The following is a 115343-nucleotide window of genomic DNA, read 5'->3' as shown; positions in this document are numbered from 1 at the left end:
CCGGGACGGGAGCCGGGCCGGCGCTCGGGAGGGGCGAGCGCCAGGGGGGCGCTCCGGAGGGGGGAGCGCCGGGGGTGGGCCTGGATCAGAACCCTGCGGTGGTCCTGGTGAACTCCCACTCGGTCTGGGCGATGCCGCTGCAGTTGGAGGTCACGCCGCCGCCGGGGCACGGCCGGTCGCGGTTGACCGCCCAGTACGCCAGGCGGGTCAGCCCCTTGGACCTGGCCCAGGTGGTGATCTGGGTCCAGGTAGCGGGCGTGGTGAGCTCCTGCTGGTCGGACAGGCCGTTCATGCCCGAGATGCCCATGTGCGCGTACGCCTGGGCGTCGGTCCAGCCGAACGCGCTCTTCAGCGTGTTCTTCAGGCCCTCGGAGGCGTTGACGGTGTCGGTGTAGATGTCCGAGCCGCCGAAGTCGAACGGCATGATCGTGTAGTTGTCGATCGGGACCGCTAGCTCCTTGGCGCGGTTGACCAGGCGGACGCCGTGGGCGTTCGGCCCGGTCCTGGTGGTGCCGAAGGTGACGACGACCTTGACGTTCGGGTTGTTCTGCTTGACGATCTTCAGGCCGTTCAGGATGCGGTCCTGCACGGTGTAGTTCTCGAACTCGTCGGTGTTCTCGATGTCGAAGTCGACGACCGCGGGGCCGACGGCGTTGACGACCTGCTGGACGGCGCCCGCGAAGGCCTGCGGGGTCGAGCAGTTCGGGCCCAGCTTGTTGCCCTGCCAGCCGCCGAAGGAGACCTGGACGCTGCCGCCCTTCGACTTGATCGTGGAGATCGCCTGGGCGTCGGTGCCGCCGGTCAGCGGCCGGTTGCCGTCCCATGCGGGGGTGCAGCCGCCGCTGGACAGGATGAAGGCCATGGTGAAGGACTTCACGCCGGTGGCGTCCATGACGGTGCCGGGGTTGGGCGGGTTGCCCCAGCCCATGTAGAGGTAGGGCGCGCCGGGCATGCTGGCCCCGGTCGGGCAGCCGGTGGTGGAGCCGGTGACGGAGGCGCTGGAGCCGGACTCGCCCGCGGAGTTGTAGGCCCTGACGGTGTAGGTGTGCGAGGTGCAGGCGCCGAGGCCGGAGATCGTGGCCGAGGTGCCGCTGACCTGGGCGCGCTGGGTCGAGCCCTCGTAGACGCGGTAGCCGGTCACCGTACCGCCGGCCGCGCCCCATGACAGGGAGATCGAGGTGTCGGTGGCGCCGGTGACGGTGGGCGCGCCCGGCTGGCCGGGCACCCCGGTGCCGCCGGAGGTGGCGGCGGTGACCGCGGCGCTGGCGGCCGACAGGTTGCCGGCCGCGTCGCGGGCGCGGACGGTGTAGGTGTAGCTGGTGCCCGAGGCCAGGCCGGTGTCGGTGTGGGTGGTGCCGGTGACCGTGGTCACCAGCGTGGAGCCGCGGTAGACGTTGTAGCCGCTGACCCCGACGTTGTCGGTGGAGGCGTTCCACGCCAGCGAGACGCTGCTGGAGGTGCTGCCCGTGGCGCGCAGGTCGCCCGGCACCGAGGGTGGGGTGGTGTCTCCGCCGCCGGAGACCGTCTTCCACAGGGCGGGCACGTTGGGCGGCTCCCAGCCGGGCTGCGAGGTGTGCGCCTGCAGGCATTCGTAGTCGACGCCGTCGTGGGTGACGCGGGTGCCGATGGTGTACGACGTCCAGGCCTGCCACGCGGGATAGGCGGCGACCGTGACGCCCTGCGCGGCGGCGGGCGTGGAGGTGGCGAGGCCGGTGACCGCGAGGGCGAAGGCGGCCAGCAAGGCGAGCATCATGCGTCTCATGGCATTCCCTGGAGGTGGGGCTTGACGGTCTTGGCGAAGTTCCAGTTGTTGCTCGCGTCCCAGTTGATGGACCAGGTCATCGCGCCCCTGATGTCGGGGTAGGCGCGGGGAGGGACGAAGGTGCCGCAGCCGGTCCGCTTGGCGAGGCAGTCGAGCGCCTGGTTGACCAGGCTCGGCGCGACGACGCCGCCGCCTGCCGCGCCGGGGCCGGCGGGCAGGCCGAGCGCCACCTGGTCGGGGCGCAGGCCGTTCTCGAGCTGGATGCAGGCCAGCGCGACCATGAAGTTGACGGTGCCCTGGGAGTAGGCGGCGTTCTGGTCGCAGCCGAGCATGGAGCCCGAGTTGTAGTACTGGGTGTGGACGACGGTGAGGATGTCCTTGATCGACAGGGCCAGCTTGAAGTACTCGGCGCCCGTCGACTGCATGTCGATGGTCTGCGGCGCCATCGTGATGATCAGGCCGGAGCCGGCCTTCGCCCGCAGCGACCTGAGGGCCTGGGCCATGTAGGTGGCGTTGAGCCCGTTCTCCAGGTCGATGTCGACGCCGTCGAAGCCGTAGGCCTGCATGATGGCGTGGACGGTGTCGGCGAACTTCGTGGCCGCGGCGGCACTGGCGACCTGGACGCGGCCCGCCTCCCCGCCGACCGACAGGATGACCTTCTTGCCGCGCTGGTGGAGGGCGGCGACGTCGGCCTTGAACTGGGCGTCGGTGTAACCGCCCACGGCGGTCGCCAGGCCGGGGTCGACGCCGAAGACGACCTCGCCCGGGGTGGCGGTGGCCTCGCCGAAGGCGATCGCGACCAGGTCGTACTCGTCGGGTACGGCCGACAGCTTCAGCTCGACGGCCTGGTTGACGAAGTTGTGCCAGTAGCCGGTGAGGAAGTGCCGGGGCAGCGGGCCCGCGGTGCATCCGGCCGTGGTGCCGGTGACGTCGCGTCCGGCCGACTCGCCGACGGAGTTGAAGGCCCTGACGGTGTAGGTGTGCGTCTCGCAGGTGCCCAGGCCGGTGATCGTGGCGCTGGTGCCCGTCACCGTGGTCTTCGGCGTGGTGCCCTCGTAGACCCGGTAGCCGGTGACGGTGCCGCCGGCCGTACCCCAGGACAGGGAGATGGACGAGGTCGTGGAGGTGGCGGTGGCCGGTCCCGGCTGGCCGGGGACGCCCGGCTGGGGTTCGCCGCCGCCGCAGGAGGCGCCGTTGATCGTGCAGCCGGTGATGCCGGGGAAGTTGCCGGGGCTGCCGTTGAATCCGAAGGTCGTGGTGGCGCCGGGGGCCAGCGGGCCGGCCCAGCCGGGCGCGGTGAAGGTGTAGTGCTGGCCGCTCCGGGACATCGTGGCGTCCCAGGCCGACGGGATGGAGTAGCCGGCCGGCACGTCGAACTGGACGTTCCAGGAGACGGGGGCGGAGGTGCCGTTGGTGATGGTGACCCTGCCCGCGAAGCCCGAGCCCCAGTCGGCGGCTTTGGCGAAGGTGGCGGTGAGGCCGGCGGCGTGCGCGGGCGAGGCGACCAAGGCGAAGGCGAGGGTGATCAGGGCTACCACTGATGCGCGTAATCTCACGCTGTTCCTTCTTTTCGGGGGGTGCGCGCCCTTTGCATGGGCTGTCAGGGCGAGTCAGGCGAGGGCGCGCCGCGCGACGACCTCCCGGGCCGGCGGGACGGCGCGGCGCGATGCGCTGCCCCGCGGGACCGGGCGGGGAGCGTGACCGTTGTCGCAGGTGGGGTGCGGGGGGTGGGGGGGTGTGCGAGGGTCCGTTGGGGCGTCTTTCATGATTTCTTTTAGGAAAGTTTCCTAAGAGTTGTCGCGATCGTAGCCTTGACACCGATCCCTTACAAGACCCAAAAAACCACCCCTCCCGGCCTGCGAGGAAGCCGGAAGGGGTGGGACTGTGACCGGGTCTCGGCTACGGCGTGTGAGTGATCTTCACATCGTCGACGCCCGCCTCGACCAGGGAGGCGGTGGAGGCGTCCGCCGCGTCGACGACGATCCTGACCGTCTGGCCCGCGTGCGAGCTCAGGTTGGCGGTCGCCACCGTCCACGCGCCGTTCCTGTTGGTGGCCGCGCCCTGCTGGTTGACGACCGTGGTCGTGGTGGAGCCGACCACCCGCACCCTGAAGTAGTCGGCGGTGGAGGAGTTCGAGCCGTGCGCCAGGTACCACGACAGCGACAGGTTGAGCGTGCCCGAGGCCGGCAACGTGATCGGTGGCGACTGGATGGTGGTCACGCCGCCGTCGATGTCGTAGTCACCCGCCGACGTGCCCGCCAGAGGCCCCGTCACCAGGTCGTTGACGCCGCTGACCGTGGTGCCGAGCTGCTTGGCGCCGGAGGAGGTGGTCGCCGCGGGGTCGCCGCGCTCCCACCGGCCGGTCGTCGCGGTGTCGGTGCCGGCCGGGTTCGCCGTCCAGCCAGTCGCGCTCTCGAAGGTGTCGGAGTAGATCGTGGTCCCGCCGCCCGCGCCGCAGTACTGGGCCTCCTTGCCGATGATCCGGTAGACGCAGTCGGAGTACTCGAGGAAGCGGAGCACGGCCTCCTTGTTGCGTGTGGTCTGCGGGACGATCTGCTCGTCAGGCGGGTAGAAGCCGGGGCTCGCCCCCGTCGGGTACATCTCGAACGTGAAGCTGAAGATCTTGTAGACGCCCCACAGCCAGTCGTCGATCGTGCCGTCGGTGATGTAGAGGTCGCTGGCCTGTTCGGGGGTGTAGCTGTTGGTGGAGGCCATGTTCTGGCCGAGCGTGGCGTGCGCGTCCCTGTCGTCCTGCGTCAGGCCGGGCGCGGTGTCGTTGAAGGTGTAGCCGTAGGGCCACAGGATCAGCTCGCTGTAGGTGTGCCAGTCGATGTGCGACTTGATCTGCTGCACGCCGCCGACGACGCGGCCGCGCACCCAGTCGGCCACCGCCCGCACCTCGGGAGTGGACTCGGCCGACGCGCCGCGGTAGGTGTCGCTGGAGGGGGAACCGGACGAGCCGCCGCAGCAGCCCCAGTTGTAGCCCCAGTTGCGGTTCATGTCGGTGCCGATCGCCGTGGAGCCGGAGTTGGGCTGCCGGTTCTTGCGCCACGACCGGTAGGAGCCGGTGGCGATGTCGTACTCGCCGCCGTCGGGGTTGAGGTCCGGCATGATCCAGATCTCGCGGGTGTTGACCAGGTCGGTGATGCGCGAGTCGGTGCCGTAGCCCTCGGCGAGCAGGTGCATGATGTACAGCGCCATCTCGACCGTGAGGTGCTCGCGGGCGTGCTGGTGGGCGGTGAAGAGCACCTCGGTCTCGGCCTCGTCGGAGCCCACGTTGTCACTGATCTTGACGCCGATCAGCGGCCTGCCCTCGTAGGAGGTGCCGTAGACGAACTTGCTGGCGATCGCCGGATGCGCGGCCACCAGCGCGTCCACGTCCGCGGTCATCTCCGCGTAGTTGTGGTAGCCGGAGTCGGACGGAGGGAAGTCAGCGGCCCGCACACCGGACGGGGGTAACGGGGACGGCAGCTCCACGACCCGGTAGCCGAGCCGTTTGATCGCGGCGACCTCGTCCGCGGTCGCGCTCACCACCACCGAGTCGGCGGCCACCTCGTTGATCGCCGCGCCCGTGGATGCCACGGCGCTGCGCTCCCGTGCGTCGGCCGGCCCCTGCACCCTGTACTGCTTGTTGGGCGGCGGTTCCGCGCTCGCCCCTGCCCCTGTCACGCCGGTCAGGCAGATCAGGGCCAGAACGGACAGCAGGATGACTAATCGACTTCTCACCTTCAGCCTCCTCAGGCTTGACGGGCGTCTGCACCGAGAGTGAAGAAGCTCGCACAACCGGAAAAGGCCCAAATTTTCAGAAGCGGACCAGCGCCTCGTCCAACGGCTTCCGCCGCAGGTCGGGCACCTCCGCGTCGGGCGCGGCGTGGCCGACGGGGAACAGGATGTAGGGCCGCTCGTTGCCCGGCCGCGCGCAGATCTCGCTGAGGAAGGCCATCGGGTTGGGCGTGTGCGTCAGCGTCGACAGGCCCATGGTGTGCAGCGCGGTGATGAACAGGCCGCAGGCGATGCCCACGCTCTCGTTGACGTAGTAGTGCTTCACCCTGCTGCCGTCGGCGCGCACGCCGTACTTCTCGGCGAAGCACACCACGATCCACGGCACCACCTCGAGGTAGCCCTTGTCGGAGGTCGTCCCGAGCGGCGCCAGCGCCTGCCGCCACTCGGGGGTCAGTCGGCCGCCCTCGTAGTTCTGGCGCTCCTCGACCTCGGCCGCCTGCCTGATCCGCCGTTTGGTCGCGGGGTCGCCGATCAGCACGAACTTCCACGGCTGCTGGTGGGCGCCGGACGGAGCGGTGTTGGCGGCCATGACGGCCAGCTCGACGCACTCCCTCGGCACGGGTTCGGCGCTGAAGAAGCGCACGCTGCGCCGCCGGTCGACGTGCTCGTAGAAGGCACGGCCCCGGCGCACCATCTCCGCCTCGTCGAGACGGTCGGCCGCGTAGGGGACGAACGGATACCTGTGCTCCATGGACCGCAGTGTCCGCAGCGGTGACGATGATGACAACACCGCGCCCTCTATCCTGACGAAAAGTCAGCCAGAGGCCCGCCAAGGAGCCAGATTGCCAGCACGCCGTACCGGACTCGACGATCTCGACCTGCTCATCCTGCGCCTGGTGCGGGACCGCCCGCGCACCGGCCTGCTGGAGATCGCCCGCCTGGCAGGCGTGGCGCGCGGCACCGTGCAGGCGCGGCTCGACCGGATGGCCGCCGACGGCGTGATCAGCGGTTTCGGCCCGGCCCTCTCCCCCACCGCGCTCGGCTATCCGGTGCAGGCCTTCACCACCCTGGAGGTGGAGCAGGCCGCCCGCGAGCACATCTCCTCCGCCCTGCACGCCATCCCCGAGCTGCTGGAGGCCTACATCGTCACCGGCCCGGGCGATGTCTGGTGCCGCATCGCCGGGCGCGACAACGAGCACGTCCAGCGGGTGATCGACGGCATGCTGACCATCCCGGGCGTACGGCGCAGCACGACCGTCATCACGCTGTCCGAGGTCGTCGCGCACCGGGTCCACCCGCTGGCAGGCATCCCGGACTGACCTGACAGGCCGCCTGCCAGGCACCTGCCAGGGCACTGCCAGAGCACTGTCAGCGGCCGGCGGCACCGTAGCGGGCATGACGTATGCGATCGAAGCCGAAGGGCTGGTCAAGAGATACGGCGACAAGGTGGCCCTGGCCGGGATCGACCTGCGCGCCAGGACCGGGACGGTGCTGGGCGTCCTCGGCCCGAACGGCGCGGGCAAGACCACGGCCGTGCGCATCCTCGCCACCCTCCAGGCCGCCGACGCGGGCCGGGCCACGGTCGGCGGGTTCGACGTGCGCGCCCAGTCCGCGCGGGTGCGCGAGCTGATCGGGCTGACCGGGCAGTACGCCTCGGTCGACGAGCAGCTGACCGGCACGCAGAACCTGGTGATGATGGGCCGCCTGCTCGGCCTGCCCCGCGACGCGGCCAGGGCCAGGGCCGCCGAGCTGCTGGACAGGTTCGGGCTGAGCGAGGCCGGCGGCAGGAAGGCCGGCGGGTACTCCGGCGGCATGCGCCGCCGCCTGGACCTGGCCGCCAGCCTGGTCAGCCGCCCCCGCGTGCTCTTCCTCGACGAGCCCACCACCGGGCTCGACCCTCACGCCCGCAACGAGCTGTGGCAGGTGGTCAGGGAGCTGGTCGCCGACGGCGTGACCGTGCTGCTGACCACGCAGTACCTGGACGAGGCCGACCAGCTCGCCGACGACATCCTGCTGATCGACGGTGGCCGCGTGGCCGCCTCCGGCACCCCCGGCGAGCTCAAGGCCAAGGCGGGCGGGCACCGCCTGGAGGTCAGGCCGCTGCACGAGCCCGACGCGGAGCGGATCACCGCGATCATGGGCGGCCTCAGCGTGCCCATCCACGACCTGGCCGAGGCGCCCGCGCTGCTCAGGAAGCTCGACGAGGCGGGCATCGTGCTCGCCGAGCACGCGTTGCGCCTGCCCTCCCTCGACGACGTCTTCCTCAGCCTGACAGGAGCATCGAAGTGATCTCGCAGAGCCTCACCCTCGCCTGGCGCAGCCTCGTCCCGCTGAGGAACAGCCCCGGCCAGCTCGTCGGCCTGCTGATGCAACCGATCTTCATGATCGTGGTGTTCGTCTACCTGTTCGGCGGCTCGGGCGGCGACAGGGCGGGCGCGGTGCAGTACATGCTGCCCGGAGTCCTCACCCAGGTGGCGCTGATCACCACCATCGGCACCGGCATGAACTTGGCCACCGACATCGGCAACGGGGTGTTCGACCGGTTCAGGACGATGCCGATCGCCAGGGCCGCGCCCCTCGCCGGCCGGATCCTGGCCGACCTGGCCACGCTCATGGTCACCATCATGATGTCCCTGCTGATCGGCTACGTCGTGGGCTTCAGGATCCGGACCGGCCCGCTGGAGGCGCTGTCCGCCGTCGGGCTGATGGTGCTGTTCGCCTTCGCGCTGAGCTGGGCGTCGGCCTACCTGGGGCTGGTGACGAAGTCCGTGACCACGATGCAGAGCATGGCCAGCGCCGTCCTGCTCCCGCTCACCTTCGGCAGCACCGCCTTCATCCCGGCCACCGGCCTGCCCGGCTGGCTGGTGTGGTGGATGAACGTCAACCCCGTCTCGCACCTGGCGTCCGCGCTGCGCGGGTTGATGGTCGGCGGTACGCAGGCCGCCGACGTGTGGTTCACCCTCGGCTGGGCCGCCGCCATCGCCGCGGTGTTCGTGCCGCTGGCGCTGCGCGCCTACGCCAGGCGGGTCAACTGATCACGGGACATGCGCCCGCCGCGCCCGAACGCCGCCTCGAAGGCCGCGTCACCGAGCGCGGCACGCGTGTCGGCGGCGGTTCTGGCCATCTCGGCGCCCCCTCCGCCGACACCGCCGTGGACGGCGCTCGCCCCGCCGAGCAGGACGGCGGCCCGCTCGGCGTCGCCGTCGGCCAGCGCCACCTGGGCGAAACCGGCGAGCGCGGCGGCCAGGATCGGCAGGTCCGGCGCCGCCCCGAAGGTCTCCACCGCAAGCCGCAGCTGCTCCCTGGCGCCCTGCGGGTCGCCCGCCTCCAGCAGCGCCCTGCCGTAGGAGGTGCGCGCCCAGCTCACCTGCTGCGGCAGCACGTCGCTCATCGCGGGCAGCGCGGCGAGGAGTTCCTCGTAGCGTGCCAGCGCCGCCGCTCCGTCCCCGGCCAGCCGCGCCAGCTCGGCCTCGCCGAGCCGCAGGTGCAGCAGCACCTGCTGCGACGTCTCGCCCGAGACGACCGCCCTGGCCCTGGCCAGGTCGGCGGCGCCGCCCTCGGCGTCGCCGCCCTGGGCGCGCAGCAGCGCCACCGTGGTGAGCGTGGTGATCGTGTCCTCGACGCTCACCCATCCCACGGTGAGCGCCCCCGCCTCCGCGATCAGCTCGGCGGCCGGCTTGCCGCGAATGACCCGCGCCCCGGCCAGGGCCAGCAGCGACTCGCTCAGGCCCCACCGGTCGCCGACCCGCCTGAATCCGGCGACCGCCCGCTCCAGATCGTCCTCCGCCAGCGGGTGGGCCGACCGCCAGCCGCCCCTGATCATCAGCGCGGCGCTCGACAGCCACGGGTCCTCGGCCGCGACGTACTCGTCCAGCAGCTCGGCCAGGCGCTCCTCCTGCCGCGTCATCGCGGCCAGCACGGCCCTGCCCAGCCACAGCATCGGATGGACGGGGCCCTCCGCGCGAGCCAGGACGATCACCCGCTCCATGTCGTCCAGGATCCGCCCCAGCGCGTCGGGCTCGTTCAGCAGCCGCCCGATGAACCGGGTGCCGACACCGAAGGTGCAGGCGGCGTAGGCGGCCGCCAGCCCCGGCGGCGGGCCGTCGCCCGCCCGCTCGGCCAGCTCGATCACCTGCGTGGCCCACGCCTCGCCCTCGGCCCGGTAGCCGCACAGCCACCAGTACCAGGTCAGCGCCCCGCACAGGCGCAGCGCCAGCTCCACCTCGCCGGTGTCGAGCGCCCAGCGCAACGCCGCCGCGTGGTTGTCGCGTTCGGCGGCCAGCCGCTCGATCCACACCAGCTGCTCGGCCGTGCGCAGGTGCGGCACCGCCGCCTCGGCCAGCTCCGCGAAGTGGACGGCGTGCGCCCTGCGCGGCTGCCGGCCGCCGTCCATGGCGTAGGCCCTGATCGTCTCCAGCATCGTGTAGCGGCCCTGGGCGTCCATCCTGACCAGCGACTTGTCCACCAGCGCGCCGAGCGCCTCGATCCCCGCCCCGCACACGGCCTCGACCGCCTCCAGCGTGGCTCCGCCCGGGAACACCGCGAAGCTCTCGGCCAGCGCCCGTTCCTCCTCGGTCAGCAGGTCCCAGCTCCACTCGACCACCGCGCGCAACGTCTGCTGCCGGGGCAGCGCCGTCCTGCTGCCGCCGGTCAGCAGCCTGAACCTGTCGTCGAGCCGGTCGGCCAGCTGGACGGGCGTCATCGTGCGCAGCCTGGCCGCGGCCAGCTCGATCGCCAGCGGCATCCCGTCGAGCCTGCGGCAGATGGCCACGATCGCGGCCACGTTCCGCTCGTCGAGCCTGACGCCGCTGGCCCGGTCGAGCAGGAGCCGCACCGCCGGAGACGCCGCCGCCACGCCCGGCTGCGCCCCCTCGGGCGGCAGCTCGAGCGGCGGGATGGCCGCCAGCCGTTCCCCCTGCACGCCGAGCGGCTCCCTGCTGGTGGCCAGCACCCTCAGGCCGGGACACTCGATCAGGAGCCGTTCGGCCAGCACGGCCGCCGCCGCCACGAGGTGCTCGCAGTTGTCGAGCACGATGAGCGCCTTGCGGCCGGCGAGCGCGCCCACCAGCCGGTCGGCCGGGCTGACCTCCTCCGCCGCGCCCAGCGCCGGCCGGTCGGTGCCGCGCAGGTCGAGCGCGTCGAGCACGGCGCCGGGCACGTCGGCCGGGTCGGTGACGGCCGCCAGCTCGACCAGCCACGCCTCCTCGGCCAGCAGTGCCGCCTCCGTCGCCAGCCTGGTCTTGCCGGCGCCGCCGGGGCCGACGATGGAGACCATTCTCGAGGTCGCCAGCAGCCCGGTCAGCTCCTCCAGCTCCTCCTCGCGGCCGATGAAGCTGGTCAGCGGGCGTTTCACGCCCGGGCGGCGATGCCGTACGGCGGGCTGGACAGGGGGCCGGCCGGCCGGCGGGGCCGCAGGGAGGTCCCCCGACACCACCGCCAGATGGGCGGCGCGCAGCTCGGGGCCGGGATCGACGCCCAGCTCGTCGGCCAGGCGCGCCCTGGTGCGCTCGAAGAGGGCCAGCGCGTCGGCCTGCCGCCCGGCGGCGGCCATGGCGCGCACGGCGATCGCGCACAGCCGTTCGCGCAGCGGGTGGGCGGCCACCTCCGCCGCCAGGTCCACGGGCAGCCCCGCCGCCAAGCGCGCCTCGGCCCTGGTCTCGACCGCGGCGAGCCTGTCCTCCTCCAGCGCCGCCGCCACGTTGGCCAGGTGCGGCACCGTGGCCAGGTCGGCCAGCGCGGGCCCGCGCCACAGCTTCAGCGCCGCCTCCAGCTCGCCGGCGGCCACCAGGTCGTGGAAGCGGCGCACGTCCACCCGCGCGGTCAGCCGGTAGCCGCCCGGCCTGCTCTCCACCGCCTCGTACGGCCTGAGCGCCGCGCGCAGCCGCTTGACCAGCGTCTGGAGGGCGTTGGCCGCGTTGGCGGGCGGTTCGCCCGGCCACAGCGCGTCGATCAGCCGGTCGGCGGTGACCAGCCGTCCCTCCTCCAGCGCGAGCAGCGCCAGCAGGGCCCTGACCCTGGCGCCGCCGACCTCGATCGGCCCTTCAGGTCCCTCGACCTCCAGCGGACCGAGAATCGCCACACGCATACGCACATCTTGCCGTCCGGAAGGGCCCGCGCAGCCACCCCAGCCGCGCGAGCCCTCGATACCGGCTAATTCAGAGTAACTCAGTGGGTTTTATAGGTAAATACCCGTCTCCCTAGTCGGCGCGCACCCTCTCGCGCACCCACACCCCCGCCGGCTTGAGCCTGGAGGTACCCGCGAACGGGCCGTTCGGGCAGGTGCCCGAGATGAAGACGGCACCCGAGCGCGAGTCGTCGGAGTAGTTCCAGTTCACCCAGCTGATCTTCTTCTGCGCCATCAGGTCGATGTACTGCTGCGACCGGGTGAAGTTGTTCGAGCCGTCACCCGAGGCCGTCTGCGTACCGAACTCCGTGACGAACATCGGGATCCGGTCGGCCGCCCGCGACAGCGCGTTCAGGTACTCCGAGCCGTGGGAGGCGGCGTAGAAGTGGAAGGTGTACATGATGTTGGTCGCGTTGACCGGGTTGTTGACGACCTCGCTCTCGTCGGCCCCGTCCGAGACGCCGAGCGACGACCACGCGCGGGTCCCCACGAGGATCGGGGTCTCCGGATCGTGCTGCCTGATCACCGGGATCAACTGGTGGGCGTAGTTCCTGATCGTCGACCACGACACGCCGTTCGGCTCGTTGGCGATCTCGTACAGCAGGTTGTTCTTGCCGTTGTGCCGCTGCGCGATCTCGGTGAAGAAGGTCTTGGCCCTGCTCAGGTTCACCGTCGGATCGCCGGGGCTGAGCATGTGCCAGTCCACGATCGCGTACATCCCGCGCGCCGTGGCCATCTCGATCAGGTTGTGCACCCGGTCGGTGAACAGCCGCGGATCGGTCTCATAGCCGCCCTCCTGGATGTACATCGAGATCCGCAGGACGTCGGCCTTCCAGTCGGTGGCGAGGGCGTCCAGCGAGGCGGTGTTGAGGCACTGCGAGTACCACTGCAGGCCGTGCGAGCTCATGCCGCGCAGCTGGATCTGCTCGCCGCGCTCGTTGCACAGCCGTACCCCGCACACCTGGAGCTGGCCGTTGGCCTCCACCGGCGTGCCGGTGCCGCCCGGCTGCGTGGTGGCGGTGACCGCGGCGCTCCTGCCCGACTCGTTGTCCGACGGATCACGGGCGGTCACGGTGTAGGTGTGGGTGGACGACGGTGCCAGGCCGGTGATCGTGGCCGACGTGCCGCCGACGGTCGCCTTCAGCGTCGACCCCTCGTAGACCCGGTAGTCCTTGATCGTCCCGCTGTTGTCGGCCGAGGCGTCCCACGCCAGCGTGACGGAGCTGGAGGTGGTGGCCGTCGCCCGCGGGTTGCCGGGAACGGAGGGGCTCTCGGTGTCGGGCGGGCCCGCGGCCGAGACCGTCAGCCTGTCGAGGTTCGGTCCGCCGTTGGCGGTCGTGGCGGTGGCGCGGACGGTGTTGGCGCCCGCGTTCAGCGCCGCGGTGACGGTGGTCTCCGCCCACGTGCTCCACGCGCCCGTGCCGGGGAACTCCTTGGTCACGCCGGTCCCGTTGACCGCGATGGCCATCGGCCTGTCGGTGGTGGTGCCGTTGGCGTAGCGGAAGGTCAGCGCCGCGTTCCCGGCCGCGGCGGCGTTGACCGTGAACTCGACGTAGGAGCCCGCGACGTTGGTGTAGTCCACGAAGCCGGTGCCGGTGTACCCGGCGTGCTTGGTGTCCACGATGCCCTGCGAGATGACCGCGTTCTCCGCCTGGTACTCGTTCGACGGGGCGGCAATGTCGATCTCGGCGTAGTCGAGGTTGGGCCCGCCGTTGGCGGTCGTGGCGGTGGCGCGGACGGTGTTGGCGCCCGCGTGCACCGGCGCCGTGACGGTCGTCGAGGCCCAGGTGGACCAGGCTCCCGTGCCGGGGAAGTTCTTGGTCACGCTGGTCCCGTTGACCGCGACGGCCATCGGCCGGTCGGTGGTGGTGCCGTTGGCGTAGCGGAGCACGATCGAGGCGGTGCCCGCCGCGGCGGCGTTCACGGTGAACTCGACGTAGGAGCCCTGGACGTTGTCGTAGTTGACGAAGCCGGTGCCGCTGAAGCCCGCGTGGTTGGACTCGACCGCCCCTTGGGAGACGGTCGCGTTCTCCGCCTCGAGGCGGGAGGGCGCCTGGGCCAGGGCGGGCGCGGCCAGGCAGGTGGTGAGGACGGCGGTGAGCGCGAGGAAGCGGACGGGTCGGAGCATCGCCCCTCCGGTTTATTAGGAAACTTAACTAACGATCAATCGGAGAATAGGTCTGACCACTCCCGGGCACAAGGCCCAAATTGACAGGCATCAGACAGGAACGCTGACGGCCTTGACGAAGTAAGTCCGATGCGCCACGCGCAGGGCCGCGCTAGGCGCGCAGCATGCCGCGCAGGATAGCGTCGAGCGTGCCGGCCTCCTGCTCGGTGAGCCGGGCGGCCAGCCGCGCCAGGTTGGCCGCGTGCTCGGTGAGGGTGGCGTCGATGACCTCGCGGCCCCGCTCGGTGAGCGAGACGCGGAAGCTGCGCCGGTCGGCGGGGTCGAGGCTGCGCTCGACCAGCCCCGCCGCCTCCAGCCGGTCGATGCGGTTGGTCATGCCCGCCCGCGACATCATCAGCACGTCCGACAGCTCCGACGGCATCAGCGTGTACGGCGGGCCCGACCGGCGCAGCGCCGCCAGCACGTCGAACTCGCCCGGTCGCAGGCCGTGGCGCCGGAAGACCTCCTCCACGGCCGACTCCACCAGCCGCGACGCCTGGCCGAGGCGGCCGAAGACGCCCATCGCCGACAGGTCGAGGTCCGGACGCTCGCGCCGCCACTGGGTGAGGATGACGTCGATCGCGTCCTGCTCACTGCTCATGGTCAGACCCTATGGCCATCGGCGGCGCCGTCCGCCCGGCGGGACCGGGCCCCGGCGGTCCTGCCGTACCGGTGTCTGGACGGGGCGCCGGGACGCCGCCAGGCGCCCGGCGCCCCGCGGAACCGGCCGCTCCGAAACCGGCCGGGAGACGCGACACGCTACTGTGAAATGACCCATTTGAGCAGGAGCGACCATGTTCTTCGGTGTGACCGATCTCTGGACATATGTGGCGGGAGCCTTCTTCATCATCCTGCTGCCCGGCCCCAACTCGCTCTACGTGCTCGCCCTCGCCGCCCAGCGCGGCGTGCGTGAGGGCTACAAGGCGGCGATGGGCGTCTTCGTCGGCGACACCGTCCTCATGGTGCTCGCGGCGGCGGGCGCGGCGTCGCTGCTGCGCTCGAATCCGGTGCTGTTCACGGTCGTGAAGTACCTGGGCGCGGGCTACCTGGCGTGGATCGGCCTCCAGATGATCAGGGGCGCGTGGAAGGCGTGGCGCTCCGCCGACCCGGCTCACGTCCCGGTCGCCGTGCTGGTGGACGAGCGCGGACCGAACCCCTTCCGCAAGGCGCTGACGATCAGCCTGCTGAACCCGAAGGCGATCCTGTTCTTCGTCTCCTTCTTCATCCAGTTCGTGGACCCCTCGTACGGCACGCCTGCGGTGCCGTTCCTCATCCTGGGGGCGATCATCCAGCTGTTCAGCGCGCTCTACCTGTCGGCGCTGATCTTCGGCGGGACCTTCCTGGCCGGGCAGTTCCGCGCCAGGCGGAAGCTGTCGGCCACCCTCACCTCGGGGGCCGGCGCGCTGTTCCTCGGCTTCGGCGCCAAGCTCGCCACGGCCAGCCTGGGATAATCATTTCCCCACAACCATGACAGATGCGACATATGGCCACGGCAAGATCAACGTGTGCCGAATGTGCACAATCTGACAGTGGCACTCCCGGACGTCAGGTACGGTAAGCCAGCGGCGCGCCCCTGCGCGCCGGGGTAATCCGTCCCGTAACCCGACGACAGCGTCCGACGATGCCTGATCCCGCCAGCCAGGGGTAGGCGCTGCTCGTGGGCCGACCTACGGAGCAGAGTTGAACCATCCCCCTGTCGTGCTGCCACGTCTGACCGCCCTGGCCAGGCAGGCCGTCCCCCGCCTGCTCGAAGGAGTCGTCGCTCCGCTCGCCGTCTTCTACACCGCCCTCATGATCCTGGGCGAGAATGGCGCGCTGATCGCGGCGGTGTCGTGGGTCTACCTCGGCGTGGGATGGCGGCTCGTCAGGAAGGTACGGGTGCCCGCGACCATGTTCCTGGCCGCGGTCGCGATCACCGCGCGGGCCCTGGTCGCGCTGTGGACCGGCAACAACGCCGTCTTCTTCCTGACGCCCGAGTTCGGGACCATCTGCATCAGCATGATCTTCCTCGCCTCGGTCAGGCTGAACAGGCCGATGGTCCAGAAGCTCACCCTCGACTACATCCACCTGCCGCAGGCGGTGCTGAAGCACGAGCGGATGCGCAGGTTCTTCGCCAGGATCACGCTGCTGTGGGCGTTCGTGCTGATGGCCAACTCCACCGTGAGCATCTGGCTCTTCCTCAACGAGTCCATCGGCGCCTACATGCTGCTGCGCACCTCAGCGGTGGCCGCTATCAGCGGGTTCGCGATCACCTTCTCGTTGTGGACCTTCAAGCGGGTGCTGCGCCGCCTCAGCCACGCTCCCGCCTGACTTCTCGATCAGCAGGAACGCGCCACCGAGCCCCAGCGTCAGGCCGGTCAGCATGGCGAACAGCGTCACCAGATGGGGCGCGACCATCGGCACCTCGGCGGCCAGCGGGCCCGCGGTCACCATGATGATCATCTCGTAGAGGCCCCAGGCGAACAGGTAGCCGCTACCCAGCCACGCCACGGCCGTCGACCACCACGCGTGCCCGCGCAGCAGGGCCAGGTAACCGGCCGCGCCGGCGATGACGAGCGCTCCGCCGAGGGCCTGCACGACGCTTCCCGGCAGGTTCCGCGCGGCCGTCACAGCGGGGTCGAGTCCGGCGGTGCCGCCGCAGGCCCAGTACACGTCCACGGCGCCGACGACCAGCGCCACCAGCAGGCCGCCGCGGCCCACGACGTGCTGGAACGCCACGGCCGTCCGCGCCCTGCCGTACCGGAAGGCCCACGGCCACCTGGCGCGGGCGTAGAGGGCGAAGGCGACGGTGAGCCCCACGCCCTGCAGCGAGAAACCGCCGTAGACCATCAGGTAGACCCAGCCCTCCACCATCGGGCCGCCGTGGAAGGCGCCCGGTCCCTCGATCAGCAGGGTCAGCGGCAGCGCGACGACGATCTTGGACAGCAGGGCGGTGCCGACCCAGATGGGCAGCAGCACCAGCCACGCCGGCAGGCGCATCCCCCACCGCGTGGTGAAGGCGAGCGCGAGGCACAGGCCGACCAGGTCCATGCCGAAGGTCATGGCGTTGAGCCCGGTCATCGCGCCCGAGTCCATCAGCGAAAGGTCGACCACGCCGACCGGGCGGCCCGTCAGCCAGAGGATCTTGATGGTGAGGTAGGGCAGGGTCGCGGCCATCGCGACGATCGCGGCGGTGATCCTGCCGATTCCTGCGCGGGGAACGTCCATGCCGCCCAATCTGCCCGGCGGACGGCACCCCCGGCCTCACGCGACGCGGGGATCCCCCTCCCCCGCGCGAGGGACGACGACCAGTTCGAAGCCCTCGCCGGCCGGGCCCGCCGTCATCGTGCCGCCGGCCAGCCGGACGCGCTCGCGCAGTCCGGTGAGGCCCATGCCGCCCGGGACCGCGGTGGGCCGGCCGCGGGAGGGGCCGTTGCGCACCGAGATCCGCCCGGGCGCGACCGAGACCCGCACCCACGCGCCGGGGGCGTGCTTGGCGGCGTTGGTCAGGCCCTCCTGGACCACCCGGTGCGCCAGCGCGGGCGCGGGACCCGGCGCGATCTCCGCCGTGACCTCCATCCCCGAGCCCCTGGCCCGCTCGACCAGGGCGGCGACGTCCTCGTCGACGGGCGCGAGCGGGGCGGGGTCGATGTCCTCGCGCAGCAGCCCCACGATCTGCCTCAGCCGTTCCGTGGCCTCCGCCGCCGCCACCCGCAACTCCCCCGCGGCCTTGGCCTGCGCCGGAGCGAGTCCAGGCGCGATCTCGAGGCCCGCCGCGCGCACCGCGATGAGGGCCAGGTCGTGCCCGAGCGAGTCGTGCATCTCGTGCGCGATGCGAGCGCGCTCGCGCATCCTGGCCTGCGCCGCCGCGGCCTCGCCGGCCCGCGCCCGCTGGTGCACCAGCCGCCGCCGCAGCGCCCCCAGCAGGTACGGCAGGACGTAGAAGCCGGCGAGCCCGGACACCATCGTGACCCACAGCCGCGGCTGGCCGCCCTGCGCCAGCACGACGCCCGAGCCGACGGCGGTGGCCGCGCCGAGAACGGCCACGGCCGGCCAGGTGCGCGCGGTCCTGCGCCCGGTCAGGTAGGCGTACCAGATCACGGCCGGCGTGGTCGGCGTGAGCGGGAAGATCTTCACCGCGACCAGCGACAGCGGCCACAGCTGGTCGCCGGTGGCCTGCCCCCTGCTGAAGTTCCAGTCGGCGGTGGCCAGACCCTCGTCGAACTGCCAGGGTCCCACCGGCAGCAGGATCACGACCGCGGCGAGCGGCCACGGCCGGCCCACCGCGATCGCCAGGGCCAGAAGCAGCACGCGCCCGCCCGTCACCGCGAGGAAGCGGCCGGGGTCTGCGAAGGGGTCGGGCCCCGCGGCGGCGGCCAGGACGGACATGACGAGCCACAGGAGCACGTCGTGGAGCAGGTGGCGGGGCGTGCGGCGCATGTGGGAGACGCTATCGGGCCGGGCCCTGGCGGCACCTCTGCCGAAAGTCAGGGTATCGCCCGGCCTACCGGAGACGGTGGTGCCAGCCTCACCGTCGATCTCCACCCTCACACCAGTGTGCGAGGTCTCCTTCCCGGGTTGGATCGAGGGACATGACGAAAGTAGGGGGTCGTGCGTACCGATCGTCCGATGTGGGCGGACCTGATCGATCCCTAGGTTCGAGGAGGTAGATCCCTGAGATTTCCAGGGGACGGCCGGGGTCCGGCCGGGGGCCGTTCCCCGATGTCGCCAGGGTGATCCGCCGCCACTCTGAGAGAACTCCCTCCACAAACCGGAGCGCACACATGTCCCATGCCATTCTCGACCTGCTCAACCAGGTGATGACCTCGCCATGGTTGTACGTCGCGCTGTTCGCGCTGGCGATGCTCGACGGGTTCTTCCCCGTCGTGCCCGCCGAGACGGCTGTCATCACCGCGGGCGTGTTCGCGGCCTCCACGGGTGACCCGAACCTGTGGCTGGTGATGGTCGTGGCCGCGCTGGGCGCCTTCACCGGTGACCACATCTCCTACTTCATCGGCAGCAAGGCGGGCCGCCGGCTGCGGGGCAAGAAGGCCTTCACGTGGGCCCAGCAGGCACTCGCCGAGCGTGGCGGCCTGCTGCTCGTGGTGGCCCGCTACATCCCCGGCGGCAGGACCGCGGCCACGCTCACCATGGGCGGGGTCGGCTATCCGCGCGGCTCGTTCGCGTTCTTCGACGCGATCGCGGCCGGGTCGTGGGCGGTCTACTCGACGCTGATCGGCTTCTTCGGCGGCATGGCCTTCGAGAACGACCCGATCAAGGGCCTGCTGCTCGGCCTCGGCATCGCGGTGACGATCACCATGGTCGTCGAGCTGGTCCGCTGGCTGCGCAAGCGGCGTTCACCGGGTTCTCACCGGGCGCTCGTCCCTGCCGCGCAGGGCGCCGAAGGAGAGTCCTGACTGTTCGCCCCCCTGTCCCTGAGCGGAGACCTCACGGACACCTCCACATGTCTTCATCCAGGTGAAAGGAGTGCGCATGACTGTGCTGGCCGCGGCCGTGGCCCTGTTCGGCTCGTTGTTCTTCGCACTCGGCGCCGCTCTCCAGCAGTTCGAGGCGGTGGGCTCGGCCAAGCCGGGCCTGCTGGCCCTGCTCAGAAAGCCCCGCTGGCTCGCGGGCGGGGCGTCGATCCTCGTGGGCGGAGGGCTGCACATCGTGGCCCTCGGCCTCGGCCCGCTGACCGTCGTCCAGCCGATGGGCGTGGCCAGCCTCCTGTTCGCCCTGCCGATCGCGGCCGCCCTGCACGGGCGGCGGCCGTCCCGGGGGGAACTGGCCGCGGCGGCCACGGTCGCCATCGGCCTGATCGGGCTGGTCCTGCTGGTCCCCTCGCACGACGGCCCCACGTACCTGAGCCCGCACGGGGCCGCCACGCTTCTCGCGGTCGCGGGCGTCGCGGCGGTGCTGCTGTGGGCGGGCGCGAGGGCCGCCTCCCCTGCGGGACGGGCCGCGCTCCTGGCCACCAGCGCGGGCGTGCTGTACGGCGCGACCGCGACCCTCATGCGCGTCCTGGTCGACGGGGCGTGGAACTGGTGGTATCTGCTGGCGCTGCCGGTTCCCGCCCTGCTCGCCCTGGTGCTCCTGCAGCGGGCCTACGCCGTCGGCCACTTCGGCGTGTCCTTCGCCTCGCTGCAGATCGCCGATCCCCTGACCGCCGTCGCCTTCGGCGCCCTCCTGCTCGGCGAGCCCCTCCCCCAGGGTGTCGCCCCGATCGCGGCCGCCGCGCTCACGGCGGTGGGCACGATCGCGCTCGCTCGCACCACCCCCCTCGAATCACGTTCCTAACTCCCAGGAGTCCCCCACCATGGCCATGCCGCTCGTCTCCACCGAGACCACCCGCCCGGCGCTCGCCTCCGTGCCCGCCAGGCCGCGCCGCGTGCTGATCTCCACCGACACCTACCCGCCCGACGTCAACGGCGCCGCCGTCTTCACCCATCGCCTGGCCACCGGGCTGGCCGAGCGCGGCAACGACGTCCACGTCATCTGCCAGTCGGACGAGGGCCCCGCCAAGGCCTCGGTGGAGGACGGCGTGGTCGTGCACCGGCTGCGCTCGGCGCCGCTGCTGGTCCACCCGACGATGCGGGTGACGGTGCCGACCAGGCTCGACCGCCTGGTGAGGGCCATCGACCCCGACGTGCTGCACGCCCAGGGGCACTTCGTGGTCGGCAGGGCGGCGATGGCCGCCGCGCGCAGGAACGGCGTGCCCGTCGTGGCGACCAACCACTTCATGCCCGACAACCTCTTCCAGTTCGCGCACATCCCGGCCCGGTTGCGGGAGTCGGCGGGCCGGCTGGCGTGGCGCGACTTCAGCCGGATCTTCTCCCGCGCCGACCACATCACCACCCCCACGCCGCTGGCCGCGGGGCTGCTGACCGACCAGGGCTTCTCGCGCGAGGTGGAGGCGGTCTCCTGCGGGATCGACCTGACCAGGTTCCACCCGCACGCCGAGCCCAAGGCGTGGGCGCGCAAGGCGTTCGGCCTGCCCGACCGCGAGACCGTGCTGTTCGTGGGACGGCTCGACGAGGAGAAGCGCCTGGACGAGCTGGTGCGGGCGCTGCCGTACGTCCTGAACGAGACCGACGCGCAGGTGGCGCTGGTGGGCAAGGGCAACCAGCGGGCCGAACTGGAGCGGCTGGCCGGCCGGATCGGGGTCGGCGACCGGGTGTTCTTCCTCGGGTTCGTGCCCGACGAGACGATGCCGCAGGTGTTCGCCGCCGCCGACGTCTTCGCCATGCCGGGCGTGGCCGAGCTGCAGAGCATCGCCACGCTGGAGGCCATGGCCAGCGGGCTGCCGGTGGTCGCCGCCAACGCGATGGCGCTGCCGCACCTGGTCGAGGACAACGGGTACCTGTTCGAGCCGGGCGACGTGATGGAGCTGGCGGGGCATCTGACCGCGCTGCTGGCCGACGCCGACCTGCGGGCCAGGGCGGGCCGGGCCAGCCGCGAGCTGGCGCTGACCCACGACCACCAGGCGTCGCTGGCCCGCTTCGAGCAGATCTACGCCGAGGTCGCCCGATGATCCTGATGGCTCCCCTGGTCGCGGCGGTGGTGTGCCTGGCGGCGCTGGCCCACGCGCACCTGGCGCTGCCCGCGCAGCCGCTGGTCAGCGACTACGCGCTGGTTCCCGGCGGGATGCCGCTGGTCGTGGTCGGCATGACGGCCCTGGCCTCCGGGTGCCTGTTCCTCGCCTACGGCCTGGCCGTCAACGACCCCGCCCGCACGGCGGCGACCAGGCTGCTGCTGATCGCCGCGGCGGCGGGCCTGATGCTGAGCGCGGTCTTCCCGACCGACCCCGGCGCCGCCAAGTCGCTGTCGGGCGAGCTGCACCGGTGGGCCTCGGCGGTGGTGTTCACCTCCTTGCCGGTCGCCGGCTGGAGCCTGGCCAGGGGACGCGCCGCGCTCCCCCGGTGGAACCTGGTCAGGTCGCTGGCCGTGACCTCCGTGATCACACTGGCGGTCTACCTCGCCGCGCACCCGGCGACGCTCACCTCGCCGCTCATCGGCGGCGCCGCGTACTACGGCCTCATGGAGCGCGCGCTGATCGTGGCCGAGATCGTCCTCGTGGTGGCGATGGGCCTGGCCGCCTTCCTCGACTTCCGCCTTCCCGCCGCCGTGCCCGTGGCCGGCAGGAAGCCGGGCGCCGCGAAGGCCCCCGAGGCCGGGCCGGCCGCCGTCGACCGCGCCAGAGCCGCGTGAAGGTTCGGCACCCGCCGAACCTTCACCGGCCTACCGTAGAGGCATGTCAGCTCAGGGTCTCGCCGCGTTCGCGGCGCTCATCGCCGACCCGACCAGGGCGGCGTTCTGCCTGGCGCTGCTCGACGGGCGGGCGTGGACCGCGGGCGAGCTCGCCAGGACGGCCAAGGTCGCCCCTTCCACCGCCAGCGAGCATCTCAGCAAGATGGTGCAGGGCGGGCTGCTCGCCGAGGAACGGCAGGGCAGGCACCGCTACGTACGGCTGGCCGACGCCGCCACCGCGCAGCTCGTCGAGGACCTCGCCGCGCGCGTCTCCCCCGCGGCCTCCGGCCCCGCCCCCGCCACGCTCAGGGCGGCCAGCGCGTCGGCCGCGATGGCCAGGGCCCGCACCTGCTACGACCACCTCGCCGGACGGCTCGGCGTCGCCGTCACCGACGCGCTCCTGTCCCGTGGCCTGCTGGAACCCGGGTTCTCGCTGAGCCCGTCGGGGGCCGACTGGTTCGCCGGGCTCGGCATCGCGCTGGAGGCCAGCCGTACGCGGCCGATGGCCAGGCCGTGCCTCGACTGGACCGAGCGCCGCCCGCACCTGGCGGGCACCGCGGGGGCGGCGCTGTGCCACCACGCCTTCGCGGCGGGCTGGGTCACCAGGATCGGCGGCCAGCGGGCGCTCAAGATCACCGACGACGGCCTGGCGAGCCTGTCGGCGCTGCTGGAGATCCCCGCCGGCACGCTTCGGCCGGCGCCGAACTGACCGGGGTCTACGGTCGGTTCCATGTTCATCACCGGTCACGCGGAAGTCCGCGCCGTCCTGTCCGACCCGTCGTACGTGCCGCCGCCGGTCGCGGCGGGGGCCGAGCCGGGCACGCTGGGCTGGCTGCGCGCGCGGGTCTCCCGCTTCGCCGCGGGCCCCGCACACGCCGAGCGCCGCGCCCTGGTGGAGGCCCGGCTGGCGGTCCTGGACCCCGCCGCCCTCCGCACCGCCGCCGCCGAGACCACCCGGACGCTGCTCACCGGCCCGGCCACGAGCCAGGCCACCGACATGGCCACGTTCATGACCACCGACATGGCCACGGACATGGCCGATCGCGTCCTCGCCCACGGGGTGCCCACCCGGGTGCTCGGCCCCGCCCTGGGCGTCGCCTGCACGGACGCGCTCGTCTCCGATGTCGCCACCGTCGCCGGCGGCTACCTGTCCGGCGTGACGACGCCCGAGATCGACGCGGCCGTGGCCGCCCTCGTCGCCGTCGCCGGCATCCCGGAGATCACCGTCCTGCTGCAGGCCCACGGCGCCACCACCGCCCTCCTGCGCAACGCCCTCGCCCGGCCGCCGGAGCCTCTCGCCGCCGACGACCTGCTGCGCGACACCCTCCGCCACGACCCTCCGGTCCGGGCCACCAAACGCGTCGACGCCACGGGCGCCCTCGTGGAGGTCGACCTGACCCCCGACCTCGCGTTCGGCCACGGCCCCCGCCGCTGCCCCGGATCCGGCCACGCCATGGCCATCGCCACCGGCGTCCTCGAAACGATCATGGAGTTCCGATGACCTTCGCCGACCTGCACCAGCCCGGCAAGCCCCTGGTCCTGCCCAACGCCTGGGACTACGGCTCGGCCGCCTTCATGGCCGCCCGCGGCTATCCCGCCATCGGCACCACGAGCCTCGGCGTCAGCGCGGTCCACGGCAGGCCCGACGCCGCCGCCGCCACCAAGGCGGAGACCCTCGACCTGGTCGACCTGCTGAAGGACCTGCCCGTCTTCCTCACCGTGGACATCGAGAACGGCTTCAGCGACGACCCCGCCGCCGTCGCCGACCTTGTCGACGTCCTGGCGAGCATGGGCGTGGCGGGCGTCAACCTGGAGGACGGCAGGGCCGACGGCACGCTGCGCCCGATCGGCGAGCAGACCCGCATCCTGGAGGCGGTGGCCGGGCGGGGCGTGTTCGTCAACGCCCGCACCGACACCCTGTGGCTGGCCACGGGCGACGACACCCTCGAGCGGGTGCGCGCCTACGGCGACACGGGTGCCGACGGGATCTTCGTGCCCGGCACGAACGACCTGGGCACCATCGCCGAGATCGTCGAGAGCACGCCGCTGCCGCTCAACGTGCTCCACGGACCGCCCGTCGAGCGGCTCGCCGACGTGGGCGTGGCCAGGATCAGCACGGGCTCCCTGCTCTACCGGGCCGCGCTCAGGGGCGCGCTGGCCGTCCTGGAGGACGACCCGGGCCTGCCCACATATGCGGACATCGTGCGGCTGTTGCCCGAGCCGAGATAATCGGGGGCATGCGCTTCGAGATCCTCGGTCCGATCAAGGTGCGCGACGGCGACGGGCAGCCGGTCGCGCTCGGCGGGCCCAGGGTCAGGGCGCTGCTGGTGCTGCTGGCCGTGGAGGCCGGGCGCATCGTCACCCACGAGCAGCTGATCGACGGCCTCTACGGCGCCGAGCCGCCGGAGACGGCGGCCAACGCGCTGCAGTCCCAGATCTCCCGGCTGCGCAGGTCGCTCGGCAAGGACCTGATCGAGTTCCATCCCGCCGGCTACCGGCTCGCGGTCGATCCGGCCGACGTCGACGCGCACCGCTTCGAGCTGCTGGTCGCCGACGGGCGCGCGGCCGTGCGGGAGGGCGACCCCGCGAGAGCGGCCCGGGTGCTCAGGGAGGCGCTCGAGCTGTGGAAGGGCGCGCCGCTGGCCGACGCGCCGTTCGCGGGGACGACCGCCACGCGGCTGGCCGAGCTGCGCCTGTCGGCCGTCGAGGACAGGGTGCAGGCCGAGCTGGAGCTCGGATCGCATCGCGACGTCGCGGCGGAGCTGGGCGAGCTGGTCGCCGCCCACCCGCTGCGCGAACGCCTGCGCGCCCAGCTGATGCGGGCCCTGTACGGCAGCGGCCGCCAGGCCGAGGCGCTGGCCGTCTACGAGGAGGGCCGCCGGATCCTCGACGACGAGCTCGGCGTCGCGCCGGGCAGCGAGCTGGCCGCCGCCCACCTCGCGGTGCTGCGCGCCGACCCCTCGCTCGGCCCAGCCCCCGGCGCGCCGGAGGCGGGCGTGTCGCGGCGGGGGCTGCGCGCCCAGCTGACCAGCTTCGTGGGCCGCGCCGAGGAGCTCGAGCGGCTTCAGGCGCTGCTGGAGGAGGCCAGGCTCGTCACGTTGATCGGGCCGGGCGGAGCGGGCAAGACCCGGCTGGCCACCGAGGCGGCCGCCATGGCCCCGCGCGACGTGTGCTTCGTGGAGCTGGCCCCGATCTCCGACGAGGCCGACCTGCCGCAGGCCGTCGTGAGCGCGCTCGACCTGCGCGACTCGCTGCACGCCGCCGGCCGCGTCCCCGCCGACGCGGCGACCCGGCTGGTCGCCGCCCTTGCCGAGCGCAGGCTGCTGCTCGTCCTCGACAACTGCGAGCACCTGGTCGGGGCCGCCGCCGCGCTGGCCGACCGGCTGCTGGCCGCCTGCCCCCACCTGCGGCTGCTGGTCACCAGCCGCGAGGCGCTCGGCATCACCGGCGAGTCGATCGTCCCGGTATCGCCGCTGCCCCTGCCGCCGCCGGGCGCGCCGCGGGCGCTCGACTACCCGGCCGTCCGCCTGTTCACCGACCGGGCCACCGCGGTCAGGCCGGGCTTCACCGTCGAGGACGAGGACCAGCTCGTCCGCATCTGCCGGGCGCTGGACGGGCTGCCGCTGGCGATCGAGCTGGCCGCCGCCCGGCTGCGGTCGCTGTCGGTGGCCGAGGTGGCCGCGCGGCTCGACGACAGGTTCAGGCTGCTGGCCCGCGGCAGCCGTACGGCGCTGCCCCGGCACCAGACGCTGCGCGCGGTGGTCGCCTGGAGCTGGGACCTCCTCGACGCCGACGAGCAGGCGATGGCCAGGCGGCTGACGGTGTTCGTCGGCGGCGCGACGCTGGAGGCGGCCGAGCGGGTGTGCGGGCTGCCCGAGGAGCTGCTGGCCTCCCTGGTGGAGAAGTCGCTGGTGCAGGTGGAGCACGGCCGCTACCGCATGCTGGAGACGATCAGGGCGTTCTGCGCCGAACGGCTGGCCGAGGCGGGCGAGGTCGAGGCGCTCAGGCGGGCGCACGCCGCCTACTACCTCGAGCTGACCGTCACCGCGGACCCGCACCTGCGCAGGGCCGAGCAGCTGGAGTGGCTGGCCCTGCTGGACGAGGAGCGCGACGACCTCCATGCCGCGCTGCGCTGGTCGGTCGAGGTCCGCGACACCGGCACCGCGCTCCGCCTGGTGGGCGGCCTCGCCTGCTACTGGTGGTTCAGGGGCAGGAGGAGCGAGGGCGCGGCCATGGCCGCCGAGGTGCTGACCGTCGTCGACCCCTCCCCCAGCGAGGAGTACGCCATGAGCGTGCTGGTCGCGGCGTGGGATGCCAGGACCGAGGCGGACATCGGAACGCTGAGGTACGACGGGGCCGCGCCGTTCCAGCGGGAGTTCCTCAACGTGATGATGCCGATGCTGCAGGGGCCGCCCACCGACTACGACATGGCCGAGAGGATGACGGCCGAGTTCGTCGCGACGCTGTCTCCGTGGATGCGGGGCCTGAGCCACGCCGGGCTGGCCTACCTGCAGCAGAACCTCGGCCGCCCTGACGAGGCGTGGGCCTGCTTCCAGCGGTCGCTGCGGGCCTTCCGCGCGCTCGGCGAGCGGTGGGGCAGCACGCTGGCGCTGTCCGGCATGGCCGACCTGGCCTTCCAGCAGGGCGACCACGCCGCCTCGGCCGAGCTGGCGGCGCAGGCCGAGGCGCTGGCCGAGGAGCTCGGCGCCGTCGAGGACCTGGCCGACTACGGCTGCCGCAGGGCCGACGCCGTCGTCCACCTGGATCTCCGGGAAGCCGAGTGGCAGTATCTGCGGGTGGCTGAGCTGGCCACGCGCACCGGCGCCCGCGAGACGCTGGCGCGAGCGCATCTCGGCCTCGGCCGGGTGGCCATGATCCGCGGCGACCTGCGGGAGGCCAGGGCGCTGATGGAGCAGGCGCTGGAGGAGTGCCCCACCACCTGGTACAGCGCCGCGGACTCCAGGATGCAGATCATGCTGGGCCTGGGCGCGGTGGCCGCGGCGGCGGGCGAGACCGGCACCGCACGCGCCTGGTACACCCAGGTCCTCGACACCGTCCGCGACACCAACCTGCCGCTGGCCGCCATGGCCGAGGAGGCGCTGTCAGCGCTCGGTGCGTGAGCGGTCAGCGGGCGCGGCGACGCTGCCGCCATGAACACCAAATGGGGAAGCCTCGCCATCGTCTGCCTGGCCCAGCTGCTCCTGGCCATCGACCTCACCGTCCTGCACCTGGCCCTGCCGGGGCTGATCACCGACATGAGGCCGACCGCCGCCCAGCAGCTGTGGATCGGCGACATGTACGGCTTCGCGCTGGCCGGCCTGCTGATCACCATGGGCAACCTGGGCGACCGGATCGGCCGCAAGAAGCTGCTGCTGATCGGCTCCGTCGCCTTCGGTCTCGCCTCCGCGGTCACCGCCTACGCGCCCAACGCCGACCTGCTCATCGCGGCCAGGGCGCTGCTCGGCGTGGCGGGGGCCACCATCATGCCGTCCACGCTGTCGATCATCCGTAACGTGTTCACCGACCCCGCCGAGCGGACCATGGCGGTGGGCATCTGGGGCGGCATGGGCGCGGCGGGCTTCGCGCTCGGGCCGATCGTGGGCGGGCTGCTGCTGACCTCGTTCTGGTGGGGGTCGGTCTTCCTGATCAACCTGCCGGTCATGGCGCTGGTGCTGGTCGGCGGCCTCCTGGTGCTCCCCGAGTCGCGCAACCCCGGGGCCGCCGCGATCGATCCGGCCAGCGCCGTGCTGTCGATCGTGGGCGTGGTGGCGGCCGTGTACACGCTCAAGAGCTGGGTCATCGACGGTTTCGCGGCCAACGTCGCCCTCTCCGCCGCGCTGGCGGTGGCCGGGCTCGCGCTGTTCGGCCGGCGGCAGAGGCGGCTGGCCGTACCGCTGGTGGACCTGCGCCTGTTCCGACACCGGGCGTTCACCGGCGCGGTGGCCGCCAACCTGTTCGCGATCTTCGGAATGATCGCGCTCAACCTGATCTTCGCGCAGTACATGCAGCTCGTGCTGGGCTGGACGCCGCTGCAGGCCGGTCTCGCCTCCCTGCCCGGCGGCCTGTGCGGCGCGGTCGGCGGCGCGCTGGCCGCCAGGCTGGTCACCTGGTGGGGCCGCAACACCGTCGTCGCCGTCGGCCTGCTGTGCTCGGCCGCCTCCTTCGCCGTCTACGGCCAGGCGGACGCCACCACCACCTTCGGCTACCTGCTGATCGGCATGGTGATCGGCGGCCTGGGCGTCGGGTTCACCTTCGCCGTCACCAACGACACGATCCTGGCCGCGGTGCCGAAGGAGCGGGCGGGCGCGGCGGCGGCGCTCTCGGAGACGGCCTTCGAGCTGGGCGGCTCGCTCGGCATCGCCGTGCTCGGCAGCATCCTGGCCGCCACCTACCGGGCCAACCTGGAGGTGCCCGCGGGACTGCCGCCCCAGGTCGGCGACAGCCTCGGCGGCGCGCTGAGCGTGGCGGGACAGGTGCCGCCCTCGGTCATCACGGCGGCGAAGCTCGCCTTCGTGGAGGCGCTGCAGCTCACCACGCTCGCCACGAGCGCCCTGCTGGTCGTGCTGGCCGTGGCCGCCTACCGCACGCTCCGGGGCATCCCCAAGGTCATCCCGGACGACGTCCCGTCCCACACGTGATCACCAGCAGAGCAACCCCAAGAAACCGTGGAGCGCCCTGTCGACCTCCTGGACCTCCTCTGGATCGAGCCGCCCGGCAAAATCGCCGAGACGGGCGATGTCCACGGATCTGATCTGGTCGATCAGCACCCGCGTGCTCTTGCCGTTCAGCTCGATCTCGGGCCGAAAGATCGCCCGGCCCGCGCTGGTGGATGTTGGGGCGACGAGCAGGGTGGACAACCGCGCAAAAGCATCGGACTGTACGACGACAGCAAATCGTTCACCTCGCTGCTCGTGGCCCACGGCGTCCCGTGGAGCGCGCACCCGGTAGACATCACCACGCATGCGCGTCGCCGAACTCGCGGCGGATGGCCTCGATCTCCGCGAGATCCTCAGGATCGTCCGCCAGCCGCTCGGCGTCGGCGCGGGCCTGTTCCAACCACTGCAGGTGACCGGCCAGCCGAATCGCCTCCCTCACCACGTCCGCCGTTGACCTCCCACCAGAGGTCAACCGTGTGAGGATCCGCTCGGTCTTGGGGTCGATCTCAACGGTCAGCACGCTCATATTGTCACTGTAGAACGCACCCATCCGCAGGAGTTCGACACATTCGCGTAGCTACTTGGGTGCGGAGTGTTATCGCAGGGGGTGGGCGGTGGTGGCCGTCGGGGTGGCGGGCCCGGGGACGGGGCGCAGGCTGGGCAGGCGGAGCAGGACGAGCACGGCGACGACGCCCACCATCAGGGGCGGCACGACGAAGGCCACCGGCGGCCCGAAGCGGTCGACGAGCTGTCCGGCGAGCGAGGCCCCGGTGGCGAGGCCGAGCCCGATCGCACCCGTCAGCCAGGTGAACGCCTCCGTCCGCACCTCGGCGGGAGTCAGCCGCTCGACGATGGTGTAGCCGGTGATGATGACCGGCGCGATCACCAGCCCCGCCAGGCCGGCCGCGGCGAACAGCAGGGGCACGGTGCCGGCGAACAGGAGGGCGCTGGTCGCCACGGCGAGCAGGCCGAGCCCCCAGACCAGGCGGGCGGGGGCGGAGACGCGCCAGCGGATCGCGCCGTACAGCAGGCCGCCGACGACGCTGGCCCCGGAGAAGGCGGCGTAGACGGGGCCGGCGACGGCGGGCGCGCCCAGCTGGGCGGTGAAGGAGGTGATGCCGACCTGCATGCTGCCGAAGACCGACCCCATGGCGAGGAAGCCGAGCGCGAGCACGGCCACGCCGCGCAGCCTCAGCACGCCCCTGGCCGAGCGGACCCTCACCGGCATCGGCTCGGGGGCGCCGACGCGGGTGACGGCGAAGACGACGGTGCCGGCGAGGATGAGCGCGAGCGAGACCAGCAGCGCCACGGCGGGTGTGAAGCCGGTGGACAGCAGCACCAGGAGCACGGGCGCGAGCGTGAAGGTCAGCTCGTCGGTGATCGACTCGACGGCGAAGGCGGCGCCGAGCCGGCCGGAGCCGCCGAGCAGGTGCGACCAGCGGGCCCGCACCATGGCGCCGATCTGCGGCACGGTGGCGCCGGCGAGCGCGGCGGTGACCACCAGGAGCGGCGCGCCCGCGCCGGTGGCGGCCAGCGCGACGAGCGCGCCGACGGCGAGGGCGTGCGCGGCCACCTGAGGGAGCAGCACGCGCGGCTGGCCGTACCGGTCGGCGAGGCGGCCCGTCTGCGGTCCGGCGAGGGCCTGCGCGATCGCGGCGGCGGCCGAGGCGGCGCCCGCCGCGCCGTACGAGCCGGTGGACCACCGCACCAGCAGCAGGATGCCGATCTGCAGCATCGCGTACGGCAGGCGAGCCACGAGCGCGGGCACGAGGAACCGCCATGCTCCCGGGGTGGCGAGCACGGTCAGGTAGGACTTCACAAGGTCTCCGTCCAGGTCATGACGGAGAACCCCCTGCGAGGCACACCGCCGTGGTGGGCTTCGACCGGGGTAGATACCGCTCGCTGCGGCCGCCGTGCGGTCTGCCAAAGAACAACGCGACAAAGCGTCATTTTATGTCACATCATCGATACATGGTCCTCGAAGAGCGCCCCGGCGGCAGCCTGGGCTCACGGCTGGTGCCCTTCCTGGCACGCCTGTTCGTCTACCCGCTGCTGGCCTGGACCCCGTTCGCCCTGATGCGGTTCGCCGCGGTGATCGACCTGATGGCCGTGGTGCTCAGGCCGCCGCGCGGCACCAGGACGGCGAGGGTGCGCGGGCTGGGGTGCGCGGCGGAGTGGGTGCGGGCGAAGGGCGTCGACCACCGCTCCCGCCGCGTGATCCTCTACTTCCACGGCGGCGGCTTCGTGCTGTGCGGGCTGCGCACCCACCGGCGGCTGGTCGCCAGGCTCTCCCTGGCGGCGGGAGCACCCGTGCTGTCGGTCGCCTACCGCAAGCCGCCCGGCGTGCCGTTCACCGAGACGGTCGAGGACTGCGTGGCGGCCTACCGGTGGCTGCTGGCCAGGGGCTATGCCGCCGATGACATCGTGGTCGCGGGCGACTCGGCCGGTGGGTACCTCAGCTTCCTCACGCCGCTGCGCGCGGTGGCCGAGGGGCTGCCCCGTCCTGGCGGCATCGTGGCGCTGTCGCCGTTCATCGACCTCGACCACGCGGCCAGGCTCGGCACGGACCCCTACCTGCCGGTCTCCAGGCTGCCCGCGCTCAGCCACCTGCTGTGGCCGGGCATCGTGCCGACCGACCCGCTCTGGGGTCCGGCCCACGCCGACCTGTCGGTGCTGCCGCCCGTCCTCATCCAGGCCGGATCGAGGGAGGTGCTGCGCGCCGACGCCGAGCTGATGGCCGCCGCCCTGGACCGCGCGGGCGTGCCGTGCCGCCTGCAGATCTGGCAGGGCCAGGTGCACGCCTTCCAGGTCTTCGCCGACCTGGCGCGGGAGGGCGTGGCCGCGATCGCCGAGGCGGGCGCCTTCGTCCGGGCGGTCGGGCCGGATCACGGGATCAGAGGTGCTCGCGCATGAACTCCGCCGTCGCCTCGACGGCCTGGGTGACGTACGGCTCGCCGTCGTAGAGGTCGATGTGGCGCCTGGCGTCCAGCCAGACGATCCGCTTGGGCTGCCCCATCCGCTTGTAGGCCTCCTCGGCGCCCTCGGGCGAGCAGAACCTGTCGATGACACCGTGCACGATCAGGCCGGGCCGGGGCGACAGGAAGTCGGCGCCCATCATGTTGTCCATGGTGACCAGCTCGCGGATGCTGGCCGCGGTCACCCGGTTGCGCCAGGTCGGTGAGGCGGTGGCGCCGTAGTAGGCGTACGGCTCGTCGCCCGGCATGGCCGCCTCCCCCTCCTCGGCCACGGCGGGCAGGTACTCGGTCTCGCCGCCCCGGTCCTGCCGTTCGAGCACCTGGGTGAGGCCGGGAAGGACCGATTCGAAGTGCCTGCCGTAGGGGTTGTTGTAGGCGCCCGCGATGCCGGCGAACGCCTTCACCCTCGGGTCGAAGGCGGCGAACCTGAGGGCGTAGCCGCCGCCGAGGCAGATCCCGACCGCCCCGATCCGCTCGGGGTCGACCTCGGGCCTGCTCCGCAGCAGCGACACGGCGGCCCTGAGGTCGGCCAGCTTGCCCTGCCAGTCCTCGTGCTGCCGTGGCAGGCCGCCCGACTCGCCCCAGTTGCGGTGGTCGAAGGCCAGCGTGACGTGGCCGTGGGTGGCCAGCCGCTCCGCGTACCGGCCGGTGACCTGGTCGCGCACCCCGGTGAAGGGGCCGGTGAGGACGAGGGCGGGGTGCGGCCCCTCGCCCTCCGGGATGCGCATGTCGCCGACGAGCGTGATGCCGTCGACCTCGAACTCGACTCTCATGCGTTCAGTCTGGCCCGCCGGGGCGACCTCGCGGGCCGCACCGCCGGACTCGGCCGGGGCCTTCCGGACAGGCCCCCGCCGAAGCCCGGGACCGGCGCGCCGTCACGGGGCGCCGGCCGGGGTCCACACGATCGCCGAGAGAGGGGCGTCCGGGGTCAGGAGTCGAAGCCGAGGCCCATCCTGTCGAGCGTCCGCAGCCACAGGTTGCGCCGCCCCTGGTGCAGGTCCGCCTGGGCGATCGACCACCGGGTGAACTGGATCACCCCCGACCGCACGGGCTCGGGAGGGAACGGGACCGGCTTCTCCCGCACCATCGCCAGCTCGGTCCGCTCGGTGCGCTCGCCCGACAGCAGGTCGAGCATCACGTTGGCGCCGAACCTGGTCGCGCCCACGCCCATGCCGGTGTAGCCGACCGCGTAGGCGAGACGGCCGCCGTGCGCCTGGCCGTAGAAGGCGCTGAAGCGGCTGCAGGTGTCGATCACGCCGCCCCACCGGTGGGTGAAGCGGAGCTCCGACAGCTGCGGGAAGGTCGTGTAGAAGTGCCCTGCCAGCTTGACGAAGGTCTCGTCGCGCTGCTCGTACTCGGGCTTGATCTGGCCGCCGTTGTAGTAGACGGCGTCGTAGCCGCCCCACAGGATCCGGTTGTCGTCGGTGAGCCGGTAGTAGTGGAACTGGTTGGCCGAGTCGCCGACGCCCTGCCGGTTATGCCATCCGACGGAGGCGAGCTGGGCCTCCGACATGGGCTCGGTCATGAGGGCGTAGTCGTAGACCGGTACGAGGAAGTGCTTGAGCCGCTTCAGCAGGGGCGGGAAGACGCCCGTGCCGAGCGCGACCCTGCCGGCCTTCGCGGTGCCGTACGGCGTGCGCAGCTCCATCGTGACGCCGTCGTCGGCGAGCGACCTGACGGGGGTGCGCTCGTAGATGCGCACGCCCGCCTCCAGGCAGGCCTTGCGCAGGCCCCAGGCCAGCCGGGCGGGGTCGACCATGGCGCAGCCCTGGCGCTCCCACAGCCCTCCCAGGTAGGTGGGGGAGTTCACCTCCGCCCTGATCTGCTGCTGGTCCATCAGGACGTAGTCGAGCCCGAGCTCCTCGATGAGGTCGAGGTGTCCTGCCAGGTCGTCGAGCTGCCACGGTTCGGTGGCGACGTGCAGCTCGCCGGTGCGCTCGAAGGAGCAGTCGATGTCGTAGCGCTCGAGCGTGCGCTCGATCTCGTCGAGGTTCTCGACGCCCATGCGCTCGAGGCGGTCGATGTCCTGCGGCCACCGGTCGAGGCCGTTGGGCAGTCCGTGCGTCAGCGTCGCCATGCAGAACCCGCCGTTGCGGCCGCTGGCCGCCCAGCCGATCCTGCGGCCCTCCAGCAGGACCACGTCCTGGCCCGGGTCCCGCTCCTTGGCCATCAGGGCGGTCCACAGCCCCGAGAAGCCGCCGCCGACCACGACGAGGTCGGCCTTGGTGGTGCCGATGAGCCGTTTCAGCGGCTCGGGTCTGGCCGGGGTGTCCAGCCAGTACGGCTTGCGCTCCGCGTCAGCAAGAGCCTTCAGCGGATCCACAAATCTCACATCCCTACGTGAGTGTTACTACAGCACATGAATTGATTGCCCGATCAGTCAGTTGATCGCGCGCGGGTTCCCCCCGCCTGAATCCGATCTCGCCTCCCTGTTCCTTGCCAAGGTCTCGCCCGCGTGCCACCGTACGGCGCGCACGGGCAGGTCCGCCCGCGACCCGCGAAAGCGGGCGCGGTCCCGCAGGACGGCGGGGGCCGATCCCCCACCGCCTGAGGCGCATTATGCCGAAACCCCCGCCACGGCGGGGGCTCACGGACTTCCTAGACGCGGCGCCGCGCGGTCACCGAGTTGACGACGGCGATCACGACGCCCACCGCGAAGATGAGCGTACCCAGGATATTCACCTGGGGCGGGACACCGATGCGGGTGGCCCCCCAGATCCACAGCGGGAAGGTCTGCATGGCGCCGCTGGTGAACTGGGTGATGACGAAGTCGTCGATGGACAGCGCGAAGGCCAGCAGCGCGCCGGCGACCACACCGGGCAGGATCATCGGAAAGGTGATCCGCCAGAACGTGGTCCATGACGAGGCGCCCAGGTCCCTGGCGGCCTCCTCGATGGACGGGTCTAGCCCGACCACGCGGGCGCGCACGGTGATGGCCACGAACGACACCGAGAACAGCACGTGGGCGATGAGCGCGGTGGTGAAGCCCATGTCCACGCCGGTGCTGACGAACAGCGACAGCAGCGCGGCGCCCATGACCAGCTCGGGCGAGGAGATCGCGGCGAACATCACCAGGTTCATCGGGCCCTGCCCCTTGAACCGGTAGCGGCCCAGCGCGAGCCCGATCATCGTGCCGAGCACCGTGGTGATCAGCACCGAGAGCACCGCGAGCTGGAGCGAGTTGAACACCGCGTCGGTCAGGTCGGGATACTCGTCGAGCCGTCCCCACCACTTGAGCGTGAAGCCCTGCCAGGAGACGTTCGACTTGCTCTGCGTGTCGTTGAAGCCGAAGGCGATCATGACGGCGATCGGCAGGAACAGCCACGCGATGATGACCCACACGTAGCCGAACAGCAGCCGGTCGGCGAGTTTGCGCGTTCTCATCGTGCCGCCGCCTCCAGCACGTTCTCGGTGCCCAGCGCCTTGGCGTAGGCGAAGATGCCCACGAGCATGGCCGCCATCAGCGTGAACGACAGCGCCGAGGCGGTCGGGTAGTTGTTGTTGACCAGGTACTGGGTCTGGATGATGTTGCCGATCATCGTGTTGGCCGGGCCGCCCAGGATGCCCGCGTTCACGTAGTCGGCCGTCATCGGGACGAAGGTCATCAGCACGCCCGCGAACACCCCTGGCAGCGACAGCGGCAGCACGATCTTGCGGAACGCGGCGGTCCTGGTCGCGTAGAGGTCCTGGGCCGCTTCCACGACCCGGGGGTCCACCCGCTCCAGCGCCACGTAGATCGGCAGGATCATGAAGGGCAGGTAGTTGTAGACCAGTCCGCCGATCACCGCGGCCGACGTCTGCAGCACGTGGAAGTCCTGGGGCAACCAGCCCAGGGCCTTCAGCGGCTGCAGCACGATGCCCTCGTCGGCCAGCAGGAACTTCCACGACACCGTCCGCAGCACGAACGAGACGAAGAACGGCAGCAGCACCAGCAGCAGGTACGTCGACTTCCTGGACCCGCCCTTGAAGGCGATCCAGTAGGCGACGGGATAGGCCATGGCGATGGCGATCGCCGTCCCGGCCAGGCCGTAGCCGACCGAGCGCAGGAACTGCGTCTTGAACTGCACCAGGCTGTCGACGTAGGTGGCGAAGTGGAAGGTCTGGGCGAACCCGTCGACCACGTTGCCCTCCTGGGTGGACACCGAGGCCATGAAGACCATCGGCACCACCAGGAAGATCGCCAGCCACAGCCCGCCCGGCAGGATCAGCAGGTAGGGGGTGAGCCGCCTCATCGTGCTAGCCCTGGGTGATGGGCTGGAAGATGCTCTCGAAGAGCTGCTCGGTCTTGCTGTCCAGCAGCAGGTAGGAGCGCATCTTGGCCAGATCCGCCTCCGACGGGTAGATCAGCGGGCTCTCCGCGACCTGCTGGAGCGCCTGCTTGTCCTCGCCCGTGGCCTTGGCGGCGTCGGCGAGCACGATGTCCTTGGTCGCGGGCACCGGCGTGATGTAGTTGATGTACTCCACGAGCATCGCGGCGATCTTGGGCTGGTAGACGTAGTCCATCAGCGTGAGCGCGTCGACCGGGTTCTGGGCGGTCTTCGGGATGCACATGTTGTCGGTCCAGATCGTGGCGCCCTCCTGCGGCACCACGAACTTGAGGTTCTTGCCCTCGGCGACCTGCTGGAAGATGTCGCCCGACCAGGCCATCGTGATCCAGATGTCACCGCGGACGAGCGCCTCGATGTAGTCGTTCTCGTAGTACTTGCGCACCAGGCCCTGGTCGCGCTGCTCCTGGAGCTTGGCCGCGGCCTTGCGCCAGTCGGCCTCCTTCGACTTGTCAGGGTCGATGCCGAGCGCGAACATCCCGAAGTTGGCGATCTCCTGCGAGTCGAGCATCATGCCGACCTTGCCCTTGTACTTCGGGTTCCAGAGGTCGTTCATGCTGGTGACCTCGTCGACGTACTCGGGGTTGTAGGCGATGCCCGTGACGCCGACCGTCCACGGGATCGTGTAGGTGTTGTTCGGGTCCCAGAGCGGGTTCTTCACCTTCTGCGCCGCGTTGGCGGCGAAGTTGGGAAGCTTGGAGTGGTCCAGCGGAGCCAGGTAGCCGAGGTTCATCGCCTTGGCGAGCTGGTTGCCGTTGGTCATGACCATCAGGTCGAAACCGATGTCGGTGTTGGCGGCGAGCTGCGGCTGGATCTTGCCGAACCACGTGCCGTTGTCCTGGATGGCCTCGGTGTAGGTGACCTTGATGCCCTTGTCCTTCTCGAACATCTGCAGGGACGGGTAGTTCTTGCCGTCCTTGTCGATGTAGAGCGGCCAGTTGGCGAAGCGGAGCACGCCGTTCTGCTTCTTGCCGGCCCAGAAGTCGGCGGCGGCGTTCTGCGTCGGTGCGGCGGCTGACTTCTTGCCCTCGACGCCACAGGCGGCGAGGGCCATGGCGGCGGCCGTCATCCCGGCGAGCTTGAGTGCGTCGCGGCGACTCGTGGTCATGCCGCGTAGGAAGGCGGGGTTCGTGCGGACGTCCATGAGACGGATATCAACTTCCAATCGCGTATGAGTGCTGCGGCTGCCATGAGAGCCAGACGGCATCGCCACGTTCGGCCGTGGTCGAGGCGTCGTGCGCGTTCTGCTGGAAGACGGTCACCTCGGCGCCGTCGGCCAGCCGTACCGCATAGCTGTTGTAGGTGCCCAGGTAGACGACCTCGGAGACGGTGCCGGGGACGGCGCTGAGGCCGCCGTTGGGCTCGTCGACGTCGATCGTGATCTTCTCAGGGCGGACGGTCACCGTGACCTCCCCGTCCTGCCCCCCTGGGACCAGCACGCGCCCTCCCGCGACCTTCAGCACGCCCCCCGTGAGGGCGCCGGTCAGCAGGTTGGATGTGCCGATGAAGCCCGCGACGAATGCGGTGGCGGGCTGCTCGTAGATCTCGCGGGGCCCGGCGAGCTGCTCGACCAGACCGTCGTTCATGACGGCGATGCGGTCGCTCATCGTGAGGGCCTCGCTCTGGTCGTGCGTCACGTAGACGAACGTGATGCCGACCTCACGCTGGATGCGCTTCAGCTCGATCTGCATGGCCTGGCGCAGCTTCAGGTCGAGCGCGCCCAGCGGCTCGTCCAGCAGCAGGGCCCTGGGGTTGTTCACCAGAGCCCTGGCCAGCGCGACGCGCTGCTGCTGGCCGCCGGACATCTCGCGTGGCCTGCGCTTCTCGCGACCGGTCAGGTCGACGATGTCCAGGATCTCCCCGACGCGGCGCTTGATCTCCGCGTCGGGGGTCTTCTTCTGCTTGAGTCCGAAGGCCACGTTGTCCCACACGTTCATGTGCGGGAACAGGGCGTAGGACTGGAACACCATGTTGACGTCGCGCTTGTTGGGCGGAACGTCGGTGACGTTCTGGCCGTGGAGCTTGACCGTGCCGCGCGTAGGCTCCTCGAAGCCGGCGATCATCCGCATGGTGGTCGTCTTGCCGCACCCGGAGGGGCCGAGGAGGGAGAAGAACTCCCCCTCGGCGATGGAGAGCGAGACGCCCTTCACCGCCTGGACGACCTCGCCATGCGAGAGGTACTCCTTGATCACGTCCTCAAGGTCGATAGCGCTGGTCATACCAGGATTTATCCCACTCTGTGTCGGAGCTATTCGCCGATGTAGTGCATGACGTGCTTGACCCGGGTGTAGTCGTGCAGGCCGAAGACCGACAGGTCCTTGCCGTAACCCGAGTGCTTGAAGCCGCCGTGCGGCATTTCGGAGACGAACGGGATGTGGGTGTTGACCCACACCACGCCGAAGTCGAGCCTGTTGGACATCCGCATGGCGCGGCCGTGGTCGGAGGTCCACACCGAGCCCGACAGGCCGTACTGCACGCCGTTGGCCTTGGCCAGGGCGTCGGCCTCGTCGGTGAAGGTCTGGACGGTGATCACGGGTCCGAAGACCTCGTTCTGGACCATCTCGTCGTCCTGCTGGAGGCCGTCGACGACGGTCGGCGCGAAGAAGTAGCCCTTGTCGCCGACCCGGTGGCCGCCGGTCAGGACCTTGGCGTGCGCGGGCAGCCGCTCGAAGAACCCGGAGACCTTGGTCAGCTGGTTCTCGTTGTTGAGCGGGCCGTACAGCGCCTCCTCGTCGGACAGGTCGCCGGTGACGGTCCCGGCCGCGGCCTCGGTGAGGGCGGCGACGAACTCGTCGTGCACGCTCTCGTGGACCAGCACGCGGCAGGCCGCGGTGCAGTCCTGGCCCGCGTTGTAGAAACCGGCGGTGGCGATCGACTCGGCGGCCGCCTTGAGGTCCTTGACGTCCTCGAACACCACGACGGGCGCCTTGCCGCCCAGCTCGAGGTGCACGCGCTTGAGGTCCTCGGCCGCGCTCTTGGCGACGGCCATGCCCGCGCCGACCGAGCCGGTGATGGCGACCATCGCGGCCGTCGGGTGGCCGACGACCAGGGCGCCGGTCTCGCGGTCGCCGGTGACGACGTTGAAGACGCCGGGAGGCAGCACGCTGCCGATGATCTCGGCGAGCTTGAGCGTCGAGGCGGGCGTGGTGTCCGACGGCTTGAGCACGATCGTGTTGCCCGCGGCGAGCGCGGGGGCGATCTTCCAGACCGCCATCATCATCGGGTAGTTCCAGGGCGTGACCTGGCCGACGACACCGATCGGCTCGTGCCGGATGACACTGGTGTGGTCGGCGAGGAACTCACCGGCCGTGGGGCCCTCCAGCGTGCGCGCCGCTCCCGCGAAGAAGCGGAAGTGGTCGGCGGCGACCGGAGTCTCGTCCTCGGCCATGCGAGCTCGGGGCTTGCCGGTGTTGAGGCACTCGGCCTCGTTGATCTCGTCGGCCCGCGCCTCGATCGCGTCGGCGACCTTCAGCAGCAGCCCGGCGCGCTCGCCCGGCGTCGTCCGCCCCCACGATTCGAACGCGGCGGCCGCGGCGGCGTAGGCAGCGTCGACGTCCTCCTGCCCGGAGACGGGCGCCTGTGCGTAGGTTTCTCCGGTGCACGGGTCGATGACGTCCGAGAATCGGCCGCTCTTGGCATCCACGAACTCACCGTTGATGAAGTTCTGCAGACGGGTGGTCAACGTTGACCTCCTGGTGAGGTGGCTGAGTTGTCGCGACTCTGACAGAGCGTCAGCATCAGGACAAGGGATTTCGTCGCGAAGATATCAAATTGCTACGAATTCGCTTGACAGTGCGCCCAGAACTGACAACATGTCGCACCAGGACCCCACGAAGCTGTGCGGCACAGGAGGGATTGCCACATGACGACCCCGCCCAAGGCGCGCAGAGACGGCGACGGCAGGCCCGCCCAGGTCGTGCTCGACGACCTGTCCAAGCGCATCATCGAAGAGCTGCAGGAGGACGGGCGCAAGCCGTACGCGGCGATCGGCAAGGCGGTCGGGCTGTCGGAAGCCGCGGTACGCCAGCGGGTGCAGCGCCTGCAGACCGACGGGGTCATGCAGATCGTCGCCGTCACCGACCCGCTGACGCTCGGCTTCCCCCGCCAGGCGATGATCGGCATCAACTGCGAGGGCGACCTCGACAGCGTCGCCGACGAGCTCGCCTCGATCGAGGAGATCGACTACGTGGTGCTGACCGCGGGCTCCTTCGACGTGATCGTCGAGGTGGTGTGCGAGGGCGACCGTCACCTGTTGGAGATCCTCGGCAAAATCCGCGCGATCCCGGCAGTCCGCGCCACGGAGTCGTTCGTGTACCTCAAACTGCGCAAGCAGACCTACTCGTGGGGCACTCGGTAAATCTTTTCCCCTTTTTCCGGCAAGCAGCGTCAACGCGCCGAGTCTGTTTCCGCGTGATCACGACAGGGCCGACCCCTCCAGGGACGACCGCGAAGGACGCCGGTAGGCCCGGCTGTGGTCCGCGCACAGGTACAGCGTGAGCCCTTCGGGCGTGGTCGTGCGGGACAGGCCGCCCCGGTCCCGCTCGGGATCGACCCGGACGAGAAGAGCCTCCAGCGCCCGGACCACGGCCGCCCGGCCGGTCCGTCCGGAGTGACGGGCCGGCCGGGCGACCGCCGGGCTCACCGCACCTGGATGGTGGCGATCTCCCAGGCGCGCAGCGGCAGGCGGGCGGCGTCGACCGGCTCGCCCGGCCGGCCGCGCAGGTCGGCGCGGCGGGCCTCGGTGAAGTCGCCCTCGATCGTCGCCACCGTGTCCGCGCCCGACAGGGCGACCAGCCGCAGTTCCTTCCACTCGTCGCGGCGGCGCAGCGAGGTCATGACGACGCCCTCGCCCTTCACGGTGAGGCCCGTGCCCGGGGCGGGCAGGGACAGGTCCGCGGCACCGGTGCCGGGCACGGCCAGCACGTCGTGCCGGAACACCTCCGCCGCCCCCGGCACCGCCGCCCACGTCCCCGTGTACGGCATGAGCGCCAGCCTGACCGAGCGCGGCCCCCTCGACTGGGCGGCCGGGGTCGGCAGCTGCGGACCGGCGGGCTCCGGCCGCAGGGCGTTGCGGTTGCGGGACAGGTACCCGACCGAGCGCAGCAGCGTCAGAGCCAGCTCGTCGTCCACCAGCTCGTACTCGGTGACGTGCTCGAGGAGGGCGGCCACCCCGCCGGCGGCCACCCACGAGGAGGCGGGGAAGGTCGGCAGCGGGGTCTCGCCGCAGCCTCCCTCGGCCGTCGGAGCGCGTTCGACGACGGCGAACTGCCCCTCGGCGAAGGAGGCGGCGGCCGGCTCGGCCAGCGGCACGTGCAGGCGGACCCGGTGGTCGGCGCAGCGGTTGTCGAACTCCACGTGCAGCCGGACGAACGGCTCGCCCGCCCGCAGCTCGACCCGGGTGGCGACGGTGACGTGCTCGACGGCCGCCGTGCGGGCGGCGGCGGGGAGCGGGTCGGCGGGCCCGTCGGCCTCGGTGACGTCGGTGCCCCTCGGCCAGGCGTAGCCGCGGTGGACGTCGAGGGCGGCGACCAGCGGGCCCGAGCAGACCAGGCTCACCTCCACCGACTCCGGCGCCAGGACCAGCAGGTCGGCGGCTGGCGGGGCGTGGTTGTAGGTGTCGCCCACGTCCCCGCTTTCGACGATCCGCGCGGCGCCGGCGATCGTCACGCCGTCGCGGCCGGTGAGGGTGAGCGTGCCGTCGGCGGCGACCTCCACGCGCAGCAGGCCGTTGTCCAGCACCTGACCCTCGGCCCGCACCCCGCGCGGTCCGGCGCCGGGGGCGGGGCTCCGCGACCCGGACGGGCGGCCGGGGCGGACGCTCGTGTGGCCGAGGGCGGGCGTGTCCACCAGCGCGGCGACGGTCCTGCGGGCCTCGGCGACGATGCGGACGCGGGTGACGGCGCCCTCCGCCTCCGCCAGCGCCGCGGCCACCTCCGCCACGTCGAAGGCCGCCGCCGGCTCGCGCGCGACCCTGAAGACCAGCACCCCGTCGGCGATCGACCAGCCGGTGATGTGCTGGCCGTACAGCTCGGTGCCGTGGATGAAGGTGAACGCCAGGCGCGGGTCCATCTCCTCGTCGAGCAGCAGCGTCGGGGCGTACTCCAGGGTCTGGGCGGGCACCGCCCTGCCCGCGGCGTCCACCAGCGGGTCGAGGCCCGCCACGTCCATCAGCACCACCCCGGTGCGCGGGAACGGCGAGGGGTTGACCACCAGGACCGCGCCCGAGGGCACGGCGGCGGCCAGGCGGGAGGTCACCATGTCGCGGACGGCCTGGCCGAGGTGCTCGGCCTCGGCGATGCGGGCCGCGACCTGCTGGGCGGTCTCGTCGACGCCGCACCCGGTGACCGAGTCGTGGCCGCTGGCGTCGATCAGCCGCCACCACGCCATGTCGAGGAAGCGCTCGGGCCACGACTCGCCCCAGAGCGCGGCCAGCGGCTCGGCGTAGCGCTCGACCATCCGCTCGGCCCTGCCCATCGCCTGCTTGACGTGGGCGCGCACCGAGATGACGCCGGGCAGGATGTTGGCGCGGGCGTGCGAGCGCAGCTCGCCGTGGACGCGGGGCAGCCCCTCGGTCCCCTGCGCGCCGATGTAGCCCGACAGCGTGTCCATGCGGGCGCCGAGCGAGGCCACCATCTCCGGCAGCCCGCGCACGGGGGCCGAGTGGTCGGTGCCGTACATCGCCAGCAACGGCTTGTCCTCGCCCTGCCATCGCCGCATGGTGGTGACGAACGTCTCGGCCCGCGCGAGCACCTGTCCCGGCGCCTCGAACAGGTGGGCCCCGTTGCCGTAGCCTCCGGCGGGCAGGTACTGGGCGCGGACCGCGGTGCCGTCGGGCGCGACCCACGCGAAGGCGTCGGTGACCACCGAGGCGGGCACCCCCCGGTAGACGCACGCCTGCGCCAGCCCGGCGAGGGCGAGGATCTGCGGCATCTGGGCGGTGTGGCCGAACATGTCGGGCAGGTAGCCGACCGGCATGGCGCCGCCGAGCTTGTCGGCCCGGTCCATGCCCAGTTCGAGGTTGCGGACGATGGTCTCGCCCGAGCACAGGAACTCGTCCAGCAGGATCTGCCACGGCCCGATCGCCAGCCGTCCCGCCTCGACCAGCGCGGCGATCCGGTCGCGGTTCTCCGGGCGCACCTCGAGGTAGTCGTCCACGCAGGCCAGCTGCCCGTCGAGGGTGAAGTGGTAGTCGGGCTCGCGTTCCATGGTGTCGAGCACCTCGTCCATGAGCGCGACCAGGCGCAACCTGAAGCGCTGGAACGGCTCGTACCACTCCCTGTCCCAGTGCGTGTGCGGGACGACGACGATCTCCTGGGTCACGCGCACAGCGCCATCACCTCGTTCTCGTGGGTTTCCAACCTGAACGGTCCGTCGCCCGCGGGCAGCACGACGCGGTCACCGCGGATGACCTGCCGCTCCCCCGAACGGCGCACCAGGACCAGCCCGTCGGCGTCGAGGGCCAGCAGCTCGTCGCCGAGCCTGAGCAGCAGCGGCCCGTCGGGCCCCGCCGAGACCGCGGTACGGCCCGCCCGCACGCCGTCGAGGACCGCGCCGGGCTCCTCGGCCAGCACCCACGTGGTGGGCGCGCCGGGCAGCCCGTCGGCGCCGTGGCGGTGGAAGTCGCTGCCGCCGATGACGATGACGTCGTCGCGCCAGGCCTGCGCCCACGCCAGCGGCGCGCCCCAGCGCCGGTCCCACCAGCCGGAGTGCCAGACCTCGACCACGCGCGGCCGCCGCGGCAGCGGGTGCAGCCACGCGCAGTCGCCGCCGAGCGGATGGTTGATCGACAGCAGCCCGCGCTCGCCCCAGGTGCCGGGCGGCCGGCGGAAGTCGACCCAGCCCACGTCGCCGAACACGTTGGCGTGGCCCCGGTCGGTGGTCACCTCCTGCCCGGGAATCAGCGCGATCTCCCGGACCTTGGCCAGGTGAGGGTGATGGCTGACGGTGTTGTGGTCGGTGACCGCCAGGAAGTCGAGCCCTCTGCCGGTGGCCAGCGCGGCCAGCTCCGCGACCGTCAGCGCGCCGTCGCTGTGCACGGTGTGGGCGTGGAAGTCGCCGGCGTACCACCGCAGGCCATCCACGTCGGGGATGTCGCGGCGCGGCGGCCGGACCGCGGGCGGCGGCTCCTCCTCCACCGGCCGCTGGGGCGCCCGCCAGTGGACCGTCACCTCCAGCGTGTACTCCAGCCCCTCCGGCGGCACCCGGTGCAGCCGCAGCCACACCTGCCACGCGCCGGGCTCGAGCTCGCCCGGCAGGTAGCCGGGCGTGGCCCAGTCACGGGTGATCGTGTACTCGTCGCGCGCGCCGCCCGACCAGCCGCGGAAGCCGTACGGCCCGGCGGCGCCCAGATCGAGCACCCCCTTGGACCGGTCGTAGCGCAACCCGACGGTCACCCCCTCGGCCCCCGCGGGCAGCTCGAAGGGCACCTCCCTCAGCATCCGCTCCAGCCGGTCGTCCAGGCTCCAGCGGCCGTGGATCAGCGTCATACCACGTTCCCATCGCGATAGATCAGCGCCCGGTCGCCCCTGGGCACCGCGAATCCTTCCGCACCGGGCGCCGGCTCGCTGCCTTCCGGCACGACGACCTGCACGAGCACGCCGCCGACCTCGAGCGTCACCAGGTGGACGGCGCCCAGGTTCTCCACGATCGCCACCTTTCCCCCGAAGGCGCCTTCGACGGGCTCGGCCGCGTAGGTCATGTACTCCGGCCGCACGCCGTAGACGATCTGCTCGCCGTCGGACAGCCGGCCCTCCGCCGAGGCGGGCACCGGCAGCTTGCACCCCGCGACCTCCAGCCGCTCTCCCCTGACGACGCCCTCCAGCAGGTTCATCGGGGTCGAGCCGATGAAAGCGGCGACGAAGGTGTTGGCCGGACGCTGGAACACCTCGGCCGGGGTGCCGATCTGCCTGATGTGCCCGTTCTCCATGACCGCCATCCGGTCGGCCATGGCCAGCGCCTCCGCCTGGTCGTGGGTGACGAAGACGGTGGTGACGCCGAGCTCGCGCTGCAGCTTCTTCAGGAACGTGCGGGCCTCGAGGCGGAGCCTGGCGTCCAGGTTGGACAGCGGCTCGTCGAACAGGAACGCCTGCGCCTGGGTGGCCATGACGCGGGCGAGGGCGACGCGCTGCTGCTGGCCGCCGGACAGCTGCCCGGGGCGGCGGTCCATGAGGTGGGCCAGGCCGAGCCGCTCGCCGACCTCGCGGGCCCGGCCGGCCCGGGTCGCCTTGGCGACCTTCTTGATGCGCAGCGGGTAGGCGATGTTGTCGGTGACGTCCATGTGGGGGAAGAGCGCGTAGTCCTGGAAGACCATCGCCACGTCGCGCCCGCCCGGCTGGACCCCGGTGACGTCGCGCTCGCCGATGACGACCGAGCCGTCCGTGGCGGTCTCCAGGCCCGCGATCGTCCGCAGGAGCGTCGTCTTGCCGCAGCCCGACGGGCCGAGCAGGGCGAAGAACTCGCCGTCGGGAATCACCAGGTCGAGCGAGTCGAGCGCCTTCACGCCGCCTGGGTAGACCTTGGTCAGGCCTCTGAGTTCGATCGCGGCCATCAGCGCTTGATCCCTCCGTGGAAGCGGAAGCCGTACTTCTTGCTGACGAACAGGTACATGAGCACCACCGGCACCGAGTAGAGCAGGCCGAAGGTGGACAGCAGCGGCAGGTTGGCCTGACCGCCCTCGGTGTAGAGGGTGAACATGATCACCGCGCCCGGCTGCTTCTCGATGTCGCTGAGCAGCAGGTAGGGCATCAGGAAGTTGCCCCACACGTTGGCGATGGACCAGACGGCGATCGTGGCCAGGCCCGGCCGTACCAGGGGGACGACCACGTGGCCGACGATCTGCAGCGGCGAGGCGCCGAAGACCCGCGCCGACTCCTCGTAGGACTTCGGGGTGGAGTCCATGAAGTCCTTGAGCATGAAGACGGCCGCCGGCAGCAGGCCGCCGGTGAGGATGAGGATGAGGCCGAGCTGCGAGTCGATGAGGTCGAGCTCGACGGCCAGCTGGAACAGCGGCACCATCGCGGCCGTCCCCGTGATGATCGAGGACAGCAGCAGCAGCGCGTAGAGCAGCGCGTCGCGTCCCGGCAGGCGCACGCGGCTGAGCGCGTAGGCCGCCAGCGCGGCCAGCAGCACGACCAGGACGGCGGTGCCCACCGCCAGCAGCAGCGAGTTGTAGAGGGAGCCGAGCGCGTACGGGTGCTCCAGGATCGCCGCGAAGTTGGCCACCGTGAAGTCGGGCAGCGAGACCTCGTAGGTCGGGTTCGAGGTGAACGGCGCGGCGGCCAGCCACAGCAGCGGCACGGTGAAGAAGGCCAGGAGCACGGCGATCAGCGTGTAGAAGCCGATCCGGCCGAGGACGAAGCGGGTCATGACCTCCTCCTGAGCAGCCGCAGGTAGAACACCGCCACGACCAGGTTGATCAGCAGGATGATCGTGGAGACGGCGGCGCCGAACCCGAGCTCGCCGCCCTTCAGCGCCACGTTGTAGACGTGGACGGCCAGCACCTCCGACCTGTGGTCGGGCCCTCCGGCGGTCAGCAGGAAGGGGGTGAAGTCGTTGAACGTCCAGAGGCTGATGAGCAGCAGGTTGGTCAGGATGTGGCCCCTGATGTGCGGGAAGACCACGTCGCGCAGCTGCTGCCAGCCAGAGGCGCCGGCCAGCCTGGCGCTCTCCAGGTGCGAGGGCGGCACGTTGCCGAGCGCCGCGCCGTACAGCATCATCGAGAAGGCGGTGCCGCGCCAGGTGTTGAAGACGACGATGGACAGCATCGGGTGGTCGAGCAGCCAGGCGAAGCCTGGGATGCCGAGCAGCGCGTTGAGGGAGCCGCTGTCGCGGTCGAGCAGCGCGATCCACAGGAACGACACGACCGCGCCCGGCAGGATCCAGGCGAGGATGACCAGGCCCTCGACCACGCGCTTGAGCGGGCCGCGCCGGTCGCGCAGCAGCCAGGCGATGGTGAAGCCGAGCACGACCTGGCCGATGACCGCCGAACCGAGCACGAACTGCACCGTCAGCCAGGTGGAGTTCCAGAACCCGCCGTCGGAGACGGCCTTGACGAAGTTGTCGAGGCCGACGAACCGCGGCTCCGCGGCCGCCAGGCCGGTCAGGCGGTAGTTCGTCAGCCCCAGGTAGATGACCCACAGCGCGGGAAACACCAGGAACACCGCGATGAGCGCCATCGCGGGGGCGACGAACGCGACGGCCCTGGGCGTGCCCAGACCCGCCGCGTCCGCGCTGTACCGGGCCTTCTCAGGAAGAGACGTTGCCCGCGCCACCGACGAGTCCTTCGAGCTTCGACTGGTAGTCCGCGGCGGCCTGGTCGGGCGCCTTGCCGCCGACCACCTGCGCGGTGGCCTCCTGCAGCGCCGCCGACACCTGCGGGTAGACGGCCATGGGCGGCCGGTAGGCCGTCAGCGGGAGCACCTTCTCCGAGATGAACATCAGCAGGGGGTCGCTGGTGAGGATCTCCTTGTTGACGTCCGAACGCGGCGTGATGCGCACGTTCGCCTTGGTCTCCTCCTTCAGCGCCTCGGGCGACAGGGTGAAGGCGGCCAGCTCGAAAGCCTCCTTCGGATGGGCGCTGTTGGGGTTGACGGTCCGCAGCGCGCCGCCCGACATGCTGACGAAGTCCTGGCCGCGGATGCCCTTGCCCGGCTCCAGCGCCGGGATCATCGCGTAGCCGACCACCTGGTCACGGTCGGCCATCTTGGCGACGCCGTCCTTGGGGTTGACCACGCCGCGCCAGAAGTAGTCGCCCTCCATCAGGATGCCGATCTTGCCGGCGGCGAACTCGGCGAACGACTTGTCCCTGCCCTTGGCCTCCTGCTGCAGCTTGGGATCGCCCAGTCCGCTACCGCCGTAGATCTTCTGGTAGAGGCCGAGGGCGTCCTTGAGCGGCTGGGAGGCGCCCGACCACTTGCCGTCCTTGTAGATCTCGCCGCCCGCTCCCGCCAGCAGTGGTAAGACGCCCTGCATGGAGGTCGCCTCGCCCATGGCGGTGCCCGCGTTGATCTGGAGGGGGGTGGGGACGCCCGCCGACTTCAGCTTGGCGCCCGCGTCGAGCACCTCCTGCCAGCTCTTGGGCTGCCAGTCCTCCGGCAGGCCCGCCTTCTGGAAGAGCGTCTTGTTGAAGTAGAGGACGCGGCCGTCGGTGCCGATCGGCAGCGCGTACTTCTTGGCGTTGTAGGTCGTCAGGCCCTGCACCGCCTCGGGGATCTGCGACCAGCCGTCCCAGGCGTCGGCCTCGGGGCCGACGACCTCCGACAGCGGCTTGATGTACCCGGCCTCGGCGAACTCCCCCGCCCAGATGCCGTCGATGTCGATGACATCGGCGCCCTTCCTGGACTTCAGGTCGAGGGCCAGCTTGGTCTTGTACTGCTCGTCGTCGACACCGCTGGGCACGAACGTGACCTTGACGTTCTTGCCCTTCGCCTTCTGCGCCGCCTCGAACTTGGGGATGACCCAGTTGGCGATGTGTTCGGCGGTCACGGCGTTCTTGCCGCCCGCGATGGAGTTCTGGGTGATCGTCAGCTCGATGGCGTCAGAGCCGGAGGACGACTGGCCGCACGCGGTGAGCGCCATCCCGGTCACGGTGAGCACCGCGACAGCGCCAATGGATCTTTTCACGCAACCCTCCGAGAGTGTCCGAAAAGCCTGGGCCAATATGTCATGACAACATCACGACGTAAAGACCTGGCAACATTCCGGCAACCTCTCGGTTTTGGACAGGCCCTTGGGGTGGGCAGGCGGTGCCGTTGGGTCGTTCCGGAACAGGAGAGACGCACGCCGATCCCGTTCCGGCGGGGCGCTCCCGGTCCGGCGCTGTCTCCCCCGGCGGCGGGGGTGCTCATGGGGAGGCGCCCGGTGATCATGGGCGGGCGTGGGGCTCGCGTGGCGACAGGGGCCCGGAGCACGGCCGAGAAGCACAGGGAGGCGTCGATGGGGCACTCGCGCGGGGCCCGATCACCGGCGGGGGCGTCTCGCGCCCGGGGTGCCGATCGGTGCTCGTCAGGGTGTGAGCGCCAGCTCCAGTTCGTGCGCGATCGGGATGCCGTCCGACACGGCAGGGATGGACGGCTTCAGCGCGCGGGCCCGCTCGACCGCGTTCCGGTGCAGGGCGACCAGGTCGAAGCCGCGACGCTGGTAGAAGCGCAGCGCGTGGGTGTTGTCGTTGGTGGTGACCAGCCACAACCTGGTCGCACCGGCCGCGCGCGCCGCCTGCCTGAGGGCGTCGAGGAGGGCGGTCGCCGCGCCCCTGCCGGGAATGACGGCGTCGAGCGTGACGACCTCCCACTCCCGGCCGCGCACCGCGTAGGTGACCAGCCCCGCCAGGGCGCCGTCGAGGTGGGCCAGCAGGCCGGGCAGTGAGCCGGCGTCCATGGCCTCGCCGTGGCCGACCACGATCGGGCCGCCCCAGCTGTCGGTGAGAACCCGCAGGACGACCTCGCGGTCGGCCGGACCGATCGGCCGGATCTCGAACGGCATGCCCGACACGCTAGCCGATCAGCGGCGCCTCCGGCTCGAGCACGCGGGCGTCGGCGGCGACGATCGGCGGGACGGGCGTGCCGCTGGAGCCGACCAGGCGCGGCCCCGCGGGGCCGTACACCTCGCGCGGCTCGGGGAAGGCGAACAGCAGGGCCAGATACAGCACGGCGGCCGCCGCCAGGCCGAGCGGCAGCGAGACGTCCACGCCCCCGGCCAGGTCGCCGAGCGGGCCGACGAACTGTCCCGGCAGGTTGACGAACAGGATGGCCAGCGCCGCGGAGACGAGCCACGCGGTCATGCCGCGCCAGTTCCAGCCGTGGGTGAACCAGTAGCGGCCGCCGCGCTGGCGACGGTTGAAGACCTGCAGCGCCTCGGCGTCGTACCAGCCGCGGCGGGTGACGTAGCCGAGCATCATGATGACCATCCACGGCGCCGTGCAGGTGATGATCAGCGTGGCGAAGGTCGAGATGCTCTGGGTGAGGTTGGCGGCGAAACGGCCGACGAAGATGAAGCCGATCGACAGCGTGCCGATGAAGACCGTGGCCTGCACGCGGGAGAAGCGCGGGAAGACGCTGGAGAAGTCGAGGCCGGTGCCGTACAGGGCGGTGGTGCCCGTGGACATGCCGCCGATCAGCGCGATGAGGCAGACCGGCACGAAGTACCACGCGGGCGAGATGGCCAGCAGGCCGCCGACGTAGTTGGGCGCGGCCGGGTCGACGTACTGCGCGGCCTTGACCGCGATGACCGAGGCGGTGGCGAGGCCGAAGAAGAACGGCAGGATGGTGGCGATCTGCGACAGGAAGGCGGCGGCCATCACCCGCGAGCGGGGCGTCCCGGCGGGGATGTAGCGCGACCAGTCGCCGAGGAAGGCGCCGAACGAGACGGGGTTGGACAGCACGATCAGCGCCGCGCCGATGAACGAGGGCCAGAACAGCGGGTCGCCAGGGGCGATCGTGCCCGCGTAGGAGGGGTCGAAGTCGCCGGCGAACGCGAAGGCGCCCAGCACGAACAGCAGCGACGCGGCCACCACGGCGATCTTGTTGACGAAGAGCATGAAGCGGAAGCCGTACACGCAGACGATCAGCACCAGGCTCGCGAACAGCGCGTAGGCGACGGCGTAGGCCGGTCCGCTCTCCGGCAGGCCCACCAGCCGGTGCGCGCCGCCGACCAGCGCGTCGCCCGAGGACCACACCGAGATGGAGAAGAAGGCGATCGCCGTCAGCAGCGACAGGAACGAGCCGACGACCCGGCCGTGGACGCCCAGGTGCGCCGAGGAGGAGACCGCGTTGTTGGTGCCGTTGATCGGGCCGAACAGCGACAGCGGGGCCAGGATCAGCGCGCCCACCACCAGGCCGAGCCCGGTGGCCGCCAGCCCCTGCCAGAACGACAGGCCGAACAGGATGGGGAAGGCGCCCAGCACGCAGGTGGCGAAGGTGTTGGCGCCGCCGAAGGCCAGCCTGAACAGGTCGACGGGACGGGCGGTGCGGTCGGCGTCGGGGATGCGGTCGACCCCGTGGGTCTCGATCTCGGTGATGCTTTCCCGGCGGCTCATGGCTTCTCCTTCATGGCCAGCAGGCTGATCAGGTCGTAGGCCACGTGGGAGGCGGCGACGGAGGTGATCTCGGCGTGGTCGTAGGCGGGGGCGACCTCGACCACGTCGGCCCCGACGAGGTTCGTGCCGGCCAGGCCGCGCAGGATCTCCAGCAGCTCGCGGCTGGTCAGGCCGCCCGCCTCCGGGGTGCCGGTGCCGGGCGCGTGCGCGGGGTCGAGCACGTCGATGTCGACGGAGACGTAGAGCGGGCGGTCGCCGATGCGCTGGCGGAGGGCGTCGATGACCTCGTCGAGGCCGCGGCGCAGCACGTCGGCGGCGGTGACGATGCCGAAGCCGAGCCTGCGGTCCTCCTCGAGGTCGCGCTTGCCGTACAGGGGGCCGCGGATGCCGACGTGGCTGAGCGCCTCGGTGTCGAGGATCCCCTCCTCGACCGCCCTGCGGAACGGGGTGCCGTGGGTGTACTCCGCGCCGAAGTAGGTGTCCCAGGTGTCCAGGTGCGCGTCGAAGTGCAGCAGCGCCACCGGGCCGTGCTTGGCGGCGGCGGCGCGCAGCAGCGGCAGCGCGATCGTGTGGTCGCCGCCGATCGTGACCAGCCGGCTGTCGAAGGCCGAGGCGGCCTCCTGGATCGCCTCGACCGCCTCGCCGATGTTGAAGGGGTTGCAGGCGATGTCGCCCGCGTCGGCGACCTGCACCCGCTCGAAGGGCGAGACGTCGAGGCCAGGGTGGTACGGCCGCAGCAGCCGCGAGGCCTCCCTGACGGCGGCGGGACCGAAGCGGGCGCCCGGCCGGTAGGAGACGCCGCTGTCGAACGGCACGCCCACGACCGCGACGTCCGCGTGCTCGACCTCGTCGAGGCGGGGGAGGCGGGCGAAGGTGGCGAACCCGGCGAAGCGCGGGATCCTGGAGGAGTCGACGGGCCCCCTGGGCATGGCCTGTCCCCTTTCTCGTGGCGAATGATCTCGTGGTGACTGTTCGCAGCCCTCGTGGCTGTTTGCACGAGTGTGCGCAACGCCCCCAGGAGGGGACAATTGTGCAGGTCACAAAAGTGCGCATACGCTTCGTGGGTGACCACAAAGGTCTCCGTCGAGGATCTTCTCCGCTCCCCCGCGCTGCAGCTGCGCCTGCTGGCCGGGGCGGCCGGCCTGTCGCGGTCGGTCTCGTGGGCGCACGTCAGCGAACTCGACGATCCGACGCCATGGCTGCTCGGCGCCGAGGTGATCATGACCACGGGCCTGGGCGTGCCCCGCACCGCCGCCAAGCAGCGGGCCTACCTCGAACGGCTCGACGACGCCGGGGTGTCGGCACTGGCCCTGTCGGCGCAGTTGCACATGCCGCCGCTGCACGAAGCCTTCTTCGAGGCGGCGGAGCAACGCGGCATGCCCGTCCTCGAGGTGCCGCTGGCCGTGCCGTTCATCGCGATCGCGCAGGAGGTGGCGGCGGCCGTCCAGGAGGACGCGCGCCAGCGGCTCGGCGCGCAACTCCAGGTGTTCGGCGCGCTGCGCTGGCTGGCCGCCGAGGACCTCGACCACGCCACGCTGTTCCGGCGGCTCGAACGGCTCAGCGGCTACGAGGTCTTCCTGTGCACCCCGCAGGGGCGCCCGCTGCTGCCCGGGGTGCCGGTTCCCGCACTCGACGTGCTGCCCTCGACGCCCGACGCGCCGCCCACCATCCCGGGCGGCTTCGTGCTGCCGGTGCCCTCCCCCGGCGGGCCGGCCGGATTCCTGGTCGCCTTCGAGCGGGAAGGCGCACGGCCCGCCGGGCTGGCCGTCGTCCAGCACATCGCCACCGTGGCCGCGCTCCAGGTGGCCATGGTCAGGCACGAACGGGAGACGCTGCGGCGCGAGGGCGCCGAGACGCTGTCGGAACTGCTGCAGGACGTGCTCGACCCGGCCACGGCGCGGCGCCGGCTGGCCAGGATGGGACTCGAGGCGCCCATCGCCCTGCTCGCGGTCCGCCAGGTGACCGACGAGGCGCTGCGCCGCGCCCTCGACGACGCGCCGCACCTCATGCTGCGCCGCGGCGACGACCGTTACGTGCTCGGCTCCCCCGCTCTCGGCACGCCCGTCGCGGAGATCCCCGGGGTGGCGGCGGGCGTCTCCAGGCCGTTCACGCCGGGCGAGCCGATGCGGGTGGCGCAGCGGGAAGCGGTGTGGGCGGCGGCCAGAGCCGCCGAGTCGGGCAGGGCCCTGGTCCACTACGGCGACGACACGACCGGAAGGTGGCTGCAGGACGACCCGTGGGTGCTGACCGCCCTGGTCGACCACGTGCTGGGAAAGGTGATCGCCTACGACTCCGCGCACGGCTCGCAGCTGCTGACCTCCGCGCGCACGTGGATGGAGCGTGACCGGCGCACCGAGGACGCGGCGGCGGCGCTGCACGTCCACCCCAACACGCTCGCCTACCGGCTGCGCCGCTTCGCGGAGCTGACCGGCCGCGACCTGTCGTCCAGCGCGGCCTTCGCGGAGGTCTGGCTGGCCATCCGAGCAGCCAGACAACTCGGCCTCCAGGACTGACCCCGAACGTCTCCCTACCTCGGGCCCTTCCTGGGTTTTTCCGCGCCTCGGACCCCCTCGGGCTTTCCGCTCAGGCTTCCCTCCAGCCTTTCCCCTCGGGCCCTCCCTCGGCCGCCCTCGGGCTTTCCCTGGCTTCTCCGTAGCTCGGGACTTCCCCTGGGCTCCCGCCTCCAGCCGGGTCGCCGAGGTCGCGGCGCTCCCGGCCCAGTCGCCCAGTCGCCCAGTCGCCTTGGGAGTTGTCGGGGTTACGGGTCTTCGGGTTGGCAGGGCGACGTAACGGCGGCGCGCCGAAGTCCCGCTGGAGTGGCGTGATGGACGGCCGGTCAGTCGTGACCGCGGGAGCGCCGACCCGGCTTGCCGTACGGGGGGATCATGAACGGGCGCCGGCCCGGCTTGCCGTACAGGGGGATCACGAACGGGCGCCGGCCCGGCTTGCCGTACGGGGGATCACTCTGCGGCCGCGAGCTGGCCGCAGGCGCCGTCGATCTCGCGTCCGCGGGTGTCGCGGACGGTCACCGGCACCCCGTGGAACTCCAGGCGGCGCACGAACGCCCGCTCGTCCTCCGGGCGGGAGGCCGTCCACTTCGAACCGGGAGTGGGGTTGAGCGGGATCAGGTTGACGTGCACCAGCTTGTTCTTCACCAGCTTGCCGAGCAGGTCGGCACGCCACTCCTGGTCGTTGATGTCCTTGATCAGCGCGTACTCGATGGACACCCGCCGCTTGGTCTTGGCGGCGTAGGCCCACGCGGCGTCGAGCACCTCGTGCACCTTCCACCGGGTGTTGATCGGCACGAGGGTGTCGCGCAGCTCGTCGTCGGGGGCGTGCAGCGACAGCGCCAGCGTGACGGGCAGCCCCTCGTCGGCGAGCTTGGCGATCGCCGGCACGAGGCCCACGGTGGAGACCGTGATGCCGCGCGCGGACATGCCGAGCCCGTCGGGCGCGGGTTCGACCATGCGGCGGACCGCGCCGATCACCGCCTTGTAGTTGGCCAGCGGCTCACCCATGCCCATGAACACCACGTTGCTGACCCGGCCGGGGCCGCCGGGGACCTCGCCCGCGGCCAGCGCCCTGGCTCCCGAGACCACCTGCTCGACGATCTCGGCCGTGGACATGTTGCGGGTCAGCCCCGCCTGGCCGGTGGCGCAGAACGGGCAGTTCATGCCGCAGCCCGCCTGCGAGGACACGCACATGGTGACCCGGTCCGGGTAGCGCATCAACACCGACTCGACCAGCGCGCCGTCGAACAGCCGCCAGAGCGTCTTGCGGGTGGTGCCCGCGTCGGTGGCCAGCTCGCGCACGGAGGTCAGCAGCGGGGGCAGCAGCACCGACAGCTTCTCGCGGGCGGCGGCCGGCAGGTCGGTCATCGCCGCGACGTCGGTGGTGAGGTGCGTGAAGTAGTGGCGCGAGAGCTGGTCGGCGCGGAAGGGCTTCTCGCCGAGCTCGGCGACCGCCGTGCGGCGCTCGGCCATCGTCAGATCCGCCAGATGTCTCGCGGGCTTGGCCCGGCGCGGCGCCGTGAACTGCAGCAACGGGCGCTCGGTCTTCTCGGCGGTCATGAGCCCTCTCTTTAATCTAGAGTCCAGATGTATGGCGATATACCGATCGTCTGGCGAGGGGCAAACCGAGGTCGTCCTCACCGATGGCAACCCTTACGGGAGCCGCACTCTGGTGGTCGAACGCGACGACGCCGCGTCGGTAGCTTACCTGTGCTCCCCGGGCGGCGAGGTGCACGGAGCCGTCTGGCTGGCCAACCACGTGCCCGCCCCCGAGGTCGTCGATCTGGCCAGGCTGAACGCGGGTGCGCCGCCCCTCATGCCACGGCCGAACACCCGCCATCCCGCGGGACGGCACGCGCTCGGCCAGCTGACCACCTTATGGTTCGAGGAGGGCGACGGGGTCGCCCTGTATGAGAACGACGAGCTTCTCGCGGTCATTCCGGGCTGGGCGGACATGAGCAGGAGCATGCCGGGCTACGCGCGCGAGGCCGTCGGCGAGACGCCGTTCGCCTGGGCGCTGTCCGAGGCGCTCGACGGGCTCCAGCCGCGGCTCGACCACGCCGGCTCCTACTGGCAGTGGCGCCACAGCGAGGGCTCGTGGGCCTCCTTCCAGCAGTTCGTCATGGGGCATCTCGACCGGACCGTCGGACCGTCGGGGCGCTACTGGGACGCCAGCGGCGAGCGGCTGCCGACGGTGGGGATCAGCGAGCGCCCGCCGTACCGGGGCAGGGACTTCACCGTGCTGTCGACGGTCGGTATGAGCTGCCAGCGCATGCCCACGGTCGAGCAGTGGATCGACCGGCCGCGCGCCTACGCCAGGATCGAGCTGGCCGTCGCCACCCACGGCGACCCGCGTGAGGCGGCGCTGCTTCTGGTGTGGCTGGCGCAGTACCCGTGGCATTCGGTGACGTGGCTGGGCCACGGGCACACGGCCACGTGGTACCACGAGCCGTCGACGTTCCCTCTCGGCGCGCGGTACGACGGGGTGATCATGCTCGCCGACGCCCCCGACATGCCGGACCTGTCGGGGTTCGGGTTCGGCGGCGAGGCCGTCCGCTGGCTCTGGCTGGAGGCGTGGGCCGGGGACTCGTGAACCCCGACCCGCGGGCGGCGTGAAGCGCACAGGGCGAAGACCCGTGAACCACGGCCCGCGGGCGGCATCAAGCGCACAGGGCGAAGACCCGTGAACCACGGCCCGCGGGCGGCATCAAGCGCACAGGGCGAAGACCCGTGAACCACGGCCCGCAGGCGTCTGAGGAGCGCGCTCCTCAGAAGAACAGCGACAGCAGCAGCCACACCGGGATCAGCGTCGCCACCAGGGAGTCGAGCCGGTCCATCAGGCCGCCGTGTCCCGGCAGCACCGACCCCATGTCCTTGATGCCGAGATCCCGCTTGATCATCGACTCGACCAGATCGCCGAGTGTCGCCATGACGGCCCCCAGCAGGCCGATCAGCGCGCCCTGCCACAGCTGGCCGCCCATCAGCCAGGTCACCAGCCAGGCGCCGACCACCATGCAGGCCAGCACCGATCCGGCGAAACCCTCCCAGGTCTTCTTCGGGCTGATGATCGACATCTTGTGCCTGCCGAACAGCACGCCGGCGAAGTAGCCGCCGATGTCGCTGCTCACCGTGACCGCGATGAAGATCAGCACCCGGTAGTGGCCGTTCTCCGGCGTCGCGAGCATCAGCGCCACGAACCCGGCCAGCAGCGGCGGGTAGGCCAGGGCGAACACCGATGCCGTCGCGTCACGGACGTAGCCGTCCTGCGGGCCGTCGAACATCCGCCAGAGCAGCAGCGCGAACACCGCCACGACGTAGGTGCCGAGCAGCCACGAGGCCCCGCCCCAGTAGGCGCCCGCCTGCATCGCGGCCGTCGCCACGAGCACCGGGATCAGCGGCACCTTGATGTCGCGCGTGCCGAGCGCGTGAACCACCTCGGCCGCGCCCACGCCCACGGCCGCCACGACCAGTAGGAGGAAGAGCTCCTTGATCGTCAGCAGGGAGGCCAGGACCAGCGCGCCCAGCACGACGCCGACCGCGATGGCGGCCGGCAGGTTCCTGCCGGTACGGCTGCCCGGTGTGCGTTCTTCCACAGACTCTCCAACTCGGCGGTCAGACCGCACCGAGCCGTCTGATGCGCACACTTCGTGACAAAGCCACGGCCCCCGCGTCCACGCGAGGGCCGTGCGGATGCGACCGCTCAGACCTCGAGCAGTTCCGCTTCCTTCTGCTTGAGCAGCTCGTCGATCTTGGCGACGTGCTTGTGGGTCAGGTCGTCGAGCTCCTTCTCGGCGCGGCGGACCTCGTCCTCGCCGGCCTCGCCATCCTTGATCATCTTGTCGAGCGTCTCCTTGGCGGAGCGCCGGATGTTGCGGATCGAGACCTTGGCGTGCTCGCCCTTGTTGCGCGCGACCTTGACGTACTCCTTGCGGCGCTCCTCCGACAGCTCGGGGAAGGCCACCCTGATCACCTGGCCGTCGTTGCTGGGGTTGACCCCGAGGTCGGAGTCACGGATCGCCTTCTCGATCGCGCCCATCGAGCCCTTGTCGTAGGGCTGGATGATGACCATGCGGGCCTCGGGGACATGGAACGAGGCCAGCTGCTGGATCGGGGTCGGCGAACCGTAGTACTCGGCGTTGATCTTGTTGAACATCGACGGGGTGACACGGCCGGTCCTGATGCCCGCGAAGTCCTCCTTCGCGACCGAAACGGCCTTGTCCATCTTTTCCTCGGCTTCGAGGAGAGTTTCGTCGATCACAGCGGCTCCCTGTCTATTGGTCGCTCACCTTCCTGGCTCGCGCCACGGCCCCATCCCTCTGCGCCAGGCACCGCGTCGCTCGCGTCGTCAGGCTCGCTCCCTATTTCCCTGCCGGACTCACCAGCGTGCCGATCTTCTCACCGCGCACCGCGCGCAGGATGTTGCCCTCGCCCATCAGGTCGAAGACGACGATGGGCAGGTCGTTCTCCTTGCACAGACTGATCGCGGTCTGGTCCATGACGGCGAGGTCGCGTACGAGGACCTCCGCGTAGTCGAGGTGGTCGAACCGGACCGCGTCAGGGTTCTTCCGCGGGTCGGAGTCGTAGACCCCGTCCACCTGCGTGCCCTTGAGCAGCGCCTCGGCGCCGACCTCCAGCGCTCGCTGCGCGGCGCAGGTGTCGGTGGAGAAGTAGGGGATCCCGAGCCCCGCGCCGAAGATGACCACGCGGCCCTTCTCCAGGTGCCGGATGGCGCGGCGGGGCAGGAACGGCTCGGCCACCTGCTGCATGGAGATGGCGGTCTGGACGCGGGTCTCGATGCCGCGCTTCTCAAGGAAGTCCTGGAGCGCCAGGCAGTTGATGACCGTGCCCAGCATGCCCATGTAGTCGCCCCTGGCGCGGTCGAGACCGCCCGCGGACAGGGCGGCGCCGCGGAACATGTTGCCGCCGCCGACCACGACGGCGACCTGGACGCCCTCACGCACCGCCTCGGCGATCGAGTCGGCCACGTGACCGACCACCTCCGGATCGATGCCCATGGGCTCGCCGCCGGCGAACGCCTCGCCGGACAACTTCAGCATGACCCTCTTGTACGACGAAGCCGCCGGCGCGACGGGCTCCTGGTTCTCCTGCACGGCGGCGGCCTCCTCGGGTGGTGGTTCTGGTAGAGCGGTCAACGCGGTGGGAGACGGTACGCGCCTCCCACCTCGAGACTAAGCCTGGCCGACCTTGAAGCGGACGAAGGCGAGCACCTCGACGCCGTTCTCCTCGGCGTACTTGGCGATCGTCTTCTTGTTGTCCTTGACGAAGGCCTGCTGCAGCAGCGTGAAGTCCTTGTACCAGCCGTTGACGCGACCCTCGACGATCTTGGCGATGGCGGCCTCGGGCTTGCCCTCCTCGCGGGTCATCTCCTCGAAGAGCGCGCGCTCCTTCTCGATGACCTCGGCGGGAACGGCCTCGGCGTCGAGGTACTTCGGCGCCATGGCGGCGGCGTGCTGCGCGACGTCCTTGACGACGTCGGCGTTGGGCTTGTCGAGCTGCACGAGCACACCGACGGCCGGCGGGAGCTGCGGGTCGGTCTTGTGCATGTAGGCGCCGATGTAGCCACCCTCGAGCACGGCGAAGCGGCGGATCTCGATCTTCTCGCCCAGCGCGGCGTTGGCCTCGTCGAGCAGCTCCTTGACGGACTTGCCGTCGAGGGTGGAGGCGAGCAGGGTGTCGACGTCGGCGGGCTTGGTGGCCAGGATGTGCGCGACGACCTGGGCCGCCAGCTCCTGGAAGCGCTCGCCCTTGGCGACGAAGTCGGTCTCGCAGTTGAGCTCGAGCAGCGCGGCGGCGGAGTCACCCTCCTGCTTGAGCGCGACCAGGCCGTTGGAGGCGGTGCGCGCCTCGCGCTTGCCGACGTCCTTGGCGCCCTTGAGGCGCAGGAGCTCGACGGCGCGGTCGAAGTCGCCCTCAGACTCCTCCAGCGCCTTCTTGCAGTCCATCATGCCGGCGGCGGTCAGCTCGCGAAGCCGCTTGACGTCGGCCATGTTCACGGAAGCCATGTGCTTTTCCTCGTGGGATGTCGTCGTGGATCGGGTTGGACCCGGAAAGCCTCGGTGCCGGTGCGACCACCGGCGGGGGGTACGGCTCGCGCGGCCGGCGCGAGCCGTACCCTCGCAAGCCCTTAGGCCTGCTCGGTCTCGCCCTCGGCGGCGGCCTGAGCCTCGGCGGGGGCGGCGGCCTCCTCGACGGGGGCGGCAGCCTCCTCGACGGGGGCGGCAGCCTCGTCAGCGGGGGCGGCGACCTCGTCGACCTTCTGCTCGCCCGAGCCCTGCTCGATGAGCTCGCGCTCCCACTCGGCCAGCGGCTCGGCGGCGGCGGGCTTCTCGTCACCGCGGGCGGCGCCGGAGCGAGCCATGAGACCGGCGGCGACACCGTCGGCGACGACCCTGGTCAGCAGGCCGACGGCGCGGATGGCGTCGTCGTTGCCGGGGATCGGGTAGTCGACCTCGTCAGGGTCGCAGTTGGTGTCGAGGATCGCGACGACCGGGATGCCGAGCTTCTTGGCCTCGGAGATCGCGATGTGCTCCTTCTTGGTGTCGACGACCCACACCGCGCTGGGCACGCGGCCCATGTCACGGATACCGCCGAGCGTGCGCTCGAGCTTCTCCTTCTCGCGGCGGCGCATGAGGAGCTCCTTCTTGGTGAGCCCCGAGCCGGCCACGTTGTCGAAGTCGAGCTCCTCGAGCTCCTTCAGACGCTGGAGCCTCTTGTGCACGGTGGAGAAGTTGGTGAGCATGCCACCCAGCCAGCGCTGGTTGACGTACGGCATGCCAACGCGGCCGGCCTGCTCGGCGATGGCCTCCTGGGCCTGCTTCTTCGTGCCGATGAACAGGATCGTGCCGCCGTGGGCGACGGTCTCCTTGACGAAGTCGTAGGCGCGGTCGATGAACGACAGCGACTTCTGCAGGTCGATGATGTAGATGCCGTTGCGCTCGGTGAAGATGAAGCGCTTCATCTTCGGGTTCCACCGGCGGGTCTGGTGGCCGAAGTGAACGCCGCTCTCGAGGAGCTGTCGCATGGTGACGACGGGGGCCATCTGCTGGTCCTCCAGTTTCTCGGTTGTGCGCGGCAGCCGTGTGGCCTGCCGCCCTGATGCCCCGCTCTCGCTCCTGCCGGACTCTCGTCCGGACCGAAGGAACGGTTCGCGACGGGGCATGCGAAGTCGGCCTGTCGCTGACAGGCCACCGAAAAGCATACCTTGCGGGGAGCCCCGGCCTGACCGCTCCGGCCGTCGGCGCACGTCACTTCACGTCGTCGTCCACGGCCGGCCGACCGGCGACAGGCATGACGGAGCGTGTCAGCCCCCACCATGATCCCCGGCCCGACCGGCGTGTCAGTCCGCGTCGTGGTCCTCGGTCGGCAGGCCTGGGACGGACCTGGCGGCCCGGGGGAAGAGCGACAGGTGCATCTCGCCGTGGCGAGCCTCCTCCGGCGCGCCGGTCCGAGCGGTGGTGTAGGGGCGCACGAGCTCCTCGATCCGCTCGCCCAGCTCCTTCATCTCGGCCGCGGTGATCAGCAGGTGCGAGCGCTGGAACAACGTCGCGTCGCGCCACTCCTCCGGCTCGGTGGGCGCCGCGTCCATCGCCCGCCTGGCCTCGCGCTCCTTGTCGGCCGCGATCGCGTCGGCGAGCAGCCGCTTGGCCTCACGGACGCCGTGCTGGTCGTCGTCCTCGTACCCGAAGGAGAAGCCGCCCGGCTCGACGGCCCACAGGCGCTCCCTGCCGTCCTCGCTGGCGGGCGCGTCGCGCACGAAGCCGTACTTCTCCAGCATGCGCAGGTGGTAGCTGGCGGCGCTCGGGGAGACGCCGACGACCTCGGCGAGGGTGGTCGCGGTGGCCGTCCTGCGCCACATCAGCTCGGTGAGCATCGTCAGGCGAGCCGGGTGCGCGAGCGCGCGCATCGCCTTGGGGTCGCTCAGCAGCGGGCGCGCTTCCTTGGTCACGTCACGACGATACCTGAAGGCTTGCCTTCACACTTATGAAGGATTACTTTCACAGTTGTGAAGCAAACCCTTCAGGATTTACCGCCGCTCCACCGGCAGCGCGACTACCGCCTGCTCTGGTCGGCCAGGACCGCCTCCGTCACCGGATCGGAGGTCTCCAAGCTCGCCGTCCCGCTCACCGCGGTCACCCTGCTGGCCGCCTCACCCGCCCAGATGGGGCTCCTGGCCGCGACGGCCTCCGTGCCCACGCTGCTGTTCGGGCTGCACGCGGGCGCGCTGGCCGACCGGCTCAGGCGGCACCGGCCACTGATGATCGCCTGCGAGCTGGTCGCCGCCGCGGCGGCGCTCCTGGTCCCCCTCGCGTGGATCACCGGCACGCTCAGCGTCCCGCTGCTGATCGCCGTCTCTCTCGTCATCGGTACGGCAAGCGTCGTGTTCAGGGCGGCGAACTTCCCCCACCTGGCCGTCGTCGTCCCCGCCTCGCAGCGGACCGAGGCGATGGCCGGCTTCCACGCCTCCTACTCCGTCGCCTCCATCGCCGGACCCGGGCTCGCCGGACTGCTGGTCCAGGTGCTCACGGCGCCGCTCGCCGTCCTGGCCGAAGGGGTGTCGTTCCTGGCCTCCGCGCTGATGCTGCGCTCGATCCGCACCCCCGAGGACCACGAGCCGAGCGCGTCGCGCGGCATGTGGCGCGACGCGGTCGAGGGCCTGCGCCTCAGCGTCGGCCATCCCGTGCTGCGCGCGATCCTGGCCACCGGCGTCACGCTGAACTTCTTCGCCATGGCCTACATCGCCGTCGTGATCCTCTACATGCTCCAGGTCCTGCGGATCCCCCAAGGCATGATCGGCGCCCTCACCGCGGTCTCCGGCATCGGCGGCCTGATCGGCGCCTGGGCGACCGCCAGGCTCGCCCGGCGCTTCGGCGAGAACAGGGTGATGCTCTACGCGGTCCTGCTCTTCCCCTTCGACATGCTGACGGTCGGGCTGGTCGGCGGCCCGCCGCAGGTCACGATCCCCGTCATGGCCACGACGGGACTGCTCATCGGGGCCATCGTCGTCTCCCTCGGCACCTGCACGAACGTCATCACCATGCGCGAGGCGCCCGCCGACATGATGGGGCGCGTCAACGCGACCATGACCTTCGCCATCCACGGCGTGCTCGCGTTCGGCGGCATCACGGGCGGCCTGCTGGCCGAGGTGGTCGGCCTGCGGGTGGTCATCCTGATCTGCGCCGGCGGCACCGCCCTGGCGGGGCTGTGGATCTGGCGGTCCCCGCTGCGCCCCCACCGTCCGCGTCCTGGCGCCCTGCCGGCGCCCGAACCCGACCCGGTGCTGAGCGCCGCCCTGCGAGAGAGCGCGATCACCAAGATCAGGACGGGCGGATGAGCCACTCGGCGCCGTGCTCACCCGGCCGCGGCGGCGGCGTCGCCCAACCGGGCCGGCGACCGCCGACACGGCCCGGCGGGAGCACGTACCCGAGCCTGCCGAAGGAGCTGTCCATCTCCGCCATGAGGTCGCCGACCTCGATCTCGCCGGTGCCGGTCGGCCGGTCTCCCGCGCGGCCGGGCGCCGCTTCCCACCATCCGGGGAACGACCCGGCCGCCGCCATGCGGCGCAGCTCGTCCAGCCACTGGGCGGTCCTGGCCAGGCTCAGCTCCACCCGCCACGAGCCGCCCTCGACCCGCCTTCTCAGCAGCGCCGCCATCGCCCCGAACGCGGCCAGATACCCGGTCGCGTGATCGAGCACCTGCGCGGGCAGCGGACGCGGCGGATCCCCCCACGCGATCCCGGTGGCCATCTGCACCAGGCTGTCGAACCCCCGACCGCCCGTGCGCCCGTAGGCGGTGATGTCCACGGTGATCAGGCCGGGCGTGCGCCGCGCCAGCTCGTCGACCACGCCGAGCGCGCCGGGCCGTACCGACCTCACCATCACGTCGGCCGCGCCCGCCAACCGTGCGAACGCCTCCGTGGCCGGATCGAGGTGGCACCAGCGCTTGCCGAACGCCGTACTGATCACCAGCCCGTCGACCTCGGGCAGCAGGGGCGTGCTCACCTTGAGGACGTCCGCGCCGTGGGCGGCGAGTGTCCTGGTCGCCACCGGTCCCGCGATGACCCTGGTGAGGTCGAGCACCCTGGGCGCGTCCCCGCCACGGGCCGGGCCGTCCCCCACCCTGGTGAGCCGGACCAGCGGCAGCTCCGCCACGGCGCGCGCCCTCGGGTCCCGCCGCCACTCCTCCGGCGTCCTCAGCGCCGCCGCGCACCCGCCCGCCCCGGTCACTGCCCGTTCGACCTCCCGCGAGGTACGGCCCGCGCACGCCCGCCGGACGTCCTGCGTGCCCAGCGCCCGGAAGACGGCATCGCGGTGATGGTCGAAATTGCAGTGCAGCCTGACCCAGCCGTCGGCCGTCCGGTAGTCGCCCGACAGCGGTGACCACAGATCCTTCGTCGCGCCGTCGATCGTGAACAGCCGCTCGTCCAGGAACGCGGCCAGCGACTCCCGCACATCGACCTCGGCCCCCACCCCGCGCATGGCGGCGGCAGCGGCGGTGGCCGCCCCCACCGACACGGCGGCCGCCACCTCCACCGGATAGCGGGACGGCAGCCGCGAACCGTCATCGGTGACACGAACGCCCGGCAGGCCGACACCCAGCCGCGCGCCCAGATCGGCGATCAGCGCCGCCGCCGTCACGTCAGCTCCCCGGCCAGCAGATCCATCAGCAGACCGTCATGGAAGACGCCCGTGGCCGGATCGCGCTCGTAGGCCCGCATCACGCCCACCCGCCTGAACCCCACCTTCTCGTACGCCCTGATCGCGGCGGCGTTGTGCGCGGCGGGATCGATCGTGAGCCGGTGATGACCCCGCTCCCCGATCAACCACCTGGCCAGCGTCCGGACGGCCTCGCTCCCGTAGCCGCGACCGTGGTGCTCGGGGGCCAGGAAGATGTCGATGCCCGCGTGACGGTACTGCGGGTCGTCCTCCTCGTCGTACTGGACGGCGCCGATCACCTCGCCGTCCAGGGTGATGGCCAGCATGCCGTCGAAGTCGTCCACCTCCCCCCACCACCTGGCCACCTCCGGGGCGGCGACGATCGCCCGCAGCCTCGGCTCGTCAGCCGGGACGGCCTCGCGCAACGTCAGTCGAGGTCCTTCGAGCTTCATCCGGCGCCGTCCCTTCACTCGATCGACCGCCAGCATGACACCGGCCGCGCCCGCCCGGGTCCCCACGGTGGTTCCTGGAACCGCCGCTCTGTGCGCTGCTCCTCATCGAGCGGTCTCCGGGCCGGCCTTCACATCAGTCAGAGGTCTCCTGAGTGACCCTCCTCAAGAATTCTCGACTGACGGACCAACCGTCTCGACGCTTGGTCACGTCTGCACCGCGACGAGCGGCCAGGTCACTTCATTCGACTCTGGTAGGCCCGCGGCTCGGGTAGGCCCGGCGTGCTCGGGTACACCCGGCGTGCTCGGGTACGCCCACAGCTCAGGTACACCCAGCGTGCTCGGGTACGCCCACAGCTCAGGTAGGCCCGGCGTGGTCTCCACGCGGTAGGCGGCGTGAGGCCCCTCACGGCCGGTTCGCATCGGGTGCCGCGTTCCGAGGGAGTAGTGGCACGAGCGTGAGCGCGCGAACCGTCCTACTTGTCGTGCTGTCGGCGCACCATCTCGGTGATCCAGATGGGCGCGAACGGAGACGTGCAGCCCGGGGAAGTCGGGTAGTCCTTGAGCACCTCCAGGCGCTCACCGATGTCCATTGCACGGGCGCGATGTTCGGCGTGCTCGATCCCGATCTGCGCCAGGCAGTGGTTCATCGCCCACTGCAGGCGATCCGGGGCGTCTTTCATCTCCGCCTCGATGACGTCGAGCAGTCCTGCGAGGTCGAGGCCCTCGGGCTTCTTCGTCACGCGTTCGGTGGTCAGCGCCCAGCCGGCACTCGCGACCACTGCATCCGGATCGGCGGACCAGGCAAGACGCAGCTCTTCGGAGTGCGGGTTCTTCTTCACCACGTAGTTCACGAGCCAGTCGTGCACCTTGGGTGTGCGCGCCTCGCGCACCATGGCGTCCAACTCGTCACGCTCGAACGCCTTCGGGCGGCAGATCAGGAGCGCCAGCAGTCTCGCCGCGGTGTCACCCGTCTCCCAGAGCTGGCGCGCGAGCTCCTGCTGCGTCTTCAACCGCTTCGCGAGCGCGCGCAGCTTGCCGAGGTTAACACCGTGATCGTCACCGTGTTTCTCGTTCACCTCGCGTGCCCTCGGGTCCTCGAGCTCGGCCAGCTCGGCCATCACCTCGGCCACCATCGGCTCGGTCAGCGTCGTCTCTGCCACCTCGACCTCCTGTCCGTCACGTGCGAGATTCAGCCTACGAGGGGAGTCGGCCTCCTGCCGTACACGCCGGTTCGGCGGCAGCCATCGACACGAAATCCCGCGCCTTCACAAATATGCAGCAGTTCTCAGCACTGAGCCTGGGCACTGGCCCTCAGCACTGAGCCTGGGCACTGACCCTCGGCCTCACTCCGAGCAGCCATCCGACTCCTGGCTCACCCGGTGAGGAGCGTGATTGGCTGCCCGGCAGCCATCCGACTGCTGACTCACCCAGTGAGGAGCGTGAATGGCTGCCCGGCAGCCATCCAACTCCTGGCTCATCCAGTGAGGAAGGTGGTTGGCTGCCGGCCGGATGAGAGTAGCCAGCTCCAGGCTCCGCCCGAGGCACGATCCACAGGCAGCCACGTAGCCCCGCCGCTTTCCACAGAATCTCACTCGCCCCCAACCGACCCCGGCACCACCGACGACGCTGAGCCGCATGCTGCCCGTCACCCCGCGCAAGCTCCTCAGAGCTGCCCACCGTCAAGCCCCGGATCTCACGTCACGGCGTGGCATCCGCCCGTCAGCGCGGGCCTTGAAGGCCATCCTCGCGGTCATCGTCGCCACCGCCCTCACGCTGGCCGCCCTCGCCCTCACCCCCTCTCGCGCGACTGCCGTCCTGGTCCTGACACACACCCTTCCGGCCGCCCCGTCTCCGCCTTCCTCACTACCGAACTGGCCGCCTCGACCCGCCCCACAACCCGGAACTAACACCCCAGCTCTGCGCGCAACCCCTAGTCACAAGATCGCTGACTTGATCGCCTGGCCTCCGATTCCGGACAAGGTCGAATATCCCTCACCCACCGCAAGGGCCCTGACGGCACGGCAACAACCCACCATCACCGACCCGCCTCCGCACCCGTCACTCACGCCAATCCACTTGCCCTCGCCCGACTCGCTGACCGCCACCCACCCGCAGTCACCGATCTCGGTCACCGCCCCACACGGCCTCTCAGAGCATTCACTTTCCGCCACTCACCACCGCTCAGATGACTCACCCTTCGCCACCCACCGCTCCCCAGCTGACTCACCTTCCGCCACCCACCCGTCTTCACCGGCCGCCTATCGCCCCCCGGACAATCCACTCGCAGCCGCTCGCCACCCGTCGAACGACTCACTCACGGCCACTGATCCGCTCGGGTCGCCGCCACTCACAGCGGCGGATCCGTCTCACTACCCCCCACCCGCGACAGCCGCCCCGGCCGCACAACCCCCCATCACGGCTGCCAACTCGCTCCCGCGACTTCCACCCGCAACAGCGAATCCGTTCCTGCCGCCCACACCCACCGCCGACCAACCACTCTGGCGCTGGCCCCTCGACGGTCGCCCTGTGGTCATCCGTCGCTTCAGCCCACCGCCCGAGCCCTGGCACGCCGGACATCGCGGCGTAGACCTCGCAGCCTCGCCTGGGGCACGGGTCCGTGCGGCAGGCCCGGGTACGGTCACCTACGCCGGTCCCCTCGCCGGCCGCGGCGTCGTCAGCATCCAGCACCCAGGCGGTCTGCGGACGACCTATCTCCCCGTGCGAGCGTCAGTGCGCCGCGGCCAGACCGTGTCCACGGGCGACGAACTCGGCGTCATCGAACCTACCTCGTGGCACTGCATCACAACCTGCCTCCACTGGGGACTCCGCCGCGAGTTCCGCTATCTCGACCCCCTGCTACTGCTCGGCTTGGGCCCCATCCGCCTGCTCCCCCACTGGCCGACCCCGCCCGCGAGTTCCTCAACCCCCTGAGCCGCCGCCACACCTCCACCGCCCGCCCGCCGCACCCCCACCGCCCGCCGCCCGCCGCCCGCAGCCCCGCTCGAACGATCCCAAGCCCAGGTCCAGGTGACCTCCGCATTCGGACCCGACGAGACGCTCCTGCCACAAGCCCCCGAGACTCGCCAGCGCCCTTCACATACATCCACACGAGGCGTCCGAGACGGCATCACTCCTCGTAGCCGCCCCACCCGATCCCCCGTCAAATCCCCACGCACAGACAAACCCGCCGAACCATCCGCGCCCGCGCCACCCACCGCCAGTCACGCACATGTGAGGCCGCCGGCAAAGGACCCTCCATCACCCGCTTCACAGGTACGACAGAGCCCACCAATCAACCGTCTCCAACGACCGATCCTCGCGCGCAGCCGATCCTGCCAGCCACCCCACCTCAGCCCCCCACCGCCGAACACCCACAGACGAGCCCACCGGAGCCCACCAAGCAACGACCCGAAATCACGTGACCTAGCGCCCGTTCACCAGCCGGGGACGCCTCACTGACCAACCGTCGCCAGCCACCAGTCCTCGCACAGCCGAGCCCCCGCCAACCACCCATCCCCGGCTACCTACCGTCAGCCACGCACAGACGAGCTCACCAACGGACTGGCCTGATCCACCTGACCAAACACCGGTTTCACGCGCGCGGATGAGCCTGCCGGTAAGCCGCCCGCAGCCGCTCGATCGACACGTGCGTGTAGATCTGCGTCGTGTTCAACGAGGCGTGACCCAGCAACTCCTGCACGCTCCGCAGATCTGCCCCACCCTCCAGCAGGTGTGTGGCTGCCGTGTGCCGCAAGCCGTGCGGTCCCATGTCCGGCACCCCGTCGACGCTTCCCAGCCGGGCGTGGACGATCCGCCGTACGGTGCCCGCGTCCAGCCGTCCACCGCGCACTCCGAGGAACAGCGCCGGGCCGGTTCCCTCCCTGATCCAGAGCGGACGCCCGTGCACGCACCACCGGTCCACCGCCCGCAGCGCGGGCAGCCCGAACGGCACGGTCCGTTCCTTTCGTCCCTTGCCGAGAACCCGGATCACGTTCCGGTCCCTGTCGACGTCGTCAACGTCCAGCGCGCACAGTTCGCTCACCCTGACACCAGTCGCGTAAAGGAGCTCCAAGACGGCCTGGTCCCGTAGGTCTTTGGGCTCGCTCGACTGCGGCGGCACGTCCAGGACGGCCTGCGCCTGCTCTTGATCGAGTACGGCGGGCAGCGACCTCGCCGCCTTCGCACTGCCCAGGAGCAGGCCGGGATCGTCAGGCAACCATCCGCGCCTATGCGCGAAGGCCGTGAACGTGCGCACGCATGCCGTACGCCGCGCGAGAGTCGCCCGCGACAGACCTGCGGCGTGCTGCTCGGCCAGCCACTCGCGCAGCGCTGCCGTATCGAGCCCGGCCATCCCAAGGTCCAGGTGCGCGAGCAAGGAGGCTATGTCAGACAGATAGGCACGAACGGTGTGCGGCGAAAGATCCCGTTCGAAGCGCAGATGCTTCTCGAACTCGGCCAGTACCTCGTCGCCGTCTGTCATACCGCCGCTCCCTCACCGGGCTGGCCTGGAATGCCTCAACCCGTGTTTCTTGACCGGGCTGGCCTGCATGCCTCAGCCCGTGTTTCTTGTGCCCTCGCCTGCCATCCATGATCCCCCTTCACCGCGGACATACCCGGCTGGCCCTCCGCTTGCCTTACGAGGGCCGTTCATCACCGGTGACTTGCCTTGCGAGGGCCGTTCATCACTGGCGACGGTGTCCGCGCGCCCTGAGCGCACCTCTCCGTTGGCACGGCCGCCACCGAGCTCCGTCACACCAGCGAAGGCAATCCCAACGACCGTCACCGGCGGCCTGCAGCTCCAAGCTCCGCGTCCGTCACCGCCGCAGCCGTCATCACGGTTGGCCTCTGCGCAGTCTCCAGCCCTTGGGGACACGTTCCACGTAGCCGGCTGCGGCGAGGCCGCCCAGGCAGCTCAGCGCCGTGGTCAGATCGACGCCAGCCGAGACGGCGATCGAGGCGGGCCCCGCGCCCCCACGGCTCGGGACGGCGTCGAGGACGCGCCGGGTGGGCTCGTTCAGCGCGTCGCGGGGCAGCACGGGCCCGCGGGCCGGCACTGTGATGTCGTCGCCGATCAGACCGACCAGTTCGATCAGCTCTTCGGGCGTGGTGACGCAGACGGCGTTGCGGTCGCGGATCAGCTTGTGGCAGCCGATCGACATCTCGGAGGTGATCGGGCCTGGCACCGCGGCCAGATATCTGCCGAGAGAGACCGCGTGTCCCGCCGTGTTGAGCGCGCCGCTGCGGATGGCGGCCTCGACGACGAGCGTTCCCCGGGACAGAGCGGCGATCAACCGGTTGCGGATGAGGAAGCGCGCTCTTGTGGGATGCACGCCGGGAGGGCACTCGCTCACCACGGCGCCCTTTTCGCGTATCGCCGCGAACAGCTCGTGGTGGCCGCTCGGGTAGCAGATGTCGGTGCCGCAGGCGAGAACAGCGATGGTCGGAGCGTCGCCGACCAGGGCTCCGCGGTGCGCGGCCCCGTCGATGCCGTACGCGCCGCCTGAGACGACGGTCCATCCCGCCTCGCTGAGCGCGACACCGAACTCGGCCGCGACGTGCACGCCGTACGCGGTGGCGGCCCGCGCCCCGACCATGGCCACCGAACGCAGGCAGGAGAAGCGCAGGTCGGCCGAGCCGTGCACCCACAGGCCGAGTGGGCGGCTGTGCCCGAGCGCGTCGAGCTGGGTGGGCCACTCGGTCGAGCCTGGGATGACGAGTCGCGCGCCGGCACGATGCCCGGTTTCGAGGTCCGCGGCTGGATCAGCGATCTCCAGGCGAGCGCGCCAAGCCTGGAAGCGCCGATGGAGTTCGGCGACACGGGTCGGCCCGTGGTCGTGGAGCCTTTCGCCGGCGACGAAGTCCTCGGGCAGGGCACCTTTGAGGATGGCCTCAACGGCTGCGCCGGGCCCCTGCGAGCGGACGAGACGGCCCATGATGGGATCGCCGACGTCCGCTGCGCGCATGAGTGCCGCCCTGGCCAGGGTCTCTTGGCGGTCAGCGTGCGCGATCGAGGGCTGCGGATGCGCGCATGTATGGGGTGAGGCTGGGCCGGCGGCGGCCGGCAGTGGGCTGCCTTCTGACATGCCGTCCGGTGCGTGGTCGCCTAGCAGGGGTGTCACGGGTACGGCAGGCGTCGCGTCCGCTTCCTTGAGGCCAGGCGCTTCCTCGTGGCACGGCATTTCTTTCCAGCGTGGCCCTTCCTCGGAGTACGACACTTCGCCTTCGCGTGGCCATTCCTCAGAGCGCAACACTTCGCCTGTGCGTGGCCCCTCCTCGGGGTACGACACTTCCCCTTCGCGTGGCCATTCCTCAGAGCGCAACACTTCACCCACGCATGGCCCCTCCCCGTGGCACGACACCTCACCTGCGCGTGGCCCATCCTTGGAGCACGGCCCTTCCCCAGAAGGCAGCGCTTCCCCGGACTGCGGCCGTTCCCCAGAGCGTGGCATTCCGTCGAGGCTCGACGCTTCCCCCGAGCTCGACGCTTCCCCCGAGCTCGGGGCTTCTCCCGAGCACGGTGCTTCCCCGCAACAGGGCAGTCCCTGGGAGCGTGGTGTTTCCCGTGGGCGTGCCACGAGTTCGGCGTGACTCGCGGTGACGGAAGCGGCCATCGGTTGCGGAGACGCCTCATCCGTAGCGGGAGTCCTGGTGGACTCGGATTCGGGTGTTACCGGGACGGCGTGCTGGCCGGCGGTGGGTGGAGATGGGGGCGTGGCGTCCAGGCCGCCAGACGACGGCGGAGTCGCGGGAAGCGGGTCCGTCCCCGCAGGATGGGATGCCGGTGTGGGACACGACGAATCGTTCGGCAGCGCGGGGTCTGACAGCGTGCGCTCGGTCAGTGTGCGCTCGGTCGAGGGTGGGAGCGTCGAACCTCCAGGGGTGCGAGCAGGCAGGCCGAGGGGCGTGAGCTCTGGTGCTGTTCCGCCGGATGGCCGCGTGAGATCCGGCCGCGGTCCTCCGGATGGCCGCGTGGAATCTGACCACGTCCCCACGGATGGCTGCGTATGGTCTGGCTGCGTTCCCTCAGATGGCGCGGGGGCTGTCGGTGTGTGGGCACATGACGGTGATGTGGATGGCGCGGGGACTGTGGGCGTGTGGGCATGTGGCGCCGATGCGGTCGGGGTGGGGTTCGGTGGTGGTGAGGGCTTGGGCGGCTCACGCCACACCGGATCGGTCGAAAGTGGCCTGCTTGGCGCCTCTTCGTCGCGATGGGTCCGCGAGGGGTCCTCGCCGTCCGGGGTCGAGGGGGTGGGGCTGCTCATGTCGGCGTGCTCCCTGGTGGTGTGGGTGGAAGTGCCGGAGAGCGTCGCTGCTACCGGCAGGATGACGCTCCGAATGGCGTGTGGTGGGCTCAGTGAGCCCGTGTGACGAGGTGGCGGTGTTGCTGCAGTGGCGGCTGTGCCCGCTAACCGCAGTTGGCTCGGGGCGGCTTCAGGACGGCGGCGGAAGGTGTCAGCCGACGCCGAGCCACATGGCCAGGGCGGCAGCCGTCTCGTCGGTTCCAGGACGGTTTTTGCCGGCGAGGTCCGTGATCGTCCAAGCCACCCGTACGACACGGTCGAGCCCGCGGGCGCTGAGCGAGCCCGAGTCGAGGCAGGCCGTCATCGGGCGCATGGCATGGTCGGACGGACGGAAGTCGGAGTGGAGAGCCGCTGAGGGGATCTCGGCGTTCGTTCGCCAGGGGGTGTCGGCGAGGCGTTCGGCGGCACGTTCGCGGGCGAGCCTGACGCGTTCGGCGACGACCTTGCTGGTCTCGACGAACTGGCGGTCGGCCATGAGCTCACGCCGGCTGGAGCGGGCCACTGTGATCTTCATGTCGATGCGGTCGAGGAGCGGTCCGGACAGCCTGGCCAGGTAGCGGCGCCGTACGGCGGGCGAGCAGCGGCAGGACTCGCCCGAGCCGGCTGGTTGGGCGCACGGGCACGGGTTGGCCGCCAGGACCAGCGTGAACTTCGCCGGGAAGGTGACGGTGCCCACCGATCGTGACACGGTCACTTTCCCTGCTTCCAACGGCTGGCGCAACGAATCCAGGACGTGTCTCGGGAATTCCGGCGCCTCGTCGAGGAAGAGGGTGCCGCGGTGGGCGAGGGAGACGGCGCCAGGGCGGACCACGCTGCTGCCGCCGCCGACGACCGAGGCGATGCTCGCCGTGTGGTGAGGGTTCACGAACGGCGGACGGCTGATCATCGGGCTGTCGGGCGGCAGGACTCCGGCGATCGAGTGGATGGCGGTGACCTCCAGGGCATGGTCGATCTCGAGGTCGGGCAGGAGCGTGGGCAGGCGTTCGGCCAGGAGCGTCTTGCCCGTGCCGGGCGGGCCGAGCATCCAGAGGTTGTGGCCTCCGGCGGCGGCCACTTCGAGGGCGCGGCGGCCCAACGGCTGCCCGACCACGTCGGACAGGTCGACACCGGGGTCCGGGCCGGTGAGCGGACCGCTTGAGGCGGTGCCCACGACGTATCCGGACGAGGACGGCGTGCCGTCGTCTGAGGTGGCGTCCGGCGAGCGATCGGCGAGCGTGCGTACGGAGCCGCCGGATGGACGGGACACGCCTGACGATGTGGGGCGGAGGCGGTGCTGCTCGTGTGCATGCCGTACGGGAGACGCGTCTGTTGCAGCTGAGGGATCGGGGGTCGGGATGTAGCGCGGTGGCGCGTCGCCTCGGCGCAACCATTCCACGAGCTGGCGCAGGTCGGTGATGGGCACCACAGTGACGTCGGGGACGAGGGCGGCTTCGGCGGCGTTCGCGGCGGGGACGACCACGGTGGCGCCGCCGCTGCGCACCGCGCCGAGCACCGAGGGCAGCACGCCTCGAATGGCGCGGAGCCGTCCGTCGAGCCCCAGTTCGCCGAGGAAGAACGGCTCCGCGATCCGGTCGGCCGGTACGGCGCCCGCCGCGCCCAGGATCGCGATGGCGATGGCCAAGTCGAACTGGCTTCCACGCTTGGGGAGGCTGGCAGGGAAGAGGCTGACGGTGATGCGGGCGTCGGGCCAGGGGTAGTGGCTGTTGACCATCGCTGAGCGCACCCGGTCGCGGGCCTCGCTCAGCGCGGTGTCGGGCAGGCCGATGAGGTGGATGCCGGCCAGGCCGCTGCCGACGTCGGCCTCGACCTCGACGCTGCGGCCGGCGACGCCGATGAGGGTGACGCTGCGGGTGCGCGCGACCGCCATCTAGATCGCCCCCTGAACATGGCGCAGCGCGAAGTCGCCGCCGATCCGTTCCAGGGCGATGACGTCGACGCGGACGGAGTCGAAGCCGCGGGACTGGGCGGCCAGCCACGTGGCGGCGAGCATGCGCAGGCGGGCCAGCTTGGCGGGGCGCACGGCCTCCAGCGCGGTGCCGTGGGTGCGGCCCGACCTGGTTTTGACTTCGATGACCACGAGGTTCGTGCCGTCTACCGCGATGACGTCGATCTCGCCGTGGCGGCAGCGCCAGTTTCGGTCGAGGATCTGCATGCCCTTGGCGCGCAGGTAGTCGACGGCGATCTGCTCGCCTTGTTTGCCCAGCTCGTCTTTGGATGACATGGGATCACCTCCGGTGGTGACTCTTCCGGAGGGTGGGTGGGGTGGAAGGAGGCGAACGGGGTTCTGTGGATGGGGCGGCGGGGCGGTGACCGGGGTGTGGATAACGGACGCTTGTCGGGGGTGTCCGGGAGTTCTGGAGCCGGGGCGGAGCGAAGGGATGAGGGCGGAGACGGTCTGGTCGAGCGGCCCCTGCGCAGGGTGGGGACCGGCAGAGAGGCCCCTGCGCGGGGTGGGGACTGGCAGAGAGGCGCGGGCGGACAGTTCATGGGGGCGGGCGGACTGCTGGAAGTCCCGAAGCACGGGCAGATGACGGGCACGTTGGCCGGCGGGACCAGCGGGTGGCCGGGAGGTCCCCGGGCCAGGGGCTCAGGGGTCGAAGCCAGCAGGCGACCGGTCGGTCGGGGCATGTGAGCAGCCCGTTCCTCGGGCGTCGGCAGGTGACCGGCCGGTCCGAGTCCGCGGTGCGGGCGGGTGGGCAAGGGCTCCATCGTGGCGAGCGAGCGGTGGCCGGTGCCGGGTGAGGTGCCCGCCCGGCGCGTGTGATCCGGCATCCGGAGAGGAGTGCAGCCTTTCCGACATGCTGGAGCGCAGGCCGGTCCTGACGCTTCGGCGGGCGCGAGAGGCCGCTGGATCGATCGACAGGTGGCAGGAGAAGTTCCGGTATTCACGGGGGTCTCGAGGGCCGCGAACGTCGGGAAGAGGCCACCCGCAACCACCCAATAGAGCGCCACAGCTGTCTACCCGAGGGCCGCCGTCTCCCAGACCCTGGCCGCCCGCGAGGATCGGGCGCCATCTCTCAGACACGTGCCACCCACCAAGAGCGACACCTCAGAGACCCGTCGCCCACGGAAAGCGACCCCATCTCGCCCGCCCGGGAAGACGACGCCGCCTCTCAGACCTGGCCCCCCTGAAGACCCGCGCCATCGCTCAGAGATACCCGCCACCCACCAGGAACGACACCTCAGAGCCCCCCGCCCGCGGGAAGCGACTCCATCTCGGCCGCCCGGGGAAGGCGACACCGCCTCTCGAACCTCCCCCGATCTGCGGCAGCGAGGAGGAGTCGGCCGCCTAGCCCGAGAAGCCCTCCTTGGGCATCTCCAGGTCCGACTTGGCGAGTTCCTCGACGTTCACATCCTTGAACGTCACCACCCGTACATTCTTAACAAACCGTGCAGGCCGGTACATATCCCAAACCCAAGCATCCTGCATCTTCACGTCGAAGAACACGTCCCCGTTCTCCGCCGTCCGCACGTCGAGATCCACCGAATTCGTCAGATAGAACCGCCGCTCGGTCTCGACGACATACGTGAACAGCCCGACCACATCACGGTATTCGCGGTAAAGCTGCAGCTCCATCTCGGTTTCGTATTTCTCGAGATCCTCTGCGCTCATCCCGGTCCTCCAGCCTGATCAGGCAACTCCTGCCCCCACTCCATTCTCCCCCACGAAAGTCCGTGACACCGTCACGAAGGAGAAGCGGTGGTGGGAGCACGGCCCGTGCGCGCGCAACGCCCGCCGATGGGCCGGAGTCACATACCCCTTGTGCTCCGCGAAGCCGTACTCGGGAAAGTCCGAGGACAGCTCCGTCATGATCCTGTCCCGCGTCACCTTCGCCACGATGGACGCGGCGGCGACGCAGGCCGCTACCTGGTCCCCCTTCCACACGGCCAGCGACGGCGCGGGCAGCCCGGGCACCGGGAAGCCGTCGGTGAGGATGTATCCGGGAACCATCGGCAACCGCGCCACCGCCCGCCGCATTCCCGTGACGTTGCACTTGTGCAGTCCGCGCGCGTCGATCTCGGCCGGGGGGATCACGATGACGGCGACCTCGGCCGAAGCCATGACCTTGTCGTAGAGTGCCGACCGCGTCTCGGGCGTCAGCAGCTTGGAGTCGGCCAGCCCGGGGATCTCCCGCCGGAGGATGACGGCCGCCACCACCAGGGGTCCCGCACAGGCTCCCCTGCCCGCCTCGTCGACTCCGGCGATCGGGGTCAACCCCCTGCGCGCCAGCGCCCGCTCGTAGGCGTAGAGCCCGGAATCGCGCCGGACAACGCTAGGACGTGGTCGAAACATGACACACGCAGCGTACGCCTCATCCGCGACTCACCGCACCTTGTCGAAGATCTCGGGCCGGCTGAGGATCGTGGCGTGCGAGAGCGGCCAGTAGATGGCCCATGCCCGGCCGATCACCTGGTCCTCGGAGATCCATTCGCCGGCTTCGCGCACGTGGGTCCTGGAGTCGACGGAGGCGGAGCGGTGGTCGCCCATGAGCCAGAGCTTGCCCTGCGGCACGGTGTAGGAGAACTTCTCCCCCGAGGGGAAGTCGTCGGGGAACAGGTAGTTCTCGTCGAGCGGAATCCCGTTGACCGTGATGCGCTTCTTGGCGTCACAGCACGCGACCTTGTCGCCGCCGACCGCGATGACCCGCTTGATGGTGTCTTCGCCGTTCCAGCCCTCGAAGACCACGATGTCGCCGCGCTCGCTGGCGCCGTGGAGCTTGTTGACGCTCACCCGGTCACCGATCCTGAGCGTGTTCTCCATCGATTCGGAGGGGATGTAGAACGACCGCACGACGAACGCCTGCAGCAGCAGCGCCACGCCGACGCCCAGCGCGATCAGGAAGAGCGTCTCCCTGAGCCCGCCTTTGCGCTTGTTGCTCTCTTCAACTGCCATGGGGGTACGGCTACCGCCTCGCAAGCCAGCGTCGGCGCAGCCAGAACAGCGGCAGGGAGCCCGCGAGTCCGGCCAGGGCCGGTGCGGCCCCCTCCAGAGCGCCGACGGGCTGCGCGAACGTTTCGGGGATGGACAGGGTCGTGGCCCTGGACAGGGGCCAGATGATGACGAAGGCCCGGCCGATGACCTGGTCGACAGGGATCGAGCCGCCACCGGGGCCGGAGGTGTGCTCGCGGGAGTCGAGCGAGACCTGCCGGTGGTCGCCCATCACCCAGAGCCGTCCTTCGGGCACCTTGGCCGTGAAGAAGTTCTGGGAGGGCACGTTGCCAGGATAGAGGTAAGTGGATTCGTCCAGCGCGACGCCGTTGACCGTGACACGCCCCTTGACGTCGCAGCACGCGACGGTGTCGCCGCCGACCCCGATGACTCTCTTGATGTAGTCCTTGGTGCCCGGCACGACGCCGATGGCGGTGCCCAGCCACTGGAGGGCGGCGGCGAGGGGATGGGCGGGCGGCCTGTCGGGGGCGGCCGGATCCCACGAGCCGGTGCCGGAGAAGACGACGACGTCGCCGCGCTCGACGTCGCGCGTGTGGTACACGACCTTGTTGACCAGGACCCTGTCGTTGGTCAGCAGGGTGTTCTCCATCGACTCCGACGGGATGTAGAACGCCTGGAGCACGAAGGTCTTGACGATCAGAGCCAGCGCCAGCGCCATGACCACGAGCACCGGGAGTTCTTTCCAGAACGACCCTTTTTTCCTGGCGGACGCGTCCGCCGTGTTCCGGCTCTCGCTTTTCATCGCTGATGAGCCTAGATGAAGGCCATACCCCACGGAGGGCACACGCGCCCCTGGGTCGCCTCACCTGAAGGAAATGCCCGCGCAAAGCGCCACGGCCCCGTGACCTGCTGGTCACGGGGCCGTGGGGCGAGGACTCACTTGCCGGCGGGCACGCTGTCACGCTTCTCGCGGATGCGGGCGGCCTTGCCGCGCAGGTCGCGCATGTAGTAGAGCTTGGCGCGACGGACGTCACCGCGGGTGACGAGGGTGATCTTCTCGATGACCGGGCTGTGGACCGGGAAGGTGCGCTCGACGCCGACGCTGTAGCTGATCTTGCGGACCGTGAAGGTCTCGCGGGCGCCACTGCCCTGGCGGCGGAGCACGAAGCCCTTGAAGACCTGGACGCGGGAGCGGTTGCCTTCAACCACTCGGACGTGCACCTCGAGCGTGTCACCGGGGCGGAAGGCCGGGACGTCGCTGCGCAGGGTGGCCTTCTCGAGCTCCTGGATCTTCGTGTGCATGAGAGCGTTTCCTCAACGTTTCGCGAGCATGCGGAGGTCCACCCGGCAGCGCCATGGCGCTGCGACGAGGGGGACACGCCTGCTGGTTGGATGAATCAGGTGGCCGACGGCGGGCACACCAGCGATTCAGTCTGCCACATCTTCCGGCTCGGCGCGAAACGAGAGCAGCAGCTCACGGTCGCGCTTGTCGAGGTCGGCGGCGTCGAGCGCCTCGACCAGGTCGGGCCGGTTCCTCATCGTACGGCGCAGCGCCTCGTCCCTACGCCATCTGGCCACCTTGCCGTGGTGTCCGGACAGCAGCACGTCGGGCACCTGGCGCCCGCGCCAGACCGGCGGCTTGGTGTAGACGGGCCCCTCCAGCAGGTTGCGCATCGCGCCGGGGGCGAAGGAGTCGTCGACCGCGGAGTGGGCGTTGCCGAGCACGCCGGGCAGCAGCCTGCCGATCGCCTCGACCATGACCAGGACGGCCACCTCGCCGCCCGCCAGGACGTAGTCGCCGATGCTGACCTCGTCGACGCGCAGGCGCGTGCCGTACTCGGCCATGACGCGGGAGTCGATGCCCTCGTAGCGGCCGCAGCAGAACAGCAGCCACGGCTCGTGGGCCAGTTCCTGGGCCAGTTCCTGGGTGAAGGGGCGGCCGCTCGGGGTGGGCACCACCATGCGGGGCGCGCCGTCGCCGATGATCGAGTCGATCGCCTCGCCCCAGACCTCCGGCTTCATGACCATGCCGGGGCCGCCGCCGTAGGGGGTGTCGTCGACGGTCTTGTGGACGTCGTGGGTCCAGTCGCGCAGCTGGTGCAGCCGCACGTCGAGGGTGCCGCGCTCGCGCGCCTTGCCGATGAGGGAGACGTCGAGCGGGGAGAAGTACTCGGGGAAGATCGAGACGATGTCGAGCCTCATGACAGCAGGCCCTCCGGCGGATCGATGACGATCCTGCCCCCGGCCGGGTCGACCTCGGGCACGAGCGCCTTGACGAACGGGACGAGGACCTCGTCGGCGCCCGCCCGCCGGACGACGAGGAGGTCCTGGCCGTGGTGGAGGACGTCGGTGACCTCGCCGACCGGCTCGCCGGCGACGGTGACGACGGACAGCCCGATCAGCTGGTGGTCGTGGAACTCGTCGGGGTCGTCGGAGGGCGGCACGTCTGCCGAATCGATGACCAGCATGGTGTCGCGCAGGTCTTCGGCGGCCTCGCGGGAGGAGACGCCCTCGAAACGCACCAGCAAAATGCCCTTGTGCCAGCGGTGACCGGTGATCGACAGCGGCCCGCGCGCGGCGGGCTCGGTGGCCAGGGACGATCCCGGGGCGAAGCGCAGGTCAGGATCGTCGGTGCGGACCTCGACGGTCACCTCGCCGCGCACCCCGTGGGGGCGGCCGATCCTGCCGACGACTAGCTGCACGTGTTCTACCTTCCACGAAAAACGGCCCCCACCGGCCAGGCCGGTGGGGGCACGACACTCCTCGGTCAGCGGACGGTCTCGTGCAGGTCGAGCAGATCGACCCGCACGTACTTGCCGTCAGCCAGGGCGTTGATCACGGTGCGCAACGCCTTGGCCGTGCGGCCGCCGCGACCGATGACCTTGCCGAGGTCCTCGGGGTGGACCCGGACCTCGAGAACGCGCCCGCTGCGAATGCGGCGGGCACGGACCCGGACGTCGTCGGGATTCTCGACGATGCCCTTCACGAGGTGCTCCAGGGCCTCCTCAAGCATGTCAGGCCTCGGCCGGAGTCTCAGCGGACGCCTCAGCAGCGGGCTCCGCGGCCTCTTCCTTCTTCTTGGCCTTCTTCGGCGTGGTGGCGGAGGTGCCGGTGTCGCCACCGGACAGCGCCTCCTTGGCCGCGGCCTCGTAGACGGCGTGACGGTCGGCCTTCGGCTCGGCGACCTTCAGCGGCTCAGGGGCGGGCTCGCCCTTGAACTTCTGCCAGTCGCCCGTGAGCTTGAGCAGCTTGAGAACCGGCTCGGTCGGCTGCGCGCCGACACCCAGCCAGTAAGCGGCACGCTCGGCGTCGATCGTGATGAGCGAAGGGTTCTCCTTCGGGTGGTACAGGCCGATCTCCTCGATCGCCCGGCCGTCACGCTTGGTGCGGCTGTCGGCGACGACGATGCGGTACTGCGGGTTGCGGATCATGCCGAGCCGCTTGAGCTTGATCTTGACTGCCACTGGTGTGGTCTCTCCTGCATTAGAGCGTGGGTGAGCCTCGCCTCGCCGAGTGGGGCACGGCGGAGTGTCGGCCCGAGGGACAGGCGTGACCGGCGGGAGATGAGAGGGCACCCACCTGGTCACGGTGTTCCAACATGTCATTCTGCCAGATCCACGGCAGTGGCCGAACCCGACACGGACTTCAGCGGAAACTGACGCCCAGCTGCTGCAGCACGGTGAGGGCCGAGATGGCGAGCACGAGGACCGCGACGACCACTCGTGCCCGCTTGCCGAAGATCACTGCTGGCCCGGCAGCTTCAGCTTGGAGGGGTCGAAGCCCGGCGGCAGCTCCATGCCCTTGGGGAGCTGCCCCCCCAGCGCGCCGAGGTTGCCGAGCGCGCCGCCCACGGCGGGCTTCTCCTCGGCGGAGTTGGCCTTGCCCAGCGCCGCCTTGCGCGGGTCGCCGCTGATGCGCCGCCCCTTCTTGGCCTTCTTCTGCGCGGCCTTGGCCGCCTTGCCCCTGCCGCCCGGCATGCCGGGGATGCCCATGCCCCCCGCCATGCGCTTCATCATCTTCTGCGCCTCGAAGAAGCGGGTGACCAGGTTGTTGACCGCGGTCACGGACACGCCGGAGCCGTTCGCGATGCGCGCCCTGCGCGACCCGTTGATGATCTTCGGGTCCTGCCGCTCGGCGGGCGTCATCGAGCGGATGATGGCGGCGATGCGGTCGAGGTCGCGGTCGTCGATGGAGTTGATCTGGTCGCGCATCTGCCCCATGCCGGGCATCATGCCGAGCAGGTTCTTGATGGGCCCCATCTTCTGGACCATCTGCATCTGCTCGAGGAAGTCCTCGAGGGTGAAGTTCTCGCCCGAGGTGAGCTTGCCCGCCATCTTGGCGGCCTGCTCCTCGTCGAAGGTCTTCTGCGCCTGCTCGATCAGGGTGAGGATGTCACCCATGTCGAGGATGCGGGAGGCCATCCGGTCGGGGTGGAAGGCGTCGAAGTCCTCGAGCTTCTCACCCGTCGAGGCGAACATGATGGGTCTGCCGGTGATGTGGCGCACCGACAGGGCCGCGCCGCCTCTGGCGTCGCCGTCGAGCTTGGTGAGCACGACGCCGTCGAAGCCGACGCCCTCCATGAAGGCCTGCGCGGTGGTGACCGCGTCCTGACCGATCATGGCGTCGACGACGAACAGGACCTCGTCGGGCGAGACCGCGTCGCGGATGTCGGCGGCCTGCTTCATCAGCTCCTGGTCGATGCCCAGGCGGCCGGCGGTGTCGATGATGACGATGTCGTGCTGGCGCTGCCTGGCGAAGTCGATGGACTCCCTGGCCACGGCGACGGGGTCGCCCACGCCGTTGCCGGGCTGCGGCGCGTAGACGGCGACCTGCGCCCGCTCGCCCACGACCTGCAGCTGGGTGACCGCGTTGGGCCGCTGCAGGTCGGCGGCGACCAGCATGGGCGCGTGCCCCTGGTCGCGCAGCCACTTGGCCAGCTTGCCGGCCAGCGTCGTCTTACCGGCGCCCTGCAGGCCGGCCAGCATGACGACGGTCGGCGGCGTCTTGGCGTAGCGGAGCCTGCGGGTCTCCCCGCCCAGGATCGCGATCAGCTCGTCATTGACGATCTTGACGACCTGCTGGGCGGGGTTGAGCGCCTGGGAGACCTCGGCGCCGCGGGCCCGCTCCTTGACATGGGCGACGAAAGCCTTGACCACCGGCAGCGCGACGTCGGCCTCCAGCAGCGCGATGCGGATCTCGCGCGCCGTGGCGTCGATGTCGGCGTCGGACAGCCGACCCTTGGATCGGAGGGAGGAGAAGACCGATGTCAGCCGGTCGGAAAGCGTCTCGAACACGTGGTTGGCCAGTCCTCGAAGCGAATATGCGTGGTCTTGCGACTCAGCCTAACCGCTATTGGAGACCGGGGACGGCCATGCGGATGGTCAACGCGTGCTCCACCAGGGTGATCAGCGTGCTCTTGACCGAGTCGCGGGCGCGTGCGTCCAGCCTGACGATCGGGATGTGCTGCGACAGCGTGAGGGCGTCGCGCACCTCCTCCTCGGCGTGGACCTGCTGGCCGTCCCAGCCGTTCAGGCCGACGACGAACGGCAGCTTCGCCTCCTCGAAGTAGTCGATCGCGGGGAAGCTGTCGGCGAGCCTGCGGGTGTCGACCAGCACGACCGCGCCGATGGCGCCGCGCACCAGGTCGTCCCACATGAACCAGAACCGGTGCTGACCTGGCGTGCCGAACAGGTACAGGATCAGGTCCCTGTCCAGCGACACCCTGCCGAAATCCATGGCCACCGTGGTGGTGGTCTTGTTCGGAGTGAGCGACACGTCGTCGATGTGCGCCGACGCGTCGGTCATGACCGCCTCCGTGGTGAGCGGCAGGATCTCCGACACCGCGCCCACGAACGTGGTCTTGCCCACACCGAACCCGCCCGCCACCACGATCTTCGTCGAGGTCAGCCCGCGTTCAACCGGAAACATGCTCATCAGACCGCCATGTGAGGTTCGTGACCGCCGACACAGGCAGGGGCGATCTGTTGGCTAGAGCCTGCGAAGTCCACTGAGCACCCTTTCGAGCAGGTTGACGTCGGGCTTTCCAGCGTCGAGCTGTGGCTGGTGCACCCGTACCAGTCCCTCCGTCGCCATGTCCGCGATCAGTACCCTGACCACGCCGAGCGGGATCCGCAGCAGCGCCGAGATCTCCGCCACCGACCTGACGCTGCGGCAGAGCTGGCTGATGGCCGCGTACTCCGGCATGTGCGACAGGTCGCGCGGCTCCACCGTGGCGGAGGAGACCAGGGCCTCCATCGCGAACTTCACCCGCGGCGCCGTACGTCCGCCTGTCACGGCGTATGGACGGACCGGCGAAGCGGGCTCGACATGGGCGGGCTGCGGTGGCTGCCAGCCGCCGCCGGGGTTCCATCTGGGGTCCGTCACTACATCACCTGGTCTGGGTCGCACGGAGCTCGGCGCGTACGGCAGGCGTGAGCACCTGTCCCGCACGCTCCACCATCAGCGTCATCTGGTAGGCCACCAGGCCCATGTCGCAGTCGGGCGCGGCCAGCACCGCGAGGCAGGAGCCGTCGCTGATCGACATGATCAGCATCAGCCCGCGCTGCATCTCGACGATCGTCTGGGCGACGGGTCCTCCTTCGAAGACCCGTGCCGCCCCCTGCGTCAGGCTGATCAGGCCTGAGGCGATGGCGGCCAGCTGGTCGGCGCGGTCAGTCGGGAATCCGGCGGAGGCCGCCAGCGGCAGGCCGTCCGAAGAGACCACCACCGCGTGGGCGACTCCGGGAACGTTGCTGACGAAGTCGGTGATCAACCAGTCGACTCCGCGTGCCGCGTGGCTCAGGTCGTTCACTCGTCCTCCTCCCTGCTATCAACGGTTCGCGGACCGCCCGGGTAGCGGCCCTCGCTGATGTCGTCACGTGCGGCTCTGAAGCCCTGCTGGAAGCTTGAGAACCTGTTGCGCACCCGCTCCGGCGAGATCGCCGGCATGGGCGCGACGCCCTTGGGCGCCGCGGTGTCGGCGGAGCCGGGGACCAGGTTGGCCCTCGGTACCCGCTTGGGCAGACCCGCGGCGGTGGAGCCGTCCTTGACGGGCTCGCGTACGGCTTCCGCCGCCGACCAGCCCGCGTCGGCCTTGGACGTGTCCCATTCTTCGCCCTTGTCGAACCACGCCGACTCGACGGAGGCGAAGATCGGCAGGAACTCGTCACCTGTGGTGCCCTTCACCTGAGGGATGGGCCCTGTCGGGTTGGACTCGACCTCGGAAACGTCATAGCCTCCTGCGCCAGGTGCGGCGAGCGGCTTGTTCTGGAACGACCACGTGGAGGGCGGGTCGGACGGCGACGCCTCGGGCCAGGCTCCCTTGCTAGGCGTCCACACGTCAGCCTCGCCGCTGTCAAAGGTGCCGCCCGCTACGCGAGGGCCCGAGGCCCACGCGCCGCTCTCGGACGGCCACTGCGCCTTGCCTGGCTCGGAGGAGGGCCACTGCGGCGCGCCGCCGTCCGCAGAGGGCCACTGCGCATCTACCTCCGACGGCCACTGCGCCGAGGACGGCCACGCATTCGCGCCGCCCATATCGGCGCCGCTCCAGCTCGGGACGGGGCCCGGGTCTGAGGACCAGCCAGCGGACCCGCCCATGCCTGCGCCAGGCTCCGAGGCCCACCCAGGGCCGGTGTCGGCGGTGAACGCGGCGGGCCGCTGTCTGTCGGGCGCCCAGCCGACGGGCGCGTGCGTCTCCCCGCCCCTGGCGCCCGTGCCGGCCATCGCGCCCGATCCGGCCATCGCCGGGGTGGTCCCGCCGAGCAGCGCCTCGGGAAGCAACACCATCGCGGTCAGGCCGCCGCCACCGTGAGGGCGCAACTGCACCCTGACCCCGTGGCGATGGGCCAGCCTCGCGACCACGAACAGGCCCATGCGACGCGACACCGAGACGTCCACGGTCGGCGCGTCGCTCAGGCGCTCGTTGGCGTGGACCAGCTCCTCCTGCGTCATGCCGATGCCGGAGTCGGTGATCGACACCATCATGCCGCCGCCGTCGATTCTGTTGCCCGACACCACGACTTGGGTCTCGCGGGGAGAGAACGCCAGCGCGTTCTCGACCAGCTCGGCCAGCAGGTGGATGACGTCGTTGACGGCCTGGCCGGCGACGGCCGCGCCGCCCGGCACCTGGAGGTTCACCCTGTCGTAGTTCTCGACCTCCGACAGCGAGGCGCGGGCCACGTCGACCAGCTGCACCGGCTGGCTCCAGCGGCGCGGCGGGTCCTGTCCGGCGAGGACCAGCAGGTTCTCCGAGTTGCGGCGCATGCGGGTGGCCAGGTGGTCGAGCTTGAACAGGTTCGCGAGCCGCTGCTCGTCCTGCTCGCCCTGCTCCAGGCCGTCGATGAGGGTGATCTGCCGCTCGACGAGCGTCTGGCTGCGGCGGGAGAGGTTGACGAACATGGCGTTGACGTTGGCGCGGAGCTTGGACTCCTCGCCGGCCAGCCGTACGGCCTCGCGGTGGACCTCGTCGAACGCCCTCGCGACTTCACCGATCTCGTCGAGCGACTCGACACCGATGGGCGGCACCTTGACCTGCGCGGTGGTGTCTCCCCTTTCGCGCAGGTCCTGCACCGTCTGCGGCAGGCGCTGTCCCGCGATGTGGAGAGCCTCGCTGCGCAGCCTACGCAGCGGCTTGATGAGGGATCTGGCGATGAGGGAAATGATCGCGAGCACCGCTACGAGCAGGATGACGACAAGGCCGGCCGAGATGAGGGCGGCGCGTCTGGCGTCCTCTTCCAGCACCTTCGCGCGGATGATGACGGACGACGAGATGGATTTCTCCACCGTGCGCATGCCGTCGATCTTGCCGGTGATGGACTTGAACCAGGTCTCCACGTCTCGCGAAGGGCGACTGGTGATGGCCAGCCTGCCGCCCTCGGCTGCCTGCGCGACCGACCTCAGCCTGAACAGCTCGGACTGGTCGACGTTCTGTCCGACGACCGTGTTCCTGAACAGTTCCATCTGATCGAGCGTGGCCAGTGACTCGAAAAGCTTCTGCTCACTGGTCTCGCGCGCCGCCGCCGCTGTGAAGGCGTCGAGCTCTCCCGCGTCGAACCCGCGCCGCACCAGGGCGGCGGCCAGGATGCCGCGTTCCTTGGACGTCTGTTCCTTCGCGCGCGCGAGCGCGGCCCTCGCGCTCGCGCTGTCGGCGATCACGTCGTCAAGGGTGACCTGGCCAACCTGGTCGTGGAACTGCAGGAGCGTCGAGATGATTTGGGTGTACTTCTCCACCATCGGCAGCGGCAGGATCTTGTCGCTGGCCGTGGCGCGCAGGGCGCCGATCTCGCTTAACCGGCGGAGCACCGGGCGGATCGGCTCGGCGAAGTTGTCCGAGATCACCAACGCGCGGCGCTTGGCCTCCGCCACCAGTTCGTCGACGGCCTTCTGCGTCTTACGCAGCTGCGCTTGCCTGCCCCGGGGCCTGTTCTCCACGATGAAGAGAGCGGTCTCGTCACGCTCGTAACCCAGTTCGTGCGCGACGGCGCCCAGCTGCTCGCTGAACTCCGCGACCTCTCTCAGCCGCTGGTAGTCGCTCGCGTCGCTGAGGGAGTTGGCGACGCTGACGCCCCCAAGCGCGACCGCCACGGCGGTGGGGACGGCGATGAGGGCGACCAAACGTGACCGCACGCGCCAGTTGCGCAGCCGGAACTTACCGCCCGCGCTCTCATCTGAGGCTGGCGCTTGCGGCGGCGGCTCATCTAACGCGAGGGCCGTCTTGGCTCCAGCGCTCCTTGTTCTCACTTGCCTTCGCAATCTCTCGCCCACTTCGAATCAACAGCGATCGCCCATTGGATGCACGTGGGGCTGTATGTGCTCATGAGATGGAGGCTATTTGAGCACAGTCCTACAGTTTGGACCAACCGCCGCCGACACCACAACACTGACATGTAGCTACATACCAGGGGATATGCCCCGCTAGATCCCTAACGGGGCAGAGCAAGCTGGACAAAGTACTATCATTGTCAACTACATAAGTTGACGAAGCTTCCTTTCTCGCCGACGTGCAGTTCGGCGTCGAACGACCGTAGGTAGAGGTCGCGGTCAGGGAAGGCGCCGGCCAGCCTGTCACCGTACGAGACCAGCTCCTCGTGACGGACCCGGCGCGGCTCGTAACGCTCTTCGAGTAGATCATGGAGTCGATCAAGCGACGAGCCTGCTTCGCTCACCGCATCTGCGACGATCTCGGCGTCCTCCAGTGTGTAGCTCATCCCCATTCCCGTCATGGGATGGGCGCCAAAAGCCGCGCCGCCGAGCACGATGGCGCCACCTTCGTGGTAGCGGGTCGTCCGCAGTGCCGTCAGCGGAATCCTGTGCCACTGCACGGTGCCAACCTGAGCCAACACATCGTCACTCTGTGTCACGAACGGCCGCAACTTCCCCGCGAGGTCCGCTGTATCCTCGAACAGCTCGGCGTCGCGTTCAGATGTGAGGCCCACGAACGCCCTGGCCCTGTGTGCGTCGAGCGGATAAAAGTTCGCGAACAGGCCCTCTGATCCGAAGTACAGCCTGTTGTGCTCTGCCACACTGTCGACAAGTGGCAACACGGCCATCCTGACGTGGTGGGCATAGGGGATCTCACGCCCGTGTCCGCCCACGAGGGGGCGCACCGACGACCTAGAGCCGTCGGCGCCGACGACGACGCCCGCGCGCAGCGTGGGGCCGCCCACGATTGTGATCGTTTTGGTACCGCGAGGCTCGCCCGCGATCGAGCCGATTTGACTGTCGAACATGAACGTGACGCCTTGACACTCCCCCGCGACGGCCTCCACGAGCTCCTTGTAGGGAAGGATGAGGAAGCCCTCAGGCCCAAAGTCGCACAGGCCTATGGCGACTCCGTCGTGGAAGTAGCGGATGGCCTGCCTGCGAAGCGCTCCGCGCTTGGCCACCGACGGCAGGAGCCCATGCCGCTCCAAGACGCGCAGGCCAGGTGCCTTCACGAAGTCTGCACCCCTGCTGCCGATCGACGGGCCGCGCTCCACGACCACCACACGTTGTCCCCGCGCTCCGAGGAGGCACGCCAGGAAGCACCCACCGAGACCCGCGCCGACGATGACCGCATCGGCGTTTAAAACGCTGTCCACCTGTCCTCCGCACTAGGGATGTTGGCACACAGAACTACATATTTGCGATGAATGCCCGACCTATTCGACGCCCGAATTTCACCCTTTAGCGAGGAATGTCAATACTTGGGCGATATGTCCAGATCTTGCAGAAAGCCAGAATAGAGAGGGTTGTGAAAAGTGTTACCTATGTGCCACCGGTGACGCATGGTAATGCTGCTACCGTCTCTGCCTGTTGCTCGTCAGGCGCACATCGCCAGGGCGGTCCCGCCCCCTGGTTCCCCCCTCCTGACACTCCATGATTCTTGAAGGGAGTCCCCGGCATGAGGCTTGGCCGTTCCGCCAGGACCGTCATCTTCGGGTTGGCGCTGGTGCTGGGCGCGAGCGCGTGCAGTAGCGGCGGTGGCGGCTCCGCTGCCACCGCCGCACCAGCAGCCGCTTCCAGCGGCGGAGCCCTGGAGAAGACCGAACTCAAGGTCGCGGCGCTGCCCATCATCGACAACGCGGCCCTCTACGTGGCGATCAACAAGGGCCTCTTCGAGAAGGAGGGCCTAAAGGTCACCCCCGTGCCGATCCAGGCGGGCCCTCAGGGTGTCCCCATGCTGCTGAACGGCGAAGTCGATGCCATCTTCGGCAACTACGTCTCGATGTTCCAGGCGCACGACAAGGGCACGCTCAAGCTGCGCGTCCTGGCCGAGGGCTCGCGGGCGGCTCCCGACTCGCTGAGCATCATGGCGCTGCCGGACTCCCCCATCAAGACGCCCAAGGACCTCGAGGGCAAGACAGTCAACGTGCAGGTCGCGCATAATTTCCAGGAACTGGCCCTCAACCAGGTCCTGCGTGCGCACAACGTCGACCCGACCAAGGTCAAGTACGTCACGGTGACCTTCCCGGACACCATGCCCGCATGGCAGAAGGGCCAGATCGATGTGGCCTACCTGGGTGAGCCGATGGTGACTGCGGCCACCGCGCAGATGGGCGCTCGTAAGATCCTCGACCCCGCCTCGGGTCCCGCGGCCGAGTTCCCGATCTCCGGCTATGTCAGCACCCAGGACTGGTACGGCAAGAACACCAAGACCGCCGCCGCCTTCCAGCGTGCCCTCCACAACGCGGCGAAGCTGATGGAGGACAGGGAGATCGTTACCAGCATCCTTCCCACGTTCACCCAGATCGACAAGGCGACGGCCGGCTCGGTGACCTTCCCGTTCTTCTCCAGCTCGGACAACCCCGTCCGACTCCAGCGCGTTGCCGACTGGATGAAGGAGGCCGGCTGGCTCACCAACCCCATCGACGTCAAGACCATGATGTCCCCCACCTCGCAGTGAACGGGCATATCACGGTGACCGACCGTCTGGCTCCCACCCGCAAGTGGGCGCGCCGGGCGGTCGGCGTGTTCGTCTTCGCGGGAGCCTTCGAGCTCCTCGGACGCGCCGGACTGGTCGACAGCGAGCTCCTGCCGCCCACCTCAGAGGTCCTGCGCCAAGCCGTCATCCTCGCCACCGACTCGGCCTTCCTCCGGCACGCCGCCACCAGCCTGCTCGCCTGGCTGTTCGGTATGGGGCTCGCCGTGGCCATCGGAGTGCCGCTCGGACTGCTGCTCGGCAGCATCCCCGCTGTCAATACCGCCACCAGGGCGATCGTGGAGTTCCTTCGCCCGATCCCCTCCGTCGCACTCATTCCGCTGGTGGCGCTACTCATCGGCACGGGACTGCAGCTGCGCGTGACCCTCATCGTCTACGCCGCTCTGTGGCCTGTCCTGTACAACACGGTGTATGGCCTGCACGGTGTCGACCGGATGGCCAAGGAGTCGCTGCGCGCCTTCGGCTTCGGACGCCTCGCTGTGCTGTGGCGGGTCTGCCTGCCCTACTCCGCTCCCTTCATCACCACCGGCATACGCCTCGCAGCGGGAGTGGCCGTCATCCTCACCATCAGCACCGAGATCGTGGCAGGAAGGGGCGACGGCATCGGCATCTTCATCTCGCTGGCGGGAACGGTCCCCGGCCGGATGAACGAGATCCTCGCCAGCGTCGTCTGGGTCGGCTTCTTTGGCGTCACCATGAACGCCCTCCTGGTGTCCGCCGAGCGACGTTTCTTCCACTGGCACCACGCGCAGGCTGGAGGCCCGTCGTGAGATCCGCTTTCTCGCGGTGGCTGGTCCTCGTGATCGTCGTGGCCGCGTGGGAGCTGGCGACCAGGGCTGCGGCGAGTGCGTTCTTCCCCGCACCCTCGGCGATCGTGACCAGGATGCACATGATGTGGTTCTCCGGTCCTCCCACCACGCTATTCCTGACCGACCTGGCCATCGAGAACATCCTCCCGAGCCTCGGCAGGATCGCCGCAGGCCTGGCCCTCGGCTCGGTCCTCGGCATCGCGCTCGGCATGGCGCTGGGCCTGTCGGCCCGCTTCTACGACTACCTCGACGGAATTTTGCAGTTCCTGCGTGCCATCCCGCCGCCCGCGCTGGTCACCGTGTTCGTGGTGGTCTTCAGCTTCGGCCTGCAGATGCAGCTGGCGTTCATCGTCTTCAGCGTCATCTGGCCGATCGTGCTGAATACCGCAGACGGTGCCCGCTCCGTAGAGCCGCTGCACCTGCAGACCAGCAGGGTCTTTCAGCTGAGCAGTGCCGAACGTCTCAGACTGGTGGTCTTCCCCTCCGCACTGCCCAAGATCTTCGCCGGACTGCGGCTGGCCCTGTCGCTCTCGCTGATCGTCACGGTCTTCGCGGAGCTGCTGCCCGGCACCCGTGACGGCATTGGCTACCAGCTCACCGACGCCTCGGCGACCTTCGACCTCACAGCCACATGGGCGGGCATCGTGCTGCTCGGCGTGCTCGGGTTCATACTCAATGAGGCCTTCCTCGCCGTCGAGCGGCGGGTCCTGTCGTGGCACTCGGGCATGAAGGGCCGACACGACACGTGATACTCAGACGGGGGGCGGGCCGCCGCCTGATACTTCTCCTGTGCTCCGCACAGCTGCTGAACACTGCCAACTTCAGCTCCATGAATATCGCGCTGCCCTACGTCGCCCTCGATCTGCGTCTCGCCGACGCGACGTTGCCCTGGGTGATTTCGGCGTACGCGATCATGTTCGCCGGCTTTTTGCTCGTGGCGGGCAGGCTGGCCGACCTCGTTGGACGGCGCAGGATGCTCGTCACCGGCTTCGGGTTGTCGGCGGCTGCCGCTCTGGCGGGCGCGCTCGCCCCGCTGGCCGAGCTGCTCATCGCGGCGCGCGGGCTGCAGGGGATCGGGGCGGCGATCTCCATCCCTGCCGTCCTCGGACTGCTCACCTCCGCCTTCGTCGAGCAGGCTGAGCGCAGCAGGGCGCTGGCCGCCTTCGCCAGCGCTGGCGCGGTCGGTTTCGCCGCGGGCCTGATCCTCGGTGGCCTGATATCCGACGCGCTCGGCTGGAGGTGGGTGTTCGGCCTGACTGCGCCGCTGGTGGCGGTCCTGTTCGCGATGGCGTGGACCATGGTTCCGCGCGACCCCGCGGGCGCCCACCGTACGGGCGAGGTCGACCTGCCTGGCACGCTGACCGCGACGGCGGGCCTGCTGAGCCTCGTCTACGGGCTTACGAATGCGGGAAGAGCGGGCTGGTCGGCGCCGGCGACCTCCGTGACGCTGGTGTGCGGGATCGCCCTGCTGGCCGGTTTCCTGTTCCTGCAGACCAGGACCGTGACACCGCTGATGCCGCTGCGGGTGTGGCGCCGGCCGCAGTTCGGCGCGGTGATGGCAGTCACTTTCTGCGTCTACACCGCGTGGTCGGGCACTGTCTTCTTCCTGGCGCTGAGCTTCCAGCGGGTGCTCAATTACGGGCCATCCCAGGCCGCGCTGGCGATGCTCCCTCTTGCCGTCGGCGGCTGGCTGTCGGCCACGATCACCGGCAGGCTGTTGCCGAGGACAGGGCCGAGGCCGCTCCTGGTCGCAGGGCTCTCGATGTACACCGCCGGCATCGCGCTCGCCGCGCTGATCAACGCGGACACCTCCTACGCGCCTCACGTTGTCGGGTCACTGTTCCTGATCACGATTGGCTTCAGCCTGGCCTACGTCTCATGCAACGTTACAGCGCTGGCCGACGCCGCTCCCGAGGAGCGCAGCCTGGTCGGCGGGCTCTTCACCACCTGCCTCCAGGTGGCCAGCGGTCTTGGCCTCGCCGTGGTCAGCGCCGTGGCGGCCATGCAGGCCGAGGGAACGCCTGTCTACCGGTCGGCGCTGTGGACCGCCGCTCTGATCGCGGCGGCGAGCCTGGCGCTCACCCTGTTGTTCCTCCGCACAAGGACACCCGAAAGGACGGTCGGCGCATGATCCGCCGAGGCTACGCGCAAACCCCTTTTGGCCAACTGCACTACGCGGAATGCGGTGCGGGTGAGCCGGTCGTGCTACTGCACCAGTCGCCGCGCTCGTGGGACGAATACTACGAGGTGCTGCCGATCCTCGGCCGCACACATCGCGCCATCGCCATGGACACGATCGGATTCGGCGCGTCGGCCAGGCTGGCCGAGCACTCCATCGAGGCCTATGGCGAGGCCCTCGTCGCCTTCCTCGACGCCCTCGACCTCGCTCGAGTCTCGCTGGTCGGCCACCACACCGGGGGCGTCATCGCGGTGGAGGTCGCCGCGACCGCCCCCGAGCGGGTTGAACGTCTGGTCCTCTCCTCCACCCCGTACGTCGACGAAGAGGCGAGGGCGAAGCGCAGGGAGCGTCCCCCTGTCGACCATGTCGTGGAAAAACCCGACGGCGGCCACCTCACCGATCTATGGCAGCGCCGCCAGGGGTTCTACCCCAGCGGCCGCTCCGACATCCTGACCCGCTTCGTACGCGACGCGCTCGGCCAGGGCGAAGACGTGGAGAAGGGGCATCAGGCGGTCGCTCGCTATCGGATGGAGGAGCGGGTCGGCAAGATCGCTTGCCCCGTCCTGTGCGTCGGGGCCACCGACGACCCCTTTGCCTATCCGGAGCTGGAGAACCTGCCGGGGGTCATTCCGGGGGCGCTGATCTCGGTGATCAAGGGTGGCATGGTTCCCCTTCCCGAGCAGCGACCCGAGGAGTTCGCCAGAGTGGTCCTGGACTTCCTCAGCGCCGATCGCGGCTAGCTCAGCGGGTGCGACGGTTGGGCGGCTCGTACGAGGGAGTGTCGAAGCCCCATGCCGACACCATGGTCGGCATGACGCGCAGCCACCTCGGGCCAAAGCCTGGCCCGAGGCGCTCGCCGCCCTCGGGCTGGGTCTTCGCCTCGCCGTGCAGGCAGACACCGCGGGGCATCTCGTCAAAGTCGTCGACGACGAAGGCCACACGCGGGTTCTCCTCGATGTCGCTCAGGTAACGCCTGTTCTGCCCTCTTCCCGGCAGGTCGCGCCCGCCGATCTCGATCGCGCCATGCTCCATGTCGAAGTGGAAGCGCACCGGCACCACGTGCGGACGTCCGTCGGCATTGGCGGTGGCGAGCCTGCCGAAAGTCTGGCTGGCCAGATAGGAAATCTCAGCTGCGGTAAACATTTCGCATTTACTCCTAAATGCTGACAAATCGGGCATAACATAGCCCCTCACTCGAGGGCTCCGATAGAGTTTGGATCATATTTAGCCCCTGCGCCACGAGGATTCAGCGTGCTTGAGATATCGAACCTCTCCCACGTCTACGGCAGTGGATCCGGCGCCCACCACGCCATCGAAGGGCTGAACCTCAGCGTCTCCGAGGGCGAGCTGCTGTGCATCGTCGGGCCCTCGGGGGCGGGCAAGTCCACGCTCCTTCGCTCCATCGCCGGGCTCATCCAGCCGACGGGAGGAGAGGTCCGCATCGCCGGCGAGCTGGTCAAGCAGACGCCCGACAACCTGGCCGTCGTCTTCCAGGACTACAGCCGCTCGCTGTTCCCCTGGATGAGCGTCGCCGACAACGTGGCGCTGCCGCTGCGCCGCAAGGGCATGGACAAGCAGCAGCGCAGGGCGGCCGCCCAGGAGGCGCTGGAGTCGGTCGGCCTCGAGGGAGCCGGCAAGAAGTACCCCTTCCAGCTGTCGGGCGGCATGCAGCAGCGGGTCGCCATCGCCAGGGCGCTGGCCTACCGGCCCAAGCTGATGCTGATGGACGAGCCGTTCGGCTCGGTCGACGCGCAGACCAGGGAGGACCTGGAGGACCTCGTCCTGCAGGTGCGCGGGCACCACCAGATGACCATCGTGCTCATCACCCACGACATCGACGAGAGCGTCTACGTCGGCGACAGGGTCGTGGTGCTGTCCAAGGCACCGGCCCACGTCGTGGGCGACCTGAAGGTGGAGCTGCCCTCTCCGCGCGACCAGATCTCCACTCGCGAGCACCCCGACTTCGTCCACCTGCGCGCCGAGGTCGGACGCCTCGTGCGCGGCGTCGAGAGGACCAACGCGTGAAGCGAGCCGCACTGACGATCGTTCTGGTGACGGCCCTGGCCGCATGCGGCGGCGGGGGCGGCGGCACTGGCGGTGAGGCGGGCCAGGAGAAGACGACGCTGACCGTCGGCGTGGTGCCGGTGCCGTCGTCGGCGGCGCTGTTCATCGCCGAGAAGAACGGCCTGTTCAAGGCCGAGGGCCTGACGGTCAAGACCGAGATCATCCAGGCGCCTCAGGCGGTCATGCCGAAGATCCTCAACGGCAGCATGGACGCCTTCCTGACCAGCTACGTCTCGCTGCTGGCCATCAACGACTCCGGCGCGGCCAAGCTGAAGCTGTTCCAGCACGTGCAGACGACCGCCCCCGGCATCGCCGGCGTCGTGGTTCCCAAGGACTCCCCCATCAAGTCCGCGGCCGACCTCAAGGGCAGGACGATCGGCGTCAACGTGCTCAAGGCGCTCGGCCAGACCCTCACCAACGCGCACCTGCAGCAGGCGGGCGTCAAGCCGGAGGAGGTCAAGTTCGTCGCCGTGCCGTTCGCCGACCAGCTCACGGCGCTGTCCACGAAGAAGATCGACGCCGCCTGGCTGGTCGAGCCGTTCCTGAGCGCGGCCAGGAAGAACGGCGCGGTGGAGATCATCGACACCACCTCCGGGCCGACGGCGGGCCTGCCGCTCGACGCGTGGGGCGTGTCGGAGGACTGGCTGGCCAAGAACCCGAAGACGGCCGCCGCCTTCCACCGCGCGTTGGCCAAGGCGCAGCAGATCGCCGCGACCGACCGCGCGGCCGTCGACGCCGTCGTCCCGACCTACACGCAGATCCCGGCCGAGGTGGCGTCGGCGATGAAGCTCGGCCAGTTCTCCACCGAGGTCGACAAGGCCGGCTTCCAGAAGCTGGCCGACCTGCTGCACGGCTACGGCTACCTCAAGGCCAAGCCCGACGTCACCACGCTGATCCCCGCCGGGATCGGATGACCAAGGCGCTGGGCGTCGTGGGCGTCCTCGGCTTCCTGCTCCTGCTGGAGGCCGCGGGACGCACCGGGCTGATCGCGGTCCTGCCGCCCGTGTCCGTCGTGCTCGTGACCGCGGCCGGGCTGGCGGCCGACGGCGCGTTCCTCGCCGACGTCGGCGTCACCCTCGCCGCGTGCGTGACCGGGCTGCTGATCGCGGTGGTCACGGCGGTGCCCGCGGGGCTGCTGCTCGGCTCGGTGCCCGCGGTCGAACGGTCGGTCCGGCCGCTGGTGGAGTTCCTGCGCCCGATCCCGTCGCTGTCGCTGATCCCGCTGGCGATGTTCGTCTGGACCGACAGCCAGGACGCCAAGACCGCGCTGGTCGTCTACACCTGCTCCTGGCCCCTGCTGATCAACACCATGTACGGCCTGGCCGACGTCGACCCCCTCGCCAAGGACACCCTGCGCGGCTTCGGCTTCGGCCCGCTCGCCGTCCTGTGGCGCGTCTCCCTGCCGAGCACCGCCCCGTTCATCGCCACCGGCGTGCGCATCGCGGTCTCGGTCACGCTGATCGTCGCGGTCAGCGTCGAGCTGATCGCCGGTGGCGCCGGCGGCATCGGCACCTTCCTGGTGCAGGCCGGCAGCGCCAACCGGATCGACAGGATGCTGGCGGCCACCATCTGGGCAGGTGCGCTGGGGCTGGGCGCCAACGCGCTGTTCACCGCCGCCGAGCGGCGGCTGTTCGGCTGGCACCGGGCCAGAGCGGGGGAGGCGGCGTGATCAGGCGGCTGGCGTGGTACTGGCTGCTGCCCGTCGCGGCCGTCGCCTGGGAGACGGCCACCAGGGCGATCGGCGCGGTCTACTTCCCGCCCCCTTCCATGATCCTGGCCAGGATGCGCGAGATGTGGTTCGCGGGACCGCCCGCGCGCCTGTTCCTCACCGAGGAGGCCGGCGGCGACCTGCTGCCGAGCCTGGCCAGGCTCGCCGCCGGATGGGCGGTGGCCGCGGCGGCGGGCGTCGTGCTGGGCCTGGTCCTGGGCCGCTCCCGGTGGCTGGCGGCACTGGTGGAGCCGCTGATCCACTTCGGCAGGTCGGTGCCGCCCGCCGCGCTGCTGCCGGTGTTCCTGGTGTTCTTCAGGGTCGGCACGCCGATCCAGCTGGCCGCGATCGTCTACGGCGTGCTGTGGCCGGTGCTCATCAACTCGATGGACGGCGCCCGCTACGCCGACCGGCAGTACCTCGACACCGCCCAGGTGTTCCGCCTGCGCCGCTGGCCGATCGTGCTGGCGGCGGCCGGGCCCAAGATCTTCGCCGGGCTGCGGCTGAGCGTGGCACTCGCCCTGATCATGATGGTGATCTCGGAACTCTACGCGAGCAGCGAGGGCATCGGGCACCGCATGCGCGAGGCCGAGGGCAGCTTCGACATCCCCGCGATGTGGGCGGGCATCGTGCTGCTCGGCGTGCTCGGCGTGGTGCTCAACGGGGTCTTCCTCGCGGTGGAGCGGCGGGCGCTCAGGTGGCATCGGGGCCGTACAGCCGCCTGATCGCCGCCTGCTGGCGCTCGACGAACCACCGCCTGGTGGGCGGCCCCGCGGCGAGGCCGTCGGGGCGCTCGACGTCGTGCCAGCCGTACTCCTCGGCCCACAGCGCGGGCTTCACCCTGGCCAGCAGGTTGCCCATGCCGGGGCGGCGGCGGAAGCGGCGCAGCGCGGCCAGGTCGAGCTCGGCGGCGGCCACCAGCGACTCCCCCTGTGCCGCCTGGGCCAGCGGGCGGCCCTCGAAGTCGAGGATCTCGGAGCCGCCGCTGGTGGAGTCGCCGGGGATCGGCAGCCCCTCCAGCCCCCCGCTGTTGGCGGAGACGACGTAGGCGAGGTTCTCGACGGCCCTGGCCCGCCGGGCGATCGCCTTGGGGGTGAGCGCGGGCGAGGAGGCCTCGGAGGTGGGGTTGCAGAAGACCTCGGCGCCGCGCAACGCCAGCGCCCTGGCCAGTTCAGGGACGAGGATCTCCTCGGAGGCCAGCACGGCCAGGTTGCCGAGCTCGGTACGGGCGACGGGAAGGACGGCGTCCAGGCCGTAGACGTCGAGGTAGCGTTCCCACACGTCGTACGGCGTCGGCGAGAACATCGAGTGCAGCCGCCGGTAGCGCAGGACGGCCTCGCCCGCCGGGTCGAGGATGACGGTGGCCTGGAAGAACAGCTCGGGGAAGTGCGGGTCGCTCTCGTAGGCGTTGACGCACAGGAACAGGTCGTTGCCACGGGCGATCTCGCCCAGCTCCCGGTACTCGGGGCCGTCGGGGGCCAGGGCCGCCCTGTCCCGCCACTCGGCGGCGCTCTCGCCGAAGGGGAAACCGGTGAGCACGTACTCGGGAAGCACCACGAGCCGCAGGTCGGGGCCGATCCACGCCTTGGCCGCCGCGGCCTGGGCGGCGATCCGGCCGATCGCGGAGGCGACGAGCGCGCGCGGGTCCGCCGAGCCGTTCACCGCGGTGGTCCTGACCTGCAGGGCGAGTGCCCGGTAGGCGCTCACCCGACGCGCTTCTCGTCGATCAGCGTGCGGCGCACGCACACCCCCGCCTCGATCCACTGCCACACCCTGCTGCGCGTCGTGCCGTCATCGCTCAGGACGATCAGCTCGAACAGCCGCAGGTCCGCGTCCTCCGCCTTGAAGACCCAGGTCAGATAGATGGTGGTGGCGTCGACTTCCCAGAACTCGCCCCTGATCCGCTCGGTGTCGAAGGCGCAGCGCCCGCCGCCCAGGTAGGTGCCGGGGAACTCGTGGCGCTCGGTCCTGCCGTCGTCCCAGACGTACTCGTTGACCTGGTGGTAGGCGCGGTCGTCGACGATCGAGCAGGTCAGGCGGGAGCGGTGCAGGTCCACGACCTGGCCCAGGCTGTCGAGGTGGCGGTAGGTTCCCTCCCACTCGCCCTCGTGCCTGGCCAGCAGCGGCATCTCCGCGCGAAGTCCCATGGCTACACGCTCCAGACGGATCGGGGTGACCGGTTCACCAGGTGGGCCCTGCGCCTGACGAAACGGGTGACGGCGGCCGGGCCCATGCGGGAGCCGCCGAGCCCGGACAGGTTGAAGGAGTGCTTCTCGCCCTCGTGGACGAAGGCGGTCAGCGCCGCGTCGTTGACGCTCACCGCGCCCACCCGCAGGCGGGCCGCCACCCGCCTGGCCTCCTCCTCGGTGGCCGCGAACACGGCGGCCGACAGGCCGTAGGCGGAGTCGTTGGCCAGCGTGACCGCCTCGTCGACACCGTCGAAGGGCATCACGGGCAGGACGGGGCCGAAGGTCTCCTCGGTCATGACCCGCATGGAGTGGTCGACGTTCGACAGCACGGTGGGCCGCATCCAGTGGCCGCCGCCGTGCCGTTCGATCGATCCGCCGGTGTGCACGACGGCGCCCCGCGCGACCGCGTCGTCGATGTGCGCGGGGATGACGCCGGTCCTCACCAGGGGCCCCACGGTGCCCCCCTCGCAGGTCAGCGCCGTCCGCTCGGCCTTGGCCACCAGGCGGGCGAGGAAGTCGGCGAAGACCTCGCGGGCGACGTAGACGCGCTCGATCGACTGGCAGGCCTGCCCGGCGTTGGCGGTGCCGCCGCGCAGGACGGCGGTGGCCGCCCGGTCGAGATCGGCGCCGGCCAGCACGACGGCGGGGTCCTTGCCGCCCAGTTCGAGGAAGGCGGGGATGAAGGCGCGGGCGGCGGCCTCGGCGACCTTCCTGCCGGTGGCGACGCTCCCGGTGAACACCAGCGCGTCCACCAGCCCCACCAGCGCCCGCCCCGTCTCCGCGTCGCCTTCGACGACGCGCAGCGGCAGCTCGGACGGCACCAGCCGCATGAGCGGTTCGATGAATCGGGGGGCCAGCTCGCTGGGCTTGACCAGCACCGCGCACCCGGCGGCGAGGGCGGGCACCGCGTCGATCAGGCCGAGCAGGAGAGGGAAGTTCCACGGGCTGATCACGCCGACCAGCTCGTACGGCACCGCCTCGCCGCCCACGACGACGCCGGGGATCGCGGCGGGCTCGTCGGGCCGGTCGGCCAGGAGGGCGGGCGCCTGCCGTACCCACCGGTCGACGATCGCGGCCACCGCGCGCCGCTCGATCTCCGACTCGGCGCGGCGGCCGGTGTCGGCGACCAGCGCGGCCAGCAGATCGTCGTCGCGGGCGAGCGCCGCGCCGAAGGCGGACAGCGCCGCCGCCCTTTCGGCCACGCGCCAGGCCGCCGACCGCGCGCGCAGGGCGTCCGCCGTCGCGGCCAGCTCCTCGGGCGAGACCGGCGACAGCGGCCGCTCGGGCTCGCCGGTGAGGGGGTTCACCACCATGATCAGAGCCGACAATAGCCGTAAACCCCGGCCGAACTCCAGCTCCGGGCCACGGGGCCCCGCGGTTGTCAGCCGCGGGGGCCCACGTGGCTGGTGAGCGCGTGCTCCACGAGGGTGATGAGGGTGCTCTTCACCGAGTCGCGCGACCTGGCGTCGAGACGGACCAGCGGGATGTGCGGGGAGAGCGTGAGCGCCTCCCGCACCTCCTCCTCCGCGTGGAGGTACTGGCCGTCCCACCCGTTGATCCCGACCACGAAGGGGAGCTTCGCCTCTTCGAAGTAGTCGATCGCGGGGAAGCTGTCGGCGAGCCTGCGGGTGTCGACCAGCACGACCGCGCCGATGGCGCCGCGCACCAGGTCGTCCCACATGAACCAGAACCGGTGCTGACCGGGCGTGCCGAACAGGTACAGGATCAGGTCCCTGTCCAGCGACACCCTGCCGAAGTCCATGGCCACCGTGGTGGTGGTCTTGTTCGGCGTGAGCGACACGTCGTCGATGTGCGCCGACGCGTCGGTCATGACCGCCTCCGTGGTGAGCGGCAGGATCTCCGACACCGCACCGACGAACGTGGTCTTGCCCACACCGAACCCGCCCGCCACGACGATCTTCGTCGAGGTCAGGCCGCTAGAGCCTGCGAAGTCCACTTAGCACCCTTTCCAGCAGGTTGAGATCCGGCTTACCCGCCTCCAGCTGCGGCTGGTGGACGCGGATCAAGCCCTCGGACGCCATGTCCGCGATCAGCACCCGGGTGATGCCGAGCGGGACCTTTAAGAGAGCGGAGACCTCCGCGACCGACCTGACCGACCGGCACAACTGGATGATCGCTTGGTACTCCGGACTGAGGAGAGAAAGATCGCGATGTTCGGATGTGGCGGAGGAGACCAACGCCTCCATCGCGAACTTCACCCTGGGCGCCGTGCGCCCACCGGTCACGGCATACGGCCTGACCAGCGAGCTCGGCCCCTGAGGGCGTGGGGCCCCATGTCGCCCCTGATTGTTATCACCAGCCCAACCCTGATCTGTCACAGCCTTCTCCTGTCCCCCATCTCACGCCCCCGCTAGCGGGGACGCGCCGCCTGCAGCTCGGCCCGTACGGCAGGTGTCAGCACCTGACCGGCCCGCTCCACCAGCAGCGTCATCTGGTACGCCACCAGGCCCATGTCACAGTCGGCCGCGGCCAGCACCGCCAGGCACGACCCATCACTGATCGACATGATCATCAACAGGCCGCGCTGCATCTCGATCACCGTCTGGGTGACCATGCCGCCCTCGAACACCCTGGCCGCGCCCTGGGTGAGGCTGATCACACCGGAGGCGACCGCGGCGAGCTGGTCGGCCCTGTCCTTGGGGAATCCCTCGGAGTAGGCAAGCGGCAGACCGTCGGACGACACGACCACGGTGTGCGCGACACCGGGCACGTTGTTCACGAAGTCGGTGATCAGCCAGTTGACGCCGCGGGCGCCCTGACTCAGCTCTCTCATCTGTCCTCCTTGTTCTCGCGGGCGTGGTCGCGAGTGAATTCACGGCCCTGCCGCACTCCCTGCTGGAAGCTCGACAGGCGGCTGCGCACCCGGTCGGGCGAGACCGGCGCGGGCACCTCGGGCGGCGCGCTCTCCGGCGTGCTCGCCGTACCGGGGACCAGGTTGGCTTTGGGGACCCTGCGCGGCAGGCCCGAGGAGGTCGTGCCGCCCTGGGCGGGCTGCGCGGCGGCGCGCGCGGCCTGGAAACCGCTGTCGGCGGGCGAGGACCACGAGGTGGACATGCTCTCGCCCGGCCGGCGCTGCGGCAGCCCCTGCGGGCGGCCTTCCGGCGCCGGCGGCTGCTCGCCGGAGAGGCGAGGGCGTGGGGACGGCTCGGGGTCCGCCTCCTCCCGCGTGCTCTCCCTGGCGGCCTTCAGCTCCTCGGGGTCGGGCCGGCGGAACCAGTCGGATCCGACGGAGGAGAAGATCGGCAGGAACTCCTCCCCGTCCTCGTCCATCGGGGAGCTCCGCACGACGGGCAGCGGGCCGGTCATGTCGGCCTCCGGCAGCCCCATGAAGGAGCTGTGGGAGTCGTTGCCCGGGGAGCCGAACGCGCCGGCGGGGTCGCGCTTGACGTGGTCGAAGGCGGAGTTGGCCTCAGGCTCGAGCGGGCGGCCGAAGGCGTCCATCGACCGCGGGTCCGGCTCGGGCAGGCTCCTGGAGAACGGGTCGAAGGCCGGTTCGGGCGTGCCGGACACCGCGGACGGCCAGCCGCGGTCGGCGAGCCCGCCGGACGCCCCGGCACCGCCGGGGCGCTGGCCGTTGGCGGAGAAGCCGCCTTCGGAGAAGCCACCCTCGGAGAAAGCACTGTCGGAGAAGCCACTGTCGGAGAAACCGCTGTCGGCGAAGCCGCTCTCGCGGGACCCGCCGTCGGAGAAGGCGCTCTCGCGGGACCCGCCGTCGCCTTCGCGCGATCCGCCGTCGAAGAAGGCGCTGTCGGAGAAAGCGCCGTCCGAGAAGGAGCTGTCCGAGAAGGAGCCGGTGGAGAATCCCGTGTCGGCGAAGCCCTGCTCGCGCGACCCGCTGTCGGTGAACGTGCCGCTGGGGAAGGCGCTGTCGGACGGGCCGCTCGTGGCGGCCTCGGCGTCGGCCGTGCCGAAGGCGGACTCCTCGCCCATGGACGGCCACGCGGTGTTGCCTCCGGGCGGGGGCAGCGTGCCGGGCCACGGCGTGTGCATCGGCTCGTCGAACCCGCGCACGTCCGGGCTGTCCATGCCGAACGGGGCGACGGGGGCGGCCATGACGGGCGAGTCGAACGGGCTGAAGGAGCCCTGGGTCTGCGGGAAGGGGAAGCCGGTCTGGGCCGGGGCGGACGCGCTGACCAGCAGCGTGTCGGGCAGCACGACCAGCGCGGTGACGCCGCCGGAGGGCTGCGAGCGCAGCTGCACCGTGATGCCGTGGCGCAGCGCCAGCCGGCCGACCACGAACAGGCCCATGCGGCGCGAGACCGACACGTCGACGACGGGCGGGTTGGCCAGGCGCCAGTTGGCCTGCGCGACCTCGTCGGCGCTCATGCCGATGCCGAGGTCGACGACCGCGATCATCACGCCGTTCTCGGCGCGGTTGCTGGAGACGCTGACCTTGGTCTCCCGCGGGGAGAACGAGATGGCGTTCTCGATCAGCTCGGCGAGCAGGTGGACGACGTCGGTGACCGCGGGGCCCGCCACCAGTGTGCCGGTCGGCACCTGGATGTTGACGCGCTCGTAGCCCTCGACCTCCGACAGCGACGCGCGGGCGATGTCGACGAGCTCGACGGGCTGCGTCCACTTGCGGGCGGCCTCCTGGCCGGCGAGGACCAGGAGGTTCTCGCTGTTGCGGCGCATGCGGGTGGCCAGGTGGTCGAGCCTGAACAGGTCGGACAGGCGCTGCTCGTTCTCCTCGCCGTTCTCCAGGCCCTCGATGAGCTGGAGCTGGCGTTCGACCAGGGTCTGGCTACGGCGGGAGAGGTTGACGAACATCGCGTTGACGTTGGCGCGCAGCTTGGCCTCGTCACCGGCCAGCCGGATGGCCTCGCGGTGGACCTCGTCGAAGGCCCTGGCCACTTCACCGATCTCGTCGCGGGTGAGCACGCCGATGGAGGGCACCTCGGGGATGGCCGCGCCGTCGCCGGACTCGCGCAGGATGCGGACGGTGTCGGGCAGCGTATGGCCGGCCACCTCCAGCGCCTCGGCGCGCAGCCTGCGCAGCGGCCGCACGAGCGAACCGGCCACCCTGGTGGTGATCAGCAGCACGAGCAGCAGCAGCACGAGGATGACCGCGCCGGAGACGATGGCGTTGCGCTGCTCGGCGTCGGCCAGTTCCCTGGTCTGGGCCACGATGGAGGTGGCCAGCTGGTCCTCGACCTTGCGCATGGTGTCGACCGTCTGCTCGGTGCTGTCGTACCAGAGCTTGAGGTCGCGGCGCGAGGTGATGTCGAGGTCGCGGATCTCCTTGTACTCGCGCATCTGGGCCAGGGCGCGCTGGCGCATGGCGTCGGCGCGGTCGACCTCCTGGCCGCGGACCATCTTGCGGTAGAAGGCCAGGTCGTCGCCCGCCGCCTCGGACTCGAAGACGGCCAGCTCGGCCTGCTGGGCGTTCCACGAGCCGAGGAAGTCGGACAGGTCGTCGTAGTCGAGGCTGCGCTCGATCTGCGCGACGACGAGGATGACCTGCTGGCGGGAGACCTCCTCCTTGGCGCGCTCCAGCGCGCCGAGGGCGGTGGCGTCACCGAGCAGGCCCTCGTTGTTGCCCTCGGCGATGAGCTCGCCCTGCAGGCCCTCCATGACGTCGATCATGGAGGTGAAGGTTTTGATCGCCGCTCGGGGGGGAACGCTGTCGCTGTCGCCGATGATCGAGTCGCGGAGCCCGTCGAGGCCCTCGAGCCAGCGGACCACCTCCTCGACCTCGTGGCGCACGCGGAGCGGGTGGGCCTCGTCGATCGCCCTGGCGCTGTCGAGCACCTTCTTCTTGCCCGCGTCGACGACGTCCCGCTGGTTGCGCAGCTGGGAAAGGCGGCCGGCGCGGCGGTTGTCGGCGATGTACCAGGCGGTGAGCGCCCGTTCCTTGCCGAGCTCGTGGGAGAGCGCGCCGAGCCGCTGCACGAGCTCGGCCACCTGGGTCAGGCGGCGGTACTCGGACGCGGTGCCGATGGAGTTGGCAAGCTGGATACCCGCGAGGAGGACGCCCACGACCGTGGGAATCAGGATGAGCAGGATGAGGCGCGATCGCACCCGCCAGTTGCCCAGCTGGAAACGACCGCCCGGCCCGGGCTGCTTGCCTGTGTCCTCCCCCGGGGCGGCGTGCCGGGGGTTTTCCGTCCTCACTGAGTGTCGCTACCTCTCGCCATACGTGCTCGGGAAATCTCTGACACGCATGTGGCGCATGGGATTGCAGGAGCGATCGTAATTGGAACACAACCTGACCAGATCAGCGAACGAGACAAAGCTCGCTAAACACCCATAAATCCGGCTTTTTCGCCCATAACGCCACACGCCGTTTAGGCCGGCCGGAACGAGTCCCGCTCGGCCGGAGCCGCGTGCTTGATCATCAAATGGCGGGTCACAGAGTACTCCTGCACCGCCTCCTGGCTCATGTCCTTGCCGAACCCGCTGCCCTTGACGCCGCCGTGCGGGGCCTCGCTGGCGATGGGCAAGTGATCATTGACCCAGGTCACGCCGACGTCCAGCCGGTGCGAGACGCGCATGGCCCTGGCCACGTCACGCGACCAGACCGAGGAGGCCAGGCCGTAGCGGGTGTCGTTGGCCAGCCTGACCGCCTCCTCCTCGCCGTCGAAGGGCAGCACGACAAGCACGGGACCGAAAAGCTCACCCTGCACGACCTCGCTGTCCTGCCGCGGGCCCGCGATGAGGGTGGGCGGGTAGAAGAAGCCGGGCGCGTCGATCGGGGCGCCGCCGCAGACCACCTCGCCACCGGAGTCGGCGGCCGCGCGGGTCACGAAGCCGTGGACCCGGTCGCGGTGCGCGGCGGAGATCAGCGGCCCGATGTCCGTCGTGGGGCTCCAGGGGTCGCCGACCTCGATCTCGGCCAGCGTAGCGCGGATGGCCTCCACCGCGTCGCCGTACACCTGGCGGGCGACGTAGACGCGGGTGGCGGCGGTGCAGTCCTGGCCGGTGTTGTAGGTCGCGCCCATGGCCACACCGCGCGCGGTCTCGGCCAGGTCGGCGTCCTCGAAGACCAGGGCGGGCGCCTTGCCGCCGAGCTCCAGATGCACCCGCTTGAGCGTGCGCGCCGCTCCCGTCATGACCGCCCGGCCGGTCTCGGTGGAGCCCGTGACGCTCACCATGTCCACGCCCGGGTCGGTCACCAGCGCCTCGCCCACCTCGGCGTCGCCGGTCACGACCTGCACCAGGTTCGCGGGCGCGCCAGCCTTGGCGATCAGCTCGGCCAGCCGGACGGTCGTGCGCGGCGTGTTAGGCGCGGGCTTGATCACTACCGCGTTGCCCGCGGCCAGGGCCGGGCCGAGCTTCCACACCGCCATGACGAAGGGGAAGTTCCACGGCGCGATCGAGCCGACCACCCCGACGGGACGGCGCAGCAGCACCGAGGTGTAGCCGGCGCTGAGCACCCCGGCCCCGCTGCCCTCCAGCGAGCGCGCGGCCCCGGCGAAGAAGCGCAGGTTGTCGGCGGCGAAGGGCAGCTCGCCGTCCCTGAAGACGGCCGCGGGCTTGCCGGTCTCCTCCACCTCGAGCCTGGTCAGCTCCTCGGCGTCGGCCTCCACCAGGTCGGCCAGGCGCAGCAGCACGCGGGCACGCTCGGCGGGGGTCGCCTGCGACCACTCCTCGAAGGCCGCCCTGGCCCGCCGGACGACCTCGGCCACCTCGTGGACGGGCGTGTCGGGCAGCTCGGCGAACGGCAGGCCGGTGGCCGGGTTGATCAGTTGACGCATGGTGTCTTTCCTCGGAAACGATCGGGTCGGTCGCCTGCCGTGACGGCCGGAGACCACGTCTGAGGGGAACGCGCGACGGCGTTCCCCTCAGACGGTCGGTCAGGCGTGGCTTACTTGCCGAGCTGCTCGATCAGGTCGGCGGCCTTGCGCAGGCCGTCACGCCGGCGGATCTCCTCACCCGCGGCGGCCAGCCTGGCGCGCAGCTCGGTGTCGCCGAGCAGGCGGTCCAGCGCGCCCGTGAGCTCCTCGTCGGTGAAGGAGTAGGTGGACAGGCGCACGCCGTAGCCGAGCTCGTCCACGCGCTGGGCGTTGTCGTACTGGTCCCAGAACAGCGGCAGCAGAATCATCGGCTTGCCGAAGTGGATCGCCTCGGTGGTGGTGTTGTTGCCGCCGTGGGTGATGACCAGGTCGACCTGCGGGATGATCTTCGTCTGCGGGACGAACTCCGCGCCCCACATGTTGTCAGCGAGCTTGATCTCCTCGTGCAGCGGGCCCTTGGAGACGATGTACTGGTGCGGCGTGGTGGCCAGCACGTCGATGACGCGCTGCATGAGCTCCACGTCGGCCGAGCCGAGCGAGCCGAGCGAGAAGTAGACCAGCGCGCCGTCGGCGCGCTCGAAGGGCAGCGCGAAGTCCTCGTCGGTCTCGCGGACCGAGGAGTCGAGGCGGTGCCAGCTCGGACCGAGCGGGCGGGCGTCGGTGTAGTCGAGCAGCTCGGGGTAGACGTAGAGGTTCAGGTCGCCCTCGTGGATGAAGTCGAGGTCGGGCAGCGGCCGGGTGCCCTGCTCGACGCACCACTCGTTGAAGGCGGTCCAGATCTCGCGGTGGGTGCGGTCGTACTCGGCGACGAAGGCGTCCCACTCGCCGCGGTCGCCGGAGGGCAGGCCGGAGAAGACCGGCGGGATCCCCTCGCCGCGAACCTCCAGCGGGTTGCAGGAGACGATCCTGACGAACTTCTTGCCCGTCGTCAGCAGCGCGGGGAAGGTGATGACGTTGTCCTCGACGATGATGTCGGGCTGCACCCGCTCGATGATCGCCTTGAGCTGCGGCTCGCAGTACTTCACGCCGTCGATCAGGGCGTCCCAGATCGGCTTGGTGACGGTCTCGAGCTGCTCCTTGGTGCTCTTGCGGTACTCCGGAGCCGTGTCGCGGATGAAGTCCTTCCAGAACTGGCCGGCGTCCTGCTCCTCCTCGGCGGGCGGCGCCAGGTCCACCAGGTCCTCCTCGAAGCCGAGCGCCTCGAGCTTGCCCTTCCACGACGCCTCGGCGGCGAAGACCACCCGGTGCCCCCTGCGGCGCAGGATGTCACCGATGCCGATGCTGTTGTTCGTGGGTCCGTACGCGCTCTCGGGCATGAACAGGATGGTGAGAGACATGATCAACTCCGGGGGGACACTCAGTTGAATTTCAATTCAAATACTGTCTAGCGGGATGGTCAACTTCAAGGCAGTATGTGCCCGCATGACCTTAATGACGCCACAGGAACGGGGGTGCTGGTGACCGCGCGCAAGAGTCGCTCGGACCGGCGGATCGACCTCATCGAGGCGGCCCGGCGGGCCATCGTCCGCCACGGCATCGACGGGGTGCAGCTGACGCACGTGGCCGAGGAGGCCGGACTGACCTCGGGCGCGGTGCTCTACCACTACCCCGACCTCAGCGAGCTGCTGGTCGAGGCCCACCACGCCAGCGTGGAGCGCTTCTACGAGCACCGCATGCGGCAGATCTCCGCGATCAGCGACCCCGCCCGCAAGCTGGTCGTCACCATCCGCTCGGGACTGCCGACCGGGCCGCTCGACCCGGACGTGCGGCTGCTGAACGAGCTCGGCGGGGCCGCCGGCCGCAACCGGATCTACGGCCTGCTGCTGACGACCCTGTACGACCGCCAGGTGTCGATGTACCAGGCGGTCCTGGACACCGGGACGGCGCTCGGCGTGTTCACCCTGGCCACCGACTCGCTGACGATCGCGCGCAACCTGGTGGCCCTGGAGGACGCCTACGGCTATCGCATCACGGCCAGGCATCCGCTCATCGGCCCCGAGGAGGCCGTGGAGCTGATACTGAGCTATGCCCGAGCGGCCACCGGCTGCCAGCTGGCTCCCCACTGACTCAACCTTCCCGGATCAGCACCGCGTCGTGGGCGTCCCAGTCGAGCCGGACCTGGGCGCCCGCCTCGACCTTCGCGGCGCCCTGCTGGGCCACCAGGACAGGCTTGTCCCGGCCCTCCACGGTGACCGCGATGTGCGAGATGCCACCGTAGAAGCTCACATCGACCACGGTGCCGGGCAGGCCCTCGCCGGACATCTCATCGGACAGCCGCACCTTCTCCGGCCGCACGGCCAGCAGCGCCTTCCTGCCCTTGCTCTCGCCACCCTCGGCCTCGCCGCCCTCGGCCTCGCCGCCCTCGGCCTCGCCGCCCTCGGCCTCGCCGTCCTCGGTCTCAGCACCGTCAGACTCGGCGTCCTTGCCGTCGGTTCCCTCTGCGTTGGCGCCATCAGACTCGGCACGCTCGGTCTCCGCGACCTTGCCGTCGGTACCCTCGGCCTTGGCACCGTCAGACTCGGCGCCGTCGGTCGCGGTGTCCTCTGACTCGGCACGCTCGGGCTCCGCACCCTCGGCGTCAGTTCTCTCACTCTCAGCGCCATCGGTCTCAGCACCGTCAGTCTCAGCACCGTCGGACTCGGCACGCTCGGTCTCCGCGACCTTGCCGTCGGTACCCTCGGCCTTGGCACCGTCAGACTCGGCGCCGTCGGTCGCGGTGTCCTCTGACTCGGCACGCTCGGGCTCCGCACCCTCGGCGTCGGTTCCCTCGCTCTCAGCACCGTCAGACTCAGCACCGTCGGACTCGGCATCGGGAGAATCGGGGCCGTCGGTCGCGGCACCCTCGGACTCGGCGCCTTCGGACACCGCATCCTCGGACACCGGCTCCTCAGACGACGGCTCCTCAGACGACGGCTCCTCGGACACCGGCTTCTCGGACGCCGCGTCGTCGGGCTCGGCGATCTCAGGATCCTCGATCTCGGCGCTCTCGGCGGGCAGGACGCCCAGTCCGGGGACCTCGAGGCCGCCCGGCACCGCCGTACCCTCGAAGAGGTTGTTGGCACCGACGAAGTCGGCCACGAACGGCGTGCGGGGCCGCTCGTACAGCGCGACCGGCTCGTCCACCTGGCGCACCTGGCCCGTCTGGAAGACCGCGATCCGGTCGGCGAGCGACATGGCCTCCTCCTGGTCGTGGGTGACCACGACGAAGGTGATGCCGACCTCGTGCTGCAGCCGCTTGAGCTCCAGTTGCATGCCCGCGCGGACCTTCTTGTCCAGCGCGGACAGCGGCTCGTCGAGCAGCAGCAGCCGCGGGCGCTTGACGATCGCTCTGGCCAGGGCGACGCGCTGGCGCTGGCCGCCGGACAGCTGGGACGGCTTGCGTCCGGCCATCTCGGCCAGCCCGATGGTCTCCAGCACCTCGCCGACCCGCTGCCTGATCTCGACCTTGCCGAGCTTCTCCTGCTCCAGGCCGTAGGCGATGTTCTTGGCCACGGTCATGTGCGGGAACAGCGCGTAGGACTGGAACATCAGGTTGATCGGCCGCCGGTTCGGCTGCATCGACAGCAGGTCGTCGCCGTCGAGGGTGACCGTGCCCGCGTCGGGCGTCTCGAAGCCGGCCAGGATGCGCAGCAGCGTGGTCTTGCCGCAGCCGGAGGGGCCGAGCAGGGCGAAGAACTCGCCCTGCTCGATCTCGAGCGAGACGTTGTCGAGCGCGGTGACGTCTCCGAACCTGCGGGTGACGCCGTCAATCTTGAGCACGAATCTCCCCGATCTTCGTCATGCGCTGGGCGACGATCACCACGGTGAAGCTCACCAGCAGCAGGATCGAGGCGAGCGCGTTGATCTCCGGGGTCACCCCGAACCTGACCATTGAGTAGATGACGATCGGCAGCGTCGGCTCGGTCGGCGCCGCCGTGAAGAACGCGATGACGAACTCGTCGATCGACAGGGTGAAGGCCAGCAGCGCGCCGGCGACGATGCCGGGCACGAGCTGCGGCAGCGTCACCCTGACGAAGGTGGTGACGGGTCCGGCCCCGAGGTCGCGTGAGGCCTCCTCCAGCGAGGAGTCGGCGTGGGTGAGCCTGGTGCGCACGACGGCGGCGACGAACGCCATGCCGAACAGCGCGTGCGCCAGGATCACCGAGTGCAGGCCGAGGCTGAACTTCACCACGTCGTAGAAGACCAGCAGGCCGATGGCCAGCACCAGGTCGGGCAGGATGGCGGGCATCAGGCCGAGCGCGTCGAGCAGCTTGGACCTGGTGTACCTGGCCAGTCCCACCGCCAGCATCGTGCCGAGCACGGTGGCGAGCACGGTCGAGCCCGCCGCCACGATCAGCGTGTTGGCCAGGCCCTTGAGGATCTTCTCGTCCTGCGCGAGCACGCCGTACCACTTGAGGCTGAAGCCCTCGTGGACGTACGGCGAGCGGCCCGCGTTGAAGGACATCACCAGGAGCACGAGGATCGGCGCGTAGAGGAAGACGTAGGTCAGCCAGAACGGCACGTAGAGGAAGCGCGGCTTACCCACGGCGGTTCACCCACGACTGGACGACGAGCAGCACGACCAGGACCAGGATCACGGCGAGCGCCAGGGTGGAGCCGAACGGCCAGTCACGTGACTTGAGGAACTCCGTGCGGATCAGCGTGCCGACCGTGGCCGAGCGTCCGCCGCCGAGGATCTCCGGGATGACGAAGTTGCCGAAGCTCGGCACGAAGACGAACAGGCAGCCGGTGGCCACGCCCGGCAGCGTGAGCGGGAGCGTCACGCGCCTGAAGGTGGTGAAGGCCGAGGCTCCCAGGTTGGCCGAGGCCTCGCGCAGCTGCGGGTCGAGCTTCTCGATGGCGGCGTACAGCGGCAGCACCATGAGCGGCAGGTAGGAGTAGAGCAGGCCGGTGACCATCGCGCCCTGGTTGTAGAGCAGCTCGAACTGCGTGCCCAGCGCGGAGTTGATCAGGCCGGGGCCGCTCAGCAGGATCGTCCACGCGTAGATCCTGATGATGAAGTTCGTCCAGAACGGCAGGACGATCGCGACCAGCGCGATCGTCTTCCACGTGCGCGGCAGCCTGGCGATCAGGTACGCCGTCGGGTAGCCGAGCAGGAGCGCGAACACGGTGGTCAGCGTGGCCAGCTCGATCGACTCCAGGACCACGTCCAGGTAGAGCGGATCGAGCAGCCTGGTGAAGTTCTCCGTCGTGAACTCGTAGACGATCCCGCCGAAGCGGCCGCGCCTGAAGACGGTGTAGCTGAGCACCAGGACGAGCGGGACCAGCATCAGCACCGCCAGGTAGGCGATGCCGGGCCCCAGGAACACGAACGCGCCCAGCCGGCGCCCCCACCGAGGGGACACCGGCCGGGCCTTACCCACGGTCTTCACGCTTACTTGGCCGCGACCTCGGTCGACAGGCGGGTGAACTTGGTCGCCGCCTCTCCCAGGTCGATGATCGACTCACCCTGGAGCAGCTCGGCGGGCGAGATGCCGAGCAGCGACCCCTCGGGGATCTGGACCTTGTCCATGGCCGCCTTGTTCGGGACCTTGTAGTTGATGTTGGCGGCCGCCCAGCTGTGGATCTCGGGGTCGAGGATGTAGTTGATCAGCGCGTGCGCGGCCTCCTTGTTCTTGGAGGACTTCATGATCACCATGGTGTCCACCCAGAGGTCGCTGCCCTCCTTGGGGACCACGAACTTGATGTTGTTCTTCGGGTCCGTGGTGGGGCACCAGCCGTCCCACGCCTCGACCATGACGGCCTCGCCGGACTTCAGCTTGTCGCCGAAGGTCACGTCGTCGTACTGGAGCAGCTTGGGCTTGGCCGCGAGGAGGAGCTCCTTCGCCTTGGCGATCTCCTCGTCCTTGTCGGTGTTGACCGAGTAGCCGAGCGACTTGAGCGCGGGCAGGGCCAGCCAGCGCTCGGTGGTCATCATCGTGACCTTCTTCTCGGCCCAGGCCGGCGGCGTCAGGATGTCCTTCCAGCTGGTCGGCTCGGCCTTGACCAGGTCGCTGCGGTAGCAGATGCCCGTCGTGCCCCAGGTGTAGGGGACGGAGATCTTGTTGCCCTTGTCGTAGGAGAGCTGCGTGGCCTCGGGGTAGAGGTTGCTGAGGTTCGGGATCAGCTCGGGGTGGATCGGCTCCAGCAGGCCCGCCGCCGCCAGCGCCTGGGCGTACTGGCCGGAGACGAAGGCCACGTCGACGCCCGCGCCGCCCTGCCCGGTCAGCTTCGCCATCGCGGTCTCGTTGGTGTCGTGCTCGACGACCTTCACGTCCGCGACGCCCAGCTTGGCCTTGGCCTTCTCCGGCAGTTCCTTGGGCGTGTAGCCCGGCCACACGGTCACCGTCAGGCTCTGCTTGGACAGGTCGGCCTTGGCGTTGAGCGGCGCCGCGCTCTGTGCCGGCTTGGCGCTGTCGGTCGACGACTCACCGCCGCACGCCGCGACGGCGAGCGCGAGCCCGGCCGCCGCCACGACGGCCGGAAGACGACGGGTGTACCGGGTACGGGACACGGCCGCTACTCCTTCTAGATTCAGATGTACGAGGGGTCTCGCGACCAACCGGGCACTGCAGACCAAAGCAGGAGTGTTGCAGCCAACATCAACATGAGCAAGACTTTTCCGGACATTGTCACCAGGAAGTTCGATAAACGTGTTGAATCGCGATTCAATATGGCGACGACTGCCGGCCCCACGTAAGAATCACGTTACCGATCAGGACGGCGCCGTGACCAGTTCCCGGCCAACTCTCACCGCCGCTCTCAGCGCCGGTGAAGGGTTCACGGCGGCGTTCCTGGCGGCGCTGTCGGCCCCCGTGCCCGAGCCCTTCAGGGTCCGCCGCTACCTGCCCATGCCCGCCCCGTACGGCACCGCCGGCGAGCCCGGCGCCGGGGACGCCTGGCGGGAGCGCGGCATCGACGTCGACCAGACCAACCACTCGGTGGTCGTCGGCGAGCGGGTCGTGGTGAAGTGGCTGGCCGAGCCGGCGCCGCTGCCCCACCCGACGCTCGCGGCGTTCGCGCACCTGACCGAGGCGGGCTTCCGGGACACCGCCCCGCCGTACGCGGCGCTCACCAGGGTCGAGCCGTCGGGCGCCGAGACGCTGCTGGCCCTGGTGACCGGCTACCTGCCCGGGGCGAGGGACGGGTGGGAGTGGTGCGTGGACGAGGCGGAGGCGGGCCGTACCGGCTTCGCCGCCACGCTCGGCCGGCTGGCCGCCGACCTGCACCTGGCGCTCGCCACCTTCCCCGCGGCGGACGGCGCGGCCCCGGCACCAGTGCGCCTTCCCCAGGACGCGGCCCCGGCACCAGTACGCCTCCCGCAGGACGCGGCCCCGGCACCAGTGCGCTCCCCGCAGGACGCGGCCCCGTCACCGGCGGGCGGCGAGCCCGGCGGGGCGGACCTCTCGCGGCAGGAGTCCGCGCTCGACCGGGCGGCCGGGGCGCTGGAGGAGGCGCTCGCGCTCACCGACGGCGAGGACGGCGCGTGGCTGCGCGCCCACGAGCCCGCCCTGCGCGCCGGGCTGGCCCCGCTGGCCACCCCGGTCACCACCCCGAGGATCCGCATCCACGGCGACTTCCACGTCGGCCAGATCCTCCAGTGGCGCGACGGATACGCGGTGATCGACTTCGACGGCAATCCCACGGTCGCCGACGCCGACCCCTACCAGCCCGCCGCCCGCGACGTCGCCCAGCTCACCACCAGCCTGGAACACGTCGCCCAGGTGGCCGTCAAGCGCCGCGGCACCGCCCCCTCCGCCGCCGCCGCGTGGGCCGCCGCCGCCAGAGCCGGTTTCCTGGAGGCCTACCGGCTGCGGCTGCGCGCCGCCGGCCGGGCCGAGCTGCTGGACGAGCGCCTGCTCGGCCCGTTCGAGATCGAGCAGGAGTGCCGCGAGCTGATCTACGCCGCGCGCCACCTGCCCCGCTGGCGCTACGCCCCCATGGGCGTGCTGCGCACCCGCTACACCGAGGAGAACCCGTGAACCCCGAGCTGTTCCACGCCGACCTGGAGGCCAAGCCCTCCGCCCTCGCCGACCTGGCCGCGTGGCTGGAGAAGGAACCGCTGACGCTGCCGGAGGGGCTCAGGCGAGTGGTGTTCCTCGGCATGGGGAGCTCGCGCTACGCCGCGAGCGTCGCCGCGCTCCGCCTGCGGGCCAGGGGCTTCGACGCCTACGCCGAGTACGGCTCGGCCGCCGCCACCTTCCCCGCCGGCCCCGAGACGCTCGTCGTGCCGATCTCGGCGACCGGCGGCAGCAGGGAGACGCTCGACGCCCTCGCCCGCTACGCCGGCGGCCCCTCCCCCGTCGTCGCCCTCACCAACGTCGCCGACTCGAAGATCACCGAGGGCGCCGACCAGGTCATCCCGATGCTGGCGGGCGAGGAGCGGGGCGGCGTCGCCTGCCGTACCTTCCAGCACACGCTGGCCCTGCTGCTGGCGCTGGAGTCGCACCTCACCGGCGCGCCCCGCGACCTGCCCGAGCTGGTACGGCGGGCCGCCGAGGCCACCTCCGACCTGCTCGACCGCCGCGACGAGTGGCTGCCGACCGCCCTCGACCTGCTCGACGGGCCGAACGGCGTCTACACGATCGCCCCGGCCGAGCGGCTGTCGTCGGCCCAGCAGTCCGCGCTGATGGTCCGCGAGGGGCCGCGCAGGCCGGCCGACGCGTGCGAGAGCGGCGACTGGTCGCACGTGGACGTCTACCTCACCAAGACCCTCGACTACCGCGCCCTGCTGTTCCCCGGATCGGCCTACGACGAGCAGGCCATGGACTGGGTACGGCAGCGCGGCTCCACCGTCCTCACCGTGGGCGGGCACGTGGAGGGCGAGCGCGCCGCGATCCGCTACCGGCACGACGAGGATCCGGACGTGGCCCTGCTGACCGAGACGCTGGTCGCCGAGCTGGTCGCCGCCCACTGGTGGCGCACCGCCTGACGCCCCGCTCCCCGGACCTGGGCCCGCCGGGTGCGGGCCAGGGTCCGGGCCAGAAGGTGGGGCCGTAGACGGTCAGAAGGTGGGGCCGTAGGAGGAGCGCACGGTCAGGGCGTGTTCGACGAGCGTGATGAGCGTGCTCTTGACCGCTTCACGGGAGCGCGCGTCCGTCCGGACGATCGGCACGTGCGGGGCGAGCGTCAGCGCGTCCCGCACCTGGTTCTCCACGTGCGGGAAATGCCCGTCCCACCCGTTGAGCCCGACCACGAAGGGGAGCTTCGCCTCCTCGAAGTAGTCGATCGCGGGGAAGGAGTCGGCCAGGCGCCGCGTGTCCACCAGCACGATCGCGCCGATGGCGCCGCGCACCAGGTCGTCCCACATGAACCAGAACCGGTGCTGGCCGGGCGTGCCGAACAGGTACAGGATCAGGTCCCTGTCCAGCGACACCCTGCCGAAGTCCATGGCCACCGTGGTGGTGGTCTTGTTCGGCGTGAG

105 protein-coding genes are annotated in these 115343 nt (G+C 70.6%); 32 read left to right on the top strand and 73 right to left on the bottom strand.

What is annotated here, in order from left to right:
• Nucleotides 1-85 precede the first annotated feature (85 nt).
• The 4 genes from ACWEVS_RS29590 to ACWEVS_RS29575 form a co-directional block, all read right to left on the bottom strand.
• On the bottom strand, nt 86-1753 hold the full coding sequence (locus ACWEVS_RS29590; RefSeq protein ID WP_452554173.1) for a fibronectin type III domain-containing protein: 1668 nt from the start codon (nt 1751-1753) through the stop codon (nt 86-88).
• Between the two features lie 5 nt (nt 1754-1758).
• Nucleotides 1759-3318 carry a chitinase gene (locus ACWEVS_RS29585; RefSeq protein ID WP_452554172.1) on the bottom strand — a complete coding sequence of 520 codons (1560 nt, stop codon included), beginning with the start codon at nt 3316-3318 and terminating at the stop codon, nt 1759-1761.
• A gap of 343 nt (nt 3319-3661) precedes the next feature.
• The gene (locus ACWEVS_RS29580; protein WP_452554171.1) at nt 3662-5488 is read right to left on the bottom strand and encodes a M14 family metallopeptidase; all 1827 of its coding nucleotides are present in this window, start codon (nt 5486-5488) and stop codon (nt 3662-3664) included.
• Nucleotides 5489-5564: 76 nt separating this feature from the next.
• Nucleotides 5565-6236 (bottom strand): nitroreductase family protein, encoded by a 672-nt coding sequence (locus ACWEVS_RS29575; RefSeq protein ID WP_449929453.1) that lies wholly within the window; start codon nt 6234-6236, stop codon nt 5565-5567.
• A 91-nt stretch (nt 6237-6327) separates the two neighbouring features.
• Here ACWEVS_RS29575 and ACWEVS_RS29570 point away from each other — a divergent pair, with 91 nt between their 5' ends.
• The 3 genes from ACWEVS_RS29570 (at nt 6328) to ACWEVS_RS29560 (ending at nt 8520) form a co-directional block, all read left to right on the top strand.
• Nucleotides 6328-6804: an Lrp/AsnC family transcriptional regulator gene (locus ACWEVS_RS29570; RefSeq protein WP_354920256.1), complete on the top strand. Its 477-nt coding sequence runs from the start codon at nt 6328-6330 to the stop codon at nt 6802-6804.
• A gap of 76 nt (nt 6805-6880) precedes the next feature.
• On the top strand, nt 6881-7774 hold the full coding sequence (locus ACWEVS_RS29565) for an ATP-binding cassette domain-containing protein (protein WP_452554170.1): 894 nt from the start codon (nt 6881-6883) through the stop codon (nt 7772-7774).
• A complete protein-coding gene (locus ACWEVS_RS29560) occupies nt 7771-8520 on the top strand; it encodes an ABC transporter permease (protein WP_452554169.1) in 750 nt (249 codons plus the stop codon). The genes ACWEVS_RS29565 and ACWEVS_RS29560 overlap by 4 nt, the downstream gene beginning before the upstream one ends.
• Here the strand turns inward: ACWEVS_RS29560 and ACWEVS_RS29555 are convergent.
• The 3 genes from ACWEVS_RS29555 to ACWEVS_RS29545 all read right to left on the bottom strand — a co-directional run bounded on the left by ACWEVS_RS29555 (nt 8499) and on the right by ACWEVS_RS29545 (nt 14377).
• Nucleotides 8499-11570, bottom strand: coding sequence for a BTAD domain-containing putative transcriptional regulator (locus ACWEVS_RS29555; protein ID WP_452554168.1), 3072 nt, complete (start codon nt 11568-11570; stop codon nt 8499-8501). The genes ACWEVS_RS29560 and ACWEVS_RS29555 overlap by 22 nt on opposite strands.
• Nucleotides 11571-11682: 112 nt before the next feature.
• Nucleotides 11683-13737, bottom strand: a complete 2055-nt coding sequence (locus ACWEVS_RS29550; protein WP_452554167.1) for a cellulase family glycosylhydrolase — start codon at nt 13735-13737, stop codon at nt 11683-11685.
• 151 nt (nt 13738-13888) lie between these two features.
• A complete protein-coding gene (locus ACWEVS_RS29545; protein ID WP_354920241.1) occupies nt 13889-14377 on the bottom strand; it encodes a MarR family winged helix-turn-helix transcriptional regulator in 489 nt (162 codons plus the stop codon).
• A gap of 193 nt (nt 14378-14570) precedes the next feature.
• On the opposite strand from ACWEVS_RS29545, the gene leuE reads away from it, so the two are divergent.
• Complete coding sequence (gene leuE / locus ACWEVS_RS29540) at nt 14571-15227, top strand: leucine efflux protein LeuE (RefSeq protein ID WP_452554166.1); 657 nt, start codon at nt 14571-14573, stop codon at nt 15225-15227.
• Between the two features lie 247 nt (nt 15228-15474).
• A complete protein-coding gene (locus ACWEVS_RS29535) occupies nt 15475-16086 on the top strand; it encodes a VC0807 family protein (protein WP_452554165.1) in 612 nt (203 codons plus the stop codon).
• On the opposite strand, the gene ACWEVS_RS29530 is transcribed toward ACWEVS_RS29535, so the two are convergent.
• Together ACWEVS_RS29530 and ACWEVS_RS29525 are read right to left on the bottom strand one after the other, a co-directional pair.
• Nucleotides 15994-16983, bottom strand: coding sequence for a hypothetical protein (locus tag ACWEVS_RS29530; protein WP_452554164.1), 990 nt, complete (start codon nt 16981-16983; stop codon nt 15994-15996). The genes ACWEVS_RS29535 and ACWEVS_RS29530 overlap by 93 nt on opposite strands.
• A 36-nt stretch (nt 16984-17019) precedes the next feature.
• Complete coding sequence (locus ACWEVS_RS29525) at nt 17020-18195, bottom strand: sensor histidine kinase (protein ID WP_452554163.1); 1176 nt, start codon at nt 18193-18195, stop codon at nt 17020-17022.
• Between the two features lie 344 nt (nt 18196-18539).
• Between ACWEVS_RS29525 and ACWEVS_RS29520 the strand changes: the two genes are divergently transcribed.
• The 9 genes from ACWEVS_RS29520 (at nt 18540) to ACWEVS_RS29480 (ending at nt 28640) form a co-directional block, all read left to right on the top strand.
• Nucleotides 18540-19172 carry a DedA family protein gene (locus ACWEVS_RS29520; RefSeq protein ID WP_354920229.1) on the top strand — a complete coding sequence of 211 codons (633 nt, stop codon included), beginning with the start codon at nt 18540-18542 and terminating at the stop codon, nt 19170-19172.
• A 76-nt stretch (nt 19173-19248) separates the two neighbouring features.
• Nucleotides 19249-20052 carry a DMT family transporter gene (locus tag ACWEVS_RS29515; protein ID WP_449929472.1) on the top strand — a complete coding sequence of 268 codons (804 nt, stop codon included), beginning with the start codon at nt 19249-19251 and terminating at the stop codon, nt 20050-20052.
• Between the two features lie 19 nt (nt 20053-20071).
• Complete coding sequence (locus ACWEVS_RS29510; RefSeq protein WP_449929473.1) at nt 20072-21286, top strand: glycosyltransferase; 1215 nt, start codon at nt 20072-20074, stop codon at nt 21284-21286.
• A complete protein-coding gene (locus ACWEVS_RS29505) occupies nt 21283-21963 on the top strand; it encodes a DUF998 domain-containing protein (RefSeq protein WP_452554162.1) in 681 nt (226 codons plus the stop codon). Before ACWEVS_RS29510 ends, ACWEVS_RS29505 begins: the two co-directional genes overlap by 4 nt.
• Nucleotides 21964-22006: 43 nt before the next feature.
• Nucleotides 22007-22711, top strand: a complete 705-nt coding sequence (locus tag ACWEVS_RS29500; RefSeq protein ID WP_452419332.1) for an ArsR/SmtB family transcription factor — start codon at nt 22007-22009, stop codon at nt 22709-22711.
• A gap of 21 nt (nt 22712-22732) precedes the next feature.
• Nucleotides 22733-23503, top strand: coding sequence for a hypothetical protein (locus ACWEVS_RS29495; RefSeq protein WP_452554161.1), 771 nt, complete (start codon nt 22733-22735; stop codon nt 23501-23503).
• Complete coding sequence (locus ACWEVS_RS29490; RefSeq protein ID WP_452554160.1) at nt 23500-24231, top strand: isocitrate lyase/PEP mutase family protein; 732 nt, start codon at nt 23500-23502, stop codon at nt 24229-24231. The genes ACWEVS_RS29495 and ACWEVS_RS29490 overlap by 4 nt, the downstream gene beginning before the upstream one ends.
• Nucleotides 24232-24239: 8 nt before the next feature.
• A complete protein-coding gene (locus ACWEVS_RS29485) occupies nt 24240-27122 on the top strand; it encodes a BTAD domain-containing putative transcriptional regulator (protein ID WP_452554159.1) in 2883 nt (960 codons plus the stop codon).
• A gap of 30 nt (nt 27123-27152) precedes the next feature.
• Nucleotides 27153-28640, top strand: coding sequence for an MFS transporter (locus ACWEVS_RS29480; protein WP_452554158.1), 1488 nt, complete (start codon nt 27153-27155; stop codon nt 28638-28640).
• Here ACWEVS_RS29480 and ACWEVS_RS29475 read toward each other — a convergent pair whose 3' ends face one another.
• From ACWEVS_RS29475 to ACWEVS_RS29465, 3 genes are all read right to left on the bottom strand, one after another.
• The gene (locus ACWEVS_RS29475; protein ID WP_452554157.1) at nt 28641-28964 is read right to left on the bottom strand and encodes a type II toxin-antitoxin system PemK/MazF family toxin; all 324 of its coding nucleotides are present in this window, start codon (nt 28962-28964) and stop codon (nt 28641-28643) included.
• Entirely contained in the window at nt 28954-29184 is a 231-nt protein-coding gene (locus tag ACWEVS_RS29470) for a hypothetical protein (protein WP_452554156.1), read from the bottom strand. Before ACWEVS_RS29470 ends, ACWEVS_RS29475 begins: the two co-directional genes overlap by 11 nt.
• A gap of 69 nt (nt 29185-29253) precedes the next feature.
• The gene (locus ACWEVS_RS29465) at nt 29254-30477 is read right to left on the bottom strand and encodes an MFS transporter (protein ID WP_452554155.1); all 1224 of its coding nucleotides are present in this window, start codon (nt 30475-30477) and stop codon (nt 29254-29256) included.
• A 152-nt stretch (nt 30478-30629) separates the two neighbouring features.
• Between ACWEVS_RS29465 and ACWEVS_RS29460 the strand changes: the two genes are divergently transcribed.
• Nucleotides 30630-31571 carry an alpha/beta hydrolase gene (locus ACWEVS_RS29460; protein WP_354920200.1) on the top strand — a complete coding sequence of 314 codons (942 nt, stop codon included), beginning with the start codon at nt 30630-30632 and terminating at the stop codon, nt 31569-31571.
• Here ACWEVS_RS29460 and ACWEVS_RS29455 read toward each other — a convergent pair.
• The 7 genes from ACWEVS_RS29455 to ACWEVS_RS29425 form a co-directional block, all read right to left on the bottom strand.
• On the bottom strand, nt 31552-32406 hold the full coding sequence (locus ACWEVS_RS29455) for an alpha/beta hydrolase (protein ID WP_452554154.1): 855 nt from the start codon (nt 32404-32406) through the stop codon (nt 31552-31554). The two genes, ACWEVS_RS29460 and ACWEVS_RS29455, sit on opposite strands and share 20 nt — an antisense overlap.
• A 155-nt stretch (nt 32407-32561) precedes the next feature.
• Entirely contained in the window at nt 32562-33956 is a 1395-nt protein-coding gene (locus tag ACWEVS_RS29450) for an NAD(P)/FAD-dependent oxidoreductase (protein WP_452554179.1), read from the bottom strand.
• A 275-nt stretch (nt 33957-34231) separates the two neighbouring features.
• A complete protein-coding gene (locus tag ACWEVS_RS29445) occupies nt 34232-35017 on the bottom strand; it encodes an ABC transporter permease (protein ID WP_449929492.1) in 786 nt (261 codons plus the stop codon).
• Nucleotides 35014-35865 (bottom strand): ABC transporter permease, encoded by an 852-nt coding sequence (locus ACWEVS_RS29440; protein WP_354920192.1) that lies wholly within the window; start codon nt 35863-35865, stop codon nt 35014-35016. Before ACWEVS_RS29440 ends, ACWEVS_RS29445 begins: the two co-directional genes overlap by 4 nt.
• Before the next feature lie 4 nt (nt 35866-35869).
• A complete protein-coding gene (locus ACWEVS_RS29435) occupies nt 35870-37102 on the bottom strand; it encodes an ABC transporter substrate-binding protein (protein WP_449929494.1) in 1233 nt (410 codons plus the stop codon).
• Between the two features lie 10 nt (nt 37103-37112).
• On the bottom strand, nt 37113-38177 hold the full coding sequence (locus ACWEVS_RS29430) for an ABC transporter ATP-binding protein (RefSeq protein ID WP_354920186.1): 1065 nt from the start codon (nt 38175-38177) through the stop codon (nt 37113-37115).
• 29 nt (nt 38178-38206) lie between these two features.
• Entirely contained in the window at nt 38207-39640 is a 1434-nt protein-coding gene (locus ACWEVS_RS29425) for a gamma-aminobutyraldehyde dehydrogenase (RefSeq protein ID WP_449929496.1), read from the bottom strand.
• 180 nt (nt 39641-39820) lie between these two features.
• On the opposite strand from ACWEVS_RS29425, the gene ACWEVS_RS29420 reads away from it, so the two are divergent.
• Nucleotides 39821-40315 carry an Lrp/AsnC family transcriptional regulator gene (locus tag ACWEVS_RS29420; RefSeq protein ID WP_354920180.1) on the top strand — a complete coding sequence of 165 codons (495 nt, stop codon included), beginning with the start codon at nt 39821-39823 and terminating at the stop codon, nt 40313-40315.
• 57 nt (nt 40316-40372) lie between these two features.
• Here the strand turns inward: ACWEVS_RS29420 and ACWEVS_RS29415 are convergent, their stop codons facing one another.
• The 10 genes from ACWEVS_RS29415 to speB form a co-directional block, all read right to left on the bottom strand.
• Nucleotides 40373-40600 (bottom strand): hypothetical protein, encoded by a 228-nt coding sequence (locus ACWEVS_RS29415; RefSeq protein ID WP_452554153.1) that lies wholly within the window; start codon nt 40598-40600, stop codon nt 40373-40375.
• On the bottom strand, nt 40597-43284 hold the full coding sequence (locus ACWEVS_RS29410; protein WP_452554152.1) for a glycoside hydrolase family 38 N-terminal domain-containing protein: 2688 nt from the start codon (nt 43282-43284) through the stop codon (nt 40597-40599). The genes ACWEVS_RS29415 and ACWEVS_RS29410 overlap by 4 nt, the downstream gene beginning before the upstream one ends.
• The gene (locus ACWEVS_RS29405; RefSeq protein ID WP_452554151.1) at nt 43275-44444 is read right to left on the bottom strand and encodes a CehA/McbA family metallohydrolase; all 1170 of its coding nucleotides are present in this window, start codon (nt 44442-44444) and stop codon (nt 43275-43277) included. Before ACWEVS_RS29405 ends, ACWEVS_RS29410 begins: the two co-directional genes overlap by 10 nt.
• Complete coding sequence (locus tag ACWEVS_RS29400) at nt 44441-45505, bottom strand: ABC transporter ATP-binding protein (protein WP_449929505.1); 1065 nt, start codon at nt 45503-45505, stop codon at nt 44441-44443. The genes ACWEVS_RS29405 and ACWEVS_RS29400 overlap by 4 nt, the downstream gene beginning before the upstream one ends.
• Nucleotides 45505-46323: a carbohydrate ABC transporter permease gene (locus ACWEVS_RS29395; RefSeq protein ID WP_354920168.1), complete on the bottom strand. Its 819-nt coding sequence runs from the start codon at nt 46321-46323 to the stop codon at nt 45505-45507. Before ACWEVS_RS29395 ends, ACWEVS_RS29400 begins: the two co-directional genes overlap by 1 nt.
• Entirely contained in the window at nt 46320-47228 is a 909-nt protein-coding gene (locus tag ACWEVS_RS29390) for a carbohydrate ABC transporter permease (protein WP_452419324.1), read from the bottom strand. Before ACWEVS_RS29390 ends, ACWEVS_RS29395 begins: the two co-directional genes overlap by 4 nt.
• Entirely contained in the window at nt 47203-48579 is a 1377-nt protein-coding gene (locus ACWEVS_RS29385) for an extracellular solute-binding protein (protein ID WP_452554150.1), read from the bottom strand. The genes ACWEVS_RS29390 and ACWEVS_RS29385 overlap by 26 nt, the downstream gene beginning before the upstream one ends.
• A gap of 381 nt (nt 48580-48960) precedes the next feature.
• On the bottom strand, nt 48961-49437 hold the full coding sequence (locus ACWEVS_RS29380) for a GNAT family N-acetyltransferase (RefSeq protein ID WP_449929511.1): 477 nt from the start codon (nt 49435-49437) through the stop codon (nt 48961-48963).
• A gap of 10 nt (nt 49438-49447) precedes the next feature.
• Complete coding sequence (locus tag ACWEVS_RS29375) at nt 49448-50989, bottom strand: purine-cytosine permease family protein (protein WP_449929513.1); 1542 nt, start codon at nt 50987-50989, stop codon at nt 49448-49450.
• Nucleotides 50986-51918, bottom strand: a complete 933-nt coding sequence (speB, locus tag ACWEVS_RS29370) for an agmatinase (protein WP_452554149.1) — start codon at nt 51916-51918, stop codon at nt 50986-50988. The genes ACWEVS_RS29375 and speB overlap by 4 nt, the downstream gene beginning before the upstream one ends.
• 135 nt (nt 51919-52053) lie before the next feature.
• Here speB and ACWEVS_RS29365 point away from each other — a divergent pair, with 135 nt between their 5' ends.
• Nucleotides 52054-53502, top strand: a complete 1449-nt coding sequence (locus ACWEVS_RS29365) for a PucR family transcriptional regulator (protein WP_449929517.1) — start codon at nt 52054-52056, stop codon at nt 53500-53502.
• A 447-nt stretch (nt 53503-53949) separates the two neighbouring features.
• Here the strand turns inward: ACWEVS_RS29365 and rlmN are convergent, their stop codons facing one another.
• Entirely contained in the window at nt 53950-55059 is a 1110-nt protein-coding gene (rlmN, locus tag ACWEVS_RS29360) for a 23S rRNA (adenine(2503)-C(2))-methyltransferase RlmN (RefSeq protein ID WP_449929519.1), read from the bottom strand.
• Nucleotides 55060-55090: 31 nt separating this feature from the next.
• Between rlmN and ACWEVS_RS29355 the strand changes: the two genes are divergently transcribed.
• Entirely contained in the window at nt 55091-56092 is a 1002-nt protein-coding gene (locus ACWEVS_RS29355; protein WP_452419322.1) for a suppressor of fused domain protein, read from the top strand.
• A 175-nt stretch (nt 56093-56267) separates the two neighbouring features.
• Here ACWEVS_RS29355 and ACWEVS_RS29350 read toward each other — a convergent pair whose 3' ends face one another.
• The 6 genes from ACWEVS_RS29350 to ACWEVS_RS29325 form a co-directional block, all read right to left on the bottom strand.
• A complete protein-coding gene (locus tag ACWEVS_RS29350; RefSeq protein ID WP_354920148.1) occupies nt 56268-57092 on the bottom strand; it encodes a phosphatidate cytidylyltransferase in 825 nt (274 codons plus the stop codon).
• 107 nt (nt 57093-57199) lie between these two features.
• On the bottom strand, nt 57200-57757 hold the full coding sequence (gene frr, locus ACWEVS_RS29345; RefSeq protein ID WP_354920145.1) for a ribosome recycling factor: 558 nt from the start codon (nt 57755-57757) through the stop codon (nt 57200-57202).
• A 100-nt stretch (nt 57758-57857) separates the two neighbouring features.
• A complete protein-coding gene (gene pyrH, locus ACWEVS_RS29340; RefSeq protein ID WP_449929524.1) occupies nt 57858-58556 on the bottom strand; it encodes a UMP kinase in 699 nt (232 codons plus the stop codon).
• A gap of 132 nt (nt 58557-58688) precedes the next feature.
• Nucleotides 58689-59522 carry a translation elongation factor Ts gene (gene tsf, locus ACWEVS_RS29335; RefSeq protein WP_449929526.1) on the bottom strand — a complete coding sequence of 278 codons (834 nt, stop codon included), beginning with the start codon at nt 59520-59522 and terminating at the stop codon, nt 58689-58691.
• Between the two features lie 122 nt (nt 59523-59644).
• On the bottom strand, nt 59645-60559 hold the full coding sequence (rpsB, locus tag ACWEVS_RS29330; RefSeq protein ID WP_452554148.1) for a 30S ribosomal protein S2: 915 nt from the start codon (nt 60557-60559) through the stop codon (nt 59645-59647).
• 297 nt (nt 60560-60856) lie between these two features.
• Entirely contained in the window at nt 60857-61465 is a 609-nt protein-coding gene (locus ACWEVS_RS29325) for an ArsR/SmtB family transcription factor (protein ID WP_452554147.1), read from the bottom strand.
• 57 nt (nt 61466-61522) lie between these two features.
• On the opposite strand from ACWEVS_RS29325, the gene ACWEVS_RS29320 reads away from it, so the two are divergent.
• Nucleotides 61523-62851 (top strand): MFS transporter, encoded by a 1329-nt coding sequence (locus ACWEVS_RS29320; protein WP_452554146.1) that lies wholly within the window; start codon nt 61523-61525, stop codon nt 62849-62851.
• Here ACWEVS_RS29320 and ACWEVS_RS29315 read toward each other — a convergent pair.
• The 3 genes from ACWEVS_RS29315 to ACWEVS_RS29305 all read right to left on the bottom strand — a co-directional run bounded on the left by ACWEVS_RS29315 (nt 62835) and on the right by ACWEVS_RS29305 (nt 65742).
• Nucleotides 62835-64154, bottom strand: a complete 1320-nt coding sequence (locus tag ACWEVS_RS29315; protein ID WP_452554145.1) for a CoA transferase — start codon at nt 64152-64154, stop codon at nt 62835-62837. The two genes, ACWEVS_RS29320 and ACWEVS_RS29315, sit on opposite strands and share 17 nt — an antisense overlap.
• Entirely contained in the window at nt 64151-64624 is a 474-nt protein-coding gene (locus tag ACWEVS_RS29310) for a GNAT family N-acetyltransferase (protein ID WP_449929584.1), read from the bottom strand. Before ACWEVS_RS29310 ends, ACWEVS_RS29315 begins: the two co-directional genes overlap by 4 nt.
• A 473-nt stretch (nt 64625-65097) precedes the next feature.
• A complete protein-coding gene (locus tag ACWEVS_RS29305) occupies nt 65098-65742 on the bottom strand; it encodes a DNA alkylation repair protein (RefSeq protein WP_449929586.1) in 645 nt (214 codons plus the stop codon).
• 517 nt (nt 65743-66259) lie between these two features.
• On the opposite strand from ACWEVS_RS29305, the gene ACWEVS_RS29300 reads away from it, so the two are divergent.
• Complete coding sequence (locus ACWEVS_RS29300) at nt 66260-67555, top strand: peptidoglycan DD-metalloendopeptidase family protein (RefSeq protein WP_452554144.1); 1296 nt, start codon at nt 66260-66262, stop codon at nt 67553-67555.
• Between the two features lie 661 nt (nt 67556-68216).
• On the opposite strand, the gene ACWEVS_RS29295 is transcribed toward ACWEVS_RS29300, so the two are convergent.
• The 19 genes from ACWEVS_RS29295 to ACWEVS_RS29205 form a co-directional block, all read right to left on the bottom strand.
• Nucleotides 68217-69104 (bottom strand): tyrosine recombinase XerC, encoded by an 888-nt coding sequence (locus tag ACWEVS_RS29295; RefSeq protein ID WP_449929538.1) that lies wholly within the window; start codon nt 69102-69104, stop codon nt 68217-68219.
• Nucleotides 69105-69456: 352 nt separating this feature from the next.
• Nucleotides 69457-70587, bottom strand: coding sequence for a DNA-processing protein DprA (gene dprA, locus ACWEVS_RS29290; protein ID WP_452554143.1), 1131 nt, complete (start codon nt 70585-70587; stop codon nt 69457-69459).
• A 1489-nt stretch (nt 70588-72076) separates the two neighbouring features.
• Nucleotides 72077-73792 carry a YifB family Mg chelatase-like AAA ATPase gene (locus ACWEVS_RS29285; protein ID WP_452554142.1) on the bottom strand — a complete coding sequence of 572 codons (1716 nt, stop codon included), beginning with the start codon at nt 73790-73792 and terminating at the stop codon, nt 72077-72079.
• Nucleotides 73793-74146: a YraN family protein gene (locus tag ACWEVS_RS29280; protein ID WP_452419315.1), complete on the bottom strand. Its 354-nt coding sequence runs from the start codon at nt 74144-74146 to the stop codon at nt 73793-73795.
• A gap of 1068 nt (nt 74147-75214) precedes the next feature.
• Entirely contained in the window at nt 75215-75538 is a 324-nt protein-coding gene (locus ACWEVS_RS29275) for a DUF2469 domain-containing protein (RefSeq protein ID WP_068895098.1), read from the bottom strand.
• 18 nt (nt 75539-75556) lie between these two features.
• Nucleotides 75557-76219 (bottom strand): ribonuclease HII, encoded by a 663-nt coding sequence (locus ACWEVS_RS29270; protein WP_452419191.1) that lies wholly within the window; start codon nt 76217-76219, stop codon nt 75557-75559.
• Nucleotides 76220-76249: 30 nt separating this feature from the next.
• A complete protein-coding gene (lepB, locus tag ACWEVS_RS29265; RefSeq protein ID WP_449929549.1) occupies nt 76250-76819 on the bottom strand; it encodes a signal peptidase I in 570 nt (189 codons plus the stop codon).
• A gap of 10 nt (nt 76820-76829) precedes the next feature.
• Nucleotides 76830-77618, bottom strand: coding sequence for a signal peptidase I (lepB, locus tag ACWEVS_RS29260; protein ID WP_452554141.1), 789 nt, complete (start codon nt 77616-77618; stop codon nt 76830-76832).
• Between the two features lie 134 nt (nt 77619-77752).
• The gene (gene rplS / locus ACWEVS_RS29255) at nt 77753-78118 is read right to left on the bottom strand and encodes a 50S ribosomal protein L19 (protein ID WP_354920090.1); all 366 of its coding nucleotides are present in this window, start codon (nt 78116-78118) and stop codon (nt 77753-77755) included.
• A 126-nt stretch (nt 78119-78244) separates the two neighbouring features.
• A complete protein-coding gene (gene trmD / locus ACWEVS_RS29250) occupies nt 78245-79018 on the bottom strand; it encodes a tRNA (guanosine(37)-N1)-methyltransferase TrmD (RefSeq protein WP_449929553.1) in 774 nt (257 codons plus the stop codon).
• Nucleotides 79015-79518, bottom strand: a complete 504-nt coding sequence (gene rimM / locus ACWEVS_RS29245; RefSeq protein ID WP_449929555.1) for a ribosome maturation factor RimM — start codon at nt 79516-79518, stop codon at nt 79015-79017. Before rimM ends, trmD begins: the two co-directional genes overlap by 4 nt.
• Nucleotides 79519-79583: 65 nt before the next feature.
• Complete coding sequence (locus ACWEVS_RS29240; RefSeq protein ID WP_354920081.1) at nt 79584-79829, bottom strand: RNA-binding protein; 246 nt, start codon at nt 79827-79829, stop codon at nt 79584-79586.
• A 1-nt stretch (nt 79830) separates the two neighbouring features.
• Complete coding sequence (gene rpsP, locus ACWEVS_RS29235) at nt 79831-80280, bottom strand: 30S ribosomal protein S16 (RefSeq protein WP_354920078.1); 450 nt, start codon at nt 80278-80280, stop codon at nt 79831-79833.
• A 276-nt stretch (nt 80281-80556) separates the two neighbouring features.
• Nucleotides 80557-82110: a signal recognition particle protein gene (gene ffh, locus ACWEVS_RS29230; protein ID WP_354920075.1), complete on the bottom strand. Its 1554-nt coding sequence runs from the start codon at nt 82108-82110 to the stop codon at nt 80557-80559.
• A gap of 55 nt (nt 82111-82165) precedes the next feature.
• Nucleotides 82166-82750, bottom strand: a complete 585-nt coding sequence (locus tag ACWEVS_RS29225; RefSeq protein WP_449929558.1) for a GTP-binding protein — start codon at nt 82748-82750, stop codon at nt 82166-82168.
• Between the two features lie 54 nt (nt 82751-82804).
• Complete coding sequence (locus ACWEVS_RS29220) at nt 82805-83200, bottom strand: DUF742 domain-containing protein (protein WP_449929559.1); 396 nt, start codon at nt 83198-83200, stop codon at nt 82805-82807.
• A 4-nt stretch (nt 83201-83204) separates the two neighbouring features.
• Nucleotides 83205-83627, bottom strand: coding sequence for a roadblock/LC7 domain-containing protein (locus ACWEVS_RS29215; protein ID WP_354923139.1), 423 nt, complete (start codon nt 83625-83627; stop codon nt 83205-83207).
• Nucleotides 83624-86440 (bottom strand): nitrate- and nitrite sensing domain-containing protein, encoded by a 2817-nt coding sequence (locus tag ACWEVS_RS29210; protein ID WP_452554140.1) that lies wholly within the window; start codon nt 86438-86440, stop codon nt 83624-83626. Before ACWEVS_RS29210 ends, ACWEVS_RS29215 begins: the two co-directional genes overlap by 4 nt.
• Before the next feature lie 335 nt (nt 86441-86775).
• Entirely contained in the window at nt 86776-87894 is a 1119-nt protein-coding gene (locus tag ACWEVS_RS29205) for an FAD-dependent monooxygenase (RefSeq protein ID WP_452554139.1), read from the bottom strand.
• 302 nt (nt 87895-88196) lie between these two features.
• Here ACWEVS_RS29205 and ACWEVS_RS29200 point away from each other — a divergent pair, with 302 nt between their 5' ends.
• Genes ACWEVS_RS29200 through ACWEVS_RS29180 form a run of 5 tightly spaced genes read left to right on the top strand, consistent with a single transcriptional unit; the run spans nt 88197 to nt 92962 of the window.
• Nucleotides 88197-89198 (top strand): ABC transporter substrate-binding protein, encoded by a 1002-nt coding sequence (locus ACWEVS_RS29200; protein ID WP_452554138.1) that lies wholly within the window; start codon nt 88197-88199, stop codon nt 89196-89198.
• Nucleotides 89199-89212: 14 nt separating this feature from the next.
• On the top strand, nt 89213-90004 hold the full coding sequence (locus ACWEVS_RS29195; RefSeq protein ID WP_452554137.1) for an ABC transporter permease: 792 nt from the start codon (nt 89213-89215) through the stop codon (nt 90002-90004).
• Complete coding sequence (locus ACWEVS_RS29190) at nt 90001-90792, top strand: ABC transporter permease (protein ID WP_452554136.1); 792 nt, start codon at nt 90001-90003, stop codon at nt 90790-90792. The genes ACWEVS_RS29195 and ACWEVS_RS29190 overlap by 4 nt, the downstream gene beginning before the upstream one ends.
• The gene (locus ACWEVS_RS29185) at nt 90756-92174 is read left to right on the top strand and encodes an MFS transporter (protein ID WP_452554135.1); all 1419 of its coding nucleotides are present in this window, start codon (nt 90756-90758) and stop codon (nt 92172-92174) included. The genes ACWEVS_RS29190 and ACWEVS_RS29185 overlap by 37 nt, the downstream gene beginning before the upstream one ends.
• The gene (locus ACWEVS_RS29180; RefSeq protein ID WP_452554134.1) at nt 92171-92962 is read left to right on the top strand and encodes an alpha/beta fold hydrolase; all 792 of its coding nucleotides are present in this window, start codon (nt 92171-92173) and stop codon (nt 92960-92962) included. The genes ACWEVS_RS29185 and ACWEVS_RS29180 overlap by 4 nt, the downstream gene beginning before the upstream one ends.
• Nucleotide 92963: 1 nt before the next feature.
• Here the strand turns inward: ACWEVS_RS29180 and ACWEVS_RS29175 are convergent, their stop codons facing one another.
• A complete protein-coding gene (locus ACWEVS_RS29175; protein ID WP_452554133.1) occupies nt 92964-93365 on the bottom strand; it encodes a pyridoxamine 5'-phosphate oxidase family protein in 402 nt (133 codons plus the stop codon).
• Nucleotides 93366-93473: 108 nt separating this feature from the next.
• On the opposite strand from ACWEVS_RS29175, the gene ACWEVS_RS29170 reads away from it, so the two are divergent.
• Genes ACWEVS_RS29170 through ACWEVS_RS29155 form a run of 4 tightly spaced genes read left to right on the top strand, consistent with a single transcriptional unit; the run spans nt 93474 to nt 96719 of the window.
• Nucleotides 93474-94247: an ABC transporter ATP-binding protein gene (locus ACWEVS_RS29170; protein WP_452554132.1), complete on the top strand. Its 774-nt coding sequence runs from the start codon at nt 93474-93476 to the stop codon at nt 94245-94247.
• A complete protein-coding gene (locus ACWEVS_RS29165; RefSeq protein ID WP_452419200.1) occupies nt 94244-95200 on the top strand; it encodes an ABC transporter substrate-binding protein in 957 nt (318 codons plus the stop codon). The genes ACWEVS_RS29170 and ACWEVS_RS29165 overlap by 4 nt, the downstream gene beginning before the upstream one ends.
• Nucleotides 95197-95955, top strand: a complete 759-nt coding sequence (locus ACWEVS_RS29160) for an ABC transporter permease (protein WP_449929570.1) — start codon at nt 95197-95199, stop codon at nt 95953-95955. Before ACWEVS_RS29165 ends, ACWEVS_RS29160 begins: the two co-directional genes overlap by 4 nt.
• Nucleotides 95952-96719, top strand: coding sequence for an ABC transporter permease (locus ACWEVS_RS29155; protein ID WP_452554131.1), 768 nt, complete (start codon nt 95952-95954; stop codon nt 96717-96719). The genes ACWEVS_RS29160 and ACWEVS_RS29155 overlap by 4 nt, the downstream gene beginning before the upstream one ends.
• Here ACWEVS_RS29155 and ACWEVS_RS29150 read toward each other — a convergent pair.
• From ACWEVS_RS29150 to ACWEVS_RS29110, 9 genes are all read right to left on the bottom strand, one after another.
• Nucleotides 96688-97701: a nitrilase-related carbon-nitrogen hydrolase gene (locus ACWEVS_RS29150; protein ID WP_449929574.1), complete on the bottom strand. Its 1014-nt coding sequence runs from the start codon at nt 97699-97701 to the stop codon at nt 96688-96690. The genes ACWEVS_RS29155 and ACWEVS_RS29150 overlap by 32 nt on opposite strands.
• The gene (locus tag ACWEVS_RS29145; RefSeq protein ID WP_449929576.1) at nt 97698-98141 is read right to left on the bottom strand and encodes a DUF3598 family protein; all 444 of its coding nucleotides are present in this window, start codon (nt 98139-98141) and stop codon (nt 97698-97700) included. Before ACWEVS_RS29145 ends, ACWEVS_RS29150 begins: the two co-directional genes overlap by 4 nt.
• A 2-nt stretch (nt 98142-98143) precedes the next feature.
• Nucleotides 98144-99496, bottom strand: coding sequence for an aldehyde dehydrogenase family protein (locus ACWEVS_RS29140; protein ID WP_452554130.1), 1353 nt, complete (start codon nt 99494-99496; stop codon nt 98144-98146).
• Nucleotides 99497-99564: 68 nt separating this feature from the next.
• A complete protein-coding gene (locus ACWEVS_RS29135) occupies nt 99565-100116 on the bottom strand; it encodes a GTP-binding protein (protein ID WP_452419257.1) in 552 nt (183 codons plus the stop codon).
• Nucleotides 100117-100120: 4 nt separating this feature from the next.
• Nucleotides 100121-100447 (bottom strand): DUF742 domain-containing protein, encoded by a 327-nt coding sequence (locus ACWEVS_RS29130; RefSeq protein WP_354923097.1) that lies wholly within the window; start codon nt 100445-100447, stop codon nt 100121-100123.
• 107 nt (nt 100448-100554) lie between these two features.
• Nucleotides 100555-100977: a roadblock/LC7 domain-containing protein gene (locus ACWEVS_RS29125; RefSeq protein ID WP_354923062.1), complete on the bottom strand. Its 423-nt coding sequence runs from the start codon at nt 100975-100977 to the stop codon at nt 100555-100557.
• Entirely contained in the window at nt 100974-104318 is a 3345-nt protein-coding gene (locus ACWEVS_RS29120; RefSeq protein WP_452419209.1) for a nitrate- and nitrite sensing domain-containing protein, read from the bottom strand. Before ACWEVS_RS29120 ends, ACWEVS_RS29125 begins: the two co-directional genes overlap by 4 nt.
• Nucleotides 104319-104491: 173 nt before the next feature.
• A complete protein-coding gene (locus ACWEVS_RS29115; RefSeq protein WP_449931718.1) occupies nt 104492-105901 on the bottom strand; it encodes an aminobutyraldehyde dehydrogenase in 1410 nt (469 codons plus the stop codon).
• A gap of 110 nt (nt 105902-106011) precedes the next feature.
• On the bottom strand, nt 106012-107277 hold the full coding sequence (locus ACWEVS_RS29110) for a glycosyltransferase (RefSeq protein ID WP_449931716.1): 1266 nt from the start codon (nt 107275-107277) through the stop codon (nt 106012-106014).
• Between the two features lie 114 nt (nt 107278-107391).
• Between ACWEVS_RS29110 and ACWEVS_RS29105 the strand changes: the two genes are divergently transcribed.
• Nucleotides 107392-108006 carry a TetR/AcrR family transcriptional regulator gene (locus ACWEVS_RS29105; RefSeq protein WP_449931714.1) on the top strand — a complete coding sequence of 205 codons (615 nt, stop codon included), beginning with the start codon at nt 107392-107394 and terminating at the stop codon, nt 108004-108006.
• A 1-nt stretch (nt 108007) separates the two neighbouring features.
• On the opposite strand, the gene ACWEVS_RS29100 is transcribed toward ACWEVS_RS29105, so the two are convergent.
• Genes ACWEVS_RS29100 through ACWEVS_RS29085 form a run of 4 tightly spaced genes read right to left on the bottom strand, consistent with a single transcriptional unit; the run spans nt 108008 to nt 112433 of the window.
• Nucleotides 108008-109699, bottom strand: a complete 1692-nt coding sequence (locus ACWEVS_RS29100) for an ATP-binding cassette domain-containing protein (protein ID WP_452554129.1) — start codon at nt 109697-109699, stop codon at nt 108008-108010.
• Nucleotides 109686-110465 (bottom strand): ABC transporter permease, encoded by a 780-nt coding sequence (locus ACWEVS_RS29095; protein ID WP_449931710.1) that lies wholly within the window; start codon nt 110463-110465, stop codon nt 109686-109688. Before ACWEVS_RS29095 ends, ACWEVS_RS29100 begins: the two co-directional genes overlap by 14 nt.
• Complete coding sequence (locus ACWEVS_RS29090) at nt 110458-111285, bottom strand: ABC transporter permease (protein ID WP_452419213.1); 828 nt, start codon at nt 111283-111285, stop codon at nt 110458-110460. The genes ACWEVS_RS29095 and ACWEVS_RS29090 overlap by 8 nt, the downstream gene beginning before the upstream one ends.
• 29 nt (nt 111286-111314) lie before the next feature.
• The gene (locus tag ACWEVS_RS29085; RefSeq protein WP_354923085.1) at nt 111315-112433 is read right to left on the bottom strand and encodes a polyamine ABC transporter substrate-binding protein; all 1119 of its coding nucleotides are present in this window, start codon (nt 112431-112433) and stop codon (nt 111315-111317) included.
• Nucleotides 112434-112647: 214 nt separating this feature from the next.
• Between ACWEVS_RS29085 and ACWEVS_RS29080 the strand changes: the two genes are divergently transcribed.
• Both ACWEVS_RS29080 and ACWEVS_RS29075 read left to right on the top strand, forming a co-directional pair.
• Nucleotides 112648-113901, top strand: coding sequence for a hypothetical protein (locus ACWEVS_RS29080; protein ID WP_452554128.1), 1254 nt, complete (start codon nt 112648-112650; stop codon nt 113899-113901).
• Complete coding sequence (locus tag ACWEVS_RS29075; protein ID WP_449931704.1) at nt 113898-114851, top strand: SIS domain-containing protein; 954 nt, start codon at nt 113898-113900, stop codon at nt 114849-114851. The genes ACWEVS_RS29080 and ACWEVS_RS29075 overlap by 4 nt, the downstream gene beginning before the upstream one ends.
• A gap of 72 nt (nt 114852-114923) precedes the next feature.
• On the opposite strand, the gene ACWEVS_RS29070 is transcribed toward ACWEVS_RS29075, so the two are convergent.
• Nucleotides 114924-115343: GTP-binding protein (locus ACWEVS_RS29070; RefSeq protein ID WP_452554127.1), on the bottom strand; the 420-nt coding region annotated here is incomplete at its 5' end.

This window comes from Nonomuraea sp. NPDC003754 (genome assembly GCF_053605785.1).
The sequence above is the reverse complement of the archived record's forward strand: the minus strand, read 5'-3'. Positions and strand labels throughout refer to the sequence as shown.

Excerpts from the sequence above, each read along its gene's own strand:
- trmD (WP_449929553.1), bottom strand. The coding sequence starts at position 79,018 with ATGAGGCTCGACATCGTCTCGATCTTCCCCGAGTACTTCTCCCCGCTC.
- ACWEVS_RS29475 (WP_452554157.1), bottom strand. The coding sequence starts at position 28,964 with ATGCGTGGTGATGTCTACCGGGTGCGCGCTCCACGGGACGCCGTGGGC.
- ACWEVS_RS29435 (WP_449929494.1), bottom strand. The coding sequence starts at position 37,102 with ATGGACGTCCGCACGAACCCCGCCTTCCTACGCGGCATGACCACGAGT.
- ACWEVS_RS29380 (WP_449929511.1), bottom strand. The coding sequence starts at position 49,437 with ATGCCGTTCGAGATCCGGCCGATCGGTCCGGCCGACCGCGAGGTCGTC.
- ACWEVS_RS29400 (WP_449929505.1), bottom strand. The coding sequence starts at position 45,505 with ATGGCCGCGATCGAACTCAGAGGCCTGACCAAGGTCTACCCAGGCGGC.
- ACWEVS_RS29125 (WP_354923062.1), bottom strand. The coding sequence starts at position 100,977 with ATGAGAGAGCTGAGTCAGGGCGCCCGCGGCGTCAACTGGCTGATCACC.
- ACWEVS_RS29405 (WP_452554151.1), bottom strand. The coding sequence starts at position 44,444 with ATGACGCTGATCCACGGCCGCTGGAGCCTGGACGACCGGCTGGAGCGG.
- ACWEVS_RS29550 (WP_452554167.1), bottom strand. The coding sequence starts at position 13,737 with ATGCTCCGACCCGTCCGCTTCCTCGCGCTCACCGCCGTCCTCACCACC.
- ACWEVS_RS29175 (WP_452554133.1), bottom strand. The coding sequence starts at position 93,365 with ATGTTTACCGCAGCTGAGATTTCCTATCTGGCCAGCCAGACTTTCGGC.
- ACWEVS_RS29460 (WP_354920200.1), top strand. The coding sequence starts at position 30,630 with ATGGTCCTCGAAGAGCGCCCCGGCGGCAGCCTGGGCTCACGGCTGGTG.
- pyrH (WP_449929524.1), bottom strand. The coding sequence starts at position 58,556 with ATGCTGAAGTTGTCCGGCGAGGCGTTCGCCGGCGGCGAGCCCATGGGC.
- ACWEVS_RS29285 (WP_452554142.1), bottom strand. The coding sequence starts at position 73,792 with ATGGCGGTCGCGCGCACCCGCAGCGTCACCCTCATCGGCGTCGCCGGC.
- ACWEVS_RS29530 (WP_452554164.1), bottom strand. The coding sequence starts at position 16,983 with ATGGACGTTCCCCGCGCAGGAATCGGCAGGATCACCGCCGCGATCGTC.
- ACWEVS_RS29445 (WP_449929492.1), bottom strand. The coding sequence starts at position 35,017 with ATGAGAACGCGCAAACTCGCCGACCGGCTGCTGTTCGGCTACGTGTGG.
- ACWEVS_RS29110 (WP_449931716.1), bottom strand. The coding sequence starts at position 107,277 with ATGTCTCTCACCATCCTGTTCATGCCCGAGAGCGCGTACGGACCCACG.
- lepB (WP_449929549.1), bottom strand. The coding sequence starts at position 76,819 with ATGGCAGTTGAAGAGAGCAACAAGCGCAAAGGCGGGCTCAGGGAGACG.
- ACWEVS_RS29240 (WP_354920081.1), bottom strand. The coding sequence starts at position 79,829 with ATGCTTGAGGAGGCCCTGGAGCACCTCGTGAAGGGCATCGTCGAGAAT.
- ACWEVS_RS29555 (WP_452554168.1), bottom strand. The coding sequence starts at position 11,570 with ATGCGTGTGGCGATTCTCGGTCCGCTGGAGGTCGAGGGACCTGAAGGG.
- ACWEVS_RS29160 (WP_449929570.1), top strand. The coding sequence starts at position 95,197 with ATGACCAAGGCGCTGGGCGTCGTGGGCGTCCTCGGCTTCCTGCTCCTG.
- ACWEVS_RS29270 (WP_452419191.1), bottom strand. The coding sequence starts at position 76,219 with ATGTTTCGACCACGTCCTAGCGTTGTCCGGCGCGATTCCGGGCTCTAC.
- ACWEVS_RS29300 (WP_452554144.1), top strand. The coding sequence starts at position 66,260 with ATGCTGCCCGTCACCCCGCGCAAGCTCCTCAGAGCTGCCCACCGTCAA.
- ACWEVS_RS29115 (WP_449931718.1), bottom strand. The coding sequence starts at position 105,901 with ATGCGTCAACTGATCAACCCGGCCACCGGCCTGCCGTTCGCCGAGCTG.
- ACWEVS_RS29430 (WP_354920186.1), bottom strand. The coding sequence starts at position 38,177 with ATGACCAGCGCTATCGACCTTGAGGACGTGATCAAGGAGTACCTCTCG.
- ACWEVS_RS29225 (WP_449929558.1), bottom strand. The coding sequence starts at position 82,750 with ATGAGCATGTTTCCGGTTGAACGCGGGCTGACCTCGACGAAGATCGTG.
- ACWEVS_RS29495 (WP_452554161.1), top strand. The coding sequence starts at position 22,733 with ATGTTCATCACCGGTCACGCGGAAGTCCGCGCCGTCCTGTCCGACCCG.
- ACWEVS_RS29440 (WP_354920192.1), bottom strand. The coding sequence starts at position 35,865 with ATGAGGCGGCTCACCCCCTACCTGCTGATCCTGCCGGGCGGGCTGTGG.
- ACWEVS_RS29375 (WP_449929513.1), bottom strand. The coding sequence starts at position 50,989 with ATGAGCCGCCGGGAAAGCATCACCGAGATCGAGACCCACGGGGTCGAC.
- ACWEVS_RS29510 (WP_449929473.1), top strand. The coding sequence starts at position 20,072 with ATGGCCATGCCGCTCGTCTCCACCGAGACCACCCGCCCGGCGCTCGCC.
- ACWEVS_RS29310 (WP_449929584.1), bottom strand. The coding sequence starts at position 64,624 with ATGAAGCTCGAAGGACCTCGACTGACGTTGCGCGAGGCCGTCCCGGCT.
- lepB (WP_452554141.1), bottom strand. The coding sequence starts at position 77,618 with ATGAAAAGCGAGAGCCGGAACACGGCGGACGCGTCCGCCAGGAAAAAA.
- leuE (WP_452554166.1), top strand. The coding sequence starts at position 14,571 with ATGTTCTTCGGTGTGACCGATCTCTGGACATATGTGGCGGGAGCCTTC.
- ACWEVS_RS29505 (WP_452554162.1), top strand. The coding sequence starts at position 21,283 with ATGATCCTGATGGCTCCCCTGGTCGCGGCGGTGGTGTGCCTGGCGGCG.
- speB (WP_452554149.1), bottom strand. The coding sequence starts at position 51,918 with ATGCCCAGGGGGCCCGTCGACTCCTCCAGGATCCCGCGCTTCGCCGGG.
- ACWEVS_RS29275 (WP_068895098.1), bottom strand. The coding sequence starts at position 75,538 with ATGAGCGCAGAGGATCTCGAGAAATACGAAACCGAGATGGAGCTGCAG.
- ACWEVS_RS29590 (WP_452554173.1), bottom strand. The coding sequence starts at position 1,753 with ATGATGCTCGCCTTGCTGGCCGCCTTCGCCCTCGCGGTCACCGGCCTC.
- ACWEVS_RS29280 (WP_452419315.1), bottom strand. The coding sequence starts at position 74,146 with ATGTCATCCAAAGACGAGCTGGGCAAACAAGGCGAGCAGATCGCCGTC.
- ACWEVS_RS29295 (WP_449929538.1), bottom strand. The coding sequence starts at position 69,104 with ATGACAGACGGCGACGAGGTACTGGCCGAGTTCGAGAAGCATCTGCGC.
- rplS (WP_354920090.1), bottom strand. The coding sequence starts at position 78,118 with ATGCACACGAAGATCCAGGAGCTCGAGAAGGCCACCCTGCGCAGCGAC.
- ACWEVS_RS29500 (WP_452419332.1), top strand. The coding sequence starts at position 22,007 with ATGTCAGCTCAGGGTCTCGCCGCGTTCGCGGCGCTCATCGCCGACCCG.
- ACWEVS_RS29455 (WP_452554154.1), bottom strand. The coding sequence starts at position 32,406 with ATGAGAGTCGAGTTCGAGGTCGACGGCATCACGCTCGTCGGCGACATG.
- ACWEVS_RS29490 (WP_452554160.1), top strand. The coding sequence starts at position 23,500 with ATGACCTTCGCCGACCTGCACCAGCCCGGCAAGCCCCTGGTCCTGCCC.
- ACWEVS_RS29485 (WP_452554159.1), top strand. The coding sequence starts at position 24,240 with ATGCGCTTCGAGATCCTCGGTCCGATCAAGGTGCGCGACGGCGACGGG.
- ACWEVS_RS29520 (WP_354920229.1), top strand. The coding sequence starts at position 18,540 with ATGTCCCATGCCATTCTCGACCTGCTCAACCAGGTGATGACCTCGCCA.
- ACWEVS_RS29180 (WP_452554134.1), top strand. The coding sequence starts at position 92,171 with ATGATCCGCCGAGGCTACGCGCAAACCCCTTTTGGCCAACTGCACTAC.
- ACWEVS_RS29545 (WP_354920241.1), bottom strand. The coding sequence starts at position 14,377 with ATGAGCAGTGAGCAGGACGCGATCGACGTCATCCTCACCCAGTGGCGG.
- ACWEVS_RS29200 (WP_452554138.1), top strand. The coding sequence starts at position 88,197 with ATGAGGCTTGGCCGTTCCGCCAGGACCGTCATCTTCGGGTTGGCGCTG.
- ACWEVS_RS29145 (WP_449929576.1), bottom strand. The coding sequence starts at position 98,141 with ATGGGACTTCGCGCGGAGATGCCGCTGCTGGCCAGGCACGAGGGCGAG.
- ACWEVS_RS29575 (WP_449929453.1), bottom strand. The coding sequence starts at position 6,236 with ATGGAGCACAGGTATCCGTTCGTCCCCTACGCGGCCGACCGTCTCGAC.
- ACWEVS_RS29355 (WP_452419322.1), top strand. The coding sequence starts at position 55,091 with ATGGCGATATACCGATCGTCTGGCGAGGGGCAAACCGAGGTCGTCCTC.
- ACWEVS_RS29565 (WP_452554170.1), top strand. The coding sequence starts at position 6,881 with ATGACGTATGCGATCGAAGCCGAAGGGCTGGTCAAGAGATACGGCGAC.
- ACWEVS_RS29515 (WP_449929472.1), top strand. The coding sequence starts at position 19,249 with ATGACTGTGCTGGCCGCGGCCGTGGCCCTGTTCGGCTCGTTGTTCTTC.
- rpsB (WP_452554148.1), bottom strand. The coding sequence starts at position 60,559 with ATGGCCCCCGTCGTCACCATGCGACAGCTCCTCGAGAGCGGCGTTCAC.
- ACWEVS_RS29305 (WP_449929586.1), bottom strand. The coding sequence starts at position 65,742 with ATGGCCGAGCTGGCCGAGCTCGAGGACCCGAGGGCACGCGAGGTGAAC.
- dprA (WP_452554143.1), bottom strand. The coding sequence starts at position 70,587 with ATGCGCGCAGCGGACGTCGGCGATCCCATCATGGGCCGTCTCGTCCGC.
- rlmN (WP_449929519.1), bottom strand. The coding sequence starts at position 55,059 with ATGACCGCCGAGAAGACCGAGCGCCCGTTGCTGCAGTTCACGGCGCCG.
- ACWEVS_RS29525 (WP_452554163.1), bottom strand. The coding sequence starts at position 18,195 with ATGCGCCGCACGCCCCGCCACCTGCTCCACGACGTGCTCCTGTGGCTC.
- ACWEVS_RS29140 (WP_452554130.1), bottom strand. The coding sequence starts at position 99,496 with ATGGTGGTGAACCCCCTCACCGGCGAGCCCGAGCGGCCGCTGTCGCCG.
- ACWEVS_RS29395 (WP_354920168.1), bottom strand. The coding sequence starts at position 46,323 with ATGACCCGCTTCGTCCTCGGCCGGATCGGCTTCTACACGCTGATCGCC.
- ACWEVS_RS29420 (WP_354920180.1), top strand. The coding sequence starts at position 39,821 with ATGACGACCCCGCCCAAGGCGCGCAGAGACGGCGACGGCAGGCCCGCC.
- ACWEVS_RS29470 (WP_452554156.1), bottom strand. The coding sequence starts at position 29,184 with ATGAGCGTGCTGACCGTTGAGATCGACCCCAAGACCGAGCGGATCCTC.
- ACWEVS_RS29480 (WP_452554158.1), top strand. The coding sequence starts at position 27,153 with ATGAACACCAAATGGGGAAGCCTCGCCATCGTCTGCCTGGCCCAGCTG.
- tsf (WP_449929526.1), bottom strand. The coding sequence starts at position 59,522 with ATGGCTTCCGTGAACATGGCCGACGTCAAGCGGCTTCGCGAGCTGACC.